Origin of the sequence: Streptomyces monashensis (genome assembly GCF_001866665.1) — a bacterium.
GTDB lineage: Bacteria > Actinomycetota > Actinomycetes > Streptomycetales > Streptomycetaceae > Streptomyces > Streptomyces monashensis.
In genome coordinates this window covers 1-114,371 of sequence record NZ_MLYO01000015.1, presented here as the reverse complement: position 1 = coordinate 114,371, position 114,371 = coordinate 1, and the positions used below count along the sequence as shown (strand labels likewise).

Sequence of the window (114,371 nt, the reverse complement as noted above, 5' to 3'; positions counted from 1 at the left end):
TCGCCGACCGACTACTTCAGCGTCAGTCCCGACCGTAACAGTCCCCGCGACGATCTCTCACGCCGCATACGCACCGACGTCCAGGTCCTCGGCCGCGCCGGCCGCGTCGAGGAGCGCGGCTTCCCGGCGCTGCCGGTCCGCGCGGCCGACCGCGCCGCGGCCTCGCACGCCAAGGCCGGCCACACCATCTACTACAAGACCCAGATCCAGGGGGACCGCTACCGCGTCGCCACCGTCGCGCTGGGCGGCGGCCGGGGCGCCGTGCAGGTGGCGCAGCAGTACAGCGACACCGAGGACCTGCTCAGGCAACTGAAGGAACGCACTGTCGAGCTGAGCGCGGTCGTCCTCGTCGTGGCGGGCCTGGCGGGCTGGTGGCTGGCGCGCCGGATCGCCGGGCGACTGGTCCGGCTGACCCGGGTCGCCGAGGACGTGGCCCGCACCGGCCGGCTGGACACCGAGGTCCCGGTTGCCGGGCCGGACGAAGTCGGCCGTCTGGGGCGGGCGTTCGACGGGATGCTCGGCAGGCTCGCGGCCTCTGAGGAGGTGCAGCGGCGGCTGGTACAGGACGCCGGACACGAACTGCGTACCCCGCTGACGTCTCTGCAAGCCAACGCAGCCCTCCTGGACCGCATAGACCAACTGCCTCCCCAGGCCAAGGCGGACCTGATCGCGGACATGAAGAGCGAGACCCGCGAACTGGTCAACCTCGTCAACGAACTGGTCGACCTCGCCGCCGGCGACCGGAACGCCGAACAGCCCACAGAGATCGTTCTGAGTACCCTGGCCGAGGACGCGACCGCCCTCGCCCGGCGCCGCACCGGCCGGGAGATCCTCGTCGAGGCCGACGACACCGTCGTGCGCGCCCGGCCGGACGCGGTACAGCGGGCACTGACCAATCTCCTGGAGAACGCGGCCAAATTCGACCACGACGGAACCGACCCGATAGAAGTCGCCATCACCGGCACCCACGTGGAGGTGCGCGACCGCGGACCGGGCATCGCCGAAGCCGACCTGCCCCGCGTCTTCGACCGTTTCTACCGCGCCGACAGCGCCCGGAGCCTGCCCGGCTCCGGGCTGGGCCTGGCGATCGTGCACGCCGTCGCCGTCGCCCATGGCGGCACGGCCTTCGCTCGCAACCGCACCGGCGGCGGCGCGATCATCGGCTTCACCCTCGACCCCGCCTCCCGCCTCCCATCGCGTACGGCACCGACCGCCAACTCGGCCGCCGCGCCGCGCTGACCGGCGAGTACCGGCCCGGCCACCTCAGAGCACCCCGCGCCGCACGAGCAGCCGCAGCGACACCGCCACTCTCCAGGCCGCCGGGTCCGCCCGGCCGCGCCCGGTCGCTTGACGCGACCTCACTCCCGGTGCCGGGCCGCAGTTGCTCAGAATCGGTGCGCCAACGCCGTGGCGGCCGCGGAGTCGAGGAGGAACTATGAGCGACAACTTCACGGTTCGGCCGTCGGCATGGCGGGCGTGACCGTAGAAGCCTTCGGGTTGCTGAGTCAGGAATAGAGGAAGTTGGCGAGTCACCGCGGCGACCAGCTCGGAACGGGTGGTCGCGTCGTGTGCTTCGTCGCCGCCCGCGCGGAATCCATCGAGACCGCCTGCTTGTCTCCCTTGCCTTCGCTCTGTTCACGGTCGTAGCACGCCTTCGAGACCGGGCAGCAGCACAGGCTGACCATGGCCGACAGATACCTGGATCGCAGCAGGCCGCGGTGGTAGCCGCGGGGTCTTCGAAGGTTGCCGCTGACGCGTCCGGATTCGCGAGGCTGCAGGGCCAGGCCGAAGGTACGCCGACGTGCAGAGGAAGACCTCACGACAGTTCCCGGTGTTCGTCCTGGAACCTGTCGCCGAACAGTGAACCCGGGCCGCATTCGCCGGATGCGTGCGGTGCGGCAGCCAGGTATCGCCGCCCGCCCCCCATACGATCACGGCCATGGGCGAGCGGTGGTCTCCGGCGGCGCCTCGGCAGCCCCGTCCGGACGGATGGTCGCGACTGACGTCGTCGCGTTTCGTGCCGGCGGTGGTGATCTCGCTGATCATCTCGGCCCTGGCCGGGCTCTTCGTCGGCGCCTACTGCTGGGCCATGGCCAATCCCGTACCGCATCGCGTCCCCGTCGCAGTGACGGGAAGTTCGGTGCCGGGCGAGCGGTTCACCAAGGCGCTGGAGGACGCGCTCCATACGTCGCTGGTCCTCCATCCATACCCCGACCACGGCAAGGCGCTCGCCGCGGTCGACGCCCAGCGGGAGTTCGCCATCCTGCAGCGCCGGCCGACTGGCGTGGAGGTCGATGTGGCGAGCGCGGCGGGCGCGTCGGTCGCCCGGGTGCTCGGCCAGAGCGCCCCCGCAGTAGGACGGGCGCTCAGCATCCCTGTCCAGGTCAGGGACGTCAAACCACTTCCGGCCACCGATCCTCAGGGGCTCGCTCTCTTCTACATCGCCCTGGGATCGACCATCCTCGGTTTCGTCGGTGCCATCCAGCTGGGAGTGCATGCCCAGGCACTCCGCCCCGCGGAACGGATCGCCGCCACCATCGGCTATTCCGTGCTGGGCGGCCTGTGGATCTGTGTCATGGCCGACTGGGTACTCGGCGTGGTGCGGCTGCCGTTCGCCCAGTCATGGGGGATCTGCACGTTCACCATGGTCACGGCGGGCATGATCTTCACCGCGTTCCACACCTTTCTGGGCCGCTGGGCGCTGCTGCCGACATGGCTCCTGCTGGTCATCCTCGGCAACCCGTCGTCCGGAGGCGCTGTCGCCTGGCCGCTGCTTCCGCCAGTCCTTGGTTTTCTGGGGCGGTTCCTGCCTCCGGGCGCGTCGGTCAATGCCCAGCGCAACGCCGTCTACTTCCCGCACAACCAGCACGTCGAGCCCTACGTGGTGCTCGCCGTGTGGTGCCTGGCGGCCACGTCCGTCTTCCTTGTGTGGCGTGCACGCCACCCCGCCGGCCGGGCAACAGTGCAGGCCGCCGCGCCCGGCGCGGGGTGAACGCGCTACCGGAGCGCAGCCGCCGACAGGCACGCACACCTCAACGCGCTCGTACACCCGAGCGCGCGACGGCATCGGCACGGATGTGCCGCATCAGCCACACCCCGGCGAACACTCGCAGGCCCCGCCCGACCGTGTTCGCTTCTCATGCCGGAGGCGGCATAGCACCGGTTTCAGGAGGGTTCGTCACACCGTCCGCGAGACTCAACCCAGCCGCGCCGTCGCACAGCCCATCTACCGGACAGCCGCTTCTCGGCCGAGGACGGCCCCACGTTCCCCGCAGGCGCCGTCGAGCCGCGTGGCGAGTACTCCTACACCCGCTTCGGCAACCCCAACCGCGCCCGGGTCGCCGTCGTCGTCGCCGAGCTGGAGCACACCGAGGCGGCCCTGGTCACCGCGTCCCGCATGGCAGCGATCACCATGGCCGTGCTCGCCTGGCCTCCGCCGACGACCACGTCATCGGCCAGCGGTCCACCTACGGCGGCACCGCCTCGGTCCTGCTCAACCTGCTGCCCCGCCTGGCGTGAGCACCACGCTGGTGGACAGCGCGCCCTCGAGGCGGTTCGCCAAGGCCCACCGGTGTCACCCTCGGCCCCATCGAGGCCTGGCTGCTGCTCGCGGCATCCGCGCCCTCTCCCTCCGCGTGCCCCCGCACCACGACAACGGCCTGGCCCTGGCAGAGGCCCTGAGCCGGCACTCGACCGTCAGCCACGTGCACCACCCCGGGGCTTGTCACACCACGCCGTTCGGCAGAGGCTTCACCGCCCCGCGTAGCACGGCCCAGGCAGACAGCATTCGCCGCCTGGTAGATCGTCCCGACGTGACCCACGGCCACCACCACTCCGGAAGCGTCCGCGCGCGGCCCGGGATCAGCGAACGAGACGACCCCGCGCACTCGCAGACGAGGAGTTCGTCGAAGAGCGGCCGAGAAACCAGCTCTCGGCGTTCTCCGGGCACTCATTCGTGAGGACGGAACCGTGCGACTTCCACGACTCGACATACTGGGTCTTCTACGCACCGTTGGAGGTACTTCCCACGGGTCATGGTGTGCCCTACCTGTGAGTCAATCACGTGACCGACGGGTTGATAGCCGCCTGAGCGCCCGCGTCGTGGGCAGCAGTTCCACCGGCGACTTCCCGCCTACGCCGTTCCGGCCTGATCCCGTAGAGGCCGACCGGCGGGCCGTCGGCGCAGGCCAACAGCCTGTCAACTCCTCGCAATCTCCTCGCATGCACAAGCAAACCGCGCCGTCGTCGGCGTAGGGTCGGCTCGTGCGTGCAGTCGGTCAACCCCCCTCGCTGTCCTCCGCCCCTGTGGCTCGTCGCCTGCTCCTGGGCGCTGGCCTTGCATCGGTCGCCCAATTCGGCGTCGGATGTGGCGACTCGCACAAGAAAGCCACGGCGGCCGGTTCGCCCACGGTGAATGCCGCTGACGGGACCGTAGTGATGGTGATCCGGCACGGCGAAAAGCCCACCTCCGGGCAGAGCGGGATGGACGACTCCGGGCGACCGGACAGCAAGTCGTTGACGGCCCGGGGCTGGGAGCGGGCACACGCACTCCCGAAGCTGTTCTCGCCGCCCAGGGCGGGACTGGCACGACCGGAAACGGTGTTCGCCGCTGCCGACCAGGGCCCGAACGCGGGAGCCCATCGCATGCGCCAGACCGTGACCCCGCTGGCCAAAGACCTCGGGCTGACCGTCGACACCGACTTCGCCGAAGGGTCCGAGCGCCGACTCGCGCAGGCCGCGCTGACCGCGCCGGGCCCTGTACTGATCTGCTGGGAGCACAGCCGGATCCCCGCCATCGTGGCCGGGCTCGGCGCGGCGGACACCCCCGGGACGCCGGCCACCTGGCCGGACCGCTTCGACCTCGTGTGGGTTTTCCGCCGCCGGTCCGGATCCTGGTCGTTCACGCAGGTCGACCAGCATCTGCTGCCAGGAGACCGGTAGCCGACAGGCCACGGAACGGGGCACGCGCGATGTCACAGCTGCCCCGTCGAGCAGTGCGGTGATCCTCGGCGGAGGCTGCAAGCTCGGGAAGGAGGGAATCGCGCAGGACGGTACGGAACCGCTGCCGCTCACCGAGAGCGTCGACGCCCAGCGGGTACTTCACCTTGGTCAGGCAGGTGTTGTTGTACGTCACCTGTTGGACCGTTTCGCCGTTGCCAGACGAGAACTTGATGCGGATGCCGTTGCTGCTACGGCTGGCGTTGCCCAAACTGTCGGCGCCCAACAGGGCCGTAGAGGTGTGTCTCCTTGGGAAGGCGGCGTGGGTCGTCGTGCGGCTCCGGTGCGACGGCCGACGGCTGGAGGCGACGGTGAGCGATGACGGCGGTGGGCACACCCGGCTCCCGGAGGCGGCACGCGGCGGCGGCTTCGGCCTCGTCGCCTCGCGATGATCGGCGACAGCCTCACCGGCAACGAGATCGCCGCCGCCTTCACCCAGGTCACGGGCACCTCCAGCGCCTACGTCCCGATGCCGCACGACGATTTACTTGCCGCCGTCCCCGACTTCGGCCACGACTACGCGGCGATGTTCCAGTTCTTCGCCGACCGTGACCTCTACGCCCGAGACCGGGACATCGCCCTTCTCCGCCGTCTGCACCCCGACCTGATGACCTTCGAGGACTGGCTGCATCACACCGGATGGACGGGATGACCACCGACCACCTCGAGAGCGAACGCGGCACGGGTGACAGTGATCGCCGGAACAGCGCCAGGCGGCATCGGCACGGTGTCGACCCAGCACACCCGGATGGTCACCGATCCCGACAACGTCCACCGGGCCGAAGCGGCCGGCGCATTGGCGGACTCCACGCCGACGGGCCCGCAGGCTGGCGTCTGTGCTCACACATGTGAAGAACGGCTGGGGCCGACGCATCACGCGCGGTGAGGCGGCGGTCCCCCTTCTTGTCCCCCTTCTTCAGGAGTTGCTTCTTCAGGAGTTGCTTGACGCGCAGCCGTCGGCCCCCGCCGCCGTACCGGCTGAGCGCAGATACTGCAGCCGACCAGCCGACCTGCTCCTTCATCCGCCGGTCACGGCTGCGTCCCCGTGGGGCAGTTCGCTGCCGTCAAGTAGACGACCAGCGTCTGTTCCGGCTGTTCGGCCAGGTGAAAAGCGGTGTACGCGTAATCGATCGCTCCGCGTTGCGGGTGTCGTAGCCGTTTCCGACCGCTGTGCCGGGCCTGCACCTCGTACTGAGGCCACCAGTCCCGCACCTCCGGGCTGCCCTCGTTCAGGTCCTCGATCAGTCGGGTGTACCGCGGGTCGCCGGAATGGCGTGCCGTCAGCGTCCGAAGTCGGCCGAGCAGGCCGCGTGCCTCGGGTTCCCAGTCGACGAGAACCTCCCGGGCCACCGGTTCGAGAAACACCCAGCGCACGAAGTTGGGAGGCCGGTCCGCCTCGGTGATGAGCCTCGGGAACAGCTCGTCGGCTGCCTGATTGTGGCTGAGGACGTCATAGTTGCCGGCGATGATGTACGCCGGGTTCGGCTGGAGCAACAGGGGGACGGCACCGGCCTCGGCCGTGAGCGGCTCGCGTTCCTCGGCTTCGGCGACAGGGACGTGCCCGGCAAGCTGGAGGAGGTGATCGCGCTCGTGCCGGTCGAGCCGCAGCGCTGCGGCGAGGGCGTTCAGCACCTGTTCGGAGACGCGGATGTCCCTCCCCTGCTCCAGGTACGTGTACCAGGTCGCGCTGATCCCGGCCAGCAGTGCCAGTTCCTCTCGGCGAAGTCCCGGAGTCCGACGGCGGCCGGTCCGGGGCAGGCCCACTTCGTCAGGGGCCAGGCGCTCTCTCCGGCTGCGGAGGAACTCACTCAGTTGACGGCGTTGAGCCGGTTGCGTGGGCATGACGCATGGCACCTTCAGTTCCAGAATAAACACGATCTGGATACCAGGCTAAGCCCGTCGGAGACTGGTGTGCGAGCACGGGCCGTGGCGCTTGCCGACGGCCTTGAACAGTTACACCGGCACCGGCCGTCCAGCGCGCAACGGCGTCCGAACGCTCCTCCAGGACCCGCTGCCGCTCGGCACTCCGGCCCCGGTGCCGAAGACGGAAAGGACGACTTCATGTCCGGAATCAAAGGCAAAGTGGTGGCGATCACCGGAGCAGGCAGCGGCATCGGCGAGGCGACCGCTCTGCTGCTCGCCGAACGCGGCGCGCGACTCGTCCTCGGCGCACGCCGGTCCGAACGCCTGGCGGAACTGGTGGCCCGGATCGAAAAGGCAGGTGGCACGGCCGTGCAGATCCGTACCGACGTGACCCGGCGGGACGACCTGCGGGCCCTGGTCGCGCTGGCCAGTGAGTGCTTCGGCCGACTCGACGTACTCGTCAGCAACGCCGGAGTCGGCACCATCTCGCCTCTCGACGATCTGCGCGTCGACGAGTGGGACCACATGGTCGACGTCAACGTGAAAGGCGTGCTGCACGGGATCGGCGCCGCTCTACCGGTCTTCCGGGCGCAGGGCACCGGCCACTTCATCGCCACCGCCTCCACGGCCGCGTTTCGCATCGTGCCGACCATGGCCGTCTACGCCGGAACCAAGTTCGCGGTCCGGGCGATCTACGAAGGACTGCGCCAGGAAGCCGGCGACTCCCTGCGCGTGACCACCGTCTCGCCCGGTGCGACTGCGACGGACTTCGCCGAGGCGTCAACCAACAGCCAGGTCAGAGCAGAGATCACGAAGATGCGGGACGACATCGCGATCCCGCCCGACGCGATCGCCCGGGCCATCGCCTTCGCGATCGAACAGCCTGCCGCGGTCGACGTGAACGAGATCGTCGTACGGCCCACCGCCCAGAGCTGACCTTCCCCGGTCCGCCCTGGAGAACTCTTGCGGACGCGGGCGCGCAGTGCCGGGCCTGAGGCAGATCATGGACGCGCACGTGGCAGAGCCACATGGCCAGCTGCGGCGCTCATGTGACTGAGCGCTCCATCTGACGGGACTCGCCGACTGAGCCACTTATGAAGCCCGCTTCGGTCGGGTCGTCTCGGTCAGTCCGGTGGGCACCTGCCACTCGTAGCGCCGGCCCCTGCTGGTCAGCCGCAGGCCGTTCTTGAAAACAGCCACCCCCAACTCGCTGGCCGCCTTGGCGACGAGGGGGACCGTGTCACCGCTCTTCCTGTAGCCGAAGTTCGCCACGGACCCGGCCTGGAGCGCGGTCTTGGTGGAGTCCGCCGCCGGTCGCACAGCAGCGTCGAGACGACCAGCGCCTCGTAGCGGCCCAGCAGTGCGCGACCGCGCTCGGCCTGCTCAGGATCGGCCCATCCGGGCAGCACCGAGCTGAGCTCGAAGTAGCGCTGGACGCAGGGCGGCAGGCCTGCGGGCAGCGCCTGACCGTTCTTGCCGAAGCCGTGCAGCGCCTGCCGTACCTGTTCTGCCGGCCCAGCTCGTATGTCTCGGTGATCGCGGCGTCACCCGCCGCGATCACCGGTGTCCCACATCCGGTCCAGCATCTCGTCCGTCCACGCGCTGGCGGGCATCCCTGCCTCCTCGAAACAGGTCACGAGCAAGGCCCACCCCTACCCACCTCCACCTGTCCACACGGATCTTCAGCGGGAACATCACTCCTCGGGCGCGATGAGCGCAGTGAGGCCGTAGTCGAGTTCCATGCCGTCCACGAGCAGTGCCTCAACGGTACGGGTCCGGGGGTCGATGTCGGCGACCATGCCGTGGCCGACGTACCGGGGGTACCCCGTCTCCCCGGTTTCGCCGGTGGCCTCGACCATCGCCGAGCGGACGGCGCTGTCGGCGACGGTCGCGCTTCCGCGCGTTTCCACGTGGGCGGGGACCAGGAGGATTTCGAAGCGGGTGGGATGTGCGGGCATGCCTCGACGTTAGGCGCGTGGCGGGCGGGGTGGGGGCTCGCCACTCCATGGCGGGGCTGAATTTCCCCGGTAGGACCGTGTTCACACCGGCCTGACGGCCGACGACACCCGGGGCGGGCCCGGTCCAACCCCTTCCACGATGGCCGCGGCCGGCTCCTGCTGGCCCCCTGCCCAGCGATTCCACACCGCTCGACGGCGTCAAAAGACCAAGAGGTCGCACGGGCAAGCTTGGTTGGGGACCTGGCAGCAGAACCGGCACAAGCCCCGATGATCATTGAGTTGCGACGACGCTCTGTGATCGCGAGGGACACCTGTACCCGCGCTGCCGTCACGGCTCACCGAACCGCTCTGGGACCCATTCGTGGCACTGCTTTCCGAGCGTGCCGAGTTCCACCTGGACCGTCCACTCGGCTGCCACCGCCGACGCATCAGCGACCGGATCATCATCGACAAGCTCCTGCGGCTGCTGCGCTTCGGCTGTTCTTACGAGGCGAACGCCGACACGACCTGCTCGGCCACCACGATCCGCGAACGTCGCGACGAATGGATACGACTCGGCGTCCTGGCCCAGCTCAAGCGGATCGCGCTGCACTCCTACGACCGGGTCGTCGGCCTCCTCCTCGACCAGATCGCCGTGGATGGCTCACTCACCAAGGCTCCCGGAGGCGGCGAGGTGGCCGGTCGGTCACCGGTCGACCGCGGCAAACAGGGCCTGAAACGCGGGCATGACGGACGGGTACGGCATTCTGGTGAGTCGTGTCCTGGCCGGTGCCAACCATCACGACGCCCCTTCGCTCGCCTCGACCCTGGACCGCTCGGACGACCTGGCGCGCCTCGCCCGCTGCTACGAGCGACGCGCCACCCTCCGCACGCCTCCTCCAGAGGCTACGAGTCCGTTGTCAGTGCACGGTGTTACTTTCTGTGACATGACCGATCACGCGCTACGACTGCTGCGGCAGGACCGCCGCCTGGCCGAACTGGCCGCCTTCCCCTTCGACTTCGACCTGGACCGCGCCGCCCACGGCCATGTCGAGGAGGTCCGCCTCGCCTCGGGCGGTCCGCTGGAGGCGATAGCCGGGGACGATACCGGCGGTACGTACTTCGTGTGCGCGGACGGCTCGGTGCTCTACGCGGACTCCGAGGGCGCCGCAGGGATCATCGGCTCCAGTGTCGACGAGACCCTGGAACTCGTGATCGGCCTGCCCGGCTGGCGCGGGTACACACGTCTGTCGCCGGACGAGGGCGAGGAGAAGATCCTGGCGTGCGTCGCGGAGACCGAGGACGAGATCCGCGAGTACTACGGAATCGACGAGGAGCGTGCCGAGCTCCGTGCGGCGCTGGGCTTCCCGACGCGCTCCCCGGTCGAGTTGGTGGGCAGACTTCGTGCCGCGCTGCTGCGCACCGAGCCGGAGTTCGTACTGCTCAACGCGGATGAGGGGAGCGCGTACGACCGGATCGGCCCGGCCGGTGCCCCGCTGTGGGAGCCAGTGCTCGCGGCGGGCCGCGCCGATCTCGCCCGGCTGCGAGAGGGCGACCGCACGGCATGGCGTGAAGTCGCCGAGGACCCGGTGCGGCGCCGGATCACCCTGCGGGCCGCGCAGTTCGACCGCGCCGAGGGCGATCTGGAGCTGTTGCGGCATCTGCTGCGGCACGAGACACGGTCGTCGATGTCGGACGAGCTGCGGCTCGCGGCCGTGCTGGTGGGGCTGCGCGGGGACACCGGAGATCTGCCGCTGCTGTTTGAGGTCCGGGAGACGGACTTCGACACGGCGTGTGGCCTGGGCGGTATGCCGGAACCGGGTGCAAGCGCGGACGAGTTGCAGCGGTGGGCGCGGACGCTCGACGAGTCGATGTTCGGGACGGACCCGTCGGACGAGCCGGTCTCCACATGGACCGACCTGGCGCGGGACCAGGGGATGACGGAGCTCGCGCGGGCGACGCTGATCCGCGAACTCGACAACATCTTCATGGACCAGAGCAGACTCCGCCGCCCCGAGGCGCCCCGCGCCCTGGCCACGGCCCCGCTGAGCGGGCTCGCCCGGGACTTCGAGGAACTCGGCGACCTTCCCCAGGCGCTGCGTGCCCAGCGCCTGTACGCCGCCCTGCAGGAGACGGCTTGGGACCGGATCTCGGCCCGGCACACCCTGGCCCGCCTGGAGCGGGAGGCGGGCCGGCTGCCGCAGGCAGTGGACAGCCTGGCCACCGTGCGCAATGCCCTGGCCACCCCAGGCGACGACTCGCTGCGCTACTGGAAGCAGGTCGGCCTCGGCCGCTTCATCGCCGAGGAGCACTACCGGCTCGCCCTCGCCCTGGCCGACGCGAGCCGCCCCGAGGAGGCCCGTACCCTCCTCACCGCCGCCGACGCCATACTCGGCGAGCTCTCGGAGAACACCGCAAACGGCATCCGCGAGCTCGCCGAGCTAACCGCTGCGAGAGTGCGGGAGGCCAACTGAGGATGGGGCGACGGGCTGGCGGTCCGCCAGGAAGCAGTGCCCGCGGCGGGCCGGCTGGGCCGTACTCCGGCAACTCTCCATCGCCCTCTCGGCCTCCTACCGCTGCCGCCGCCGGGAGAAGGAGCCCTGCGAACGCGTCCGCCGAGCTGATCGAGCTGATCGAGCTGATCGAGCTGATCGAGCGAGTCAAGCAGATCCACACCGACTCCGGCGGGATCTACGGTTCGCCACCCGTACACACGTCCTCGAGCGTGACGGCAACCACATGGGCGGCAAGCGGGTAAAGCGATCGATACGCGAGGCCGACATCGCAGGGTTCAGTTCGCGGCGCAAGGGCTTCACGCGCCGCGACCTCAAGGCCACCCTGGCCCCGTATCCGGTCGAGCGCGACTTCACCGCGAAGGCACCGAACCGGCTGTGGGTCACCGGACCGCACCATGGCCTCTGCCGGTGAGGGGCCCCTTGCGGGCAGGCCTACGGGGTACGGTGCCGACACTGGCCGCTGGCCTCTTGCCCGGCCGGTTCACATGCGAAGGAGGACCTCTCATGACGATGGGTGCCGCGGAACCTGCCCTGGGCATCGAGCAGGCCACGCTGCCCGGACGGGCCGCAGCCTTGGTCGAGTTACTTCGGCGCAATGCCGCCCGCACCGAACAGGACCGCTGTGTTGCCGCGGAGAACATCGCGGCACTCGATGAGGCCGGCCTGTTCAGCCTCACCGTTCCCCAGCGGCTCGGCGGCCACCAGGAAGGCATCCGCACGCTGGTCGAAGTGAGTTCCGAACTCGGCCGCGGCTGCGGATCGACTGCCTGGACCACCAGCTTGATCAACATCTCGGGCTGGATCATCGGCCTCTATCCCCAACGCGCGCAGCGTGAGGTATACGCGGAGGATCCCGCCACCCGTGCCTGTTCGGTCCTGCCACCCCATGGAACCGGCAGGACAGCCGACGCAGGCAGCATCGTCACCGGACGGTGGGGCTTTGCCTCCGGCTGTCTCCACGCCCGATGGGCGCTGCTCGGCATGAGGCTCACGGGCGAGCGCGGTGAGTTCCTGGAGCAAGCACTGGCCCTGGTCCCGGTGGACCAGCTGACGATCGAGGACACCTGGCGCGTTGCCGGGATGCGCGGTACCGGCAGCAACACCCTCATCGCCGACGGCGTCTTTGTCCCAGCCCACCGCATTCTGTCGGTATCGCAGGCGCTCCAGGGCACATATCCGACCGAGTTCAAGGACGAGACCCTGTACCGCGCGGCGTTCGTCCCCACGCTCGCCCTGTCGCTCGCCGGCCCGCTGCTGGGACTGGCCCGCGGCGCGATGGAGCTGGTGCTGGACTCCCTCGCGACGGACCGGGGCATTTCGCATACGCACTACGCACAGGCACGCGAGGCACCCTCCACCCAGATGCAGCTCGCCGAGGCGGCATCGCTGATCGACACTGCCACCCTGCACCTGATGCGTGCCGCGGACGATGTCGACAGCTGGGCGGCGAGCGGCCAGTGCATGCCCCTGGTCAACCGGACCCGGGCGCGCATGGACATCGGCACGGTCGCCCGCTGCTCACGAGATGCACTGGACCTGCTGCTGAGCATCCAGGGGGCCCGGAGTTTCGCCGACGACAGTCCGCTGCAGCGCATCTGGCGGGATCTGGAGACCGGTACGCGGCATGCCATGGTCAACCCCGCCATCGCCACCGAGATGTACGGCCGGGCCCTGCTCGGCATCGAGGACCAGGTCACCCCGCTGATCTGAACGCAACGCCCGACGACGCCCGGACGCACCCCTGCTGCCACCCAAGACCAATGGGCCGGGCACCTGGTCCTCCGGCCAGACGAGACACCGATGGGCAAGTGCGGGCAAAATCTACGGGCCGGGCCGGGCCAGGCCAGGCCGGTCAGTCCGTCCCCCGAGCCCTGCTGCACGACGACACCATCGACCGTGGCCAACTACGCCGGGGCCGGCCCGCGTAGTTGGACGCTGCGGGGTGCCGGCATGCATCCGCCGCCGCGCTCTACCCGGACGGCCGAGCCGCCACTGCCGCTGGTCCTGACTGACCCGCGGTTACCAGACTGGTCGAAACGTGCCGTACGAACCCGATCCGCAAGGCCCTCGGCCGTTGGCACACGCAGCAGCGCCCGACCCTCACGTACACGTGCAAGGCGTCCATCTCCACCAGGTACAGCTCGGCCAGCGACTCGTCCTCGGCCGGATCCTGGTGCCGCGTCGCCGGAGCGGGACCGGCCGGTCCTCCCGCACGGACAACTCCGCCCACATGTCCCGGTCGGTCAGCTCCACCGCCCCCTGGGTGATACCGACGTTCGGCGGTCGTGATGCCGGTGCTGGTGCTGGTGCCGTCGCACACATAGAACGCAATGCCCGCCTCGGGCACGCACCCGACGGCCTCGCCGGGTGCGCCAATCACCAGGAACGGCTCTCCGGACACAGTGGTGCCGACAGCCGGGGCCAGCCCCCGTGGCCACCGGTCTACAGGGTCGAACCTGCTGTGGCCCCGGTGAGCATGGCGCCATTCCGATACATCCGGTTCGCAGGCTTCGCCCCACCAGCACCCCCATTGATCAAGCATTGGTCAAATGAGGTAAAGTTCCAGTCAAGTCGCCGCGTGGACCAATCACTCCGAACGCCACGCGACGCGTTGGCCGATCGTGGCGATTCTCCTGTCCCCCGGCGGGGGACCGAGTCGCCATGCCTGAACCTGGAGTCACCACGTGAAGTACAGCTGGCGTGCCCGAACCGTGGGCATACCGATGCTGACCGTGGGCGCCGTACTGGCGTCCACCCCGCACGCCGTCGCCAAGCCTTCCACCGAAGGAAAGGAGACCGCGGGTCAGTTCGACCAGGCGGTGTCCGATCTTGAAGAAGCCCTGAAGACCTTCAAGTCCGATCCGATCAAGGAGGCCGAGAGCGTCGATGCCGCACAGGCGGCCGCGGCGGTCCAGGACCGCCGAGTCGAGGTGCTGCAGCTGCGCTCCGAGACCGACACCGTCTACGCCAACCCCGACGGCACCCTTACCCGGGAGACGGCCGCCGGACCGATCCGCATGATCCGTGACGGACGGTGGGTGGACGTCGACGTCGACTTCAAGGCCGTGGAAGGCGGCAAGGTGGCCGCCAAGGCTCACCCCAAGCAGCTTCAACTGGCCGGGAGAGGAGGTGCGTTGCCGCAGTCGATCGAGGGTGCGGCCAAGGCCCCGGCGTCCGAGGCACGCGACCTCGTCACCCTCGGTACCGGAAGGAACCGGCTGGCGGTGCAGTGGAAGGCGGGGCTGCCCGCCCCGGTCCTGGACGGGAATGTCGCCACTTACAAGGGCGCTGTACCCGGCGGCGACCTGATCGTCGCGGCCACCCGGACGGGGTTCGAGCAATTCCTGCGGCTCAACAGGGCACCCGAGAATGGGGCACCGATGGTGCTGCCCATGACGGTGCCCGACGGGGTGACGGTCCGACAGAACGCCGACGGCTCAGTGTCCTTCGCCGATGCCCGGGGCGAGGAGCGGACGCGGATGCCGGCCCCGGTGATGTGGGACGCGACGGTCGACAAGAAGTCGTTGGAACACGCCAACACCAGGCCGGTCCGGATGCAGGTCGCGCAGCACGGCAACACCGTGGAGCTGACCCTCACCCCGGACACGGGGTGGCTGAGTGATCCCTCGACGCGATACCCGGTGACGATCGACCCGGCGACCGACACCCTGGACACCCTGTTCGACACCTTCGTGCAGGGCGGTGACACCACCGACCAGTCCGCGAACACCGACCTCAAAGTCGGCTGGCCCGGGGACCACGCGGGCTCCGTCAAGCGCACCGCCCGGTCGTTCCTGACTTTCCGGACCTCGAACTTCGCCGACTCGCTCGTGTCCAGGGCGACGCTGAAACTGTGGAACTACCACTCCTGGTCGTGCGAGAAACGCGGCTGGGAAGTGTGGGCCGCGGATCCCGCCGACAAGAACACCCGCTGGACCAGTCAGCCGAAGCTGAAGGAGAAGGTCGCCACCTCCGCCGAGACCAGGTCCGCCTCGTGCACCGGCGCGGGTTGGGTGAGCGCGGACGTCACCAAGCTCGCGCAGACCTGGTCGTCGGAGAAGGCGGACGAGGGGTCCATCGCGCTGAAGGCGGCGGACGAGTCCGACACTTATGCGTGGAAGCGGTTCCACTCCGCCGAGGCCCCCGACCAGGACCAGGTCCCCACCCTCGAAGTCACCTACAACTACCGCCCCTACAACGGCACCAACCTGCAGGCCGGCACGCCGTTCCTGTCCCAGGGCGGCATCTTCAAGGTGAACTCGACCACGCCGACCCTGCGGTTCTCCACCGTGGACCGCAACGGCGAGGACCAGGTCACCGGGACCTACGAGATCACCGACATCTCGACGAACGAGGTCGTCGCAACGGTCAATGCCGCACCGGTACCGGCCAACTCCACCTCCAGCGTGAAGGTCCCGGCCGGGAAGCTGCTCTCGGGCAGGACGTACAGCTTCCGCACCACCAGCTACGACGGCACCCACTACGCCAACGGCTGGTCCGACCCGGTCCGCTTCACCGTCGACACCTCCTGGAAGCCCACCGCCGCAGAACACGCGCTGGGTCTGGCAAACCTTTACTCCGATGCCGCGGACGTCACGGCTGCCACCGCCTCCGACGACAAGTACGCCTCGATCGCCGCGACCGAGGAGAACACCGTCTCGGTCCCCTGGGACGGCAAGAACAACGGCATTGACATCAAGAACGAGCAGATGCCGAACAAGCTCTCCATCCCTGGAGGGGGAACCCAGGGGACCCAGGTGGGCGGCAATGTCGTCTACACGTCTTCCGGTCCCGTCGACACGGTCGTGCAGCCGACCACCGACGGCGGCTCACGCACACTGAACATCCTCAAGGACAGCTCCGCACCGCACGACTACGAGACCGGCTTCGTCATTCCTGCGGGAATGAAGGCCGTGACGCACGACGACGGATCCGTGTCCATCATCTCCGAGGGCGACGACAAAACCGACCAAAAGCCCGAGAGGGAGCCGGCCGGATTCTTCGCCGCCCCCTGGGCCAAGGACGCCAACGGCAAGGACATCCCCACCAGCTACAAGGTGGTGGGGAACAAGCTGGTCCAGCACGTCGAATTCGATGCGAACAGCGCCTTTCCCATAGTGATCGACCCTTCTTGGTGGTCAACCACCAAGAAGATCTTCAAGTGCTCGGTGGCCATCGCCGGATTCATCTTCGGCCTCACGCCGGTAGGAACCTCCAAGCGTCTGTGGACCGCTGTCCGTCTCGTGAAGAAGATCGGGTTCAAGAAGACGGCCCAGCTGATCCAGAGTTACGCCAAGCGCAGGAAGCTCACCTCTTCTCACCGCAAGCTGGTCTACGTCCTGCTCGGTTACGACGGTGTCAAGAAGTACTGCAAGTTTTAAGGAGCAGGCAGATGCTGATCGCGTCCTTGGTGCTCACCGCTGAGGTGACGATAATGGGGTGGTACAGGTTCGCGGTACTGCGCCGGAATCCTCAGCTACCCGGATTGATGGATTTCTCGTGGATTCACGCGCTGATCGCCTTTTGTGCGGCCGTCGGTGGGTTCGCGCTCGTTCGCGGCCAGGACTGGACCTGGACTACGGTGGCAGGGCTGGGATTCCTCGGCGGGTTGATCCCTGCGCAGGCCGGCCTTGCCTGCGCGGGCCTGTCCCAGGCTCGCTGGCTACCGCCGGTTGTTGCGCTGGTCGGTGGTCTGGCGATGGGTACCGAGAATCCTGACGCGCTCCTCCCCTGGAGCTAGCCTCGACCTTCGAGACGGTCCGCCGGTCACCCGGCGGACCGGCCCTTCGCACAGCCGGGCTGTCACAGGCCCCGTGGCTCACTTGTCCGGAACACACCCGGTTTACCCTTAGACCGGGCTCTATCGCGCGGTCGCGCCGATCAACCAGCTGCGCCCTGCGGCTGACGGACCACGCCCGCGCCGCCTTGGCCGGGGCGGCTGTGGAATCCGTCCCTGGGCTGGGACGAAACAAGTTGGTGCCAACCGGACCGGCCGATCATCCGGCCCATCTGCATGTCAACCTGCTGCCCGAGGCTCAGGGCGCCGGGCGCGGCCGCTGGCTCTTGGCGACGATGCTCGACGCCTTACCTGTGAACGCGGCGCGCAGCGTCAGCTCCTCGCGATTCGCACGGACAACAGAACGCACTCGCATGCGCGTTGACGTCCGCATCAGTCGGGAACGGCACTGTCCACCCGGAGTTGGCTGCTACGACTGGGAAGGAATACCTTCGCTGTTGAGGTCATTCGCCCACCGCGGTTCCGCCGCCGTGGTCGCGATCACCGGCTTGATGCTTGTCATTGCGGCGCCGCGCCGACCGGCGTGAGCGCGCTCTCGTCCGCGCAGGTGACGCAGATCTGGCTGTAGCGGTCGCCCCACGCGGAGGATAGTCACCCGGCCTCGAACGGTTCCTCCGGCAGTGGCCCGAGCAGGGCTGCTCGGCCGCGAAGTACTCGCCGATGGTGTGGGGCGGGAGCAGATGCGGCAGGTGTCGTTCTCCTGCTCCCACCGGTCGATCATCGAGTTGAGCTCGGCGAGCGTGTCCGCTTCGGGGACAGGGGTGAGGTGGTTGCGGCGGAACCAGCCCATCTGGCCCTCGGCACCGCAACGCCGCGGATGCCTGGCTGGCTTCGGTCCGGCGGGGTGAGAGGCCCAGAACGTGGGCGACGGCGGCTCCGAGGTTGTCGTAGCGAACCTTTCCGGTTGGCACTCCTCCAATACGCGGTTCCCGATGTGAAGCCACCGACCGCGCTGGAGGTGAGGCGCGTCGGAATAATTGTGTCGAGGAGCCCGGCTGTGCCGAACTAGGGTCGGGCCATGGTCTCCATGAAGCTCTTCGACTCCGAGCGCCGCGTCATCGAGGCTGCGGAACGGCTCGCCGCCACCCTCGGAAGCGACCCGAACCACACCGTGGCCGCAGCAGCGATGGACACGGCCGGCAGGATCCATGAGGCGGTCAACGTCTACCACTTCACCGGCGGACCGTGCGCCGAGCTCGTCGTACTCGGTGCCGCCGCAGCAGCAGGAGCCGGTCCGCTCGTCACCATCGCCGCCGCGGGAGACCAAGGTCGCGGCCTCATCCCGCCGTGCGGCCGCTGCCGCCAAACGCTTCTCGACCTCCATCCCGACGTGTTCGTCGCCGTACCGACCGACGACGGGCCGACACTGCGCCCGATTCGAGAGCTTCTGCCGGACGCCTACTTCTTCCCCGACGCGCATGCGCGTCGAATTGTTCGGTTCAACAAGCGCTACTACGAGGCCATCGCCACCGCGCGGAAATCCTCCACCATCCGCTACGACGATCCGATCGCGCTGGGTCCCGCAATCTTCCTCTTCGAGGACGACGAAGCCCACCGCACGTTGAACGGCACCGTCACCAGCGTCGAACGCCAGCGGCTCGATCGCCTCACCGCCGAACAGGCTCGACTCAATGGCAGGACGAGCCTCGACGAGCTCAAGTCGGGCCTCCAGGAGCACTATCCCGGTTTGCCCTCCGATGCCGAAGTCGACATTGTGACGTTTACCGTCGAGGCGCCTGACGCCGTTCAGTGATCCAGTGTGTATGGCCCCGCGTCCAACAGCCCATCTCGTCTGGTGTGATCTTGCGGCACGCTGTTTGCGTGTCGAGCAAGTTGGTCGACCTGATGGTGCCGGACGGGTTGTGGGGGCTGTCGCAGCGGCTGGTGCCGCCGGCTCCGGTGCCACCAGCAGGATGGCGGTCACAGACGGCACGGCGACCGGGAGGTCCTGGCGCCGATCGTGTTCGTCGCCACGTCAAGCCGCACCTGGCACCAGCTTCCGCCCGGCTTCGGCCCGTCGGAGGTGACCGCGTTCCGCAGATACACCGAGTGGTCGCAGGCACATGTGTGGTTCAAAGTGCAGGCGCTCATGCGAGCCATCCCACCGATGCGCTCACGCCGCGGGCCACCAGGCCGACGCACGGTCAAGCTACGCGCGGACAAGGGCTACGACTATTAAATGACCAGTGCCGTACCGTCGTTGGTCAGGAACTCGGCCTGCATCAGCCTGACGTTCAGCCGGGGCAGCCCTCGGGAGACCTCCTCCCACACGGCGGGCCAAGTGCGTACGCGAGTGCCGCGAAGGCCCGGGCGGTGACGGCGAGCAGCAAGGTGCCGGTCAGGGGGATGCCGCGGAGATCGCGACGGATCGCCCGCAGCGAGGTCGTCGCTCTCCCAGCACAGGAGCACCGGCAGGAAGACGAGTAGCGGCACCTCCGGTGGCAGCTCGGTCTCGCGCAGCGCGGATACGAAGCCGAGTAGGAGCTGACGGCCCGTTGCTTCACAGAGGTGGCAACCGTGCACGGGTGGGTGAGGGCATCGCGCACCAGCAGAGCGCACCCGAGCAGCACGACGAACTCACACGACGAACTCAAGGGCCGTCACGATGCGTTCTCCGCCCAGCCGTTGGGACGGTTGGATCCGCTGGGTTCATGGGAGCCCTCGGGGCTGCAATGGCCCGTGGCTGCGGGTCACCATGGCGTGGCGACCGTTCTCAGGGGGATCCACATGTCGCCGCGGCGGGCGTAGTCGGTGGTCAGAAGCAACCGCCAGGCGCTCCGGCTTCCGTAGACCGCCACGTCGGTCATGGTCCGGACGGTCACGCGCCTCGGGTTGCGCGTAGCCCGTCAGGTGAGTGAGGGTGAATCCGTCGTCGGGCAGGTCGTCGAGGAACTGTGTGTCTCCTTCGGCCATGGCGTCCAGGTAGGCGTGGTGGGTCCGGCCTGTTCCCAGTTCGGCGCATTACAGGGCCGTTGGCGTTGGGAGGGCGACGGTGCGGATCTGGCCGACCTGTCGAGGCTCGCCGAAACGCTTCTGGGCCAGGGTCCGGACCCGAAGTTGTTCAACGACGTTCTTGTCCAACGTCCCGAGGAGGAGGACTTCGAGGAGAAAGAGGACTTCGACGACGCCATCGAGGCGTGGGACGAGCGGTGGGAGGCCGTCATGTTCGCTCCGGAGCGCACCGCTGGCGCGATCGTGATCTGCCATCTGGGCTGTGCCCAAAGAGAGTGGCTGATCATCAGCGGCAGGCATCGCGGCACGATCTGGTCCGGCTGCCGGGTGGACGACGTCGATCTCGCCCCGGTCCTCGACAGCGACCGTACGCCGGTGGGGTTCGCCCGCTGGTACACCGACTGGCTGGAGAAAGCCGAGCGTACAGCCCCGACTTTGGGTCGGCTACCGTGACCGACAGTCCTCGTCCACTCCGGCCCGACCGGCCAGGGCTCCCAGCCTGCCGAGCACGTCGTCGACGGCGGCTGCACCAGTTCGGACAGCATCCACCACGCCGCCCAGCTCTGGATGCCTTCTCACGTCGCCGGGACGGCGCCACCGCCGTTTCCAGGGGGTGTGCCGGAGGTGTGCGACTGCCGCGTTGCCTCATCGGTTCTGCTCGACGGGGAGATGAATGGGTCCCCGCAGGACGGGGCTTCGCCGGTACGGCGGCGGGTCGGCCACCAGGCCGGGCCGGTCGAGGCGCTGCACCAGCTCGGTCAACGCGATCTGGGTTTCCAGCCGGGCCAGCGGACCGCCGAAGCACAGGTGAATGCCGCTGCCGAAGCCGAGGTGCTGGTTGTCACGCCGATCGGGGGCGAAGCTGTCGGGATCGTGGAAGCGATTCGGATCGCGGCTGCCCGAGGCCAGCATCAGCATGATCTGCGAGCCTTTGGGGATGACGGTGTCGGCGACAGTGATGTCGCTGTACGCCGCCCGCCAGGGAATGATGTGTACGGGCGGCTCATAACGCAGCAGTTCCTCGACCAGCGGCACGACCAGGCCGGGTTCGTCGCGCAGGCGCTGCAGCACCTGCGGGTGGCGCAGCAGCGTCAGCATGCCGTTGGTGATGAGGTTGACGGTGGTCTCGTGGCCGGCGATCAGCAGCAGGTTGGCGGTGGAGATGATCTCTTCGTCGGTCATCCGCCCATCGGGCCCGTCATCGTTGGCCAGCCGTGCCAACAGGTCGTCACCCGGCCGGCCGTGGCGTTGCTCCAGCAGCCCGCCGAGGTACTGCCGCAGGTCCTGGCGCGCTCGTACACCCTTGTCCAGTTTTTCCTTCGGGTCGGTCCTGGGGTCGTAGTCGATCGAGTTGACGATGTCGTCCACCCAGACGTGGAATCGTGGTTCGTCGTCGCGCGGCACGCCGAGCAGGTGGCAGATGACGGTGACAGGGAAGGGGTAGGCGAAGTCGTCCACGATGTCGATCTGATCCCTGCCCGCGAAGTCATCGATCAGACCGCCGACGACGGCGGTCAGGTCACCTTCCATGCCGGCCACCAGGCCCGGGGTGTGCGGGGGGCCGAAATGCCGCATCGCCATACGCCGAAGGCGGTCGTGCTCAGGTGGATCCATGTTGATGAACGCCGGCGTGTCCCCTCCCTCGGCCGAGGGCATCGGACGCGACAGATGGCGGACGTCAGAGCTCAGGTGCGGGTCGTGCAGGAGCTCCGTGAGTTCACGATAGGTGCTGACGACGTAGCTGCCGTCCTCCTGCCGGGCTACCGGCGTCCTGCGCAGCTCGGCGTACAGCGGATACGGATCGGCCCGGGAGGAGTAGTCGAGGATCCGGCGCAGCATGCCGGGCGTCTCGGTCGTGGTCATCTCGCTCTCCCTGCTACCGGTGGTGCTGTTCCGCGGCCGTGACCCGCCGCTCACCCGGGTCGTGGCCGGTGACGACCACGGTGGCGCCCTGGGCCAGCAGGACGGGGCCGGGGAAGTCGACGGGGACCGGTTTCATGTCGACGGGCTGGTCGGGCGTGGGGCAGGGCGGCGGGAACGGCGCGGCCGACTCGATCAACTTCCGGTAATGGTCCAGCCACTTCGCGTTGTTGAAGCTCACTGCCGCGGTGACCCGGCCCCGATAGCCGTACGCGGCGACGAAGCGGTGGTCGGGCACCGATCCCTGGGTGACGACCACCTCGTCGGCGAAGGTCGGTACGCCGACGGACTTGATGTTGACCCCGAACTGGATCGACCAGAACAGCGGAATGGACAGGTGGGGCCAGCGGTCCGCCTGGCCGCTGACCATGTTGTGCGCCGCGACCTCGGCCTGTTCCACGGCGTTGGCCCAGTGCTCGAGCGAGATGAGGCGGTACTCGTAGATCGGATTCGGGCAGCGTGCGACGTCTCCGGCGGCGAAGACGTCGTCGGTGACCAGGCCGTCGAGGGTGAGGGCGCGGCAGCCCGTGTCGCAGGCGATTCCCCAGACTCCCGCCGCCAGGCCCGAGCCCCGCAGCCACTCGGTGTTGCGAATGCCTCCGAGTGCCACCACCGCCACGTCGGCGTCGATCGTGGTGCCGTCGTCGAAGTGGGCACGGCGAAGCCGCCCCTGCGTGTCGCCCTCCAGCCGGGTCACCTTGACGCCACAGCGCAGGTCGACGCCGTGGGCGCGCTGCATGTCCGAAGCGACCTCACCGATCATGGCGCCGAGCGCGCCGACCAGTGGGGCCGGCGCGAGCTCGGCGACGGTCACGGGGATGTCCCGTTCGCGGCAGATGGAAGCGATCTCGGAGCCGGTGAACCCCGCACCGATGACCAGTACACGGGAGGGCCCGGCGGCCAGGGCTCGCTGCAGTCCCTCGGCGTGTTCGCGCGTGCGCACGACGAACACCCCGTCCAGGGCTGCCTCGCTCTCGACGAACCAGGGACGAGCCCGTACCCCGGTGGAGATCAGGACCCGGTCGAAGGGAATCTCGCGTCCGTCGGCGAGACGCACGTGGTTGTTCGCCAGGTCCAGCCCACTGGCCGGCACACCCAGGAGCCACTCCGCGTTGATGTCACGGCGTCGCGGCAGCGTGGTGCCATCGGCCGGCACCCACCCGGTCAGTACCTGCTTGGACAGCGGCGGCCGGTCGTAGGGCTCGCCCAGCTCGTCACCGATCATGGTCAACGACCCGGTGAAACCCTCGTCGCGCAGAGCCTCGGCGGCGCGCAGTCCTGCCAGCGACGCCCCGACGACCACGATGCGGCCGTCGCGCTTGAACGCGCGCAGGTTCTCGGCGCTGGTCATGACGGCGACGCCTCCACCGGTACGTCCTGCCCCTCCAACTGGTCGACCAGGATCGCCTGGACCGGGCAGGCGGCCGCGGCGCGCAGCACCTGCTCGCGCCGGACGTCGTCGGGGTTCGGGTCGTACATCAGTGCTTCCTCGCCATGCATCCGGAACGCGTCCGGGGCCAGGAACGCGCACTGTGCATACCCCTGGCAGCGGGAAAGATCGACGACAACTTTCATCCCGCACTCCATTTCAGATACGAGAAGCTGCAGGCCTTGAAGCCGGTGCCGCTACGGCGGTCGAATCGTGAGGCACGCCGTCGAAGAAGCGGATCGATGGTTGTTCACCTGCGCGAATACAGGGCGGCGCACGACGCGTGTCACAGCTTCCGCAGGAAGAATTGATCTTCACGAATGAGGTCCGGGAGCCGTCAAAGCCGCCCGCAGAACCCACCTTTCCTCAAAGGCTATCCCGCGCGCACGCCGTCCGCAGCGGATAACGGATCGTGCGGGAACCGGTCACCCCTGGTCACTCTGGAACCCATCGCGCCGGCGCAGTTACCCGGCGCTCCCTGATCCGACTCGGCGGCAGGTATTCACATTTCAACAAACCCGATAAGGTAAAAGAATTCATGCTAATATCGCGAATAACATTGTGAAGTTCTTGGGGTCTGAAGTCCAAAATTCACGCAACCCATTTGGGGTCGGTCCCTGAAGGGAGCGGGCAGTGGTGCAGGCAGGTCTGGACAGGACGGCGCACGTACTGGGGGTCGACATCGGCGGTACCGGTATCAAGGGAGCGCCGGTCGACCTCCGGTCCGGCAGCCTCATCGGTGAGCGGGTCCGGATCCCGACCCCGCATCCGGCCACCCCGGAAGCCGTCGCGGACGTGGTCGTGCAGGTGCTCTCCCGGATCGGCGTCCCGGGACCGGTCGGGCTGACACTCCCGGCCGTCATCCGGGGTGGCAAGGTCCAGACGACGTCCAATATCGACCCGGCCTGGATGGAGACAGACGCCGCACAGCTCTTCGCACGGGCGACGGGCCGCGACGTGAGAGTGGTGAACGACGCCGACGCGGCCGGGATCGCCGAGATGCGCTTCGGCGCCGGCAAGGGACGCAAGGGCGTCGTCGTGATGGTGACGCTCGGCACCGGTATCGGCAGCGCCGTATTCTCCGACGGGTTCCTGGTGCCCAACAGCGAGCTGGGGCACCTGCCGCTGCACCACGGGGATGCCGAGGACTGGGCCGCGGAGTCGGTGCGCGAGCACGACGAACTGTCCTGGAAGAAATGGGCGCACCGTCTGGAGAAGTATCTCGAACTCGTCCAGCGGCTGTTGTGGCCCGACCTGATCGTCATCGGCGGCGGCGTCAGCAAGAAGGCCGACAAGTTCCTGCCGTACATCGAGCTCAGGACCGAGATCGTGCCGGCGCAGCTGTTGAACGATGCGGGCATTGTCGGCGCGGCCCTCTTCGCCCCGGCCGGGAACGCTCAACCCTAGTCTGCCGCGCTCGATATGAACGGGGGGAAAGCACCTTCAGGGAGGCTCGCATTGAGCAACAACGACCTGGATACCCTTTCCGTCAACACGATCCGCGCTCTGTGCATGGACGCCATCCAGGCAGCCGACTCCGGCCATCCGGGGACACCGATGGGAATCGCCCCGGTCGCGTACACACTCTGGCAACGCTTCCTGCTCTTCGACCCCGCCGACCCGATCTGGCCCAATCGCGACCGCTTCGTGCTGTCGGAAGGACACGCCTCCGTGTTGCTCTGGTCACTGTTCCACCTCACCGGCGTGCAGGCTGTCGACCCCGACTACGAGCTTCTCGGCCGACCCGCCGTGACCCTCGAGGACCTCAGGACGTTCCGCCAGCTCGGCTCGCGCTGCCCCGGGCACCCGGAGTACCGGTGGACCAGCGGCGTGGAGACCACGACCGGCCCGCTCGGCCAGGGCGTTGCGACCTCGGTCGGGATGGCCATCGCCGGGCAGTGGCTCGCCGCCCGCTACAACCGCGACGACTTCACCGTTTTCGACTTCGACGTGTACGCGATGGCCGGCGACGGCTGCATGATGGAGGGGATCTCCTCGGAGGCTGCCTCACTCGCGGCCCACCAACGGCTGTCGAACCTCTGCTGGATCTACGACTCCAACCGGGTCACGATCGAGGGCCACACCGACATCACGTTCACCGAGGACGTGGCGGCCCGGTTCATCGGCTACGGCTGGAACGTCACCACCGTGGCCGACGCCAACGACCTCGAAGCCGTGGCCCGCGCGCTGCACACCTTCAAGTCCGAGAACGAGCGCCCGACGCTCATCGTGGTGCACAGCCACATCGGCTACGGATCACCGGTCGAGGACACCGCGAAGGCGCACGGCGCGCCGTTCGGCGCGGAGGGCGTCAAGTCGACCAAGCGGTTCTTCGGAATGCCGGAAGACAAGGACTTCTTCGTTCCCGACAGCGTCTACGAGCACTTCGCCGCCGGAATCGGCGCGCGCGGTCGCGAGGCCCGGACGAGTTGGGAGGCCCGAATCGAGGCCTACGGCACCAACTATCCCGAGCTCGCCGACGAGTTGGGGCGCATCCAGCGGCGTGAGCTGCCGGCGGGCTGGGAGTCGGCGCTGCCGACCTTCCCGGCCGACCCCAAGGGCATCGCCAGCCGTGAATCCAGCGGCCAGGTGCTCAACGCGCTTGCCCGAGCCGTGCCGTGGCTGCTCGGCGGGTCGGCGGACCTCGCGCCGTCGACCAAGACCAACCTCACGTTCCCCGGCGCCGGCGACTTCCAGGCCGAGGACCGCTCGGGGCGCAACCTCCACTTCGGGATCCGCGAACACGCCGCCGCCGCGATCACGAACGGGATGGCGCTGACCAAGCTGCGCTCGTACTGGTCGGGGTTCCTGATCTTCTCGGACTACGCACGTGGCGCGATCCGGCTTTCGGCACTGATGGAGATCCCGGTCGCGCACATCTTCACCCACGACTCGATCGGGGTCGGCGAGGACGGTCCCACCCATCAGCCGGTCGAACAGCTCGCGTCGCTGCGCGCGATGCCGGGGCTGCTGGTCTTCCGCCCGGCCGACGCGAACGAGGTCGTCGAGACCTGGCGGGTCGTCGCCGCGCTCAGACACGAGCCGGCGGTGCTGGTCCTCTCCCGTCAGGCACTGCCGACCCTCGACCGCACCGAGATGGGGGCCGCGTCCGGGGTGGCCAGGGGAGCCTATGTTCTGGTCGACGCGGCGGACGGCGATCCCGACGTCGTCCTGCTCGCCACCGGGTCGGAGGTGCAACTCGCGCTCGCGGCGCGTGACGAGCTCGCCGCCGAGGGCCTCGCGGCTCGCGTGGTCAGCATGCCCTGCTGGGAACTGTTCGACCGCCAGCCCAAGGAATACCGCGACTCGGTCCTCCCGCCCGGGGTCAGGGCCCGGGTCGCCATCGAGCAGGCGGCGACTCTCGGCTGGGACCGTTACGTCGGTGACGGCGGCGCGGTCGTCGGTATGCACACGTTCGGGGCATCGGCGCCGCTCAAGAAGCTGCTGACCAAATTCGGCTTCACTCCCGAGAAGGTCACCCAGGTAGCCCGCGAGTGCGTGGCAGCCACGAGGGAGCAGGCGTGAACGCGACCCAGGCGCTCCATGAGCACGTCATCCCGGAGCTCGCGGGACGACCGAGCCTGAGCTCGGCCCCGGCTGGTCCACGAACCCGCTGACCCGGCACTCCCGCACGCTCAAGGACCAGGAGGGATCACATGGCGACAGACAAGCCCATGCAGCTCGGGATGATCGGGCTCGGCCGGATGGGGGCGAACCTGGTGCGCCGGCTGATGCGAGACGGCCACAGTTGCGTCGTGTCCGACGTCAACGCGGACGCCGTCGCCGAACTGGCAGGCGAGGGTGCGACGGGCGCGGACTCACTCCCGGATTTCGTCGCGAAACTGGACAGGCCACGGGCCCTGTGGCTCATGCTTCCGGCCGCGATCGTCGACTCCCTCCTCGACCAGCTCGAGCCGTTGCTGGAGCCCGGCGACATCGTCATCGACGGCGGCAATTCCTACTACCGCGACGACATCACGCGCGCCAGGCGTCTTGCAGCCAAATCTCTGCACTACGTCGACTGCGGAACCAGCGGTGGCGTCTGGGGGCTGGAGCGCGGCTACTGCCTGATGATCGGCGGCGAGGACGAGGTCGTGGCCCATCTCGACCCACTCTTCAAGACGATCGCTCCCGGCGAGGGCAGCGCCGAGCCGACGCCGAGCCGGACCCGGACCGACGGCACCGCCCCGCTCGGGTACCTCCACTGCGGGCCGAACGGCGCCGGGCACTTCGTGAAGATGGTCCACAACGGGGTCGAGTACGGGATGATGGCCGCGATCGCCGAGGGCCTCGCCGTCATCAAGCGCGCGAACGCGGGCAACAGCCGGCAAGAGGTCGACGCGGAGACGACACCGCTGCGCGATCCGTGGGCCTACCAGTACGACATCGACGTCGCCGAGGTGGCCGAGGTCTGGCGGCGCGGCTCGGTCGTCGGCTCGTGGCTGGTCGACCTGATCGCCGACGCCTTCGCCAGGTCGCCCTCCCTCGACGCCTTCGCCGGGCGGGTCTCCGACTCCGGGGAAGGCCGCTGGACCGTCCTCGCCGCGGTGGACGAAGGCGTCCCGGTACCGGTCATCACCACGTCGCTCTACGAGCGCTTCGAGTCCAGGCAGGCCGGGGAGTTCACCGACAAGATCCTCTCAGCGATGCGCTCCGAGTTCGGCGGACACGCCGAAAAGAAGGGCTGACCGCTGTGCATCACGAACTCGAGGCCGTCGCCGTCCCCGATACCGTCGACGGAACCGCGGCGGCATTCGCGGAGGGGCCCGCCCGGGCCTGCGTGCAAGCCCACGGCCGATGCACGTTCGCCGTCGGCGGGGGTCACGCCCCCTGGGCGATACCGGTGCGGCTCGCACATGAGCACGTCCCCCGGGAAGCACATCGCGGCGTTCCAGGTCGACGAGCGGGTCGCGCCCGACGGCGCCCCCGGCCCCCAGCCTCACCCGCCTACGGAAGAGCCTCGGTACGGCCCCGGCCGGGAGGATCGCGATACCCGTGCACGACGCCGCCCTTCACGCGGCCTCCGCCCACAGGCGGCCGCTGCCCGAGCGAATCGACCTCGTTCACCCGGGCCTCGGCCCGGACGGGCACACCGCCTCGCTGGTGCCACGGGACCCGGTGCCCGAAGTCTGCGACCGGCGGCGCTCGGACTCGCGGACGCGGCGGCGACCGGCCGGGATCCTGCTCGCGTGGGCACCCAGCCACCAGCAGGACCAAGATGCCCGACCCCATTGCCGGGCCGGCTCCGGTAAGGAGGATGAGGTGGCTTCGAACTCGTCGAAGGTTCCCGCAGACGTGCTGGTCATTTTCGGGATCAGTGGCGACCTCGCTCGTAAGATGACGTTCCGCTCGCTCTATCGGCTGGAGCGGCGCAACCTGCTGACCTGCCCGATCATCGGAGTGGCGCGCGACGGCTGGTCCGACGACGCGCTGCGTGACCACGCCCGCGCGGCGATCAAGGCAGCGGGCGAGCCGCTGGACGAGGGCGTCTTTGCCCGGTTCGCCGGCCGACTCAGCTATGTGCAGGGCGATTACGCCGACCCGGAGACGTTCCGTTTCCTCGCCCGGGCGGTCAACGGCAAGCGGCACCCGGTCTTCTATCTGGAGATCCCGCCGTCGCTGTTCGCCCGGGTGGTCGAGGGCCTGGCAGGCGTCGGGCTGACCAAGGGCGCCCGGGTCGTCGTGGAGAAGCCATTCGGGCATGACCTCGCGTCGGCACGCGCCCTCAACGCCGAGTTGCGTCAGCTCCTCGATGAGGAACAGCTACTGAGGATCGACCACTTCCTCGGCAAGGAGCCGGCGATGGACATCCAGTTCCTGCGGTTCGCCAACTCCGTGTTGGAGCCCGTGTGGAACCGCGACCACATCACCTGCGTGCAGATCACCATGGCCGAGGACTTCGGGGTCGAGGACCGCGGCCATTTCTACGACCCGGTCGGCGCGCTCCGCGACGTCGTGCAGAACCATCTGTTGCAGCTGCTCGCCCTGGTGGCGTCCGAGCCGCCGTCAGCCGGCGATGCGGACGCGCTCCGGGACCGTCGCGTTGATGTGTTCCGGGCGATCCCCGACGCCGACCCGGCCCACTGCGTCCGCGGGCAGTACGAGGGGTACCTGCAGGTGCCCGGCGTGCGGCCGCGCTCGCGCACCGAGACCTTCGTCGGGTTGCGGCTGGAGGTCGAGAACTGGCGCTGGTCCGGGGTGCCGTTCTTCATCCGCGCCGGCAAGGCGCTCACCGAGCGAGTGACCGAGATCCGGATCGTGTTCAAGCGCCCGCCGCGGCTTGCGTTCGCGGAGCAGTTCGCGCCCGAGCCCGACCAGTGGATCCTGCGGATCGATCCGAGCCCTGGCGTGAACTTCCGCATCCAGGCCAAGCAGCCGGGCAAGCAGGACACGCAGCTGGTGGACCTTGACCTCCTCTTCGCGGCCGCGCTCGGTGAGGCGCCCGAGCCGTACGAGCGCCTGCTCGGTGATGCGATGCAAGGCAACGCGAGCCTGTTCACCAGGGAGGACTCGGTGGAGGAGACGTGGCGAATCGTCCAGCCGCTGCTGGAGGCGCCCGGCAACCCCGAGCGCTACCCGCGGGGAACCTGGGGACCGGCGGGAGCGAGCAAGCTCGTCGTCGGATATCCGCCATGGCACGAACCGTGGCTGCCGGCGAGGTCTACCGACTGACACACCAGCGCCCGGGACCCTTGTCGCCGTCCGCCACCGTGGCGACGCCACACCTGCCGCGGCAGGCCGTCTCGGGCCCGCTGGACCGTCATGGACTGATCAAGTCCGAGTGCGGCAAGGCGCTTCCCTCCCTTCACAAAAGAGGTACATAGAGCCACGATTCAGACAGGTGCCAGGCGATATGGAATCGAGGTGCGGATGGATTCACGCTCCACGAAGTGGCCCCGGTACGTCCCGTTCCTGCCGTCCGCGCTGATCGCTGTCGGGACCGTGTGGAACGCCCTGACTCCGGCCAACTACTGGGGCGATGTCATGCTGGGCGCCGCTGTCATGGCCGCCGCAGCACTGCTCTCACTGCGGCACACCATCGCGGTCGGAGCGGTCGTCCTTCTGGTCGAGCTGGTGCTTTTGGCCAAGGATCGCTACCTCGGCGGTGTCGACGGCACACTCGAACTGCTCAACGGGCTGATCCTCGTTCTCGCCGGGCTGGGGGTGAACCGGGTGGTCGCCAGCCATGAGCGCCGTCTGGAAGCGGTACGTTCCGTCGCAGGAGCCGCCCAGCGCGCGGTGCTGCCCACACCCCCGGCACGCATCGGCCCGTTGGCCATCGCCGCCGTCTACCACGCCGCGCAGATCGAGGCATTGATCGGCGGAGACGCGTACGCCGTCCAGGACACGCCGTACGGCACCAGGCTGCTGATCGCGGACGTGCGAGGCAAAGGCCTTGGCGCGGTCGGCGTGGTGTCCGTGCTGCTGGGAGCGTTCCGGGAGGCGGCGGACCAGGCACCCGACCTCATGACGCTGGTCGAGCGCCTGGAACACGCACTGGCCAGAGAGCCCGCGTCGCGTGAGGAGGACATCCGGATGGAGGGCTTCGTCACGGCGCTGCTCGGCGAGATCACACCGGACTCGGACCGCGTGCGGTTGCTGAACTGCGGCCATCCCCCGCCGTATCTCTTCGAGGCCGGCACAGTGCTCTCTCTGGATCCGGGTGAGCCGAGACTTCCGCTGGGCATGAGCAGCCTGGGCGTACCGAAGACGGAGCCCGAGGACTGGCCCTTCCCGGTCGGCAGCACGCTTCTGCTGGTCACCGACGGAATGACGGAGGCCCGGGACCGCTCCGGGGCTTTCTACGAACCGCTGGACCGATTCGGCGGCCGAGGCCCGTTCCAACGGCCGGACGAGCTGGTTGAAGCCCTGGTACGCGATGTCGAGCAGTGGACCGGCGGTCCGCGCGATGACGACATGGCGATCCTGGCGATCACCCGGCACGCAAGAGAACCCGTCAGCCCGTGAACCCGATCAGCACGGTCGGCGCACGGTGCGTTCGCCGCGTTCTTCCGGAAGCGGGAAGGGCGCCGCTGCACGTCGTCCTCACGGCCGAGCAGGCTCAGCCCGCGCCGCTTCTTCCCACCTGTCACTCACTCCACCGGCATGCCCTCGGGCAGGCTCAGCGCGGCGGACACCTGGCGCCAGATGGATGCCAACGCGCTGTCCAGGCTGACCGTCGGGTCGCGCAGCATGAGGCGGATGCCGTAGCCGTCGCTCAGGGACAGGACGAGTGTGCAGAGGTCGTCGACGTCGGTCGGCGTGAACTCGCCGGAGGCGATACCGCGCCGTACGACGTCGGCCACCCAGGTGTGCAGCTGCGCGTACAGGTCCACGGCATAGGTCCGGGTGGCCTCGTCACGCAGAGCGCGAACCCACAGCTCCTGCCAGAGCCGCCAGTCCTGGTGCAGTTCAGGATCGGTCGGCAACAGGCTACGCACGATGCGCGCCAGGATGACCGCCGCCGGGGCCGTCTCCGCGTCGCGTTCCACATCGTTGGCCGTGTTGGCGAAGGAGTGGGTCATCGCCTCGGTGAACAGCTTCTCGCGCGTGTCGAAGTGATAGTGCAGCAGCGCCGTCGACACACCCGCCTTCTCGGCGACCATGCGCATCCGGATCTTCTCGAAGCCGATCTCCGCGATCGCCTCGCACGCCGCGGTCAGGATGCGCTCGCGCGTGTCTGCCGTGCGCATCTTGGTGGACACCCTGCGGCTCCCCTCGTTCGGTGGTCGTACGCCATGACCAGTTTCCCTCACCTTTCCCCCGAACGGGACGTCACCGGTGCGGTCGTCTCCCGCCGGGATCACGAGGTCTCGGTCGTGCGGCGCGTCGACCCCGGTCGAGTGAGCGGGCGATGCGCAGGCGACCCGAGCGGGCCGTCTACGCGTCGCGTTCCACCACGGTCACCGGCAGGCCGGCCCGCGCACACACCTCGGCGACGCCCCCGCAGCCGTCGGCTCCGACGCGTTCGATGCCGGTCATCCGAGCTTCCCTCCGATCCGTGTCGGGAGTGCGGTCAGACCGTGGGCAGGGCCAGGGCGCGGGTCCCGCGCTTGATCAGCTCGTTGGCGATGATCAGCCGCTGGATCTCGGACGTGCCCTCCCAGATCCGGTCCACGCGCAGCTCCCGGTAGAGCCGCTCGACCGCGTACGTACGGTCGTAGCCACGCCCGCCGTGGATCTGCACGCACCGGTCGATCACCCGGCCCGAGGCCTCGCTGGCCGCGAGCTTGGCTATGGAGGCCTTGGCGTGCATCGCCTTGCGGTCCTCGGCCGAGGCCTGGTCGACCTCCCAGGCGACCTGGTGGGTGTAGGCACGGTTGACGGCGATGTCCACGGCGCAGTCCGCGAGCATCCCCTGGACCAACTGGTACGACGCGATCGGCGCCCCGAACTGCTCACGCTCCACCGCCCACCCACGAGCCAGCTCCAGGGCGCGCTCGGCGGCGCCGACCGTGCGGGCCGCGATCATCAGGCGTTCCTCGGTGAACCACGACCGTGTGATGTCGTACCCCTCGCCGATGCCGCCGAGCACGGCGTCCTCGCCGACCTGGACATCGGTGAAGGTGAACTCGGGGTGCTCGTAGACGAAGGTGTGCATGAAGCGGGGCACGCGGGTCATCTCGATGCCGGGGGTGTCCTTGTCGACGAGGAACAGGGTCGGCGCGCGCTCCGGTCCCGCCGCGGCCAGCACGATCATGAAGTCGGCGTGGTCGCCGACCGTCACGAACCACTTCTCGCCGTTGAGCACCCAGCCCTGATCGTTCCTGGTGGCGGTGGTGGCGAGGTTCTGCGGGTCCGAGCCGGCGCCGCGCTCGGTGACGGCGTAGCAGTCCCGCCGCTCGCCCTTGATCACCGGGATGAGGAAGCGCTCACGCTGCTCCGGGGTGCAGAAGCGGAGTGCGTTGGCGGGCCGCCAGACCGTGTCCCACAGGGCGCCGGTGAGCCGCCCCAACTCCTCCTGCACGGTGACCTGTTCGGCGATGGTGAGTCCGGCGCCGCCCCATTCGGCCGGCATGTTGACCGCCTGGAGTCCCGCGTCGAGGACGGCGTTCCGGATCGTGGCGTGTGCGTCGGCGGGCAGGCCGTTGTTCTCCTCGCACGGGATCTCGTAGGCGGCGATGACTTCGGTGAGGGCGCGGGCGTCGGCCTTGAGCCGGGTCTGGCGCGGGGTGAGGCGGAAGTCCATGGATGTCCTCGCTGTGCGGTGATCGGGAGTGGGCGGTTTCAGTGCGTGGGGAGGGCCAGGACGCGGGTGCCGCGCTTGATCAGCTCGTTGGCGATGATCAGCCGCTGGATCTCGGACGTGCCCTCCCAGATCCGGTCCACGCGCAGTTCGCGGTACATGCGCTCGACGGGGTAGGTGCGGTCGTAGCCCCGGCCGCCGAAGATCTGGAGACAGCGGTCCACGACCCGGCCGGCGGCCTCGCTGGCCGCGAGTTTGGCGGTGGAGGCCTTGGCGTGCATCGTCTTGCGGTCCTCGGCCGAGGCCTGGTCGACCTCCCAGGCGACCTGGTGGGTGTAGGCACGGTTGACGGCGATGTCCACGGCGCAGTCCGCGAGCATCCCCTGGACCAACTGGTACGACGCGATCGGCGCCCCGAACTGCTCACGCTCCACCGCCCACCCACGAGCCAGCTCCAGGGCGCGCTCGGCGGCGCCGACCGTGCGGGCCGCGATCATCAGGCGTTCGTCGGTGAACCATTCCTTGGTCAGTTCGTAGCCGTTGCCGACGCCTCCGAGCACGTCCTGGTCGGCCACGAAGACGTCGGTGAAGGTGAACTCGGGGTGGCCGTTGACCGCGGAGTGCGTGAAGCGCGGCAGCCGGGTCATCTCGACGCCGGAGGCGGCCTTGTCCACGAAGAAGAGGGTGGGCAGCCGCTCGGGTCCGGCGTCCGCCTGCACCAGCAGGAAGTCGGCGATGTCGCCGCAGGTGACGAACCACTTCTCCCCGTTGAGCAGCCAGCCGCCGTCGGTGCGGGTGGCCGTGGAGGTGCCGGAGGACGGGTCGGAACCCGCGCCCGGCTCGGTGACCGCGAACGCGTCGAACTTCTCCGCGCGGATCACGGGCAGCAGGTACTTCTCACGCTGCCGTTCGTCGCCGTACGCGAGGACGTTGGCGGGCCGCCAGGGGATGTCCCACAGACAGTTGGTGACCTTGCCGAACTCCTCCTCCACGATGACCTGGTCCAGGAGGGTGAGGCCTGCCCCGCCCCACTCGGCGGGCATGTTGATGGCGTAGACGCCGGCGTCCATGGCGGCCCGGGTCAGTTCGGCGATCCGTCCCCGTGGCAGGGGGCCACCGGCCTGCTCGGACTGGTCCTCGTGCCGCATCAGGCGGCGGGCGTAGTCGGCGGCGCGACGTTTGAGGTCGGCCTGCTCCGGGGTGTACCGCATGTCCATGGGGGGCCTCTTCGGTTCGGGGCGCTGGTGGGGTGGGGTCAGGCGAGTACGGCGCGGGAGTCGAGGGCGAGGACGCCGTGCCGGCGTACGAGCAGTGGGTTGACCTCGAGTTCGGCGATCTCCGGGTGGGCGGCGGCGAAGGCGGTGATCGTCTCGACGGCCGCGGCTGCCGCGGTGAGGTCGACGGGTGGCCTGCCGCGTACTCCGCCGAGCAGGGCTGCGGTACGCAGTCCGCGCAGCAGGCGCAGGGCGTGCTCGGCGGTGACGGGGGCCAGGGTGAAGGCGACGTCGTGCAGGGCCTCGGCCAGTACACCGCCCAGCCCGACCATGGCGACGGGTCCGAAGCGGGGGTCGCGGTGGACGCCGACGATCAGCTCGATGCCGTCGGTCAGGTCCGCCATGGCTTCCACGGAGTAGGACGAGGCGCCGAGCCGGGCGTGCATGTCGCGGAAGGCTGCGCGGAGTGCGACGGGTCCGGCGAGGCCGAGCGCCACACCTCCGGCGTCGGACTTGTGGAGGAGATGGAGGGCCTTGAGGACATAAGGTCCTCTGAATTCCCTGGTCACGGCGGGGAGTTCGGTTTCGTCGTGGATCTCTCGCGCGGCCGGGAAGGGGAGTCCGGCCGCCTCCAGGACCCTGCGTGTGTGCAGATACCCGCTCTCGCGCAGCGGGGTCGCGGGTACGGGGAGGGGTGTGACGCCCGGGCGGGGTGCGCCGGGTGTCGCCGCGGCGAGGGCGCGGGCGGCGTCCTCGGTGGCGCCGAACACCGGGATACCGGCCTCGGCCAGGGTGCGGCAGCTCGGCGACTCGGGATACATCGACTGCGCCACGAGCGGCTTCGCGGTGGCCCGGTGATGGTCGGCGATCAGACGTGCGGCGGCCTGTTCCCCGTCCGCGAGGACCGTACCTCCTCCCCCGAGCCCGGCCTCGGTGTGCGCGTAGCCGCCGAAGTAGCCGGTCATGAGGACGGCGTCGACCTCTTCGGCGGCCAGCAGCGCGGCGACGGCATCGGCGTACGAGCCCGGGTTCTGCTCGCCCATCCCGGCGAGGTCCACCGGGTTGGCGACGGCCGACTGCTCCCACAGAACCTTTTGCAGGTGTTCGCGCGTCGGCAGGCGGAGTTCCGGCACGGTCAGGGCGGCGGCCTCGATCGCGTCGGCGGCGATGCCGCCGTGGCCGCCGCCGTCGGTGAGCACGGCGACCCGGCGGCCGGCCGCCCGCCGTGCGCCGTTCAACGCCGCCAGGACGACGGTGAGTTCGCGTGGAGTGGTGACCAGTTCCACACCGGTGTCCCGGCATACGGCGCTCACCACGTCGGCCGGGGTGGTCAGCGCTCCGGTGTGGGACTGGGCGCTGCGTGCGGCGGCGTCGCCGCGACCGGCGGTGAGCAGGACCACGGGCTTGCCCGTATCGGCGCTGGTTTCGGCAGCGGTTTCGGCGAAGGCGCGTCCGTCGGCGAAGTCCTCCGCGTAGATCGCGATGGCTCGGGTGCCCTCGTGCCGGGCGCAGTCGGCCAGCAGGTCGACGAGGGTGACGTCGGCCTGGTTGCCCAGCGAGACGAACCGGGAGAAGCCGAGCCCGTGCGGGCGGAAGCGGAGCTGGAGTTCCAGGGCGAGGTTGCCGCTCTGGCTGAGGAGCGCGATGCCGCCGGGGGTGAAGGTGTCGGAGGCCAGGAAGAGATCGGTGGTGTTGTCGGCCAGCCCGAGGCAGTTCGGCCCGACCATCACCGCACCGGCGGCACGCACGCGTTCGGCGACGGCGTGCTGGCGTGCCCGTCCCGTGTCACCGGTCTCCGCGAAGCCGGCGGTGATGGCGACGAGGGCCCGGGCCCCGCACGTCAAGGCTTCGTCGACGGCGTCCTCGAAACCGGCGGCGGGCACGCAGACCACGGCCAGGTCGACGGGTTCGCCGATCGCGCTCAGGCTGGGGGCGGCGGTACGGCCGAACACGGTGCCGCCGCGCCGGTTGACCAGGTGGACGGGGCGGCGCCCGTTCGCACGCAGGGCCTGGGCGGCGACGGCGTGGCCGTACTTGGCCGGGTCGTCGCTGGCTCCGACGACGGCGACGGAGACGGGGTCGAAGAGTGCCGACAGGTCGCGTCCCATGTCACTTCACCAGTCGCAGCGCGGAATTGGGGCAGGCCGCCACGGCCTCTTCGGCGACGCCTGCGCCCTCGGCGGGCACGTGGCTCACGAGCACCTGGGCGTATCCCCACTCGTCGAGGTCGATCAGCTCGGGCGCGGGTTCCCGGCAGAGGCCGTAGCCCTGGCAGCGGGTGGAGTCAAGCAGGAGTTTCACGGGGCGGTCCTTTCGGTGCGGCGGGTCGGGGCGGCTCGGTGGAGTGGGATGGCACGGACCGGGGTCAGGGCACGGGCACCGTGAACCGGCGGGCGTCGAGGAGTGCCGGATCCGCGCAGGCGGCGCAGGTGGCGTCACGGTGGGCATCGACACGACCCGGGAAGTGGGCGAGGAGAGTGGCGGCGATCCGGGCGGCGGCGTCGAGCAGGCCGCAGGCCCCGCGGCCGGGCAGCTGCCGCGACCAGCGGCGCAGCCGGTCGGCCGCCGCGTCGTCCGCCTCGCCACGAGCCACGGCCGTGAGAGTCCCGGCCAGCGCTCCGGTCCCGGAGACACACACCCCGCATTGCCGGGCGCTCTGGGCCGCGAGGTGGGCGGCGGCCCCGGCGGCCACGGCGACGGGGCAGTCCTCGGGGTGCAGGAAGTGCAGCGCGCCGCAGCCGAGGGTTCCGCCGGCCGCCCTCGCGTGGTCGTGATCGAGCAGGAGGTCCGTCCACCCGGCGCCGTGCAGTCCGCCGGACAGGCCACCCAGCAGGACCGCCTCGGCCCTGCCGTGTCCGCACAGGTCGGCAAGGACCTTCAGGTGCGTGCCGGCGGGTACCTCGGCCAGGACGGCGGCGGAATCACCTGATCCGGATACCGTCACCAGATGAGCACCGGCCACGGCCACCGCGGCATCGGGACACGCACGCATCACCGCGATCCGCGCCAGCGTCTCGACGTTGGCGACCAGCGTGGGCGCGCCGCCGATCCCGGCCTCGTAAGGGCGCGGGGGCTTGGCCGTGGGCAGTGCCGGACCGCCCTCGATGCGCCGTACCACCGCGGTCTCCTCTCCGGCCACGTACGTGTGGTCCGTGCGTACGACGCCGACGGGTACGTGGGTGGGACGCTCGGCGAGTGCGTGGCGGACGGCCTGTTCGGCGCGGGTGTCGGACAGATAGACGAAACCGCGCTCGGCGCCGGTCATGGCGGCGGCCAGCCGCAGGCCGTCCAGGATCAGGTGCGGCCGGTGGCGCAGCAGCCACCGGTCCTTGACCGATCCGGGCTCACCCTCCTCGCCGTTGGCGACGACGACGGGGCGGCCGGGTGCGTCGAGGACGGCGCGGATCTTCACGGCGGCGGGGAAGCCGGCGCCTCCTCGGCCACGCAGTCCCACGGCGGCGATCCGGTCGAGCAGCCGGTCCCGCACGGTCAGCGGGGCGTACCCGCCCACCGCGAGGTATCCGGCGAGGTCCTCGGCACCGCGGTGCGGTTCGGCACCGAGTACCGGTGAGACGAGCATCCCGGGCTGTTCTCCGGGGAGGAAGGATCGGACGCCGGTCATGCGGTGCTCCCGGGCTCGAAGCGGCTGGAGTTGCTGGAGTTGCTTCAGTGACTCAAGGGGCTGAAAAGGTCCGAGTGGCCGGAGTGCCGCATACGGTGCAGGCGCGCCAATGCCCGCTCCAGGTCACGCCGTTGTGTGGCGGTGCGTGCGTAGGCGGTGCCGGGCAGACCGATCAGCATGCGGTGGTGGTCGAGGACGACCTCGCCGGCCACGAGCGCCGCTCCGGGATCGGCGGTCACGGACGCCTCCGCCGCCTTGACGACCAGGTCGGTGACCTCGCCGAGGTAGCGCAGCCAGCTGTGCTGTGTGCCGCGCAGCACGAGCCGCTCCACGCGCTGCCGCTCGGCGGTGACCAGGGCCGACGACGGGCGACCCGCCGCCTGTGCACGCAGGACGGCCACCGCGGCGGGCAGTTCCTGCTCGGGCTCGGGCGTGAGACCGAGCCATACCAGGCTTCGGCGGGCGCTCATGCGTGCCTCCTTGGTCGCACCGTGTCCGGACGACCCGGAAACGGAGGGTGGCGGGGCGACGGAGTGGACGGGAGATCTTCCGGAGCCCGATCGGAACGCGGGCGGGAAGCGTGTGCGGGGTGTCCGGCCCGGGGTCGGGCACCGTGCGGACAGTGGGAGTCCTGACCTGTGCGCGGCGTACGGCGGAAACCGCGCACCGCCCGGACCAGAGGTGTCCGGATTTGGACGTCCAGGGGACGCGGATCGGAGTCCACCGGCGGGCGGCACGAACCGCGAAGAGCCTTGCGTGGGCCTCGGCCATCCGCCCGCCACGAGACTAACTAACTAATTAGTCAGGACACAAGTCTTGACTTGCGACCGCCCTGGTCGCACTCTGACTAACCAATTAGTCAGCTCGATTCCGGCAGGTCACAGCAGGCCGTTTCTGCCGGAATTCTCCCTGGCGTAGCCTCACCGCCCATCGCCGCCGCCGCGGCGCGGAGGAGGACTCCATGCACCCCTCGACCACCACCCGGGCAGCCCTCGGCTCCCCTGCCCCGCCACAGCAGCCCCTCACACATCCTGGGGAAGCGCTACCGGCCCGCTACTACACGGATCCGGCCATCGCCGAGACCGAGACCGGCCGCATCTTCGCCAAGTCGTGGCAGCTCGTCTGCCATGAATCCGATCTCCCCGGCACCGGCGCCCGTCTGACCGCCACGGCCGCAGGCCGGAAGGTGCTGGTGGTCCGCACCGAGGACGGCGGCCTCGCCGCCCACCTCAACGTCTGCCGGCACCGTGGCACCCGCCTGGTCACCGAGCCCGAGCCGTCCGGCAAGGCGATCCGCTGCCCGTACCACGGCTGGACCTACAAGCTGGACGGACGCCTGGTCGGCGCCCCCGAGGCACGCCGCATCCCCTGCCTGGACAAGCCCCGGCTCGGGCTGCACCCGGTCAACGTGGAGTCCTTCCTGGGCTTCGTCTTCGTCAACCTCGACCTGGAGGCGACCCCGCTCGCCGAGAGCTGCGCCGGACTCGCCGAGGCCGTCGGCCGCTATGCCGGGCCCGGCCTCGTCCCCGTCGGCAGGCACCGCATCCACGACGTGGCGCACGGCGAGGAGCAGAACGCGAACTGGAAGGTGATCGTCGACAACTACCTGGAGGGATACCACGTCCCCGTGGCCCACCCCGCGCTCATGCGGCTGCTGGACTACCAGGCGTACACGGTGGACGTTCAGGAGAACTACGTCCTGTTCGAGTCGCCCCTGCGCGACAAGCCCTCCTCGAACTGGGCCGAGCGGCTCTACCAGCGACTCGGGACGCCGATGCCAGGGCTGACCGAGGCCGACCGGCGGGTGTGGCGGTACGCCGTGATCTATCCCAACACACTCATCGACTTCTACCCCGACCACGTGCTCGCGTGGACCGCCCTGCCCACCGCCCAGGACCGGGCGGCGATCCCCGGTGCCTTCTACGCCAAGCACGGCGAGAGCGTCCGCACCCGGCTGGCCCGCCGGCTGAACATCCATATCGGCTGGGTCACCAACGACGAGGACGCCGAGCTGGTGGAGCGGGTTCAGGCCGGCCTGGCCACGCCCGGGTTCGAGCCGGGCCCGCTCTCGCAGCGCGAGGCCGCCGTCGGCTGGTTCGCCCGCCGGGTCCGGGACGACCTGGAGGGGGACACACGGTGACGTCCTCCCGCACGCCGCACACGGCAGGCCTCCCGACGGGCTTACCCCTCCCCCACTGACACTCGCTCGCACCCTCCCCAGACCGGTCTTCCCTGCGGAGTCAGGGCCTCCGTGAGCCGACCAGCCGGTCCAGCCCTGGAGTTGTGCCGTTCCTCGACGGAGAGGACGTTCCGTGTCCCCCGAGGTACCTCCGCCCACCCGACGCGCCCTGCTGCGGGCAAGCGCCTACGGCCTGCTCGGTGCCGCGGCCGGCGGCTGCGGGTTCATGCCCGCCACGACGCCCGACGCCCAGCAGCTCGCCCCGGTCACCCCACGCGTCGACGGCGATCTCGTCTACTTCAACTGGGCCGACTACGTCGACCCGTCCGTGTTCAAGGGCTTCGAGAAGGAGTACGGCGTCAAGGTCGTCCAGTCGAACTTCGACTCGATGGAAGGCATGGTCGCCAAGCTCAACGCCGGCAACCGCTACGACGTCCTCTTCCCCAGCGCCACGTGGGCCCAGCGCCTGGTCCGCGGCGGCCGGCTGCGCCGCATCGACCACACCCGACTCCCCAACGCACACGCGATCTTCGGCACGTACACGTACTTCGCCGACCCCTGGTACGACCCCGGCTCCGCCCACACCGTCCCCTTCACCGCGTACAAGACCGGCATCGGCTGGCGCCGCGACAGGATCGGCGAACTGACCGGATCCTGGCGTGACCTGTGGAGCGACAAGGCGCGCGGCAAGGTCTTCCTCCTGGACGACCGCGACGAGGTCCTCGGCATGGGCGCCCTGGAACTCGGTCTGAAGGTCAGCACCGGGAACACCGATGACCTCGACCGGATCACCTCGCTGCTGGACACCCTGCGCCCGCGGCTGCGCGGCTTCTCCAGCGACAGCTACAACAACCTGCTCAACGGCGACGCGGTCATGACCCAGGCGTGGAGCGGCGACATGGCCGCCATGCTCAACCAGGCCAAGGACCCCTCCGTGTTCGGCTTCGAGGCCCCCAAGGAGGGCACGCCGATCAATTCCGACTGCTACGCCATCCCCTGGAACGCTCCGCACCCCGGCACCGCCATGCTGTTCATCGACTACATGCTGCGGCCGGAGAACGTGAAGAAGAACATCGAGTACATCGGCTACCCGATGCCGGTGGCCGGCACCGAGAAGACGTACGCCGACCTGGTCAAACCCTTCCCCGAGTGCCTCGTCACCGAGGACGACCTCAAGGCCGGCCTGTTCTTCCGCAACGGCGACCGCGCGGCGGAGGACGCCCGCGACACCGCCTGGACCCATGTGAAGGCGGGCTGACCGATGGCACTGCTCCGCCCCTTCGCACGTACCCGTCGGCGTGGCGCCGACGGCGACCGCGTCTGGACCTGGCTCATGCTGCCGGGCACCGTGTGGATGACCGGATTCCTGATCGCCTCGCTGGTACTGGTCGCCGTGCTCGCGGTCGGCACCACCGACGACCTCGGCAATCCGCGCTTCGGCTTCGACCTCTCCGGCGTGCGTGCGCTCGCCGACCCCGCCTACACCGAGGTACTGGCCCGTTCTCTCGGCTACGCCGTGCTGACCTGCGCGGTGTGCCTGCTGATCGCCTACCCGGTGGCGTACACCATCGCCCTGTACGGCGGGCGTTACAAACACGGCCTGATCGCCGCGATCGTGGTGCCGTTCTTCGCCAACTACCTGGTACGCATGTACGGCTGGTCGGTCGTGCTGTCCGACGACGGACCGGTGCTGCGCGCTCTGCGTGCCGTCGGGCTCGCCGACGGGCGCACGAAGATCCTCAACACGGGCGTCGGCGTGGTCGCGGGACTCGTCTACGGCTTCGTGGTCTTCATGATCATCCCGCTGTACGCGGCCCTGGAACGCCTGGACGTCTCCCTCATCGAGGCCGGCCGCGACCTGTACGGCGGTCCCGTGCGCACCTTCTTCTTCGTCACCCTGCCCGCCACCCGGCAGGGTGCCGCGGCCGGACTCGTGCTGGTCTTCCTGCCCGCCATGGGCGACTTCGTCAGCGCCCAGCTGATGGGAGGACCGGACCAGATCATGATCGGCAACCTCATCCAGGACAAGTTCTTCCAGGGCCAGAACTGGCCGCTGGGTTCCGCGCTCACCATGCTGCTGATGCTCGTCCTGCTGATCGGGATGTTCGGCTACCTGCGGCGCACCCGCAAGGACGAGGCGGAGGCCCGCCGATGACCCTGCTCAGACTGCCCTCCGCCACGGCTCCCTCGCGTCCGGCGGCCCGGACCCGCACCCGACGAGGCCGCACCGAGCGCAGGCCACGCGTCCTCGTCGCCGTCACCGCGCTCTTCTTCGCGCTGCTCTACCTGCCCATCGCCGTCGTCACCCTGTTCTCGTTCAACTCCAAGAAGTCCCTGACCGTCTTCGGCGGGTTCAGCCTGCGCTGGTACCGCGCCTTCGTCCACGACGACGTGCTGGTCTCCTCACTGGGGGCCAGTCTGCGCATCTCCCTGGTGGCAATGAGCGGCTCGGTCGTACTCGGGGCGGCTCTCGCGCTCGGTCTGGTGCGCTGCCGCACCCGGCTCGGCTCGCTGGCCGGCCTGATCATGCTGGTTCCGCTGATCACGCCGGAGATCGTCACCGGTGTCGCGTCGATGCTGCTCTTCAAAGGGGTGGGCGTGGATCTGTCCACGGGCACGGTCATGCTCGCCGAGATCACCTTCTCGATCTCCTACGTCACCGTCATCCTCCGCTCACGGATCGCCGCGCTGAACCCGGAGGTGGAGGAGGCCGCGATGGACCTGGGCGCCACCCGCTGGCAGGCGGTGCGCCTGGTGACCCTGCCGGCTCTGCTGCCGGCCGTGCTCGCCTCCGCCGTGCTCATCTTCGCGCTGGTCTTCGACGACTTCGTCCTCGCCTACTTCACCACCGGCGTGGATCCCCAGCCGCTGTCGGTGCGGATCTACTCCGCGATCCGCTTCGGGGTGCAGCCCACCATCAACGCCGTCGGCACCCTGATGCTCGCCGGATCCATCGCGCTGATCGCCCTGGCCCTGTTCATCCCGCGCCTCTTCGGCCGTCGCGGCGGCCTCGACATCCTCTCCGGAGAGTGACCCATGGACGCGACCCCGGCCGTCCGCCTCGACGGCGTCTCCAAGCAGTTCGCGGACTCCTACGCCGTCCACCGGCTCGACCTCGACATCGAGAGCGGCCACTTCTACTCCCTGCTCGGCCCCTCCGGCTGCGGCAAGACCACCACGCTGCGCATGATCGGCGGGTTCAGCGACCCCACCGACGGCTCGGTGCTGCTCGCCGGTGCGGACGTGACCGCGCTGCCGCCGAACCGGCGCAACGTCAACACGGTCTTCCAGAGCTACGCGCTCTTCGACCACCTGGACATCGCCGGCAACGTCGCCTTCGGCCTCAGGCGCAAGGGCGTGGCCAAGGCCGAGATACGCCGGCGGGTCGGCGACATGCTGGAGCTGGTCCAGCTCGGCGGCCTCGCCGACCGCAGGCCCGGTACGCTCTCCGGCGGCCAGCGCCAGCGCGTCGCGCTCGCTCGTGCGCTGGTCAACCGTCCGGCCGTGCTGCTCCTGGACGAGCCGCTGGCCGCCCTCGACCTGAAGCTGCGCCGGCAGATGCAGGTCGAGCTGAAGCAGATCCAGCGCGAGGTCGGCATCACCTTCGTCTTCGTCACCCATGACCAGGACGAGGCGCTGACGATGTCGGACCGGATCGCCGTGATGAACGACGGACGCATCGAACAGAGCGGCACCCCCGAGGACGTCTACGAGCACCCCGCCAGCCGGTTCGTCGCCTCGTTCATGGGCACCTCCAACCTCATGACCGGCACCTACCGGGACGGCGAGGTCGCCCTCGACAGCGGTCCCGCCCTGCCGGTCGGCGCTCGGCCCGGTATCTCCGACGGCACCTCGGTCAGCGTCTCGGTACGCCCCGAGAAGGTGTGGCTCTCCGACTTCGAGCCGGGCATGTCGGTGCTGTCGGGAGTGATCCGCGAAACGGTCTACAGCGGCCCCACCACGACCTACCTCATCGAAGTCGCCCCGGGCGTCACGCTGTCCGTACTGGAGCAGAACACGGCCCGCGCGCGCATGGAGGACCGCTGGAGCGGCGGCGAGACGGTGGAGTTCGGCTGGCGTCCCGAGCACTGCCTCGTCCTGGTCTGAGCGCGCCCGACGACGAAAGCGAAACCGATGCATCACGACGTGATCGTGCTCGGGGCCGGTCTGGCCGGCCTCGCCGCCGCCCGGGACCTGGCCGCCGCGGGCACCGACGTGCTCGTCCTGGAGGCCCGGGACCGCGTCGGCGGCCGGGTCGAGCAGACCCGTACACCCGACGGCCGTACGGTCCAGCTGGGCGGTGAAGTGGTCGGCCTGGCCCACACCGCCTATCTGCGGCTCGCCGAGGAACTGGACCTGGAGCTGGTGCCCAGCTACGTCGCCGAGCCCGGCCGTATCACCCGCTCCACCCCCGAAGGTCTTTCACCCGGCGACCCGCCGCACTGGTTCGGCCCCGGCGATTCGGCCCAACACGAGCGGCTCGGCAGGGAGTTCGGCGAGCTCGCCGCCACGGTAAACCCCGACGACCCCTGGTCGCATCCGGACGCCACCGCCCTGGACCGGCTGTCCGTTGCCGACTGGCTGCGCTCCCGACATGCCTCAGCCGCCGTGGTGCGGCTGTGGGACATCGGTCAACTGGCCCTGGCGGGAGGGTCGTACGAGCGCGTCTCGCTCCTGGCGGCCCTGCGCAAGAGCGCGGCGGTCCCGGGCATGGGCGACTACGACTACGACGACTGGGAGGGAGTCCGGTTGGCGGCGGGGTCGGCCACCCTCGCCGAGGTCATGGGCCGCGAGCTGGGCCCGCGCATCCGGCTCGGCTCGCCCGTCGCCGCGCTGGACGTACGGCCCGGCCACTGCACCGTGCGCCTGGGCACCGGCGAGGGCCTCACCACGGGCGCCGTGGTGTGCGCCCTGCCGGTGGGACCGCTCCGGTCGGTCGCCGTCACCGGGGTCAGCGACGCCCGCCTGGCGTCGCTGCACCGCCAACGGCAGGCGGTGGCCGCGAAGTTCGCCGCCGTGTACGACCGTCCCTTCTGGCGCGCCGCCGGTCTGAGCGGTCTGTCCGAGGCCGAAGGGGTCCTGGGCAGCACCTGGCCGCAGCACGAGGGCGTGCTGTCGGCGCTGGTCCCGCCCGAGCGCTATGGCGTCCTGCTGGGCACACCGCCTCATCGGCGCACCCCCGAACTGCTCGCCGAGGTGGCCGGCATGTTCGGCGACGAGGCGCTGCGGCCGTCCTCCTGCCATCTGCGGATGTGGGGCACCGACCCGTGGACCCAGGGTTACGTCACACAGTGGCCGCCGGGCGAGGTGATGGGGGTCGGCCCGCTGCACGGCACCCATGAACCGCCGTTCTACGTCTGCGGCTCGGACCAGTGGGTCGCCGGCTACATGGAAGGCGCCGTCCGCACCGGCCGCGCCGCGGCCGAGGAGGCACTGCGCCGTGGCTGAGAACACCGACCTGACGACCGTCCTCAACCACGTCGGCGGCAAGGAGGTGCCAGCGGCCTCCGGGGCGACCCTGTCGCTGATCGACCCCGCCACCGCGCTCCCTCACGGCACGGCACCGCTCTCCGGTCCGAGGGACGTGGACGCGGCCTGTCGGGCGGCGCGACTGGCCTTCCCGGGCTGGTCGGCCACCACTCCCGCGACACGGCAGAGCGTGTTGCTGCGCATGGCCGACGCCCTGGAACGGGAGGCGGCCACCGTGGCGGACACGGAGGTGAGGGATACGGGCAAGCCGCGGGCCCTGTTCCTGGTGGACGAACTGCCCGCGATCGTGGACGTGCTGCGGTACGTCGCCGGAGCCGCACGGAACCTGCCGGGCACCGCGGCCGCCGAGTACACCCCGGGCCGCACCTCGATCCTGCGTCGCGAACCGGTCGGTGTCTGCGCCCAGATCACGCCGTGGAACTACCCGCTGATGATGGCCGTCTGGAAGGTCGCCCCCGCGCTGGCGGCAGGCAACACGGTCGTGCTGAAACCGTCGGACACCACCCCGTCCTCGGCCGTGCTGCTGGCCCGGCTGGCCGCCGAACAGCTGCCGCCCGGGGTGCTCAACGTCGTGTGCGGCGACCGCGGCACCGGACGACTGCTGGTCGCCCACCCCGAGGTCCGGCTCGTCGCGGTCACCGGCAGCGTCCGCGCCGGGCAGGAGATCGCCGCCGCCGCGGCGGCCGACCTCAAGCGGCTCCACCTCGAACTCGGCGGCAACGCACCCGTCCTGGTCCACGCGGACGCCGATCTCGACGACGCGGTCGAGCAGTTGTCGTCACTGTCCTTCTACAACGCGGGCCAGGACTGTACGGCGCCCACCAGGATCCTGGTCGACCACCGGATCCACGACACGTTCGTGGACGCCTTCGCGCGCCGGGCCGAGCGCCGCGTACCGGGCACCTCCGTGGGCGAACACGCCGACTTCGGACCGCTCGCCCATGCCACGCAACTCGCCGTCGTACAAGGGATGTTGGAACGCCTTCCGGCCCATGCCGAGGTCGTCACCGGCGGCCGGGCCCTGGACCGCCCCGGCTACTTCCACCAGGCCACCGTGGTGGCCGGGGTCCGGCAGGGGGACGAGATCGTACGGAGCGAGGTGTTCGGCCCGGTCGTCACCGTGCAGCCGTTCGGCGACGAGGCCGAGGCGTTGCGGATGGCGAACGCGGTCCCGCAGGGGCTGGCCGCGAGCGTCTGGACCCGCGACCACGACCGCGCCATGCGCGCGAGCCGCGCGCTGCACACGGGCATCGTCTGGGTCAACACGCATGGCACGACCGTCTCGGAGATGCCTCACGGCGGCGTGCGGCACTCCGGCTACGGCAGCGACCTCTCGCTCACCGGCCTGCTGGACTACACACAGGTCAAGCACGTCATGCTGTGACGTCCGCCAAACCGCCCTCCAGGATCCTCTTCAGAGTGGCGAGTTCGATGTCGACCAGGTCGATCTGCGCCTCGAACTCGGAATCGTCAAGCGACGGCGGCTGATAGAAGGTCATCATGAACTCGGCGCCGTCGCCGTTGGGGACCACACGGGCCGGCACGCGCCAGGAGTCCGTCTCGTCGTCGAAGATGTGATCGACGATCCCGAACTCGGTGTTGGCCCGTAGCCCCAGCTTGGCCGCGCCCAGCGGGGTGGACATGCGCCACCAGTCGGGGTCGTCGGTGGGCTCGATGGACTGGACGTTGACCACGGCCCACTTGGGCCAGTTCGCGGGATCGGCGAGGAAGGCGAAGACCTCCTCGTGGGGCCGGTCGATGCCGATGGTCTTGGTGATGGAGTGCTTGATGCTCACGGTGCGCTTCTCTCTCAAGGGTTGTCGGGCGGCGGCGCGGGGTGGGCCTCGCCCACCAGGCGCCGGATCCACTGCTCCAGTTGCCGGCGCTGGCCTGCGTCGAGCGAGCCGAAGTAGTGGAGGTCGTTGCGGTCGGCGAGCTCGGCCAGCTCCGGCACGAGGAGCCGCCCCTGGTCGGTCAGGACCAGCCGCACCGTACGCCGGGAGGCGGGGTCCGGCTCGCGGCGGACGAGACCCTTGGCCGCGAGACGGTCGACCAGGCGGGAGACGGCTCCCGGATCGATGTCCATGTGCGCGGCCACGGCCTTGGTGGTGTCGTGGCCATGGAACACGCTGGCCATCACCCCCCACTGGGAGACGGTGACGTCGTGCAGAGCGAGTTCGGCCTCGAACCGGCCGTGCACCTCGTCGGAGAGGCGGCGCAGCCAATAGCCGAGGTGGTCGTGGAGTCCACTTGGGTTACTCACCCCTCCAGCATCGTTGTCACGACAACTATTGTCAAGGCAATCGCGCGAGCGCCCCGATACTCGATGCCATGACCGCCGGCGCGGGCCGTCTACGGCGCGAACATGCCCGGCTCCGCCTCGGCGTCACCGTTCGGGCTGTGAAAGAGCCGCAGCGGGCTTCGGCTTGCCGCGTCGCCACCGCGGTCCGCATCCGCCCCGTCCACCCGGCCTTCACCTCAGGCGGGTCGAAGCCAGGCCGACCGCGTCGCGGACCTCGTCCTTGAACAGCGGGTCCATCGACACCTCCATCGCCTCGGATCGGTGCGGGGCCGGCGCGAAGACCGGTAGTGACGGCGACGACGTCCTGGCGGAGGAATTCGGCGAAGTTCTGCACGGGCCCTCCGCGCGGCGGTCAGCGGCTTGCCTCGGGGCGCGTCGCGTCCAGTGACGATCACCGGGTTGCCGGGGCCGTCGTCCAGGCCGATGAACCCGGGGCCGGGTGTGCGTGGCCTGCATCACTCTCCCAATTTCGGCTGCGGCGACGGTTTTCGCTTCCGGGGCTGGTCTTGATGCCGACCGAACCCGACCATCCACCCAGGAGAGTCCGATGTCCGAGCAGTTCCGGACCGCCGTCGTCACCGGCGCCAGCCGCGGATTCGGGCGCGCGATCGCCACCGCGCTCGTCGCCACGGGCACCCGCGTCATCGGCATCGCCCGCGACGAGCAGGCGCTTCGCGCCGTACGCCAAGATCTCGGCGACGGCTTCACACCCGTCGCAGCCGATGCCACCGACGAAGCGGTCGCGCAGGACGTGATCCGCGAGCACCGTCCCACTCTGCTCGTCCTGAACGCCGGGGTACCGCCGCACATGGCGCCCGTCCACGAGCAGACCTGGGAGACCTTCAGTCGCAACTGGCACGTTGACACCCGGCACGTCTTCGCCTGGACCACGGCGGCGCTGCGCGTCCCGCTGGCGCCGGGCAGTGTGGTCCTCTCCCTGTCCAGTGGAGCGGTCCTGGGTGGCTCGCCGCTCAGCGGTGGCTATGCCAGTGCCAAGGCCGCCATCCGCTACCTGCGCGGGTACGCGGCCGAGGAGTCGGAGCGGGCCGGACGGGGCATCCGGTTCCTGACGGTGCTTCCGCAGATGACCCCGGGCACCGGCATCGGCTCGGTCGCGATCGCGGGCTACGCCGAGCGCCAGGGCGTCGACCAGGCCGCCTTCGTGGAGGGGCGGCTGCCCATCCTCACCCCGGAGCAGTTCGCCAAGGCCGCCCTGGAGGTCGCCGGAGACCCGCAGAGCGCTCCCGAGTACCGCGGCACCGGTGCCGGTCTGCAGCCGATCGACTGAGCCGGCCTCTACGGTGGACCGCACCGCAACCCGGGGAGTAACCGCCATGCCGTCGGACGCCCAGTTCGTCACCCTGGCCGAGCCGTTCCGGCCGGAGCTGCTCGCGCACTGCTACCGGATCCTCGGCTCGATCCACGACGCCGAAGACCTCGTACAGGAGACCTACCTGCGAGCGTGGCGCGCGTTCGACCGGTTCGAAGGCCGCTCCTCGGTGCGGCGGTGGCTGTACAAGATCGCCACCATGGCCTGCCTGACGGCGCTGGAGACGCGTTCCAGGCGGCCCCTGCCGTCGGGACTCGGTACGCCCGAGGACGACCACCGGGTGGCCGTGGCTCCTCGCGAGCCGTCGGTGGCCTGGCTCCAGCCGGCGCCGGACGCCCTCTTCGGCGCCGGCGACCCCGCGACATCGTGGCCGGGCGGACGGGTGTGCGGCTCGCCTTCGTCGCCGCGCTCCAGTACCTGTCCGCGCGGCAGCGGGCCGTGCTGACCTTGCGTGACGTGCTCGGGTTCCGGACGGCCGAGGTCGCCGAGATGCTGGACACCACGCCCGCGGCCGTCGACAGCGCGCTCCGCCGCGCCCGGACCCGCCTGGCCGAGGCCGGCCCGGTCGAGGACGGCCTGGCCGAGCCGGCCGAGGCCACCATGCGGACCCTCCTCGACGGCTACGTCGACGCGTTCAGCCGGGCCGACCCCGACGCGCTGGTGAACCTGCTGCGGATCGACGTGGAGCTGGAGATGCCGCCCACCCCGACCTGGTTCACCGGCCGCAGGGCCGTCGTCGGCTTCCTGGTCGACCGGGTGCTGCGCCCCCACCTGTGGCGGCTGACGCCCACCCGCGCCAACGGCCAGCCCGCCCTCGTCGTCCACCGGCACGCGGGCGACGAGCGGTACGAGCCCTACGGCATCCAGGTCCTCACCCTGATCGGCACCCGCATCGCCCACATCACGGCGTTCAACGACCCAAGCCTGGTACCGACGTTCGACTTCGCACCGACGCCCGCGCCCTGAACCCCGGTCACCCGGCACCCAGGTGCTCCGACCGTTCCGGCCGGTGAGAATGCCCGGGAAGGGTGGTCAACGGGGCGGAACGACCACCGGCCACGCGGAGGATCCGCTTGGCCGGTGGTCGACCGGGATGCTGGACCCAGCCAGTGGACCACGAAGACCCGGCAGCCCGCGCCTGATCAACCCGATACCGCACGGTCCTCGGACGGACTGGCAGATGCCGACGGGATGGCGAAGAAACCCAGTGCGGCGACGACCGCCACGCTCGCTGCGAACACCAAGGCGCCCGGAAGGGACCAGGTCGCGACCGGTCCGGCCACCGCCGCCCCCAGGGCGAATCCCGTGGTCTTCAAGCTGGCGCCGGTGGTGAACACCTGCCCGCGCAGTCGTTCAGGGGCCTCCCGATGGCGGACTGCGAACAAGGCAGCCAATTGGGGTCCCTCACCGATGCCGGCGATGAGTACGGCCACGATGACCACGGCCGGTCGACCCCATAGGGCCAAGGCCAGCGCGGCAGCCTGGACAACGGCACTGGCCCAGATGACCGTGTCGGGGGCGACTGATCGTGGAAACCGCGCGAGCACGGCGTTGGCCGTCAGGGCGGAGATCGCCGTGCAGGAGAGCAGCACCGCACCGCGGCCGGCTCCGCCCAGGACCCGCTCGCCCAGGAGGGGAACGCAAGCCGTCAGCATGCCCTGAGCAGCACACGAGAGGACCGAGGTGAGGGTCGCTCGGGCCAACGACGGTCGTCCGACGACGACCCGCAGACCGGCAGCAAGATCGCTGACCACTGGGGTTGTCTGCTGGGCGCCTCGCGCCCGACCGGGGCGGGCGGGCAGCATCCAGGCAGCGGGCAGCGCCACGCCGATGAGCACCGCGGAGAACACCACGGCCGTCGGGCCACCCAGCGTCTGCGCCACGCCGCCGGCGAGAGCCGGACCGGCCAGACTCGCCACGCCGAACGTCATGGCATCGAGCGCGTTCGCCCGCTGCAGGCGGTCGCCCGGCACCACACAGGGCAGTTGGGCCGTCCATCCGCCCGACAGGGCCGGCCCCAGCAGCCCCGCCACCACAGCGGTCAAGATGGTGACCCCGAACGGCAACCGGCCCAGTCCCACGAGAATCACCACCAGCCCCGCCGCATACAGGACGAGGGCCCCGCCCAGCAGGCGTCCCGGCCGCCCAGCCCTGTCAAGGAGTGCTCCGAACACCGGCCCACCCGCCGCGGCAGAGATCGTGATGCCCGCGAGCAGCGACGACGCGTCGACGGCCGATCCGGCCAAGGCGAATGCTGCCAGCATCAGCGACGGTCCCGACATCTCGTCACCCGCACGAGCTGCCACTGCTCCAGCGAGATGGACACAGAGTGAGTAACGCTTTGTCATCGACAAGACGTTACGAAGGTAACTCAAAACTCGACAAGATGCGTTACATTCCGTACGTGTCCTTCAACAGCGACGACTGGTCCACCCGGCACTCCGTGCTGACCACGGCTCGGCGCACCGCCGCCCTGATCAACGCCCTCGCGGACGAGCGCCCCGACCCAGCCGCCGTCGCCGACGTGCTCCGCGCATATGGTGAGACCGACCCCATCGACCTGACGACTCGGGACGTTGCCGGGATGCGGGCGGCCGCTGCCCTGCTGCGGCAAGTCTTCTCAGCCGAGCACACGGATGACGCCGCAGCCACCCTCAACCGCCTCCTCAGGAACCACACCGGACCACTCCGCCTGACCTCACACGGCGGCAGCACCCCCTGGCATCCTCACCTCGACCATGAGGACAACGCCCCCTGGGACGAGTGGCTCCTCGCCTCCTCCTGCATGGCCCTGACCGTCCTCGTCTGGGACCGCCAACGGCCGCCCGGCAGGATCTGCGCATCAACCAGCTGCCAGAACGTCTTCATCGCCCAAGGCAGCGGCCCGGAACGCCGCTACTGCTCCCGCCGATGCGCGACCCGAGAACGAGTCACAGCCCACCGACATTCCCACTCCAAAGAACAGTCGAACGAAGCCGAGTAGGGCATCCGGAACAGAGCCCCACGCAGCATCGGTCAACGAGCTGGTCGCCGACGCGGCATCGGGTTGAAAACACCTGATCAGCAGAGAGTCGAGGACTCCACGGACCACTTCAGGGCCCGGTCTCGCAGCGCGCCCGGGCTCGCGCCGTGGGACACGACTGTTCGGCAGCGACCGTGCCGTCGAACCATTTGAGCAGGTACCGAGTACAGCTCGTCCCTGAGCAGCTCACCGCGCTTGGACCGCAGCAGCTTCCCAACAGCCGGGCAAGCCGGCCGTTCGGCCGCGGTATTCGATGACGCGTGTGGCCGGACCGCGGCGGCCCCTGGGCGGTTCCTCCCAGCGATCCGCCGGGTGGCTCGGTGGGCCGCGGCCGGCCGCGAGCGAGATGCGGTTCGACTCCCGCGGGCGGGACGCCGGGGGACGCAGTGGTCATTCGGACGCCCGAGGGGTTGCCCTCCCAGAGCGAAACGGGGATACATCCCCGGTTCATGCTATGGTCACTCCGGCCGCCTAATCGGGGAATGTGCCCCACTTCCGTCCGGGAGTCACCGATGCGCACACAACACCCCACCGTCCGACTCGCCGACTTCACCGACGACTTCGCCGCCGACCCCTACTCCGCCTTCGCCGCGCTGCGTTCCCGCGAGTCTGTCCACCACGTGCGTTTCCCCACCGGGGAAGAGTCGTGGCTGGTGATCGGGCACGAGGAAGTGCGCGCCGCGTTCGTCGACCCACGGCTGCGCAATGACGTGCGGCACTCTGCCGACTTCGAGGACGACGGGCTGTTCGCCGTCGGCCGCAACATGCTCCAGGTCGATCCACCCGATCACACCCGTCTGCGGACGCTGGTGGCCCGGGAGTTCACCGCCCGCCGGGTCCAGGCGCTGCGGCCCCGCGTCCAGGAGGCGGCCGGTGGACTCCTGGACACCGTCGTCGCCGACGGCCGTGCCGACCTTGTGGCTGCGTACGCCTATCCGCTTCCGCTCACCATCATCTGCGAGCTGCTCGGCGTGCCAGACGTGGATCGGGCTGTCTTCCGGGCGTGGTCCACGAAGGTCGTCGCCCTCGACGATGCGGAGCAGTCCGCCCGCGCCATGCGGGAGATGGCGGCGTACCTCGCGGGGCTGGCTGAGGAGAAACGGCGGCTGCGCGACGCGGCGGAGAGCGATCTGCTGCACGCCCTGGTCCGCACCCACGACGGGGACGGTGCCGACCGGCTCACCCCGGAGGAACTGCTCGGCATGGCCTTCCTGCTGCTCGTCGCGGGGCACGAGACCACCGTCAACCTCATCGCCAACGCCGTCCACCTGCTGCTCGGCCATCCCGGGCAGCTCACCGCCCTCCGCGCCGACCCCGAGTTGCTGAAGGGCGCCGTGGAGGAGACGCTCCGCTTCGAGTCGCCCGCACCGGCGGGCACCTACCGGTACACCGCCGAGCCGATCACCCTCGGCGGCACCCGGATACCGGCGGGCGCGCGTGTCGTGCTCTCCATCGCCTCCGCGAACCGCGACCCCGCGCGATACCCCGCCCCCGATCGGTTCGACATCCGCCGCGATCCGGCCGCGACCCGCGCCCACCTCGCCTTCGGGCACGGCCTGCACCACTGCCTGGGCACCCCGCTGGCCCGCCTCGAGGCGGGCCTGGCCCTGCGCATCCTGCTGGACCGCTTCCCCCGCCTGGCCTTCGACGGTGACAGCACACCGCGGTGGCGCACCAGCCTCATGCGGAGCCTGCGGGAGCTGCCGGTGCGCTGGTAGACGTGGCGCCCCGCCGCCGAGCACGAAGGAGACACGTCGGGCGGCCACACGCCGACTGGGCGCCACGGCGCGTTGCGCGACCGGACGCTGCTGACGCCGACGGCCCGCGAGGTCTTCGCCGAACAGGGGCTGGACGCTCCGCTCGCTTCCACACCGCACTCATCAGGGACCGGCCCCGAGGCCCTGCCCGTACTCCTGGTCGACCCCGACCGCCCCAAAGTCCAGACCCTCTACGAAACATGGGGCTGCCGCCTGATCCGGCGGGCTGCCATTACGGCACGTTCCAGGCGGAGATGACGGGTTGCCCGTCCTCAGCGGCGAGGAAACTCAGAGTTCCGGGACGCGGGTGGCCCAGCAGCCGGCTGGCCGACGCGTCCAGGCCCAGCCACCGCACGGCGAGCACGCGTGCCAGATGACCGTGAGCGACCAGGGCGACATCGCCGTCGTCCAGCAACGGCCGGATGCGGTCCAGCACCGCGTCGGTGCGCGCTGCCACCTGCTCAAGTCGCTCACCGGGATGATCGAAGTCGCCGGGAACGACGCCGTCCCGCCACAGGTCCCAGCCCGGCCGCCCCTCGCGGATCTGCGCTGCGGTCAGGCCCTCATAGCCGCCGTAGTCCCACTCCACCAAGTCGGGATCGGGCCTGGCACCGGCCAGTCCCGCCAGCTCGGCCGTCCGCATGGCACGGCTCAGCGGACTGGTGAACACACCGACCAGCGCGCGTCGGGCCAACCTCGAAGCGAGCCCCTTGGCCGATGCCTCACCCGCGTCAGTCAGCGGAACGTCAGTGCGACCCGCGTACTGGCCCGACAGGCTCCACTCAGTCTGGCCGTGCCTGATCAATATCATCTCCCCCATGAGCGAGCACGCTATCGGATCACGGGCCATGGGAGCCCGACCACTCGTCTCCGCTCCGCCATCCACCGCCACCAACTGGCCGCGTGAGATGGCCTGTTACTGAGCTCTCCGGATTGGCGTCGGCTGGTGGGTGGCAACGCGTCGCTGCCGACGAACCGTCATACGCCGTACGGCTTCTTGGTGCTTCCGTTCAGCACATCGCCCTCGTCCGAACTGAACTGCCGCTTCCGGCCCTTGGCGTGGCCCGGCTGCGGGTACGGGCACGGCGTGAACGCCGGTGCGCCTGCGGAGCAGGCCAGCAGTGGTGGCGACACCAAGGAGGGGGAGCGCGCGGCGACCGCCTCGGGCGGGACGGGAGAGATCGCGGGCAAGAGCACAGCGGCCGGCGCCCAGCAGTGCCGCGGAGAGGAGATGCTGGTCACCGCGGTGAACCTCGAGTCGTGGCCGGACGCTACGGGCGGGCGCTGACAACGTGTCACCCACATGAGGTACTCGCCTGCCACTCACACAGGATCAGCCCCTCGGGCGGATGACAGCGGAAGCTCGGCGCGAGCTCCGCCTCACAGCCTCATACCCTCACAGCTCACTGCGCCTGCCTGGGTGAGCGACGTGTGAGTCTCATGGATCTCACGCCCACATCTAGGGCCAGTTTTCACCGGTTTGAGTGACTCGGATCCATGGATCCGGCCGGGGAAGCGCTTCCGCCTCCCCGGCGAACCGAATCAGAGGCCCTGTCGAGTGCGACCGTCAGTTTCGGTGACGAGAGCGCTCACCGGCGGCCCGTCAGAGCCGCGAAGACGGCGGCCCCCTCGGCATCGGGGCGGGCGACGACCTTCCACCGTTCGTCGAAGTCCGCGTCTTTCTCCCAGCCCAGGGCGAGTACGGCCAGGCGGTTCCACCTCAGGAACCGGGCCCGCACCGACTCGCGGGACTGGTCCGCTCGCGCGTACGCCTCCCGGGCCTGCCTCGCCCGGTGGTTCAGTGCCAGACGCAGCCCCAGGGCGGCTTTCCAGACGTCGCTGTCGCTCCGGTGCCCGGCCAGGATGCCGCGCACCTTGCCGTCGAGGAAGGCGACGAGCGCCTCGACGTCGGCGGGGGTCACGTCGGAAGCCAGTCGGGGGGCGGGAAAGGCGGTAGTGGGTGTCACGGGCCGGTCCTGTTCACGTTCGGAGCCGGGTCTCTGATCCCGGCGTCATGTCCTAGTTTGTCGCATCTGGCGGTGAAGGGTTACCCGACGATCGGGCACCTCGGCGGCAGTGGCCAGAGGAATCAAGGCCCCGGCAGGCCACCCGGGCTGCGATCGCCGTCTCAAGGAGAGCGCTTCAAAGGGGTTGCCGGGTAGGCTCCTTCGGTCCTTGGTCGAGAGGAGTCGCTGAGTGGCCTGGTTGAATGGACCCGTTCTGCGCACCCAGAGACTTGTGATGGAGCCGATCCGTCGCGGGGACAGCGATGATCTCCTTGAGGCTGTGGTCAGTCGGGGCAGCGTGATGCGCTGGCCGGCGACCGACCGGGCGGACAGTCGTGCTGCGGTCGAGGCCATGGTGCGATGACCACGTCGCCCACCGGACGAGACACGGCTACGGCGACTTCACGGTCAGGGATGCTGCAACGCATGCGTTTCTCGGCCGGGTCGGGCTGCGCCATCGCGCCGAGCACGGAGTCGACCTCGGCCCCGGGTCCCGGGATGCGGGGCTGGTTGGCGTGCCGGCGCACCCCGCCTGTCGAGGCCGGGGCATCGCACGGACGGTCCTCGGCGTGGCGGTCGAACACGCACGCCGAGAGGATGATTCTGCTCTGTCGCCCGGACCTGGTCCCGCTCCACGAGCAGCCGGGACGGAGCCGGCTCTCCGTGCCCGTCACCTTCCGGCAGCCCGACGGCGCGCGGTCCTCGCCGCCCACCACCATGGTCTACGACCTGGCCGGCCTCGCCCATCCCACCGTCGGTGTGGACCTGCGCGGCCTGCCCTTCTGAACCACTCGGCGGTCTTCCGGACAAGGCCCGCTCCACCCTCGTCGCCGTACACTGCCGCGTCACCGGTGGCCACCGGCACCGCGGTCCGTCCCGTCACACCCCGGCCCGGTATGCCTCCACACCGCGCGCTGCCGCCCAGGCCGTCAGCAGCCGAAGAGCCCGTTGTCCACGGACAGGGCGAAGCCGCCCCCGTTGCTGAGGTACCAGTGGACGAAGGAGCCGTATGAGCTGCCGAAACGCAGCGCGACCTGGTTGGCGGACCAGGAGACGACGGTGATGCCGATGCAGTTGGCGCCGTTGCCGTCGCGGTAACCGGCCTCGAAGTTCGTGTCGTCCAGGAAGTGGAGCCGGTTGCCGTAGGAGCCGACATCCGGGCCGGTATCGCCCGCCACCTGGGACAGGCGCCCGCCCAAGCTCTGCGCAGGACAGGCAAGTTGCGGTATCAGTGGGTGGCGTCGGACCGGTGTCCGGGGGAAGGCGACTGCTGCGACAGGCCCTCGACGCGTGTCCCGACGCGCCCGTCGCCGATCGCGCCGCCGCGTGGATCGGGGTCTCCGTCGCGTCCAGCCATGCCGGTGACACCGACGCGGCGCTCGGCGCCGCCGATGCCGCGCTCGCGCTGCTCGACGACGATGAGCGGGGAGGCGAAGCGGTTGCGCGCCGGGCACTGGGGCTGCCGGTGCGCGCGGTGACCGCGTTCGATCAGCAGCCCAACGGCGCCGACGAACTGGGAGCGCTGTACGCGGGCGCCCTCGCCCTGCTCGGCGCCCCCAGACCGCCGCACGGCTGCACGCGGCAGTCGCCGACCATGCCGCACGTGGCGGCACGGATCCGGGCCGCTGCATGCGGCTCGCCGGCCGGAGCCTGGAGGACCGGGTACGACGGCTGCTCGCGTCACTCCGCCCCTGGGGCGCGATGGCCCCATGGCCTGGGCGGAGATGGTCGCCCTGTTCACCGGTGCGGCGGGCACGCTGTCGACAGGGCCACCCGGAGGGGCGGGCGTTCTCGTCGTACGTCACGAACGTGCCCATGCGACGGGCGCTGCGCCGTGCCCGTCGCGAACACCGGCTCGTCACCTCCCCCTGACGTACGGAGGCCCGAACACGGCAACGTGCAACGGCTCCTGGCGTTCACGGTGCAGGCGGATGACGTGATGCGTCCCTCGTCCCAAGAGGCCGCGCCCGTGAAGGCCGGTCCGGCCGGCCCGAGGGCGACCGGATACAGTGCCCCAGACGGCAGCCTGGTCAGGGAGGGTAAGCGTGACCGCCACCAGCGACACCCGGCCCGCCGACGGTGCGCGAGCGCCGCGGCAGAGCCGACTGCACCGCCTGATGCGCTCCATCCCCCTGATCGCCCCCGTCCTGCTGTGGGCCGTGCCCTGCGGGGTGCTCCTGTACAGCGGCCAGCACTGGCCGCTGCCCGTCACTCTGGTCGGCACCGCCCTGTTCGTCCTCGGCCTCATCGGTATGCCGCTCGCGATGGTCCGCGGTCACGGCCGGCGCCAGCGGGACCGGGAGGCGATCGTCGGTGACACCCTGCTGGGAACCAGTTGGGTCCTGTTCACCTGGTCCGTACTGCTCGGCGTCCTCTTGCGGCTCGCCCTGACCGTGGCCGGCGTAGGCGGAAGTCAGGATCGGGCCCGAATCGTCACGTGGGCCGTCCTCGGCGTAACCGCCGTACTGCTCGCCTGGGGGTACGCCGAGGCCCGCCGCGTGCCACGCGTGCGCCGACTCGACGTGCAACTCCCTCGACTGGGCGCGGGGTTGGACGGCACTCGCGTCGTCCTCGTCACCGACACCCACTACGGCCCGCTCGACCGCGCTCGCTGGTCGGCACGGGTGTGCGAGACGGTGAACACTCTGGAGGCCGATCTGGTCTGCCACACCGGCGACATCGCGGACGGCACGGCCGAACGCCGCCGCGCCCAGGCCGCCCCCCTCGGTACCGTGCGGGCCACCCACGCGCGCGTGTACGTCACCGGCAACCACGAGTACTACAGCGAGGCCCAGGGCTGGGTCGAGCTGATGGACGAACTGGGCTGGGAGCCGCTGCGCAACCGCCACCTGCTGCTCGAACGCGGAGGCGACACCCTCGTGGTCGCCGGCGTGGACGACGTCACCGCCGAGTCCTCCGGCCTGGCAGGCCACCGCGCCCATCTCGCCGGAGCCCTGAACGGCGCCGACCCCGGCCTACCGGTCCTGCTCCTGGCACACCAGCCCAAATTCGTCGACCAGGCGGCAGCCGCCGGCATCGACCTCCAACTCTCCGGCCACACCCACGGCGGCCAGATCTGGCCCTTCCACCACCTGGTCCGCATCGACCAGCCCGCCGTCGCCGGCCTCAGCCACCACGGCACCCGCACCCTCCTCTACACCAGCCGCGGCACCGGCTTCTGGGGCCCGCCCTTCCGCGTCTTCGCCCCCAGCGAGATCACCCTGCTCGTGCTCCGCTCCCCGCACGTGCCCACCTCGCCGTAGCACGGGGCAGGCCAGCGCGTCCGCTGGGAGCTGTCCACGAGCTGAGGAGTGGGGCGTCAACAGGCGACCGGGCTCGTCTCGCATGAGAAGTGGGCCGCGGCCTCGGCGGGCGTGGCCCCTTGACGGCGTCCGTGGACGTCGTGGGCGCGGCGATTGCGCCCTCGGCGTGCAGTTGGTCAGCCCCGAGCGTCCACCACGTCGGTGTCGGTGTCGGTGTCGTCGGGTGAGATGCCGAAGAGCTGCGCGCGGATCTCGTCGCTGGAGACCACGGCGTCCTCGTCGATCTGCCCACGCGCGATCAGTGCCCGCACGAAGCTGGTCCTGCGCAGTTGCCGCAGGTGGTGCTGCATGGACTCGGGCGGGTTCGTCGGCACGACACATCCTGCCGAACCGGGCCCCACCCCGGCCATGATCACTGGTTGTGGCCGCTCTCGCAGTCCCCCAGCACGGTCTCCGGCGGCACAGCGCGATCGCGGCCCGCGCAGCCGGCGAACCTTCCCGGCCACGGCACTACCTGGTCCTACATAATGTAGGAGTTCATCGGGCCCCGCCCACGGGTCCTCTCGTCCGTCACGGGCTGAGGGCGCCTGTCACGATCGCACGAATGGGAGCAGAGTTGTCCAGCGCGAACGACGGGGCGGTCACGGTGGTGGTCATCGCCTACAACGACGCGGAGCACGTCGCGGAGGCGGTGGCCTCGGCTCTCGCACAGGGCACTGCGGTCGGCGAGGTCGTCGTCGTGGACGACGCTTCCACCGACGACACACCTCACGTACTGGGGCGGCTCGCGGCCTCGGAGCCGCGCGTGCGCGTCGTACGCCGTGCGGTCAACAGCGGCGGCTGCGGCACCCCGCGCAACGACGGTATCGACGCGGCCCGCCACCCGTGGCTGGTGTTCCTCGACAGCGACGACGTGCTCGCGCCGAAGGCCGTGGACACGCTTCTCGCTGTCGCGCTCCGCCACGACGCCGATGTGGCGGCGGGCCTGTGCGTTCGGCGCGAGCTGCCCGGTGGGCGTGAAATCCCCTGGCAGGAGCAGTTGTTCACGACGGAGTCGGTGCACGACGGGGTGGCCGGGCGCCCGCAGACGCTGTGGGACACACTGTCGGTGAACAAGATCTATCGCCGTGACTTCCTGGTGTCCCGGCGGATCCGTTTCCCCGACGGCGCCGCGCACTACGAGGACTTCGTGTTCACCGCGCGTGTCTACGCGGCCGGGCCGCGCTTCGCCGTCACGCCCGAAACCGTCTACATCTGGCATGTGCGCTACGGCGCCGGGCGGGCTTCGATCTCGCTGCGCCGGGACCGGATCCAGAACTGGCAGGACCGGGTCACCGCCCATCAGCAGGTGCTGGACATCGTGCGGGAGAGCGGCGACCAGGATCTGCTGATCGCCGCGCAGACGAAATTCCTCGAGTTCGATCTCGCTGTCTACCTGAGCGAGCTGCCGCAGCGCACGCCGGAGTACCAGGACGCCTGGTGGCGGATCGCCCGCGAGCACGTGGGCGCCTTCGAGGCGGAGGCCGTACGCCGGGCCGCTCTCGCTGCCCGCTGGCGTGCCGAGGTGCTGCTCGGACGCGAGCGAAGTGCCGCGGACGTCCGGCGGCTGGCCGAGTTGGCGGCCAACCCGCCGCGGCTCGCCCCACCGTACGCCGGTGACGCGCGGCGGCCGCTGTGGGACGAGGCGAGTTCGCCCTCCGAGGGGACGGACGAGATCGTGCTCGACGGTCTCGCCGGCGCGCCGGTCGCACTGCTGCCGTTGTACGTCCTCGGGAACGTGGGGACGGGGCGCCGGCTGGTGCTCGAACTGCGGCTGGCCGATCTCTACGGCAGGACCGCGCACGCCGGCCCGGAGCAGGCGACCGTCGAGTTGCGGCACCGGGTGACGGGCGCCGCACACCGGTACGAGGCGGCGTGGGAGGCCGAGCCGGGCGGACACGGCTGGCGTGCCGTGGTCACCGCGGACGTGGCGGCGCTCTGCGAGGGCGGCACGATCACCACCTGGGACGCCTGGGTGACCCTGGTCTTCCGGGACGGCGAGTCGGCCACGAGGCCGCTTCGTGCGGGATCCGGCCTCAGGCGGCTGGTGCGGATGGGCCGGCGGGGACGGGTGATGCTGCTCCAGCCGTACGCCACCAACAGTGGCTGTCTCGCCGTGCGCGTCGCGGACGGCCTTTCCGGGATGCGCCGCGTCGTCGCGGGACGCATCAGCCGCCGCTCCCGGCGTTGAGCGGCTACGAGGTCAACTACCTTTCGCCGCCAGCTTGTTGGCGTTGGCCGGCTCTCCCAGGAAGACGCTGCGTACCACGCGTTCGGCCGCGTGTCCGTCGTCGTAGGGGCAGAAGCGAGCCCGGAATCCGGAGCGCTGCTCGTCCGCGCGCGGCCCCGTGTACTCGCCGCTGAGGAAGATCTCGGCGAGCTGCTCCTGGGTGGTGGCGACCGCTCCGGGCGCCTCGGCGAGGAGGTCGAGGTAGACGCCCCGCGCGCGGCGGTACGTCTCCCAGTCGGGCGCGTAGATCACGATCGGCCTGTCCAGCGCGGCGTAGTCGAACATCACCGAGGAGTAGTCAGTGATCAGCACGTCGGCGGCGACGCACAGGTCTTCGATCGACGGGTAGGACGAAACGTCCACGACGCCCTGCGACGGGAGGGTCTGAGGGGTGTCGAAGTAGTGCGCGCGGACGAGTAGGACATGGTCGTCACCGAGTTCATCGGCGAACCGCCGCACGTCGAGCGGAGCCGCCGCCTGGTCCTCGTGGTCTCGGTGGGTGGGCGCATAGAGGACGGCGGTCTGCCCGGGGGCGATGCCCAGTTCGTCCCGCACCCGGTGCGCCTGGTCGAGCGAGGCGTTGACCAGCCGGTCGACGCGCGGATAGCCCGTCTCGAGCACCTCGTAGCCGCCGGGGTAGACCCGGGTGAACACCTCGGTGGTGTGCGGGTTCGGCGAGACCAGGAAGTCCCATCGCCCGCACTGCTCCACCAGCCGGTCGAAGTTCATGCCGCGTGCGGCAGCGGGGTGGTCCCGCAGGTCGGTCCCCATCTTCTTCAGGGGTGTGCCGTGCTGTGTCTGCACCAGCACCGCCCCCCGCCGCTTGGGCAGCTCATAAGGGAAGTTGACGTTGTTGACCAGAAACTTGGCCCGCGCCATGGTGCGCAGACACCGTGCCGATCCGTCCACCACGTACTCGACTCCCGGCGGAATGGATCCCGTCCTGTCCTTGGCGACCACCCACACCCCGCGGATGCCGGGCGCGAGCTCGCGGGCCTTCTCGAAGACGGCCGCCGGGTTGCAGGCGTAACCGCGGCTCCAGTAGGCGGCGTAGACGGCGAGACGGTCATCGGCGGGAAGCAGCAGGCAGACACGGTAGTAGGCCCGTCGCACGGCCGTTGCCGCGAGTCGGGGTACCCGCCGTGCCGCACGGCGCGCCCGGCCGAGGGCGGTACGAAGTGTGAGGCGGAGCCGGTTCACCGGTTCCACGGCCGCGTACGCGGGATAGGCGCCCTGCTCCACCAGCCGGTACTGCAGGCCACGCAGCCCGGACGGGTGGGAGTAGTCACGCGGCCGGAATCTCCGGAAGTGTTCCGACGTCTGCCGGAAGAATTCGCGCCGCATGTTCTCCGGCACGAGTCCGGGGGTGGCGAGCACCGTCGTCGCATGGCGTACGGTCCGGTCGAACACCGCCCTGCGGAAGGGCTCGGCGGTCTCGGCCTCGCGGTCGATGAAGGCGAAGATCCGCTCGTACTGGCCGAAGAGATCGAAGTGCTTCGGGCTGGAGGTGTTGGTGATCGCTCCCTCACGCCCGCGCCGGTAGTGGTAACAGACACGGTCGAGCATGCTGAGCCGGCGCGCGGCGAGCAGGACGGGGTAGGTGACGGAGATGTCCTCGTAGTACCCGTGCCCGAACTCCAGGTCCAGGCCGAGCAGGAACTCGCGGCGCAGCACCCTGCTCCACGCGGTCATGATGAGGTCCAGGGTGCCGGGGCGCTCCGCGAGCGTGAACGTCTCGGGTGCGTCCCGGAACTGATGCGCACGCACATTGCGCTCCACGCCTCCGTCCGGGGCGACGAGCGCGTGGTCGACGAGGAGCACGTCGGGCTCGGTCCGCTTCAGCCGGTCCGCGACCGCGGCGAGCGCTCCGTCGGTCAGCCGGTCGTCGCTGTCGACGAACCACACGTAGTCCCCCCTGGCCCGGGCCAGGCCCTCGCTGCGCGCTCGGCCGAGGCCGACGTTGTGCGGCAGGTGGACCACGCGCAGCCGCTCGTCGCGAGCCGCGTACTCGTCGAGAAGGGCACCGCTGTCGTCAGGGGAACAGTCGTCCACGGCCACGACCTCGACACCCTGAAAGGACTGCGACGCCCCGAGGACCGAGTCGAGGCACTCCGGCAGATACTCCTGCACTCGGTAGACGGGCAGGACGACGCTGATGAGCACCTCTTCGGACGGCTGCGCGGCCGGGGTGTCCGTCGTTACCACAGGGCCTCCAGGCAAGTGTTGATCATGTGTTTCCACGCTCGGACCGAAGTCCACCGATGCAGGGCTTGTCTCGGGGTCCTGCCGAACCACCTCGTGCGCCTGTGCGCTGTGGGTCGCTGTACCGACCAAGCTGATGCGGCGCCGCGCCGCGGCGCGCACCACGATGCCGGTCACCGGGCAGTGGCATCAATCCAATGATGGCCTTCCGCCGCGCCCGTGAGGGCATCTCGCGCCATTCCCTGTCATGACGGAACCAACCACCCTGACCAGCGACACACCAAGGCGCCCCTTCGCAGGGGAACGCGGCAGCTCCTCAAGCACACCCTAGTCCTACATGTTGTAGTAGGACCAGGGCGGGCCCTTCCGTGCATGACGAGCAGGCACCCCGGACATACCGAAAAGCAACGGCATCGCGCTTGAGACACCGGCAAAACACTAACCAAAAGGGTGAGCCGCTATAGAAGCTGTCTAATGAACCCCCGTCCCTGGCACCTTGTTGCGACACGGCCCGCCCCGAAAACAGGAGGTCTGACCGACCCTCCGGGGCCACCTGGCCCTCGGACGTTTCATGGACCACGTTGTCCGGCCGTGCCGCGGGGCGCCTGAACGCATCCCGACCACTGGCACGCCTCGCCCACGCGGACCGTCCCGCACGGGCACCACGGCGCGATGCACGCACGTGAGCAGTACGGACTCGGGACAGCCCCGTTCCGGCTCCTCCCCTCCCCTGCCGGTTCCTGCCGGGCGCACACTGTGAACAGAAGCCCGTGCGTCATGAACTGCACACGGAGGTGAGCCATGAGCACTCTCGAACTGCACGTCGACATCGACGTTCCGATCGATACGGCCTGGGAGAAAATTCACCAGGTGGAGAACTATCCACGCTTCGTGCAAGGAGTGCGGGGCGCGCGCACGGAGGCCGGAGGCCGAGCGCATCTGGAGGTCGAGGCAAAGGGCGGGGCCCGCGCGGTCGAGGCCGAGGTTTCCGACCGCGGCGAGCGCGTGATGGAGTGGCTGAGCGTGGGCGCCCCCGAGCTGACGGGTTCCTTCTCGCTCGAGCCGATCGACCAGAACCACACCCGGATCCAGGCACGCCTGGAGTACGACCCCGACACCGTCCGGGACGCCTTCGGCGGACCCAGGGGGTTCGCCCAGACGAACGCGATCGAACGCCTCGTCCGCGGCGACCTGGAGCACTTCAAGGAGTACGTGGAACGGAGGTAGCGGCAGGAAGACCGTGAGCGCGCTGGCGTCAGGCAGGCGGTCGGCCGTTCGCCGTGGTCAGGTTTCGATCACGGCATCGCAGTCCGGGCAGACCACGGATGCGTACTCCACCGGGTACCACGGGGCTCCGGGGTGCTCGGTGGGCTTCCAGTCGGCCGCCTCCATGGCGAAGGTGTCCTTGCCGCACAGGGTTCTCGGTCCGGTGGCGGCACGCGTCCCAGGGGCGACGGGCGCGGCGTGCACCTTGCGCACGCGGCGTTCCGCGCCACTCGGCGCCCCTGTGGAGGAGCGCGTGGCCGCAGGCCTGTCGAGTTCGTAGACGACGATCTCGCTCATGCCTCCACCGTAGGCCGTCGCGAGGCCGAACCGTCCACGCCCAGCCGTACAGGGCTGCGATCGGCCCTCCCGGCGTGCGCGGCTGTCTGGTCGGGTGGCGGACATGTACACCGCCTGACCGGCCGGCGGCGACGCAGGTGCCGATGCGTGCCTCGATTCCGCCACGGCGGTCTCGGGCGCGGCCACCGACGGGCTGCTGCGCGAGAGGGCGGCCCAGGGCCGGTTCCGTGAAACAGGGCTCAGCGCCTCGGACCGGTCGTCGACGGACACGGCGAGTGCGCGCTGATGGGCCACTCCACTGCCTGCGCATCGGCTTCGCCCCGGAACCCGACGGCGGCCGGCCGACCGCTCCGGGACCGGTGTGCGACAGGCCTTGCTGCACCGTGGCGACGGGGAGCGGGCTGATCGTGCCTCTCCGTGAGGACGTGCGGCAGCAGCGCGAAGTTCCGGTAGGCGTCCTACGGCGGGTGCGCGGCGCAGGGCACCGCGCCGACGGGGCCCCAGCCCGCCCCGGCCCACGCCGCGGCCACGCCGATCGCGGGCGACCCTGACGGCTGCGGACCTGAGCCAGGCACTGAACCCGCAGCCTGACATGACCCTGGGCCCGGCGTCCTCGGGCACGGTGAACCTGCCGCCGGACGACACGAAGACGGGCCCTTCAGTTCTTCTCGCTCGCCGGATCCGCGGTGCCGTACGCGAGGCGGCCCCGCTGGGTCGTGATGTGGACGGCGACGTACCGGGCGTCGTGCCAGACACCCCAGATGAAGCTCGATCCGCGGTTGGAGAGCCAGGGCAGGCCGAGGAAGTAGACGCCGGGCTCCGAGGAGACCCCGCGTCGGTGTCTGGGCCGCCCGTTCTCGTCGAAGGCGTCGACCTGGAGCCAGTCGAAGTCGGCGGTGAAGCCGGTCGCCCAGATGATCGAGGTGACGTCGGCCGCGGCGAGGTCGAGTTCCAGACGGGGGTCGCTCAAACAGTCCGGGTCCGGTCGGAGGGCGTGGGCCTCCGGCTCCTCGGGCAGGTCGAGCCCGTTGCGTTCGGCGTAGTCGTCGGCCGTCCGCAGGACATCGAGGTAATGGGCGTCGCCCTGTGCGATGCTCGCGGCGAGGTCCGGCGCGAAGCGCAGTACGCCGTCGTCGTAGGAGGCGGTCATGCCGACGAGCTCGATGCCGCCGGCGGCCAGCTCCCGGAAGTCCACCGTGTGGCCGCCGCGGGCACCGCTGACCGCGATGGTGACATGCTCGGCGCCCTGGGGAGGCGTGTCCAGGTCCCAGAGCCCGAGCGCACCGAGCCACCAGCAGAAGTCACGTCCACGGTATGCGCGCGGAGGACGCTCGTGAGGGCCTACGGACAGGAACACCCGGCGACCCGACCGGCTCAGTTCGTCGGCGATCTGGACGCCCGAGGAACCGGAGCCGACCACGAGGACGCCGCCCTCGGGCAACTGCTCGGGATTGCGGTACCCGCTGGAGTGGATCTGCACGGGGACGGCGCCGTCCGGGACGATGGACGGGATCACGGGCCGCTGGAACGCTCCGGTCGAGGCCACCACGAAGCGCGCTTCGATGGCGCCTCCCGACGTCTCGACGCGGAAACCCGGACGGCCGTCGCGCCTGCGCACGGACGTCACCTCGACTCCGCACCGGATCGGGGCCCCGATCTTCTCGGCGTAGGCCTCGAAGTAGTCCGCGACCTTCTCCTTCGGCGCGAAGGCGTCGGGCTCGAGGCCGGAGAACTCCAGCCCCGGGAAGCGGTCGTGCCACGCGGGTCCGTTCGCGACCAGGGAGTCCCACCGCTGCGAACGCCACCGCTCGGCGACACGGTGCCGCTCCAGCACGATGTGCGGTACGCCGGCGGCACCCAGATGCTCGCTCATCGCCACGCCCGCCTGGCCCGCCCCGACGACGACCACTTCGGTCTCTTCACTCGGCATGTCAACCATCCTGGGATGGGCCCGCGATCCTGTCCAACACTTCCCATGCCCGTCATACCGTCGTTTCCAGGGATCTCCCTGAAAGAACGGTGACTGGCCCTGGCCGGATCCAGGTTGGACCGATCGGCCTGCAATCCCGTGGAGAGGGACGTGAATCGGTATGACCGTCCCCTTACAAGCCCTGCCCCACGTCTCGACTCACGTCCCGACCCAAGGCCGTGCCGCCCGGTTGGCGGGGCGGGCCCCCGCCGGGATGCGGCCGTATCTGGAGTTGCTGCGGCTGGACCGGCCGGTGGGTTGCGGCTGGTGTACGGCCTGCTGGCCGGAGGAGTCGGGCTCGGGGGCTGGGTGCTGTACGGGGCGGTGGTCTGCTGGGCCGTGGGGACGGACGTGATCTACGCCTGCCAGGACCGTGAGGCTGATGTGCGGACCGGGGCGCGGTCGGCCGCCGTGCCGCTGGGGCGCCGTAGCCGGGTGCTGGTGGGCGGCGTGTACGCGGGGTGTGGTGCTGCTCGCCTGGTTCGGGGTCGTGGCCGGGCTCGGGCCGCTGTGCCGGCCCGGACTGTGCGTGATCGCGGAGCAGTTGGGATGACAGATGTGGCGGGCCGACCCTGCGGATGTCGGAGCCTGCGGGCGGGCGTTCGGCACCAACCCCTGTGCGGACTGCTCATCCTCGTGGCCGTGCTCGCCGGGCGCGCCGGTACCCTCGGCTGAGGGACACCGACCCGGGAGGTGCTGGTGGGACTGCGGGAACGGATCGCGGCGGAACTCACGGCGACCTTGCACGGCGGGGATCTGAAGCTGGATCGGTACGCGGGTCCGCCCGGTGACCCCGGGCTGTTCGGGATCGCGCCAGGAGACCCGATGTGGCGAGTGCACGGGCACGCCACCGGGATGCTCACCGGCGGGTTCGCCGCACTCATGCTCCAGTCACTGCATCCGCTGGCCATGGCAGGGGTCGACCAACACTCCGACTTCCGCGCCGATCCGGTCGGGCGGCTGAACGGAACCGTACGGTTCATCACCACAACCACCTTCGGCTCCTCGGTCGCCGCCCGCGAGGTGATCGACCTCGTCCGGCGGATCCACACCCGGGTGCACGGCACGGCCCCCGACGGCCGGCCGTACCGCGCGGACGACCCCGACCTGCTCACCTGGGTGCACACCGCCGAGGTACGCAGCTTCCTCGCCGGCCACCAGACCTACGCGCCCAGGCCGCTCCGACTGACCCCCGCCGAGTGTGACACCTACTACCGCCAAGTCGCCCCCGTGGCCGAGGCGTTGGGCGCACGGGACGTGCCGCGCACGTCCCGTGACGCAGACCGTTTTCTGGCCCGCCTCCGCCCCCAACTCCACGCCACTCCAGCCGCGTTGGAGTCGGTCCTGTTCCTCCGCCGCTTCGGCCGCACACGACGGGAAAGGCTGGTCACAGGCCTGCTCACGAACGCCTCGATCGGACTCCTCCCCGCGTGGGCCCGCACCGAACTCGGCATCCACCGCCCCACCCTGGTCCGCACCGGCTGGGACCGGCCCCTGGCGACGACCGTCGGACGCGCCCTCCAGTGGGGACTCGGGCCCTCGCAGATCCAGGCCGCCGCACAGGGGCGACTGGCGGGGGCGCGACAGGGATGAGGCCGAGATCTCCGAGGCGTCCGGAGGCAGCACCCCGCGGACGGCCCGAAGCCCGACCACAGACCCGACCACAGCAAGTCAGCGCACTGGGGCGCGTACTGGATTGTGATCGATGAGCATCTCGGTCTGCGGGGCGGGGTACCCCGCCCGCCGGGGTGGTGTGTCAGAGCATGGCGAGGCGGCCGCTCGGCGGCGGGAGCGCGCACGCATCCGCAGTGGGAGGGGGCTCCGCCGGGCCGGATGCCCCTCGACGCGACGGCCCGATCATTCGCATGCAATGAAGGCGGACCGAGCATCAGGGCGACAGCAGGGGTGGAATCTGCCTCGTGATCGCGGCAGCCGGCAGCAGAACGTCAGGTTCGGCGCCGGGATCCCCGGTGATGACGAGGCCGGCCACGTCGATGTCGAAGCCGTTCGGCCAGACGGTCAGGTCGCTCGCCGGCGTGCCCTCGAGTTTCGCGTGCCGCAGGTCGGCACCGCCGAGGTCGCAGCCCCGCAGGTCGGCCGATCGCAGGCCCGCACGCGGCACGGTGGCCACCGGCGAGGTCGTGGTCCACCACCATCCCTGGAAGGACCAGGAGCACGACGAACAGCACGACCAGTGCGGCCACCCCGACCAGCGCCACGGTGCCCCTGCGAGTCGCGCGTCAGCGGCTGTGAACAGTCCCCCCATAGCCATCGGATCCTGGAGCAGGGCCGGACCCGGCGGACCCAGGTGGTCACGGCACTGGGAATAGCCACGGTCCCGCCCCACGTTGCCGCAGATATGACAACGAATGCGCCACGGCCTGAGGTTCTGCGATACACCGCCTTCTCCAGTACCCCCGACGGCGGAAACCCCGCAGGCGTCGTTCTGGACGCCGCAGCCCTGGACGACACCGACATGCTGGCCATCGCCGCCGACCTCGGATACTCGGAGTCCGCGTTCCTGAGCGCGCCCCCGGAGGGCCTCGGCGGCCAGGAGGAACGGGCGTACACCATCCGTTACTTCAGTCCCAAGGCCGAGGTGCCGTTCTGCGGGCACGCCACCGTCGCGGCCGCCGTCGCGCTCGCCGAGCGGACAGGCCCCGGGGAGCTGTTGTTCGCGACGCGCGCCGGCGCCGTACCCGTGGAGGTGGTCGAGGAGAGCGGGACCGTCAGGGCCACACTCACCAGTGTCGAGCCGTACAACGAGAAGATCGCCGACGCCGACCTCACGGAGGCGCTCGCCGCGCTCGGCTGGCCGGCCGCCGATCTCGACCCGGCCTTCCCGCCGCATGTCGCGTTCGCCGGTGCCCGCCACCTCGTTCTCGCGGCGGCGACACGCGCGCGCCTCGCAGATCTCGCGTACGACTTCGCGCGCCTCGAAACCCTGATGCACCGATTGGACCTGACCACGGTCCAGTTGGTGTGGCGGGAGTCGGACACCGTCTTCCATGTCCGTGACCCGTTCCCCGTCGGCGGCGTCGTCGAGGACCCGGCGACCGGCGCTGCGGCCGCCGCGTTCGGTGCGTACGCCCGTGAGTTCGGACTGGTGCCCGAGGACGCCGTCCTCACCCTGCACCAGGGCGAGGACCTGGGCCGCCCCGGCGAGCTCACGGTGACGCTGCGCCCGGGTGACCCGCGCGTCCGTGTCAGCGGCACGGGAGTCCGCATCAGCTGACGCACCAGCCAGCCCGTGCCAAGGCCTCGCGGGTGCTGTGCGCACTCGGCGTCCGCGGCACGGGTCACGCCATGTCCGGTGCATCGCCCGGCACTTCGCGGCCGAGGACAACATCCGAGCCGCCGACGCCGACGCTCCGCACGAGGTCGAGGGCATCGGCACCGAGGCCCGGCACCACGTTCGCGCCACCGCCGCAGACACCGGAGCGGACGGCACGACCGCGGCCGCCACCCCGCCCACCGGCATGGCTGGTTGACAATATCGGGGCCAAGCCCGCAAAGACCTCGTGCCGACCACCGCAACTGACCCCGCGCACGTTTGCGTAACCGGTCCCACGGCAGAACCCCTGGGTGTCGGCGGACTGGTGGGTCGTCGTCCAGGGGTAGTCGTCCGCGCCGTGCACCGCGCACAGAACCATGCGTCGGCCCCGTCCCTGGCGCTGCACTCAACGAGTGGCTGTGACCGGCACATTCGACGCTCGCCTCAGTTGGAGGTCTCCGCGGCTAGCTGGTTGTTGCGGTCGATCTCCGGCATGTGCGTCTCGGCCCAGACCCGTAGGGCGGAGAGCGGTGTTTCGAGGGACAGGCCGAGCTCGGTGAGCCGGTAGTGGACGGCAGGCGGCACGGTGGGTTCCACGCGACGCGCGACCAGGCCATCGCGGACCAGGCTCTGCAGGGTGGCGGACAGCATCTTCTGTGAGATGCCCGGGATGCCGCGCCGCAGCTCCGTGAAACGGAGCTCGCCCGGAGCCTCCTCGGCCAGCACCTTGACCGTCATCGACGTCCACTTGGTGCCGATGCGGTCGAGCAACTGGCGGGTCGGGCAGCGTGGATCCAGCAGGTCACCGCGCTCACCGGGAGGCTGGTCACGTCCTGCGGGCATCGACGTGGTCACCCGGGGCTCACCACCTGAGGGGAAAGTGCCGTCTTGGGCTGACCAGGATAGTTCCCTAGCGTGACCTTGTCTCCATCCCTTACCACGCACCTGGAGTCCCCCCATGCCCGAGCTGCGACGAGTCCCCGTCAACGGTGTCGAACTGAACGTCGCCCTCGACGGATCGGGCCCTGCCGTCCTGTTGCTGCATGGCTTCCCGCACACCTGGGAGCTGTGGACGGACGTCATGGCCGATCTGCGCGACCGCTATCGCGTCATCGCGCCGGACCTGCGCGGGTTCGGAGCGAGCAGCCGAGCCGCCTCCGGATACGACGCGGGCACCCTGGCAGAGGACGCCGCGGCGCTTCTCTCCGCGCTGGGCGTGTCCTCGGCCGCGGTGGTGGGCATCGACGCGGGTACCGCGCCGGCCTTCCTCCTCGCCCTGCGCCGCCCTGGTCTCGTCCGGCGCCTGGTGGTCATGGAGTCCGTGCTGGGCAGGATGCCCGGCGCCGAGGACTTCCTTGCCGCCGGGCCGCCGTGGTGGTTCGGCTTCCATTCCGCCGCGCCCGGCCTCGCCGAGACCGTGTTGGAGGGCCACGAGGCCGCCTACGTCGACTGGTTTCTGCGCGCCGGCACGCTCGGCGACGGGGTGCGCCCCGCCGTCCGGGACGCCTTCGTCCGCGCGTACACCGGCCGCCAGGCGTTGAGTTGCGCGTTCTCGTACTACCGGGCCCTGCCCGAGAGCGCGGTACAGATCGACCAGGCGGTCACCACTGCCCGCCTGACGGTGCCGACGATGGCGCTGGGCGCCCGGCCTGTCGGTGCTGCGCTGGAACGCCAGCTCCGCCCGGTCAGCGACGATCTCACCGGACACGTCATCGAAGACTGCGGCCACATCATCCCCCTGCACCGGCCGCGCGCCCTGCTCACGCTGCTGCGTCCGTTCCTGGCCGGCGAGGCCGCGAGCGCGGCGTGACCGGAGCCAGCCCCGGCGGCCTCACAGTACGTCAGATCCTGCTGGCCGGACTGGAGCAGTCCGTGCACTACGGCTCCGCGCTGACCCACTACGAGACCAAACGCCCGGGCACGGTGACCGTGCACTTCGCGGACGGCACCAGCGCCACCGGGGACGTCCTGATCGGTGCCGACGGGGTCAACTCGGCAACCCGAAGGCAGCATCTGCCCAGAGCCCAGGTCGTCGATGCCGGGCTGCGGCTGTTGTACGGGAAGGTTCCGCTCACCGGCGACGCGGCCCGAGAACTGGTCCCCGCCGAGTTGTTGAGCCTGTGGACCACCGTCATCGGTCCGCAGCGGCGCTTCCTCGGGCTCGCACCCGTACAGTACCGCGAGCCGCAGCACGAGGTGACCGCCAGGCTGGCACCCGGGATCGGGCTCAGCGACGACAGCGACTACCTCGCCTGCGTCTTCGGCGCTCGCAAGGAGCAACTGCCCTGCACCGACGAGGAGTTGTTCGCCATGAGCGGCGCCGAGCTCCGGGCGATGACCCTGTCGCTGTTGGAGGGCTGGGATCCCAGGCTGGCCGAGATCATCTCCCACCAGGACCCGGCCTCGATCTTCCCTGTCTCGGTCCGCACCAGCGTGCCCGTCACCGCGTGGGAAACGAACGCGGTGACGCTCCTCGGCGACGCCGTTCACGTCATGAGCCCCGCCATCGGCGTCGGCGCCAACACCGCGCTGCGCGACGCGCGCGTTCTCACGTCCCGTCTCGTCGAGGCCGCAGCCGGCCGGCCTCTCACCGACGCTCTACGCGCCTACGAGGACGAGATGCGCGCGTACGGCTTCGACGCCGTCCGTGAATCGGCCGAGCGCGGTCACCGCCTGGTCGGCCAGGACCGGCTGCCCGCACCGCAGGGGCCGCCGAAGGGCAAGCCCCGCGGGGACACCGGACGCCGGGGAGTGCGGTCGGCCTACGGTGCGTAGACGGCGTCACTGCCGTACAGCTCTCTGGTGAACGCGGAGACATCGGCGCTGCGATCGTTGCCGTCGAGGTTGTACGTCAGATAGACGCCGTACCCCTCACTGACCGTGCGGCGGGCGAGGTCGGCGACGGTGCTCTGCGAGGTCCCGCCGATCTCGACGGCCGCCGGTGACAGCTTCGACTTGGGCAGCGCGATGCCGGGGACCTGCCAGGTGCCGTAGTAGGGGTTCCAGGCGTAGTCGAACGTGGACGACACGTCGACGCCGCCGTAGGACAGGCGCGACGCGGACGGGCCGATGTCGTAGAGGCTGATGATCTTGTTTGGCATGTCAGCGCGCAGCGCCGACACCAGGTACACGAAGGAGCTGTCGTTGGGCTGGCCGGTGCCGTTGTTGCCGTACTCCGCGTACTCGTCGTCGAAGTCGATGCCGTCGAGCCCGTACTTGGCCACGGTGTCCGAGAGCTGTTTCGCGAACACCGAAGCGGCCTGTCGGGACGGGAAGTTGGCGAAGCCCGCGCCCTGGTGGTTGCCGAGCACAGAGAGGACGATCTTGATGCCCTTCTGCTGCAACGGCCGTATCTGCGTGGCGGCGTTGTCGAGGACGCGTTGCACGTTCTCGTTGAAGTACAGGGTCGCCGCCTTCGCGCCCGTGTCGTAGTTGATGTTCGCCGCGAAGATCACGGCGACGTCGAAGACGTTGCCCCCGCCGTTGGCGAGGGTGTACTTGCCGACGTTCAGCATGCTGTTGTTGTTCACCTCGACGTACGCCACCGAGGTCGGCCCTTGTTTCGCGCGAGCGGGGGCCGCTGCCGCCCCGGTCGTGGCGGTCGCGCCGCAGGCGAGGGCCGTAACGGCCGAGAGCGCGAGCACGGCCGCCCGTACTCTGCTGCGCACCAGAGTGAACATCGTTGATCGGTCTCCCATCGCATGGAGCGGCGCCAGACCCGTCCGCAAGCGCCGAGTGGGCCCCGATCTTTCCGCTTCCGTGACCGAATCCCCAGAAGCATGCGAGAACTCTTCACGACTCCCACTCACCTCGCGCCGTAACCCGGCTCCTGGGCGAGGGAGTTGCTGGAGCACAACGCCGCCGGGCTGTCCGTTTCCTGCGGCCAAGACAAGCCATGGGAGATCGACCTCGACGGATCGCCGCCGGCGCTGACGCAGAAGCGCGGCCCATGCCCAGAAGGTCCCAGGGCGACACGCAGAGCAGCCGGCCGGATCTCCCCGAGCCGACGGTGGCCGCGTTGCGGACCCCGGTCGCGGTCGCTTCAGGCGAACCGACGGCACAGCAGGGCAGCAGGCCCCGGGGGGCTGCCCACCCTGGTCGTGAAGGCGATGCCGGCGGCGTACTCGTCGTCGGCGCACTGGCCCTTGTAGTCGCCGTACGCGAAGTCGCCGCCGGACGCGCCGGCGGGACGGTTGTCGGACCGGTCGAACCACACTGTGCGGCCGGCTCCCGCCAGCGGGTTCAGCGCGGGCGCGCACAAGGCCGCCGACACACGCTCGCCGCGCACGCTGTAGCCGACCAGGTAACTGCCGGAGGGACACTGGAACTTGGTGTACCCGGACGCCCAGTCACCACCTGCCGGGACATAGCGCTCGTCGGTGACGACCGTTTGGCCGTCGGAGGCCGCGCGCAGGTCGACCGGGCCGCTGCCCGTGGTGTCGGTGCACAGCCCGCGCCCGCTGCTATGGCCGAGGCCGATGAGCCGCAGCCCGTCGGGGCAGGCGGCCTTGTACGCCCCGGAGTCCCAGTCGCCCGTGGCCCGCACCCGCAGGGACTCCACCGCGTCACCGTGGTCGACGGCGAGCATCCGCCACATGGGAACGGCCGACACCGGTCCGGTGTCGCTCGGCGCCGACATCAGGTGCTGCCACGCGGTGGCGCGCCAGTCGCCGGGGTCGAGGATGCCGGAGCGGTGCCCGGACTCGTCGTAGGTGAGCAGCGCCCAGTCGTCGTGGCCCGTGAAGCCGACCAGCGGCCAGAAGGCGAAGTCGGTGTCGTGGTCGGCGAAGTAGTCGGTGATGTTGGTGAACCAGGCGCGGGCGGACGGGTTTGTCTCGTTCGCACCGATGCCGAACTCGCTGACCCAGACCGGTGCGGTGTAGTGCCGACCCGGCTCCTCGACGAAGAACGCCTCGTTCTGCAGGGCCGAGTACAGATCGTCACGACTCAGGTCCTGGTAACGAGGGTCGTGCGTCTCGCCGATACCGGTCGCGCCGCTGTGGTGCGGGCCGGTATAGCCGTAGAAGTGCGCGGAGTAGACCAGCTTGTGGGCGTCGACGAGGGTGTGGGACAGGGCACCTGCGGGCGTGAGCATCGGTCGGCCGTGCGGGAGGCCGTCCGCGGGTATCCCGGTCCAGTTGATGCCCTCGATGACGATGAGGAGCCGGGGATCGGCCTCGGTGAGGATGCGGTCGGCGGCGAACCGGGCGGCGGCGTACCAGTCGTGGGCGTCGCCCATGCCCCAGTTCGGATCGTTCAGTACGTCGCGGCGGACCTCGTTGTAGAGGTCGGCTCCCACGACGCGCGGGACACCGGCGTAGCGGCGGGCCATGAACACCCAGTCGTCGGCCCACGCCTGCGTCGACTGCGAGCTGTTCCAGCGCTCGTTGCCGTCGACGCCGCAGCACCAGCGGGTGGTGTTGGTGTGGTTGTTGAGGATCACGGCGAACCCGCTCCCGCTGAGCGCGTCGACCACCGCGTCGTACACCTCCAGCGGTGTCTTTCCGCGCAGCTGCGGATTGGCGGTGACCGCGGCGTCGGGGACGGGGGTCGTGCTGTGGATCATCTCGTTGGAAAACGGCAGCCGTATGGTGTTGATGTCCAACTGATGGAAATCGCGCAGGAGTTGGCCCAGCGGGACGCGGTCCAGGCCCAGCGGAATGCCGTGCGAGTCCTGGCCGGCGTGGTGGTTGGCGGGGTCGGTGACGCTGCCGTTGCCCAGCCAGGAGCCCTGTGCGCCGTCCCAGTTGGCGCCCTTGAGGCGGAACCTCCTGCCCTGGCTGTCGACGATGTAACGGCCTTGCGTCGACAGCGGAGCTGTCCAGGAGGCCGTCTCTGCGGCTCCAACTGACGTACTCGCACGACCTGTTGCTGCGGGAGGGACGGCGGATGCCGCCGTGGTCGGCGCGGCGACGAGCAGGAGGCCTGCGACTGCGACGGCCAGCCGTAGGGCGACAGGGGCGAACGGCATCGGGGAAGCCCTTGCGTGAGGAGGAGTGGACGAGAACCGTGCGACCGAGGTGACGACGTCGGCCCGGTGGGCGAGTGTCCACCACCGGACGTGCACAGGGAAGGGGTCCGGCCCCGGAGCCCGAGTGAACTGATGGAATCAGCGCGGAAGGGCAGCGCGGGCTCCCCGTCCGCGGAGCCTGCCGCTCTCCTCCACACGCGCACCGACGCTGGTGCCGCGGTCTCGGAGCACGGCGTCGTGGCTGCCTGGATCCGCTGCGCCGCACGGGCGAGCCAAGGCTGGTTCACTTCCCAAGCCCGGCCGTACGACGGGCCCACCACGCCTTGCCGAACTACAGGCCCAGGCCTGTCCTCCATGGCGAGCCGGCCTCGCTCGGTAACGCGTCGTGCCGTGGCCGCGCAGATACGGGACGATCACCCGATAGCCCTCCTCGGCCAGCAGGGGGGCGACGTCGACGTAGCTGTGGATGTCGTACGGCCAGCCGTGCAGGCAGATGACCGCCGGACCGTGGGCGGGGCCCAGTTCGGCGTAGCCGACGTTCAGGAAGCCGGCCCTGACCTGCTTCAGCCGCGGAAATGTGGCGTGCGCGCCGGGGGTGACCGTGGCAACGGCCGATGCCGCGGATGCCGTTCGGGTGGCGGCGGCCGCGGTTTGCGTGCCCGGTAGGCCGACCAGCGAAACCGCGGCTGCGCCGGTGCCCGCACCAAGGGCCTTGCTGAAGCCACGCCTGCTGAACATGTCAATCCTCCGCCGCTTTCAGGTCTACCGGCTTGCGCCACGACCGACTGTCACACGAGTTTCGTAACCAGTCAAGCAGGTGACGAATCTCTGTCATCTGTCCGGGGCCCAGTTATCGCCTACGGCTACACCCGCCGGCTCACCCCCTTCCCCGCCGCCGACCCAGAGAACGACCGTCTGGTCCGCGTGGGGCGCACACCGACCCCGAGCCCTGCCGGGCCAATCAGTAAGTTGCCTACCGGCTCCGGCGTTTCGGGACGGAGTCGGTAGCATCGAGGCTCGTGATCGTATGGCTCAACGGCACCCATGGCGCGGGCAAGACGACGACCAGTGCGTACGTGCAACAGCTGATCCCGGATTCACGGGTGTTCGACGCCGAGAAGGTCGGCGAGACACTCATGGACATCACTCCGGGGCTGCCCGCCACGGACAACTTCCAGCACTGGCCCCCATGGCGGCCGCTCGTCGTCGAGACCGCCCGCCGCGTACTCGACTACACCGGCGGCACCCTGGTGATGCCCATGACCGTCCTGGTCGAGCGGTACTGGCGCGAGATCAGTTCGGGCCTGTCCCAGCACGCCATTCCGGTCCGGCACTTCGTCCTCCACGCCGACCAGGACACCCTCCGCGCGCGCATCGCGGGCGACACCGTTCTCGGCCCCAACTCCCCCTTCCGACTCCGACACCTTGAGCCCTACGCCGAGGCGGCCCGGACATGGCTGCACGCCGAGGCCGAGGTCGTCGACACGACACACCTCACACCCGCCCAGGCCGCCGAGCGGATCGCGGAGTCCGTCAGAAGTTGAGACGACCTGCGGTGGGCGAATTGCGCGGGCGATGGCCGCAGGGCGCAGGGCGCAGACAGGATCGCGGCATGTGGACCGATGTCGGGGACGAGGTCCGGGTGATCGAGCTCGGGCCGGGACGGTGACCGTACGGTGGCGCCTTGACGGACCGTGACGTCGGTACGCCGGTGACAGAACGAAGACATCACGGAGAACCGCCTGTAACTGGATGCGAGATACAAATACTTCCGACCACGTGCAAGGCGCTACTTCTGGGGGAAAACCGTGAAGTCCACTCGCATCACCGCACTTGCCGTCATCGGCGTCGCCGCCACCCTCTCGCTCTCCGCCTGTGGCAACGACGGCTCCGGGAAGGGCTCGTCCTCCAAGGGCTCCTCGTCGTCCTCGTCGTCCTCGTCTTCGTCTTCTGCGCCCCCGGCCGACGGCTCGAAGTCGGAGGGCGGCTCGGGTTCCGGCGGCTCGGAGGCCGGCAAGGCGAAGTCGAGCGCCGGTGAGGGCGCCGAGGCCGGTGCCGGCGCAGCGAAGACCGGCGGCAAGATCACGTTCTGCAAGACGAAGGACCTGACCATCGACGCCAGGAACGCCGCGCCCGACAAGGTCTCCGGCAGGATCGACATCACCATGGTCAACCGGGGCTCGTCCACCTGCTCGGCGACGGGCTTCGCGGGCGTCGACATCAAGGACGCCGACCACACCTCGAGCCCCATCGAGCGCGGCCACGCCCAGCCGCGTATCACCACCCTGAAGCCCGGTTCCGCCGCTGTGTTCGACCTCGCCTACGACATCGACAACAGCGGCAACAGCCTCGCGTCCCCGACCAACATCCTTGTGACGCCCCCGAACGAGACGCACACGGTGAACCTGAAGTGGCCCGCGGGCGCGGGGGCGATCAAGGGCGCCTACACCGACGTCGCGGTCTACCCGACGCACACGACCGAGTAGGGGTGATGACCGCGGTCAGTCCTGGCGGCTGACTGCCGTATCCCGCCAGGGTCTTGGCCGTCCAACCTGCGGCCGGCCCGGGACAGCGACGCTCGGCATGCCCGTCATGCAGCAGGTTCTGAGGTGACCCTCGAAAGGTGCCACCAACGCGCCTGGCGTCTGTCGTCGTCCCATGCCGAGGTCCAGGTGCCACCGTGTGGTGCAGTGGTCCCGGCACCACACGGCCGCGGCCACAGTCGGCAGGCCGGCCGCAACGGGGTCGGCAACTTGGTCGAGATCGGCGAGCAACCCCTCGTCACCTGCGGCGCCTTGACGACCTTCGCCGTCATCCCGGCGCTCGTCCCACTGACCCCGCTGTCCCTGTGCGGCGTGCGGTGCGCCCCTGCCTCCGCCACGACCTGCTGCGCCGCGACCTGCTCGTCCACGGCTCGCCCGTCAAAGTCCCGTATATGCACGTCAGAGCCCCGTCAGAGAACGGCGTTTCGGCTTGTCCGCACTGTGCGACACGAGCAACTGTCCAGCTACTGGGCTGACCTCGGCCATCTCAAGGAGGTCGAGGCCCTCGCCCGCACGGTCGTAGCCGCCCGCCCTCATCTGGACGTCCTCGTCAACAGCGCCGGTATGACGGCCCCGGAGCGGCACACCGTGACCGCCGACGGCAACGAGACGCCTTCCAGGTCAGCTTCCTCGCCCACTACCTGCTGACCTGCCTGCTGGAGCCCGCGCCCGCCGCCACTCGCACGCCGGTTCTCCACCCGCTCCCCCGGCCCGCCACGATCGGCGAGCACGTACTGGCCACCGGCATCGGCCGTTGGCGGGGCGACAAACCTGTCCGGCCGAGCGCGGTCGCCGTGTCCCGCGCCGGCCACGTCGTGCCGCGCCGCAGCCCGGAGCACCTCACGCCGGATCTCCTCGCCCCTCCACGGTTCCTGCCCGCCCTCGGCGCCGTCTTCGACACCCTCACCCCCTGGGAGCGCAGGGTCCGGACGCTCCAGACCGCACCCCGGACCGCCACCGTCCCACACGGCGTGACCGCCGCGCGGCGGCACGGGCCCGGCACGCCGTAACGATCGATCATCACGTCGGTGATCGTCAGGCCATGGTGACGGGCGTAGGCAGGACCTTCGTCCTCCGCGCGCTGGGCAGCCGGCCCGGGTACCGTCGCTCGCCGCGCTCGGCACGCACATGCAGCACCGCCGAAGTGGCCGGTTCCAGGGGAGCACCTGCACTGATCATCCGCGCCCTCAACGAGTGGTCCGCTCGACGGCCAGAGCCGGGGTGTATCCGCGCCGTCCGGGGGCGACCAGCAGCAACCACACTGCGTGACGATGGCGCGCGTGGCCAGGATCGACGTGGACACACCTATTGATCATCGTCCGTGTGTAGCCGCCCTTGGGACGCAACATCATGAGGCGAGCCGTGACTCCCCGCTCGTATCGTGAAGAGGGACAGAGCTGCGGGGCGAGGCAGGGAAGTCATGAAGGTACCGGCGGTCGACTACTCGGCGGTGTTCCAAGCCCTTCCCGGGGCGGCGGCGCTGGTCACCCCTGAGCTGGTCTACGCGGACGCCAACGCGGAGTTCCTGCACCTCCGAGGCCTCACCCGCGAGCAAGTGGTCGGTCGCTTCGTGCCCGACGACCACCCCGAAAAAGACCCTGCCGAGCCGCTCCTGCTCAGAGTACTGGCATCACTGCGCCAGGCGGCGGGCACCGGTGAGCGCAGCATCGTGGCGTTGCAGCAGTACGACACACAGGACCCCGACCAGCCCGGAGTGTGGCACGAGCGGTACTTCAACATGACCAACATCCCCGTATTCGGACCTGACGGGCGGGTCACGATGCTGCTGCACCGGGTGGAGGACGTCACCGAGCTCATCCGCGCCCGTGAAGTCGCGCTGACCCTGCAGGAAGCCATGCTGCCCGCTCATCGCCCGGTCGGCCGGCATCCGTCGGCCGTACGCTACCGGCCCGCCGCCGAAGCGCTGAATGTGGCCGGGGACTGGTACGACCTGGTCGACCTGCCCGGCGATCGCGTCGCCGTCGCCGTCGGCGATGTCGTCGGCCACGGCCTGCCCGCCGCCGGCGTCATGGGACAACTGCGCAGCGCACTCACCGCCGCCTCCCTCGCCGCCGAAGGCCCCGCCCGCGCTCTGGAGGTCCTCGGGCTGTACGCCCGCACCGTCGACGGCGCCGAGAACACCACCGTGGCCACGGCATTCATCGACTGGGAGACCCGCACCATCACCTACAGCAGCGCCGGGCACCCCCCACCTGGGCTCCTGCAGAGGGACGGGACCGTCGAGTTCCTGGACCGGGCCACCGACCCGCCACTGGCCGCCCGCCCTGAACACGCTCCCCGGATCCAGGCTGTCGCGGCCTTCCGCGAGGGCGCCGTTCTCGTGCTCTACACCGACGGCCTGATCGAACGCCGCGGCGAGGACATCGACACCGGCCTCGCCCGGCTCGCCGGCTCCCTGGCCCGCCACAAGGCAGACGACCCCGAGGCCCTCGCCGACGCCGTACTCGACGACCTGCTCCCACCCGGTGGCGCCACAGACGACACCGCCCTGGTCATCGTCGGCCTGTGAACCCGGCCCGCTGGGTTCGCCTGGAAGCACACGAAATCGGCTCAGGGGGTGGCCCACGCGGGGTTCTCCCGGACCAAGGCCAGGACCAGGACGCGAGCGGAGCGGGCGGTGGGCGGCCGCCGGGGCCGCCTCCGCGGCACGGCCGGGCATGGCGCACCTTCATCGGATCGCGGCTGATCGCGGCGCCAACACGGCACCGTGTCCGGCCGAGCCAGAAGTCACAGCCTGCACAGGTCCTGACGCGGCAAGGGAACCAACAGAGCAGCGAGGAAGGCCCGGCCCCTGGGGGCGGCCTTCGCCGTCCACACCCTCCACTCCCACCCGGACCGAGCCGCCCACAACCTGGTCCTTCCGTCCGGGACTGCTGCGTTTGAGTGGCAAGTAGCACGGCACCGGAAGCCGTTCACGATACGACGATCCGGTTTCTCATACATTCGCCCCGGATTCGACGATTGAGGTCAGCGGGTGACCGCCTGCGTCCGCCACTCATGGAGATCACGGGATGAAACATCGCCCCTGGGTTACGGCACCACTGGCGGGCGCGGCCATCATCCTCGCGTCCCCACCGGGCGGCGCCGCCGCGCACGCGACCGTACGGCACACGCCCGTCTCCCTGCGGGTGCGTGAGGGAGACCGCGACGACGACCACCGCAACCCCTGGCGCGACTGCCACAGCCACCGCCGAGTCGTCCTCATCAGCCCGACCCTCAGAGCGTTCCTGACCAACGGCCGACGCGGACCGGAAGCCCTCGTACTCAAGGGAACCCCGAAATCCACGACCTGGTCACCCGAGCAACCCTGGGACAAGTTCACCGTCGCGAAGTACCTGAACGCGGACTACCCCGCCACCACCACGGCCCAGTACGCATTCACCATCAAGGAATTCTTCCGAGTCCACCCGCTCTTCGTCGTGAATTCCTACGACAACCACAAACGCGCCTTCCCCTTCCCCGAAGCCCACTGCGACGACCACAACCGCGACGACGGCGAAGACCGTGACCCCCCGCACGGCGACCGCCCCTCCACCGGACCCTGCAAGGACAGCCCCGCACGGCATGCCGGCACGGCTGCAGGCTGGAGCTCCGGCCTGCTCAGCACACAACACATCCTGATCGCGGCAGGCGGCCTGATCATGCTTCTCGGAATGCTCGCCACCGCGTGGCACCGCCGACGCCGCTCCAACGACTGACCAAGGCGTCCTTCGGAGACGGTGTGCGGAGCTCGTCCAGGGCCCGGCAGCGGCGTCCGAGAGAACACCGGCGGCGCCGCCGACGGACGAGCGCTCGAAACACCGACCGCAACCAACACGGTTCGGCGAGACGCGCGGCGTGACCTGGGCGACGTTCCCGGCGGCGACTCCAGGATCCTCGTCGGTCGCCACCCGAAGCCGTCAGCCGGCGAGCAGGGTGTCGAGCCAGTCGAAGGTGCGCTGGTGGAACAGGAACATCGCGCCCTCGTGGCAGTGCTCGCCCGCGCCTTCGTCCTCGCGGAAGGAGATCAGCTCCTTCTGGCAGGTCAGCTCCTCGAGCAGCCGCTGCGGCTGACCCTTGAAGAACTGGTCGTTCTCGGCGTCGAGCACGAGGGTCGGGCAGGTGATGCCGTCGGCGATGCCCGCCATGGTGTACTCCTCGGTCGCCTTGACCATCTCGTCGAGACCGGACACGCCCAGGGTCCAGCGGCCGTTGCGCACGATCCACCGCACCTGGGTGTTGTGCGCCATCAACGCCTCGATACCGCCAGGCGTCGAAGCGGCACGGTCGGCGAGTGCGGCGACGACCTCGTGGAAGTCCCAGGTGCCGTCGTGCAGCACGCACGCGGCGAGGCGGTGCTCGAAGGCGGCGGCCCTCGCGGCGAGGTATCCGCCGAGGCTCGTACCGACCAGCACGAGTCGCTCGGCGTCCGCCTCGGGCACGGTGAGCGCGAAGTCGACGACGGGGGTGACCACGGCCTCCCAGTCCGGCCGGAAGTGCAGGCCCTGCTCGCGGACGGTGCTGCCCTGGCCGGGGCCGTCGAAGGCGATGACGTTGTAGCCGCGGCGCAGCGCACCTGCGGCCAGGGCCAGGTAGTTCTCCTCCAGCGTGGAGTCGTATCCGCCGTGGTAGAGCAGGGTCGGGCGCGGGGTGCCCGAATCGTCGACGAGGAACAGGTACGCGGGCAGGGTGGTGTCCTCGTAGGGGATGCGCAGGGCGCGGGCGGGGGTGTCGAGCAGGGCGGCCGCGTCGGCGAACGTCTGCTGGGAGGCCTTGGCGAGCCGCGCCGACTCGGTGTCGGCGGCGGGGTTCTCGCGGCGGTAGAAGTCGGCGGTTCGGTAGTAGTTGGACGCGCGCAGCAGCGCCTCGCGGGCGCTGACCCGGTGGCCGGCGGCCAGTGCGTCCCGGCCGATGCGCTCGATGCGCGCCGCCGTGGCGGCCCACTGGGCCGACCAGGCCTCCTCGTCCCCCTCCGGGATCTGCCGACAGGTGACCAGGACCTCGCCGAGGTCGGCGCCGGCGTAGGCGGCGTAGCCCGCGGCGCGCAGTGCTTCGAAGGAGAAGGACTCGTCGTCGTAGAGGAACTTCATGATCGGCCCCCTTTCAAGATTGGAACGGAACGGGGGCGTTCCGTGTCACTCAAAGCTAGCACACATGGAACGCCACCGTTCCGTTCGCTATGCTTGGGGCATGACAGTGGAGCAGAAGAAGGGCCGGGCGGCGACCGGCGGGGCGGTCCTGCGGCAGCGGGTGACCGAGGCGATCACCGAGGCGGCATTCGCCGAACTCGCCGAGGCAGGGTACGCGCGGATGTCGATGGAGTCGGTGGCCCGCCGCGCCGGCGTGGGCAAGGCCGCGCTCTACCGTCGCTGGCCCTCGAAGCAGGCGATGGTCACCGAGCTGATCGGCAGCAGAGTCTCCGAGGCGCTCCCGCCCACGCCGGCCACGGGTGCACTGCACACCGACCTGCGCGAGTTGCTCGCCACATTCCGCGACCAACTGGCCCATCCGCTACTCGCCCGGATCGCGGCCGCACTGTTCGCCGAGGCCAGTCACGACGGCGCTCTGGCGGAAGGGCTCCACACCGGAGTGACCGCACCACGCCGGGAGGCGGCGCGCACGATCCTGCAGGACGCGATCGACCGCGGCGAACTGCCCCCGGAACTGGATCTGGATCTCGGCATCGACCTGCTGATCGCACCGCTCGCATTCCGCGTACTGGTCATACAGGGCCGTAGCGACGACGAGTACCTGGAAACGCTGACCAACGCGATCGAGGCAGCCCTGAAGGCGGCCGTCCGCTGACCTCGCCGACGCGGTCGGGGCGGAGCCGAACGACGTGAAGAGAATTCGTTCGCGTCCGCGATCACGTCTCCGCTGACTGAACGGGGGGTCGGGCACGCCTGAACACGTCTGCCGGCCGATCTCGCCGACGCAACCCCGTTGACGATCGCGTTTTCCGCCGCCCTGGCCCGGCTGCGGAGACGCGCGCCATGTGGCAACACTTCGCCTGGTCAGGCCTCCGCACGAACTACCTGCCTCGACCGGCCCTGTCTCCGAAGCGCCGTATGTTCACCTCGGAGAACCCGGAGACCCGACCCGGCAGACGGAGCGGCTACAAACCGCCCTCCACCCCGATCGCCGCCCGCGACAGCCATGCGGGCACGGCGTCGGCAGTTGGGCTACGGGCACACCGTCCATGGCGCCGAAACGGCCCGGCCGGTGACAGCCGAGCGGCATCGATCAGCCCAGAGACGCAGTTGCCGCGCGCAGGTCCTCCAGAGCTGCCAATGCGTAGGGCGCAAGACCTTCCGCGTCATCACGAGCACTTTCGGACCACTGGGCGTAGCCCCGCTTGAACGCGAGGACCCCCAGCTCGCCCGCGAGATGCGCCGTCGGGTCGGGGACACCGCGGGCGAGGAGCGCGGCTGTCATGGCGGCCGCGAGACCGACGCTCTTGAGGGTGTCGCGCTCCTGGAGTTCGGTGCTGGCTGCCACGGCGGCCTTGATACGGGGGCCGAGTTCGCGGTTCGCCGGTCCCATGGCGCCCGACGCGCGCTCGAGACCTGCCGCCACCGCCTGAAGCGGGCTGGCGTCGGCAGGCGCCTCGGCGATGCCGTCGGCGAGCAGCCTGCTGAGCGTCTCCTGGCCGGCGACCAGTAGCTCGCGCTTGTCGGAGAAGTACCGGAAGAAGGTGCTCTTGGTGACGCCGGCGCGCTCGGCGATCTGCGTCACCGTGGTGGCGTCGTACCCCTGCTCCGTGAACAGGTCCACGGCCGCGACGACGAGTCGCTGGGGCGCTCCTGGTTGCCATCTAGCCATGAGAGCCAGCATAAGTGATGGGACACCTGTCCCGTCACCGTGTAGGGTCAGTGATGGGACAACAGTCCCATCATCTTCGGGGAGGGCTCATGCACGTCTTCATCACGGGCGGTACCGGCACCATCGGCTCCGCCGTCGTCGCCGAACTGCTCCGCCACCGCCACACCGTTCTCGCACTGGCTCGCTCGGACGGATCCGCGCAGGCTCTTGAGAGCGCCGGCGCCCAGGTGCTGCGAGGAGATCTGGCGGACCTCGACGCCCTGCGGTCCGGCGCCGCGCAGTCCGACGGCGTGATCAGTCTGGCGTTCGGACGCGACTACGCCAGTCCGGATGCGCTCGCACAGGCCATCGCCGAGGAGAGCGCCGCTCTCACCGCGCTGGGGCAGGAACTCATCGGAAGCGACCGCCCGATCGTCGCGGTCTCCGGCACACCCTGGGTGCCGGGGCGCGCCTCCACCGAGACCGACCCGCTGCCGACCGACGGACCGGTGGGCGGCCGGGGCCGTTCGGTCACAGCGCTGCTGGATCTCGCCTCGCACGGTCTGCGCAGCACGGCTGTCCGCATGCCGCGCACGGTCCACAACGAGGGGCAGGGAGGATTCGCGGGCTTGCTGGTCGACGCGGCGCGCCGCACCGGGGTGGCCGGCTACCCGGGCGACGGCACCCAGCGCTGGCCGGCTGTGCACGCGCTCGACGCAGCGGTCCTGTTCCGACTGGTCCTTGAGTCGGCACCGGCCGGGACGTCGTGGCACGCCGTCGCCGACGAGGGCGACGCGGTGCGGGACATCGCGACAGTCATCGGCCGGCGACTGGACCTGCCGGTCAAGGAGATTCCGCAGGAAGACTTCGGCCCGTTCGGCCCGATCTTCGCCATGGACCAGCCGGCGTCCAGCGCCCACACCCGCGACGCTCTCGGGTGGCAGCCCTCGCGCTCCGGCCTCCTCAAGGACCTGGAAAACATTCAGCCCTGACACACGCTGGCTGGAGGGGGATCGACTGGGGGCCACTCCTGGCCACTGGACGCCGCGCACCCACCCCCCGGCCATTGGCAGCAGCCGCGAACCCCATGCCCGGCTCGCCAAAACCTCTCCCGACGCCCACAGCGGCGTGGCGAAGGGCAGGGGACCGATCAACGAAACACACCGCCGAACACAACTGACGCCCGACAGGCGATCATCAACCGGCGGGCGGAGGCGTGGAGGACGAGGACCACGTCGTCGTCGTGGTCGGCGGTGACATAGGCAGAGCGGACCAAGCGTCTGCCGCGCCCCCCATGGCTCTTATCGGGTAGGTGCCGCCGTACCGTCGACGTCGGCCCGGCCGGGCCGACCACCCGGGAAGGTGACAGGTCTGCTGCCGGGGCATGATTGTCGACGCCAATGTCGACCGGCCCCGTCAGCGGGTCACAACGACACCTCGCCAGGCAGCAGTACGGCACGAACTGTCCGGAAGCAGGCGTCTTCGGACAGGAAGTGGTCCACCTTCGCACCCAAGAGGCGTGCGTGGACCAGATCCCTCCATGTCTCACCGGCGGGCGCGGCGCTGCCGACCGGGATGCCAGGGCGCGGGTCTTGTACGTCGATCACCAGTTCCTCGTCCTCGGTCACGGCCAGCCGCAGCGTCACTCGCCGCGGCGCCCCGTCGGCGGGCTGAGCGTGGGTGACGGTGTCGTGCAGGAGCCGGGACAGCACCTCGATGGCCGTGGTGATGTCGCCGGGCCATCTCAGCAAGGTCAGGCGCGTGCGGGCCTCGCATCGAAGCCTCCGCAGGCTCGCCGGGTGCATGACGTAGGACTGGGACCATTCCCGGTCGACAGGCGCGCTGCGATCCGGCTCCGGAGCGCCCGCCGGCATGTCCGAGGTCGGAAGTGTCGTGTGCCGGGTGGTGTGGGGGTAGGCGGCGAACGCGGGGAGGCCCAGCAGCCACTCGCGCAGCGCGGTCTGCTCCGCATGGGTGCCCGCCACCTCGCGCTCGGCCGGCGCGACCAGGCCCGTGACCTGGCCCATGGCGAGGAGCCGCATGGCGGTGCACCAACCCGTGCGCAGGCGCGCCGGGATACGCAGGGGCGCCAGGTCGTACACCTCGTGGGCGACGGCCCATCCCTGCTGTGCGGCGAACTCGCGCAGGGACGCGAGTGTTTGGCCGGCAGCGCGGGAGCTGAGGCTCGTCGTGTAGAGCACGACGTCGCCACGGGGCGGAGTGGCCTCCCAGAGCGTGTGGGGGCGGCCGGCAACGGGGTTCGGGCGGGTCATGCTGTCAGCTCCAGAGCCTTCCGGGTGATCATCCGGTGCGATGCAGCCGGCGAAGTCCGGTCGCGGGTGCGTGCGATGCGCGGGGAAGGACACAGGGGGCTCCTTCGGCGTCGGCGGTCACGTGCTCGGCCCAACCGGTGGTGGCGCCGTCGTGCTGGGCGCTGCGCCCGAGACGGTCGTCGGTCCGCATCGGAGAGACGAGCACGTCGAGCCGGGCCCCGTCAGTGAGCTTGGGCGGCACCGGAGCCGAGGCTTGCAGACCGGTGTCGCCGGCTTCTGTGCGGACGGCGTGGGGGGGGAGCGTCCTCGCCCTCGGTCTCCGCATGGGCTGGGCGGGGAGGTGAGGGATCGGTCGGCGTGGCGGCTCATGACCGCGCCCCCTCGCCCTCTCCCGCCACAGATCGACGGCGATCACCTGTGGCGGTCGTACGCCGGTTTCCGTGCCGGGCTAGCGTTTGATGCCCACGCCCGTCCACAGGCTGACCTGGGCATCCGTGGGCTGCGCCCCTTCGCTGCCGGTTGCGGCGGGCCGCCAGCGGTGGCCGACGCAGACGCCCGGCTCGACGAGGTCGAGGCCGTCGAAGAAGCGGGCGACGTCGTCGTGCGCGCGGAACTGCACCGGAGTCCCGGCGCTTGTGTAGATCGCGGTGACCTTGTCCCACGTGGCCGGGTCGAAGTCGGGCGTGCAGTGGCTCAGGGCGAGGGCGCTGCCCGCCGGGAGGGCGTCGAGGAGCCGGCCGACGATGCCGTAGGGGTCCTGCGCGTCGGTGACGAAGTGCATCAGCGCGTTCAGGGACAGGGCGATCGGCCGGTCGAATTCCAGGACCTCCGACGCCTCGACGGCGGTCAGGAGCGACGCGGCATCGTTGACGTCGGCCTCGATGTATGTCGTGCGCCCCTGCGGCGTGCTGCGCATGAGGCGCTCGGCGTACTTGAGCACCAGCGGGTCGTTGTCGGCGTACACGACCCTGGCCTCGGGCACCACGGACTGCGCCACCTGGTGCAGGTTGGGCTCGGTCGGGATGCCCGTGCCGATGTCGAGCCACTGCCGGATGCCGTACTCCTGCGCCAGGACACGGGTGGCGCGGTGCATGAACGCGCGGTTCTCGCGGGCGCACACGAAGATGCCGGGGTAGGCGTCGGCGACGGCCAAGGCCGCCTTCTCGTCGACTTCGAAGTGGTCCTTGCCGCCGAGGTAGTAGTCGTACATCCGGGCCGAGTGCGGCCTGCTCGTGTCGAGGTCCCGGCCAGCCTGGCTGGTGGTCATTCTCTCCCCTTGAAAGGTGTCGTATCCGTCTGCCTGCAGGCCGGGAACGGGACCGGTGTGGCCCCTCCCGCCCGCCGGCGGTTCATTCGGCCGTCAGGTGGTCCGCCAGTCCCTGTTTGACCCCACGGACGAAAGCGGTGATCTCTTCGGGCGTGTAGATCAGCGCGGGTCCGGCCGGGTCGGACGACTGCCGTACGGCCACGCGGCCGTCGGCGAGCTGCTTCGTCTCCACACACTGACCGCCGTTCGGCCCGCTCCACGGGCGCTCCCAGCCCTGCTCGCCGAGCTCGGAGGCCGACATCCCGTTGTAGACGCTCTCGTCTGTGGTGGTCATGAGTACTCCTTGCGCATGCGGTTCAACAGCGCCGTGCTGTCCTCGGACGACGTCAGCAGCGACATGCGGGAATGCACCTCGAGATGAGCAGCGACATCCACGCGCTCGTCCAAGTAGACGGAGGCGGAGAGGAGTTCGCTGTAGACGACGTCAGGCAGCTCCGGCTCCTCGAACCGGAAATAGGTGAAAGGGGCGCACGCCCCGACGTGGGCGCCTGCGGAGAAGGGCACGATGTCGAGGCTGACGTGGTCTAGCTCGGACACTTCCAGGAGGCGGTCGATCTGCTCGCGCATCACCTGGGATCCGCCCACCGCCCGATGCAGGACGGTTTCCTCCATGACCACCCACAAAGTGGGGGCTTCCGCTCCCTCCAACAGGCTCTGGCGGCGCAGTCGCAGCTCCACGCGCCGTTCCAGCTCCTCCTCACTGCCGTTCGGGAATCCGCCGCGCAGGACTCCGCGCGCGTAGTCGCGGGTCTGCAACAGGCCGGTGACGTAGTGGGGTTCGTACGTGCGCAAGGTCTTCGCACTGGTTTCCAGGCTGACGTACGCGGTGAACCAGCTGGGGACGACGTCGCGGTAGGCGTGCCACCAGCCGGGCTCGTTGGCCCGTTCGGCCAGGGCGACGAACTCGTCGATCTCCTGACGGTCCGCGCCGTAGGTCTCCAGAAGCTTCTCGACATAGAGAGGCTTCAGCGCAACCTCGGCCTTCTCCAGGCGCCGGATCGTCAAGGGCTTCACACGCAGGGCCCTGGCCGCGTCCTCCAACGAGGTACCCACGTTCTGCCGCATGTCCTGCAACCGGCGGCCGAGGATCATGCGCAGAACCGTGGGTGCACTGCCGCCGGAACGGGCTTCACTCACGCCCAACCTCCTGAAGAGCCGTCATCCACATGGTCGCGAAAGGGGCTTGCTGAACACGCCGGGTCGATACGCTCCTGCTGAAATTATCAGGGAGACGGTTGCAGCGCGACCGCGAGCACGAGCATAGTTGGCCCTGTGAGCGGCCACGTCGCAATGCTGACGTGGCGCCAACTCGCCCTGCTCCAAATGAGGTTGATGCCACCCCGACGGTTCCCCAGCACGGGCTGCCCGCCCGAACGCGCCTCCCCCCACGAGGGTTTCCGGTGACCCACCGCTCCCTCACCGCGCCCGTCCCCCTGGAAGGCGACATCCGTGTCCGTGATCCTCCGCACGACCTCAGCCCCGGCCGTGGCCGCCACCACGCGGCACCGTGAGTACTGGTTCGGCCTCCCCGCCCTGCGCACCAGCGTGAAAGCCGCCCGCGACATCGTGCGCGACCGGCTCTGCGCCTGGCACGTTCCGGGCGACCTCTGCTGCGACGCCGTGCTGCTCGTCTCCGAGCTGATCACGAACGTCGTGATCCACACGCACAGCGGTCACGTCCTGTGCGGTCTCACCCTGAGCGACGACGAGCACCTGCGTATCGAGCTGCACGACGACGGCCACACCCCGCTCCCGCCGTCGCAGCGCCAGACCGGCCCCTACGAGGAGAGCGGGCGAGGCCTGTTCCTCGTCCGGCAGATCGCGGACCGCTGGGGCTCCGCCCACTCGACACGCGCCCAAGGCAATGTCGTCTGGGCAGAGCTGGGGGCTCACGCGTGACGTCGCCCGCGCCGGCCGCCGAGGTCGACCGGACCGGGCGCCGCCAACACAGAGAAGCAGCAGCGGCTCTCCTCCCTTCAGGGAAGAGATGGCGGCACCGGTGCCGGAGTCATCCAGCTCAACTGGCCCGCTGAAACGACGATCACGCTTCATCAGGGCCGGCCGACACGGCGAGTGCCGATCAATCATCTGCTCACACAGGGGCCTTGATCACTGATCTCAGCGCCATATGGGTTGGTTGCTCCCCCGGGCACGGCAGGGTGGCATCATGGGCGAGATCCTCGCACCCCGCCACCCGGTACGGTGAGCGCCTTGGGCCGACCTGCCCTCGTTACCGTACACTTTGACGAAAGCCGCGACGCATGCTCGAGAACGGAACTCCCGCCCAGGTGACCTGTCTTCCGGTGGGCCGGGTAGCCGGCGGCCGTGAAGAGGTCCGGGACGACGACTGGGGCAGCGAGGCCGCGGTCATCCGCCTGGACGCCAGGCGATTCACCCCGGATGCGGTGGCCGGTCTGGACGCCTTCTCCCATCTGGAGGTCGTCTACCACTTCGACCGGGTCCCGGTGGAGAAGATCGAGACCGGGGCCCGCCACCCCCGCGGCAACCCCGACTGGCCCCAAGTCGGCATCTTCGCCCAGCGCGGCAAAAACCGCCCCAACCGGCTCGGCGTGTCCCGCTGTCGCCTGATCAAGGTCGACGGGCTCGATCTGCACGTCCGGGGCCTGGACGCGGTGGACGGCACCCCCGTCCTCGACATCAAGCCCTACATGGCCGAGTTCGGTCCCCAGGGCCAGGTGGTCCAGCCGGAATGGGCCACTGAACTCATGCGCGAGTACTACTGACCGGCCGAGACCGGCCGCCCGCCTGTCGGGCCCCGCCGTCGACCACTTGCCGCACTCGGCCGGCGATGTCCTGGCCGGTGCCTGGGTCCGATGGCGGACGACATCGCCGGCTCGTTCGGTATGCTCCTGCGTCGGCTTCGCGAGCCAGAACGCCCCACGTTCGCGGGAATGTTCAAGGCTCTGACTGCCCTTGCATGACTGCGGAGGCCGGGGACGTCGAGTCCACTCCCCTGGCGACCACCTGTGCCACAAGATCAGCCTTGATGCCGACCGGACCCGTCTGCTGGAACTCCTGGCGGTCCGCCGCCACCGCGACCCCAGCCATGACCACCTCCTCATCGCCGTCCTGCAGCAGCGGTACGCCGCGGGCGTCACCGGCAGCCGGACGCTGTTCCGGCAGATCCGCGAGCGCGGACTCCGCGGCGGCTGCTCGACGCCCGCCGCCCACCTACGCACCTCGCGAGCCGGCACGGAGAACCTTTTTCGCACTGCATCGCCCAAAGCCCGCCTCGACACCGACACCGACACCGACGGCATGAAATTGCTGTGCACCGCCCGGGACGGCAAGGGGCCCGCGCAGGAACAGCCAGCTCTCGCCGATGTCGCGCACCACGCTGTTGCCACCGACCCGGAGATGCCCTCGTCATGGCGTGGCGGCGATTCGCTGAGGTGGTGTTCGCCGACGTTGGTTGATCCACAATGGGGTTATGACTGCCATCCAACCGCAGCCGCGGTTCACCATATTCGTGCACCTCACGGCTTTGCCCTCGTGGCTCGCGCTGGGGCGCCCTCAGCGTCAGCAGATTATCGCCGATCATGTGCAACCGCTGTGGGACAAGCATGACACTGTCCAGGTCCGGTGGTTCGACGCTGAAGCCTGGGCTGCAACTCCGTCCGATGTTCTCGTGGCGACGACGAACGACCTGACCTCGTGGTCCGATCTGTTCGAGGAGCTTCGCGACAGTCCGCTGTGGAGCGTGCCCTACTTCCGGGTGGACCTTGTACTGCCGACGGTCGAGGACGGCTTCGCCGACTACGAGCGTCGAACCGGGCAGCGTGACTGAGTCGTCATCGGCGCCGTGACGATGGCCGGCCGTCAGACCCTGTCAAGGCCCTTCGTGCTCGGCTTCGGCTGCTGGCGGCTGCGGCCACATCGACGGCGAGACGGCGGTCTTCACCGTGCGGAAGCCGGCTCCGTCCTCACGCTGCAGGGCCGGTTCGCCTGGCCCGCACGGGCATCACGGCGGATCACCGCGTACAACTCGACCTTGGACTTCGGCGGCATCGGCGCCAGATGTCGCCCCCGCCCGAAGTTCCGGGGCCATCAGCCGAACGACAGCAGCACGGCCCTCGCCGTCTGCGTCACGGTGTGCCGGGCGGCCGCCAGGCCCCAGTAACGAGGTCGTACGCGTCCCGGGCAGCGATCATCGGCGAGCGAAGGGGCACCGTCCCGTCGGCCGATCTGGTCGGTGAACGCTCCGCCGAAGCAGGTCCCGCCCGCCGTAGAGGCCCGGCCGCCCGACGCGCTCTTCGTCTCCGGCGTTCTGTCGTCCAACTCCCTGGCGCACGCCGTCAGCAGCGGGCGCCGAGGCGCCTCGTACGCCTGCCACATGCGTGCATCTACGGGGTGTCCAATGCGGGCCACGGCGCCGGCTACACGGCGGAGCAGCTGACAGCCCGGCCTCATCCGGTCCGGTTTCGTCCTTGCTTGCGATATCCGTCGAGGACGTCCTGGCGGAGCAGGTGACCGAAGCCGGCAGACTCCAGGCGCAGCCCCAGTTGGGCCTCAGTGATGCCAAGGTCGGCTGCCGTGCCCGGCAGGTGCCAGTCGTTGGCGGCAAGCCTGCTGAGAAGGTGACCGCGGCGGACCTGGTTCTCCGACAGGCGAAAGGTCTTGAGGTAGGTGATCCTGCCCCTGTCGTCGGTGATGGCCTCACCGATGTGGTTCTCCTGCTTGGGACGGAACGTCGGCACGAAGCGGGAGAGCGTGAAGCGTCCCATCCGGTAGACCGTCTGCCAGGTGTACGCGTGCTCCAGCAGCCCGGTCGGCATCGTCGTGTCATGGAAATGCGTCCAGGTGTGCTCCTGTTCGGCAACTGCCGTGCGCAGGTGGGCCAGTGAACGGATGCGTGCGTCAGGGATGCGGGCCCGGAAGTCCTTCACCGGCGGCATCAGCGTGGCGTAGTGGTGGATCAGTTCGCCGTACAGGTCCTGCAGGAGTGTGGGGTGGAGTGCGCGGTAGTCGTCGGGATGCGGGACGGCGAACGCGGCGGCGAGTGCGTCGGCGACGTAGACCATCACGCCGCACTGGCCGGGGTGGATCTCGAAGATGCGGAGCGCGTCGGCGAGTCCGCGTACTTCGGCGCCCGCATAGGCCTCCTCGACGCGCGGGGAGAGTCCTTGGCGGATCGCACGCTGCGACCACTCCTCCCAGGCGAGCGAGGGGCCGCCGAAGTGCAGCGCCAGGTAGCCTTCCAGCGCCAGGTGCATGGGGAGGAACCGCAGCCGGTCCTTCGCCTCGCGGCGCGCCATTCCACGGTGGAAGCGCAGGCCCATGGTGGCGGCAGGGGCCGAGTCGCCGTCGGCGGAAAGCTGGGTGCCGTAGGCGGCTGCCGGGGTGCCGTCGTCGGTCCACGTGGCGACGAATCCGTGCGGGACGTAGGAGACATAGGCCCGGCGCGGGCCGACCTGGACGAGGCCGGCCGCATCGCCGTAGAGCTGCGGGCGCAGACGGAGATCGTCGACAGGTTCGTCACGCACGAGCGGCACCAGACGGACGGCACCCCAAACCTGTGCGGGGCGGGTGGCCAGGCCGGTCAGGTCCAGTATGGTCATCGCGCCTCCTCCTGCCGGGGTCCGCTCGGCATTCGGGCGGCACGGGTGTCCATATAGGTGATCAATTCGGCCAGGCCGGTCCGGCCTTCCGCGAACTGGGCGAGTTCCACCAGTGCGGGAAGGTCCTCGGCGTCACGGATACCCGCGGTGGGCACCATCGCGGACAGGCGACGCACGTCGAAATCGACGGCGTCGTAGACGGGGTTGAGATGCACGATGCTGGTGCGACGGTCCGGGTCGAGCCGGGTTCGCCAGATGCGCAGCACCTCGGCGGCGAGGCCGGGAGGTGCGTTGTCCCATCCATCGGAGACGATCACCAGCCTGGACGGTGAGGTGTCCAACGCGTCGAGGATCCGCCGGCCCACCGGTGTCGGCCCGTACGGACAGGCCAGCAGCGCGTCGGTCCGCCCGGACGTCCACAGCCCGGTGTAGTCGCCGGCCAGGGCCGCGAGCAGATAGTGGCAGGCCAGGGCCACGGCCAGCGGTCGACGCCGCTTGTGGACCGAACCGAAGGTGGAGAAGCTGTCGTCCAGGACGGCGGTGACCTTGCCCCAGGTCCCCCGGTGGGAGCCGGCCACCCGGCCGGCGGCCGATTCCAGGGCGTGGGTCAGCTCGGCGCGTCGGCGCAGGCGGTCGTCGACCGGCAGCGACAGCACATAGGTCGCCAGCCGGGTCAGCGGCATCCTGGCCAGGTCCGCCTGTACGCCTGTGTTCCCGATCTTGTGCGCGGACTCCTGCAGCCGCAAGGTCTCCAGGCGGGTCATCCGTGGGGCTATGCGCTCCAGGAACGCATCCCGGGGGATGCCGTGCTTGGCGGCGAAGCCCTCGGCAACCGTATAGGGCAGCTCGTACAGGGCGGTTTGCTCGTAGTGTGCGCGGCGCCACGTCTCCAAGAGAGGTGTCGTGTAGTGCTTGCGGGTCAGCGGCGCGAACACGAACGCCCCCAGCTCTTCGGTGGCAGGTGCCAGGTGCGCGTGACGCAGGGCTCGCTTGAGACCGCTGCGGTACTTCACCGCGTCGAACGCCAGGTCCGGGCGGGCGGACAGCCAGTCACGCATGATCGCGCGGGTGCGGCGGTTGTTCACCCCGGCCCGGCGGAGGGCGTCGAACAGGCCGTACACCCGTTGCGGCGGCAGTGTCGCCAGACGGCCCGCGATCAATCGGCCCTCGCTGCGACGCTGGTCGGCAGTGGCCTCCCCGGCGGTCTCCAACAGCCGTCGGATGACGAGGGCTGCGTTGTAGTCGTTGATGTCGAGCGCGAGGACCCCGGCGTACAGGTCACGGTAGTTCCCCAGCATGTATGCGTGGAGGAAGTCCAAGGACAGCCGCTGCTCGCCCGCGTCGCTGTGAAATTCGCGCTGACCGGTGGAAGTGATCGCCGCGTTGACGAAGAGCAGCACATCGTCGGCTGCGATGAGGTCCCCGTACGATTCCATCCGATTTCTTCCCCATAGGTGTGGATGCCGGCCGGGGAATGGGGGCACGAGCTGCGAATCATTGCTTTAGAGGCAGGTTCCGGAAGTCGCACCGGAGTCCCGCGGCCGGCCACAGGACCGTAACAGAGCAGGCCACAAGCCCTCCACTGACTTCACCTGCCCGCCGGCACGAGCGCTCCTCGACGCCGCCGGTGTGCGAGGACACGGGCAAGCGACCGACACCCCGAAACATACGGCGGCGAGCCGTTCCAGGTGATGACTTCTCAGGTATGCCAGGCCAAGAGGGCGACGAACGCGGAGTGGGTCGTCGCGGCCCTCCCCAACCTCGACCCCGAGGGCATCGTCCACTGACGCCAGTTGAAGGGCAAACGCCCCGTCACGCCCAACTCATCCCCGATCACTGTGAGTTACAAGCTCCGGCATGCACGGATCCTCGCGGACTTCAGCCGATAGGTTGAGGGGCTGTACGGCGGGGTGTGAACCGGTTCCCGACCTCGTCGGCCTGGCCGGAATCGCCGTGAACACGCCTTTTGTAGGCGGTACTTGGCATGTCCTTTGCTGTGAAATCCCGGAAGCCGGGTGGCAACGGCGCATATTGACTGCACACTGACAACCACGGGGCGCACGTTTCCCCCCACTGGTGGCCGCCAGTTACGTCTGCACCGCGAATCCCGCGAGAAGGAGCAGCATGTCTGCCACGATCCGCCTTACCGCAGCCACAGCCGTAGCCGCCGCCGTCCTGTCCACGCTGGCGACCTCCCCCGCGGCCGCCATCGCCGCGCCGGCGCTGCGCATGACCCCGGTCAGCGGTCACATCAGCAGCCACCAACTGGTCGGTGGCATCAGGAACAGCACCAGCTCCAACTGGGCCGGCTACGCCGCGACCGGCACAACGTTCACCAGCGTCTCCGCGAACTGGGTACAGCCGGCGGTCAGCTGCACCAGATCGACCACCTACTCGTCGTTCTGGATCGGCATCGACGGCGACGGCAGCAACTCCGTGGAACAGACGGGCACCGAGGCGGACTGCTCCAGCGGCAGGGCGGTCTACTCGTCCTGGTACGAGATGTACCCGGCGTACCCTGTCAACTACAGCAACTCGGTCAGCGCCGGTGACCACTTCACCTCCACGATCACCCGCAGCGGAACCAAGTACACGCTCACCCTCACGGACACCACCAAGGGGTGGACGAAGACCACGACCAAGACGCAGAGCGGCCTGGCCAACGCGTCCGCCGAGGTCATAGCCGAGGCGCCGTCCAGCTCTACCGGCGTGCTCCCGCTGTCGAACTTCGGCACTGCGAGCTTCACCAACGCCACCGCCAACGGCCAGGCGATCGGCAACTACTCGCCTGACAAGATCAACATGGCGTCAGGCAGCACCACCAAGGCCACCACCTCCTCGCTGAGCGGCGGGGAGAACTTCTCCGTCACCTACGACCACAGCTGAGCCCGCGCTCGCTTCGGCGGGGCGGTTCTGCGCGCTACGGTGTCGCGGTGCCGCCCCGCTTTTCACTGGCTCGCCATCGGTCGCAGAACCTTCGCTCCCGCTGCGGCAGGCGGCAGGCGGCGATGGCAGGTGGCAGCGCCGACGGAGCGGTCAGCCGCGCAACACGGGTGCTGGCGGCCGCCCACCGCTGGGCAGCCGACGACACCGGCCGGATTTCTGTTTCTCGGCTCTGCGGCCACCGCCAGAAGGCTCAGCCAGGTCTATCGCCGCCTGCGCTGTCCCGCGTCGCCCTTGCCGCCCCACCATCGTGGTGATCACGCTCGGTCGCCGCCCGCCCCTGTCTACGTGGCGCTGGCCGCCCTGCCTCTCAACCTGACCGTCACCGCGGCGCTCACCCCCGTCATGAGCCGCTCGGAGTGCCGCCCGTCCATCGATCCCCGGCCGCAGCCGAAGCACGACAGTTGTCGCCATCGGCGCCGACCGATGACCACCGGCCTCCCCGCCCGCGACGGCCGGCGTCCTGAACGTCGGCTCAGCGGGGCTCGCCGAACCAGCGGGCGAGCGCCGGTTCCAGGTCGTCCGCGCCGGCCCAGCACACGTAGCCGTCCGGCCGGATGAGCATCGGCTCGGTGTCGGCGCCCTGGCCCACCCGGTCCACCCGGTCCGACCAGGGGCCGGCGATCCTGGTGAAAGTGTCGGCCGGGTCCAGCAGGATGCCGCGCCCGGACCGCAGCAGTTCGTGCACCCGGGCCAGGTCGAGGTCCAGGTCCGGTGCGGGCCGGCCGACGAGCGGATGGATTTCGGTGCCAGGCATCGGATAGCGGACGGCCATCCCGGACATCAGGTCGGCGAGATAGCACTGTGCCTCAGGCAGTTGGGCCATGGCCGTGAAGATCTCCCGGGCGGCCAGGACGTCCGGATCGCGGGTGCCGGCCCAGTCCATCAGCAGGCTCTGCGCCCGGACGTTGCGCAAGACGGCGGCTCCGGCCGGATGCCGTTCCGTGTGATACGTGTCGAGCAGATCCTTCGGTGCCCAGCCGTGCACGGCGGCGCCGAGCTTCCAACCGAGGTTGAGCGCGTCCTGCATCCCTGTGTTCATGCCCTGTGCGCCGAGCGGAAGGTGGACATGGGCGGCATCGCCCGCAAGGAACACCCGCCCGTGGCGATACCGCTCGACCTGCCGTGACGCGTTGGTGATACGGCGGGCGTAGCGCAGTTCGAGGAGGTGCACCCGCGTCCCGAACACGGCGCTCAGGCCACGCCGGACCTCGTCCTCGGTGACCGGGATCTCCCTGGACAGTGACCGGTCCGGCCCGCCGAGGACCAGTCGGCGCAACTGCCTGCCGTGCGGATCGGTGCCGAGCGGGAACAGTGCCGCCCAGTGCCCGTCCTCGTTCCAGGTGTGTGACGTGGCCGGATCGGCGCCGCCCAGCCGCACGTCGGCGGCGGCGATCGTCAACGTACCCGGCTGACCGGGGAACTCGGCTCGCAGCAGGGACCGTACGGTGCTGTGGGCCCCGTCGGCGGCGACGAGGTAACGGGAGCGGAGGGCGGTGCCGTTGGCGAACGTCGCGGTGACGCCGTCGTCGTCCTGGGCGAGACCGACCAGTTCGTGGTCCCTGCGGGCATGGAGACCGTGCGCCGCGAGATGCTGCTCGAGGAATCCTTCGATCACCACCTGTGGCACGGACCGCCACTGCAGCCGGTGCCGGTTGGAGTGGTGCGGGAGCGGGATGCCGGCGAAGTGGCCCGTGGTGACGGGGTGATCTCCGGTGGCCAGCAAGGGCTCCAGCAGCCCTCGTTGGTCGAGCGCCTCCAGCGTGCGGGACTGCACGCCGCCTGCCTTGGACAGGTCGCTGCGCTGTGACAGCCTGTCGACCAGCACGGTCGACGCTCCCGCTATCAGCAGCTCGTTGGCCAGCGTCATTCCAGTCGGGCCGGCGCCGACGACGATCACATCGGTGTCCATGGACTCTCCTCTGTCTGTGTCGATCAGGACAGAGGAAACGCTCCGCCGGCCCAGGCGCCCGAGCCAGACTTCGGCTCGATTGCGCCGATATCTGACACCGTCTAACCTCAGCCCGGTGGAATCCGACTACGACGAGCTGGACCGACGGCTCGTGCACGCCCTGCAGATCAACGGCCGTGCCCCGTTCAGCGCCATCGCCGAGGTTCTCGGCGTGTCGGATCGCACCGTCGCCCGCCGCTACGCCCGGTTGCGGTCGGCCGGAGCGGTACGGGTGCTCTGCGGGGTCGACCCCACCGCGCTGGGCGCCATCTTGTGGTTCCTGCGGGTGCGATGCGCGCCCGCCGCGTCGCTCCCGGTCGCCGAGGCGCTGGCCCGGCGCCCCGACACGTCCTGGGTGAGCCTCAGCTCCGGCGGCACCGAGATCACCTGCGTGGTCCGAACCGAGAACGAGGCGGACAGCGAAACCCTGCTGCTGGCCAAACTCCCCCGCACCCCACGCGTGGAGGGCGTGACCGCGCACTCCCTGCTGCACGCCTTCTACGGCGGCCCCGACAACCTGGTCGGAAAACTCGGGTCGTTGGACGCGGAGGCGATCGAGCGACTGCGCCCGCCTCCGGTGCCGCACCGACCGGGACCGCTGCGGCTCGACGACGGTGACCGCAAGCTCCTCGCCCTGCTCTCCACCGACGGCCGGGCCGGGTTCGAGCAGTTGGCCGCGGCGACCGGCTGGTCGCCGACGACGGTCCGGCGCCGGATGACGGAGCTGCGCGAACACGGCCTGCTCTACCTCGACATCGACGTCGACTGGCGCATGTTCGGCGTGAACAGCCGCACCCTGCTCTGGCTCTCGGTCGCCCCCACGCACCTGAAGGAGGCGGGTCAGGCGCTGGCCGGGCATCCGGAGATCGCGTTCGCCGCCGCCACGACCGGCCCGACCAACCTGTACGCGAGCGCGGTGTGCAGGAACCAACAGGAGCTGTACCGGTACCTGACCACCCGCGTCGCCACGCTCCCAGGCGTCACACACATCGAAACGGCACCAGTGATCAAGACCGTCAAGCAGGCGGCGAACCAGACATAGGAACCGACCAGCACCCCTGCCGGCCGATCGCGCACAGCACACTGCCTGCGACCACGTCGATGCGCTGCCTGTCACCAGCGGCGCGCGAAACACGACGACCTCGGCGGACCGCCGCGCCCGCGTCAGCGGCAGGGTCTGGCACAAAGAAAATTGCCGCTGGTCGACGAGGCCGGCTCACCAGGATCCACCGCATGTCCTGGATACGACGCCGTACGCGCAGGGCCGAGCAGCCCGCACGGCTGGGTGGTAGCGGTGGCCCCGCCGCAGCACGGGGGTGGCCGGCACTACGATCTGGTCGCACTGCCGGACGTGAACATCCAGCCGGACGTGCCCTGCTTCATGGACTGTGTGGTGGCGATGTCCGCCGATCCCCGCGAGGCGGCCGACGCATGGGTACAGACGGCCGGCGCGTGCCTGCTCGAACTCCTCGACCAGCGCCGGCGCTTCGCGGACCAGGTGCATCCCGCACACGAACGCGGCGTGCCCGGCTGGCACTCGATCAGCTCCGGCGCTGTGGCCTTCGGCGTCGACATCACCGAGAACCGGCGGATGCAGCATGCTCTGCTGGACGCGAACGTACCGCACCGCATCGCGGACACTTTCACCGCGGACCTGGAATCCCCGTTCTTCAACGGCGTCACGGTCTTCTACGGCGGGCGTCCCGGCGCGATGGAGACGGAGATCCGGGTCAACGGCGAGCGCCACGACGCCGCCTCGGCCGCCATGGCTGCGCTGAACCTGCCCGAGCCGACCACGTTCACCGCGGTGCGTTACTACACGCTGCTGCTCCCGCTGCCGTCTGACGGCGCCGCGCCGACCGCTCCCTCGGCCGCTCTTCCGAACTCCCAAGCGGACAGGCCGAAGACGAGACCGCCGACCAGGAACCAGGGATTCCAGAGCACCAGGGTCCACAGCCGCTGATCCGGGCTCACGTCCACCGCCCGGCCCGCTGCGTCGGTCAGCAACAGCATCTCAACCGCGACGCCGCGCACCAGCAGTACAGCGCAGACAGACCAGCCCAGAGCCTTGACCACCCGTCCGGCCCGGCCACGGGGCCACGGCCGGGTGAGAAGCCATCCCAGCGCACCACCGACGAGGCACAGCACCCCCACACCCCACAGGCCCGCTGCCACGAACCACGCCGGGCGTTCCTCGGCCAGGGGCCCCGCCGAGACGCTCAGACCCCAGTTGCCGCCCAGCGCCCAGTAGAAATGAAGCGCGGCGAAAGCGACCGCCCAGGCACACGCGACACGCCCCCACACCCTCGCCGTTGTCCTGCCCTGCCGATCTTCACGCACAGCGAGGAGCATGCCACTGCCGTGGCACGCCAGCCACGATGCGGTCCGTGCCGCCGGCCAGGTCGATACGCGTGTGCGGCGGGGCGACGTCGTCCTGGCCGTAGCAGGCGGTCGAACACATCGGACGTGACCGTCTAGAGCGGGGAGCGGGTCACGCCGAAGCCGCTGTCGTGTACCCAGACGTGAGTGCAGGCCGGGCACTGCAGGCAGAGCAGGCTGCCGGTGCTCGACAGCAGGTAGCGCCAGTGTTCGGCGCAGCTGCGGCCCGCCGCGCAGGGCTCGCAACCGCGCTCGTCGGCGCAGCTCGGGCAGGCCGCCCACGCGCGGCGGCCGGGATCCGCCTGTGGATCAAGCGGCAGCACGGTCATCGCCGTCGCTACCCCCACGCCCGTCGCTACCCCCACGCCCGTCGCTGCCCGCGCGCCGCGGCAGCACCCCCGCCGTGACGAGGCCGTCGTACAGGCGCTGCTGCTCTGCGTCCAGACCGGAGTACAGCAGGTCGTAGGCCTGCTCCTCACCGCGCAGCGCCTCGATGGGGTCCCAGTCCGGGCCGAGGGCGGCGAGGACCTGGGCGCGCCGCTGGATCTCGTGCGCGGTGAAGTCGAGGTCGAAGCCGACGAGCGCGGGCGGCGTGGTGCCGTCGGGCGTGCGAGCGGGCTCGTTCCGGTGCGGCGTCTCGGGGGTCGGGTCGCGGGGGGTCATTCGTGGAAAATTAAATAAATACCCTCTTTGCGGTCAAGGGCAGAGTGCGCGGAGTCACAGGAGCGCTGCATCACAGGCCGTCCCTCGGCGGGGGTTCGAGCCGCTGCCGAAGAGGTCGGTCGTCGAGCGGACCCCGGGCTGGTTGACGCGGCACCGGCGCTCACACGGCCATGGCCTCTTGCAGCCAACGCGAGACGCGGTAGGGCAGCCACCAGGCGAGGTCGTCGGTCTGCAGGACGAGGTGTTCGGCAGTGAGCTCCTCGAGGATGTCATGGGGGATGTCTGCGCAGTGGGCGCCCCGGTCGAGCCGCGCGATCACCTCGGGGTAGCGGGGGTCGTCCGCCGTGAACCGACGCAGGTCGCCCCAGCGCCGGTCGCGGATCTGCAGGAAACCCGGCCCCTGGCGCCAGAGCAGTTTGCACAGGTAGTGGCGCGTGCGCCAGGCGTGCAGGGCGGTCTCGGCGTCGGCGAGGCCGGCGACGGTCCGGGGCGGGTGCAGATGGGACAGCACCTTCCACAGATGGTCGGCCCGGTCCGGCGGGAGGCGCAGGTCCCAGTCGACCTGGACGGCTCGGGCCGTGAGGTCGCGGATCAGGCAGAGCCGGTCGATCGCCGATCGGGCGGCCGACGGCCCCGGCGGGGCGAGGTCGACCGGAGCGTCGATCTCGGCCCGCCGTACACCCAGGTCCCACAGCCGTGGGGCGTCGCGCGCATCGGAGGTGAGCGGTATGTGTCCCAGGGACATGCCGGGCAGTGTCCGGGTGTCTTCGTCATGGTCGCGCCAGCCCTGGACGGTCGCGCGAGACGTGCTGAATGGCATGGTCGGTTCCTTGTCAGTGGCCGGAGCGGGTCCGTGGACCGAGGTCAGGGCAGCGCGGGTGCCGGTACGGCCCGGTCCTGTGCGGCGTGTTCCTCCGCGGGGTCGGGCGAGGGCCGTGCGTGCGCGTGACGCATGTAGTCCAGGCGCAGCAGCTCCTGGTTGACCGCGGCCGGCGCGATGTGGACGTACTGACCGGCGTCGGTGAAGGTCACGCCGAGCGTCGTCCATTCGTCCAGCAGGTCCTGCACGTCCTGCAGGGTGTGCTGGGCCGACGCCGGGTCCGCGGTCGCCTTGCGGTGCAGGGCCGTGGGGGTGTGCGGCTGGTCCAGCAGACGGAACACGGCGACGGCGAAGGGGTCGGTCAGGCACAGGGCGTGCCAGGCGAACGAGCGACGCCGGCTGACCAGCATGATGCGGTCTCCGAGGTCGGTGTGGGTGAGCCTGGCGTCGGTGTGGTGCTTCTTCCATGCGGCGATGCCCTCGTTCAGCTGGGTCACCGTGGGCTCGCCGATGCCGCGTTCGGGTGCTTGGAAGACGTAGGCCAGGTCGTGGAGTTCCTCTTCCGGCAGGTCGTAGGTGAACAGGTAGTGCTCTTCGGGGCGTAGTCCGCTGAAGCCCAGTTCCCGCCGGTCGAAGTACGGGCTGAAGCGTTCGATGGCGATCCGGGCGGACAGGTCGACCGGCGGGTTGAGGTGCTCCAGCGCGGGCAGTTGGCGGATCACCGGGGCGTAGTCGTCGGCGGTCTCGCCGGGGAAGCCGTGCAGGTAGTTCCAGGAGACGGACAGTCCTGTCTCGGCCGCGTCCCGGAGCATCCGCACGTTCTGGCACCCGCTGACGCCCTTGTCCATGAGGTCGAGCACTCGGCTGTTGAGGCTCTCGATACCGGGCTGGACGTAGATCAGACCGGCGTCGGCGAGGGTCTGCAGCTGTGGGCGGCGCATGTTCGCCTTGATCTCGATGTGCATGCGCAGGTCGTATCCGCTGTCGATGATCCGCGGCAGCACGGTGGACAGGTAGCGCATGTCGAGGATGTTGTCGACCACGTACATGTCCAGGACGCGGTGACGCTCCGCCAGGTCCATGATTTCCTGGTAGAAGATGTCGGGGGTTTTGCTGCGGAATTCCATGAACGAGCCGTTCAGCCCGCAGAACGTGCAGTGGTGCTTCTCCCCCCACCAGCACCCGCGGGCGCCCTCGACGACCAGTTTCGGCTCGACCCAGTTGCGCGCCACGGAACCCGCGAGGCGTTCGAAGTACCCGCTGTAGTCGGGAGGGAGGATCGCCGCCGGCGGCAAGGGGCCCGTCGGCATCGGGTTCGCGACCGAGTCGGTCCCGTGGGTGCGGTGGCACAGCCCCGCGATGTCGGTGAGGGCAGCGGTCGGCGCCCCGTCCCGCAGCGCTTCGAGCAGACGCGGAAAGGCGTCCTCGCCCTCACCGCGGATCACGAAGTCGACGAAGGGAAAGTTGCGGTGGACGGCTGCGCCCTGCTCGGCATCGCAGTTCGCGCCGCCCATGACCGTCACGATGTGCGGGGCGAGCCGTTTGATGTGGCGGGCGGCGGCCAGAGCGGCGGTGTTCTGTTGGAAGGTGGACGTCAGCCCCACGACGTCGGGCGCCAGGTCCACGACCCGCCTCGCGACTTCTTCCACGAACTGCGGGACGGCCGCGTGCAGGTCACGGGTCACCCGCATCCGCTTGGTACGCAGCCTGCCGGACATCGCCCGGGTGAACTCGGCCTCCTTCCAGGCCGGATCGTCGTACAGCGCGCTGGAGAACACCCAGTCGCCGCAGCCGAGGAAATAGGACGAGAGCGCGTAGTACTCGTAGTCCTCGGCGGAGAACTCGGTGCGCCGGGTGATCCAGTCGGTGAAGTCCAGGTTGGCGTGCAGTACGTCGCACGTCGCCCCCGCGACGCGCTCGTCGACGCTGCGTTTGAGGATGCCCAGGGCGAGGGAGGGCAGGTCGATCGGCGACCAGGGCATGTTGAGCAGGAGAACGCGCACGGTCGGCTCCTTGTGGCGCGGCGGGGCAGGGTCGTGGCAGGACGGGGGGACGGGGCCCGGCCGGCCCGCCCGATCGGCGGGCCGGCCGGGCCGTGGGTCACTCCTCGTCGCCGCCCTCGTCGGCGTTGCGGAACGGCACGGTGATGGTGATGCCGATACCCGGCTTGCGGTTCTCCTCGTCGCCCGCGAGCGGGTCGTTGTGGATGATGTCCTTCTGCACGGTGCTCCTCCTTCTGCGAGTGGGATGGTGCTGTGCCGCCCGGTCCCGCTGTTGCCTCAGCGGGACCGGGGTCCTCCCGTCGACGCGGGAGGACGTGTGAGGGTGCCGGGTGCCGCGGTGGGCAGCCGGTCGTGCAGGAAGCGCAGGGACCGACGCAGGACGGCGACGTGCGCCGCGCCGTCGTAACCGTCGTGTCCCGTCTCGAGCCACATGGCCTCGTGCGGTACGTCCGCCGCGGCCAGCGCGGCGAGGTAGCTGCGGATCTGCCCGGGCGGGCACTTGACGTCGCGGGTCGCTCCGACGACGAGGAGCGGTGCCGTGACCTCGGCCGCGTAGGTGAGGGGAGAACTGCTGGCGTAACGTTCCGGCAGCTCGTCCGGGGTACCGCCGAACAGCCGGACGTCCACGGCGCGCAACGCCGGCGTGCTGGTGCGGTGGGCGGCTGCCCAGTCGGCGACCGGCTTGACGGCGATACCGGCCTGCCACAGCCGGGGGCGGGTGCCCAGAGCCAGCAGGACCAGGTAGGCGCCCCAGGACACACCCCAAAGGGCGCTCGCGGAACGGGCGACGAGGCCCTGGGCGACGAGGTCGGCGCGGACCGCCGCCAGGTCCTCGACCTGAGTGTGGCCGACTCCGGCGGGAAACTCCCGCTGCCAGCGCGGCCCGTAACCGGTGGAGCCCCGGTAGTTGACGCGGGCGACGGCGTAGCCGGAGGCCACCAGGGAGTGCACCGTGGCGTCGTAGGCGTCCCGGTCGTGATCGGCAGGTCCGCCGTGGATCAGGAAGACGGCCGGTGGCGGCTGGGACCCCGGCCGCTCCGGCAGGCTCAGCAGGGTGTGCACCCGTCCCGAGGACGAGGGCGTCCACAGGTCGGTGTGCCGTCCGGGCACCACGGCCGTGGAACCGCACGGAGGCAGCTCCATGCCGTCCGTTGCACGCAGAACAGGGGCATGGGCGGTGTCGGTCCACAGGTAGTCGACGGCTCCCGCGGCCCGGGGCGCGGCATCCAGCACGCTCCCCGCGGGGGTGGGCACGAGAACCCGCTTCCGCGAGTCCAGGTCCACCTGATGCAGCAGGGAGCGGCCATGCCGGGCCTGACGCACCAGCAACGCGCGCCTGTCCGGGTACCAGCGGGCGCTGATCTCCGTGTCGAAGGGGCACCAGCGATGGGTGCACAGGCCCTCCTCCGGCGTCCACGTCTGGAGGACATAGCCGTCCGTGAGGTCGCGCACCAGGAGCAACTCGTGCCGCCCGGGCCGGGGCGAGAATCCCTGACACCAGAGCCTGGTGCCGGCCGGCGTCGGGCCCGCCAGGCCCTCGGCCGCGCTCCCGTCGCCGCCGGATACGCCGGGTCCGGGCAGGGCGAGAACCGTTCGGCCCTCACGTGACACGACCCGCACGGCTGCAGGGTCGTCGGCGGCGGCCGCCAACGCGATCAGCGTGCCGTCCGGCGTGATGCCACCCAGCCGGAGCGATCCCGGTGCGCACCACAGCTGTCGCTGCGCCTGACCGCGCCGGCCCACCACGACCGTGGTCCCCTCGGCGTGGGCGATGGCTGCGGCGACCGTGCCGTCCGCGGTCACCGCCAGCCCGTGCGGCCGCCCGGCCGGCGCTCCGGGCAGACCCGGCGACCGGGGACCGCCGTCGAAGTGCTGAAACCACCAGTGGCCGCTGTCGGTCGCGTCCTCCTCGAACCACCACACGTATCCCTCGGCGTCGATCGCCCGGTGGGCCGTGCCGTCGGCGCTGTCGGTCACCTGCCGGACACACCGGACCGCGGCGTCCCATGTGAAGACCTCACAGCGGCCGCCGGAGTCCGCCGTGAACACCATGCGGCGCGGGTCGGCCGGGCACACGTCGGGCAGTGTCGCCACGAACACGCGATAGGGGTTGGTCATCGTGCCCTGCCCGTACGGCCACCGGTGGGGCCCGCGTCCAGGTCCTCGCGGGCGGGTGTGAGAGGCCGCAGCACCGTGTTCGCCGTGCGCTGCGTCCGGACGGCCAGCAGAGCCAGGATGACGGTGCAGGCCGCCGCAGGAGCGCCCGGACCGCCCCAGGTCATCAACAGGGCCGCTCCTGCCGGCGCGCCGGCGGCGGTCAAGGCGCTCGCCGACCCCAGTACGGCACCGGACCGGGACTGCAGCTCCACGGGTACCGCGCGCACCGCGGCCGCGCCCAGGACGGCGGTGACCACCGGCAGCACCAGGCACAGTCCGCAGAAGCACAGAGTCCACGACCACGGTTCACGGGCCACGGACAGCGCGGCACACGGCGGAAGGAGCAGCCAGGTCGCCATGGTCAGCGACCGGTGGGCACCGAGTCTGCGCACCGCACGGGCCGCCACCAGCGAACCGGCCAGGCCCGCCGCGCCGGAGGCCGCGAGCACCCCTCCGGTGACGACGCTGCCCGCCTCGGTGCCCAGAACGAACAGAGCGTTGTAGAACAACAGGGTCACGGCTCCGCTCGCCGCGCAGGACCACAGCAGGACCAACCGCAGCACGGGGGAGCCGACCACCGCGGCGACGCCGGCCCGCAGCGCGCCGGAACGGACCGTACTGACGGGCGGGCCCGAGGAGGCACGGGGCGGGTCCGAGACCGTTGCCGACGTCGCCGGCGGAGCGTCCGCGGGACTCCCCGGGACGTCCGCTCCCCGGGAAGGTTCGGCAGGTGTACCGTCGAGGGGGGTCCGTATGGCCCTCACCCCGGATGCCGCCGCCGCGTAGGAGACGGCGTCCGCGACGAACGGCAGGAGATGACTCACGCCGAACAGGACCCCGCCGAGCGCCGGCCCCAGCACCAGCGCGGCCTGATCGCCCGCCTGGACTCCGGCCACGGCCCGGGGCAGATCCGCGGCACCGGCCAGCCGGGACAGGGCACCACGTGCTGCGGCCTCGTACGCCGTCGCGCACAGACGCTCGGTGAGCGCGAGGCCCAGCAGGACCCACAGGGGAGGGCGCCCGAGGCAGCAGGCGGCGGCCATCCCGGCCATCGCCAGGGACGCCGACACCGATGTGCCAATCATGAGAGTACGGCGGCGGCCTCGGTCGGCCGGCAGGGCCACGAGCGGGCTCAGGACCACCCCGGCGAGGGCGGCGGCGCTGGCGAACGCGCCTGCGGCACCCCGCCCGTGACCCAGATCGAGGAGCAGCAGGGGGAACACGAGGCCGGAGGCCTGACTGCCGAGTCCGTCGACGAAGTTGATCCCCCAGAGAACGGTCAGATCACGTCCGCCCGCCGTACGGATCCCGGTGTCCGCCGGGGACGGCGCGGCACCAGGCGCGTTCGACGCCCTGCCGGAGCGCCGCAGTAATCGAGACCTGCCGATGTCCTCCACCCCTCCCCCGGCGTCCGGCGAACCCTTGCGAGGTCCCCGGCGTGGTACGCCGCCACGACTGATGAACCGGTGATTCCGGTCATCGTGTGCAGAAAATGTGCGGGTCGTGCGAAAGTGAGCCGGAGCCTAGCCATCGCACGGCGGCCGGAACAAGGGCCCCAGCCCTTCCCGTCACCCGTGGTCCGAGCCCTGAATGGCCGACACAGGTCTGGCCCGGTGGGAGTCGGCGGCTCTATGCGACGCCTGCCGGCCGCGGCCGCCCGCGCGATGCCGTCGACGCCGTTCGCAGCCGCGTACGAGCCCGCCGGAGAAAGCCCTTCGACCTGCTGTCGCCAGCCGCTCGAAGCGGCGCGAGGCATCAGCGCCACCGGCACGGGCGGACGGCAACGTGCCGTCGGACCCCGGCCTTCCGGGCGTTGCACCGCGAAACCGTGGCGCCTTCGGCACGCGGTGCGCACCGTCACATCCACTCGGTCGTGTTCCGGCGAACGGTGAGGTGAGACCTGGCCACCGGCCGCCGGGGCAGACGTGTCAATTGGCTGATAACGCTCCCCGTCCGACTGTCAAAGAGCAGTCAGGTCCGGTCAGCCGCGACGGATCCGATCCGTGGACTCCGGTCCGGTCCGTACGCGGTTGCGTCGACGCGGTACCCGACGAGCCGACCTCCTCAGGGGCGCCTGCCCCACGGCCGGTCAGTCCGCGACCCCGGCCAGGGCAACGGCCTTGTCGACTCGGAGCCGTACCAGCAGTTCCCCGGGAACACCGTTGCGGGCGCCGTACTCCTCAGCACGCTCTTCCCCCACGTACCGGGCGGCGATACGCGTCGCCCAGCGGCGGATCTCCGGGAGATCGTCATCGAGTTCCGCTCTGCCCTGGAGGACGACGAAACTGAACGGCGGCCGTTCGTCGTCCACGCACAGCGCAACCCGCCCGTCGCGGGCGAGATTGCGGCCCTTGACGGTGTCACGACCCGTGTTGAAGACGATCTCGTCGCCGTCCAGGAGGAACCAGACCGGAGCGATATGAGGGGAACCATCAGCCCGTACAGTCGAGAGCTTCGCCGTACGGGTGCCCTCGGAGATGAACGACTTCCATTCGTCCTTCGTCATCGTCTGTGCCATGGAACCCCATCTTGTTCTCTCTTCTGCGACATCTGCGGCATTCAAGGTCGGACACGCTCTGGACCGATCCGAAACATGGGAGAGGGTGCCGCTGAACGCGGCTCCGTGCCCCAGCCCGCCGAGGCCGAGCAGGGTCGTCAGGAGCACGCCGCTGGGCGTGCCGGCCTCCCCTCACGCCGATGCCGGCGAAGGCGAGCGCGAGCAGCACGGTGCCCAGGGGGCCGCCCGGCGTTCGACAGCGGCGGGCACGCGGCCGAGCAGCGGGCCGGAGACGCCGAAGGCAGCCACCCAGGGCACAGCACGAGGCCCGAATAGGTGGCGCTCTTGTGGAGTCCCGCTTGCAGGTACTGCGCCAGCACGAAGAGCAGGCCGAAGTACGTGGCCCGGGTGGCGGCCTGAGAGATCAGGGCGTGGACGACCGGCTTGTGCGAGGAGAGACAGAGTGATCAGCGGATGCCCTCCTCGTCGGCCCACGCGACGCTCAACCCCGACGAACCACGGCAACGCGGGCAGGCTCGCGCTACCCGACAGCACCGCCGTGTACAGGCCCCAGAGCCCGGCTTCGGGCAACGCCCTGGAAGTTGAGCCGGATACCGGTCAGCACCTGCGAAGTGAGCAGCGCGGCACCGATACCCTGGACGGCCCGGGCCACCACCAGGAGCCGGATGGAGATCCCACTCGACGCGCTGGCCCCCAACGACAACGGAACCGACTCTCAGCATGCGCCGATTCTGGCGGACAGCAGCGAGGCGAGACCATCGACCGCGTGCCCAACAACGAGGCGAATGTGGCTTGATGCGGCACTAGCGGTTCGCCGCCCGTCGCCCTTCCTGCGCGTGTGTCCGCCGCAGGTCCTCGGCGAAAGCGCGCGCCGCCGCGAGGTCCGCCCCGTTCGGCCGCCCCTTGCGGATCCCCCCGACCAGCCGGAACGGTGCCCAGGTGTCGAGGCCGCGGCACGAGAACGTGCCCGTCACCTCGAAGCCCTTGGCTCGGAGCGTGCCCGCCAGGGAGCGCGTGACAGGACGGAATCGCGGCTCGGGCAGGCCGCTGGTCGCAAACACGAACGCCCGCCCCCGCTGCCGCGGCAGGGCGGCGACGAAGCGGAGCAGGTCCGGGTGGAACCGCTGGGTGAAGATCCCGGAGCCGAAGCCGACGAGGTCACAGGCCGACAGCTCTGCCGGGTCCACCTCCTGCGGCCGGACCACCCTCGCTCCCAGTACATCGGCCATGACGTCGGCGACCCTGCGGGTGTTGCCGTGCGACACCGACGTACAAATGATCAGTGACCTCATGCTGCTGCTCCTCCCGTGTACCCACGGTTCACGTATCCGGTTGTCACGCCTTTCATGGGAGACCGGGCAGGGGGCCGTAGGTGTGACATAGGAGAGGAACGAATGCGACGTGACCGCCACCGTGTGACCGTCACTCGCCGACTGTCACACGTCGGAGAATTGTCAGCGGTCCGGAGCGGCCTCACGCGATCGACGTCAACTCGGCGCTGACCTGCGGTTTCACAGCCATCGTTGGCCGTCTGCGGGTGCCGCACAGCCTTCTTCACCGCCTGCACAACTCCAGACCGGGGCACCCGCCCGTCATCGTGGGCTGCGCATGCGGTTTCTCTTGCATGGGAGTCCTCGGCTGTCGTGCCTCTGGAATGTCGTCACAACGTGCGCCCGGTCGGTTCGCTGCCGCGGAACGACGATCGCGGTCTTGGCAGCGGTCCGACGCGCGTACCCATCCACCTGCTGCTCCGGCTGGCGCCGACGCCCCGTCCGGCTGTCGGGGTCTACGCAGTCACCACCGGACACGGTGAACAGGGTGCTGCAGCGTGCCCCGCGGGCCGGGCCGAACCTTCTCCGCCCCGGCCCGCTCCACACCGGCCTTCCCCGCGCCGGTGCGCGCGCCCAGGCACATCAGGGCGCGGCACCGGGCTCGCCGTCAGGCGCGGCTGCGCAGCATCTCCAGCGGTGGGTTCGCGAGGAGGTCCGCCCAGAAGTCCGCGCCGAACTCACGGATTCCGGCGTCGGACACCTGGAGCGGGACCCACTCCACGTCGCTGAACCCAGCCGCCCGCAGGCACTCCTCGTAGACCTCGCGGCGCGGGGCAGAGGCGACGATGGTGATCGGCTCCGGGTCGAGGAGAGCCGTGACCCGTACCTGCGGGCCCGTCTCGGTCTCCTCGCCCGTCGGTTCGCAGCGGAACCCGTACCTGTCCAGAGAGGGGCAGTCGAACCGGTAGTCGGGCTTCTGGGCGAGCACGAAGAACTCTCCGCCCGGCACCAGGTTCCGGTGGATGTTGCGGCACATCCGATCCATCGCGGCGATGTCCTCCGCGTAGTTGAGGCACTGTACGCCCGTCGCGATGTCGAAGCGCCGGTCGAGAGGCCGTAGTTCGGCCACATCACCGACCTCGTACCGCACGCCCAGCAGATCACGCTGCTCGATCTCCCGCGCGGCGTCGATCATCCCGACGGAGATGTCGACCCCGAGGACGTCCGTGGCGCCGCGCCGCTTGAACTCCCTGCTGTAGAAACCCGTGCCGCACGCCAGGTCGAGAACCGACTTGCCGCTCACGTCGCCAACCATGCCCAGGAAGCTCGGCACCTCCCCGTAACGTATCAACGGCAGGGACTTGAATCCCTCGAACGCTTCGCCGATCTTGTCGTACTGCTGCACGCTCACGTGGCGCCCCCTGTTGTGTCTCGTCTGTTCGTGGCCGCGCCGGCCCAGCGGATTCAGCGGTTCGCCGGGGCGCGGTCGTGGCAGAGAGTCTCCTCCCGCGCCCTCGGGACGCCGTATTGGCGGATGACACGAGAAGTCGGCCGGGTGATCCTCGTATCGACCAACGACGCGTCGCACCACGCCGTCGGGAAACGGTCCTCCCGGCCCGCCGCCGGGCCAATCCGCGTGGCGTACGCCTGGGATACGGTGGCTGTGGAGTCCGTGCACAGGGCTCGAATCTGGTATGTGGGTACCGACAAGGGGACCAAACCAGTGTGTCTACCCTTGGCCGCGGCCATCACAAGCTGAAACACCTCCGACCTGGCGGCCAATCCTCGTCGCGCCCCGCAGGCGAGGTCACATGCGCTGGGGTGAGCGAGGCGCTCGGCCGGGTGGTGGAGGCCGTGTCCGGAAAGGGTGGGTGAGGAGGCGGAAGCCTCCCGTTACTCCATCACCATGCTGCCCGGGATGGCGCCCCCTCAGAGACCAGGGCATCAGCCGTGGCGATGACAGCGCGCGACGTCAGCGAGCGTATCCACGCGCCGAAGCCGCTCTCCATCCAGTGCGGCCGGTATCCCCCGGCACCCACCCTGGTCCCGTCATCGCCGTACAGGCTGACCCGGGGCAGCCGTCGTTCCCCCGTTATGTTTTCCGCGGTCCTG

The 114,371-nt window shown here is 70.0% G+C and carries 104 protein-coding genes and 6 pseudogenes (1 of these 110 running past the window's edge); 56 read left to right on the top strand and 54 right to left on the bottom strand.

From position 1 onward, the window contains the following. The 4 genes and pseudogenes from BIV23_RS08405 to BIV23_RS08395 form a co-directional block, all read left to right on the top strand. On the top strand, positions 1–1,239 hold the 3' portion of the coding sequence (locus tag BIV23_RS08405) for a sensor histidine kinase (protein ID WP_071380122.1). Its footprint begins 216 nt before the window's first position; only the last 1,239 of its 1,455 coding nucleotides appear in the window; the start codon falls outside the window, past its left edge; its stop codon occupies positions 1,237–1,239. Positions 1,240–1,939: 700 nt separating this feature from the next. Beyond that, positions 1,940–2,992 carry a hypothetical protein gene (locus BIV23_RS51680; RefSeq protein ID WP_079173025.1) on the top strand — a complete coding sequence of 351 codons (1,053 nt, stop codon included), beginning with the start codon at positions 1,940–1,942 and terminating at the stop codon, positions 2,990–2,992. Between the two features lie 351 nt (positions 2,993–3,343). Further along, positions 3,344–3,766 (top strand): annotated as a pseudogene (locus BIV23_RS53170) (hypothetical protein); the annotation flags it as partial. A gap of 671 nt (positions 3,767–4,437) precedes the next feature. Further along, positions 4,438–4,941: a hypothetical protein gene (locus tag BIV23_RS08395; RefSeq protein WP_071380121.1), complete on the top strand. Its 504-nt coding sequence runs from the start codon at positions 4,438–4,440 to the stop codon at positions 4,939–4,941. Here the strand turns inward: BIV23_RS08395 and BIV23_RS53885 are convergent. After that, positions 4,901–5,335 (bottom strand): glycosyl hydrolase family 28 protein, encoded by a 435-nt coding sequence (locus tag BIV23_RS53885; protein WP_107471113.1) that lies wholly within the window; start codon positions 5,333–5,335, stop codon positions 4,901–4,903. The two genes, BIV23_RS08395 and BIV23_RS53885, sit on opposite strands and share 41 nt — an antisense overlap. Positions 5,336–5,386: 51 nt before the next feature. On the opposite strand from BIV23_RS53885, the gene BIV23_RS08385 reads away from it, so the two are divergent. Beyond that, the gene (locus tag BIV23_RS08385; protein ID WP_071380119.1) at positions 5,387–5,650 is read left to right on the top strand and encodes a hypothetical protein; all 264 of its coding nucleotides are present in this window, start codon (positions 5,387–5,389) and stop codon (positions 5,648–5,650) included. Between the two features lie 377 nt (positions 5,651–6,027). Here the strand turns inward: BIV23_RS08385 and BIV23_RS08380 are convergent, their stop codons facing one another. Beyond that, entirely contained in the window at positions 6,028–6,840 is an 813-nt protein-coding gene (locus BIV23_RS08380; RefSeq protein ID WP_071380118.1) for a helix-turn-helix transcriptional regulator, read from the bottom strand. Positions 6,841–7,059: 219 nt separating this feature from the next. Here BIV23_RS08380 and BIV23_RS08375 point away from each other — a divergent pair, with 219 nt between their 5' ends. Then, the gene (locus BIV23_RS08375; protein ID WP_071380117.1) at positions 7,060–7,797 is read left to right on the top strand and encodes an SDR family oxidoreductase; all 738 of its coding nucleotides are present in this window, start codon (positions 7,060–7,062) and stop codon (positions 7,795–7,797) included. A gap of 156 nt (positions 7,798–7,953) precedes the next feature. Here BIV23_RS08375 and BIV23_RS51665 read toward each other — a convergent pair whose 3' ends face one another. Beyond that, entirely contained in the window at positions 7,954–8,181 is a 228-nt protein-coding gene (locus tag BIV23_RS51665; protein ID WP_071380116.1) for a hypothetical protein, read from the bottom strand. Positions 8,182–8,555: 374 nt separating this feature from the next. Next, positions 8,556–8,819: a hypothetical protein gene (locus BIV23_RS08365; RefSeq protein WP_071380115.1), complete on the bottom strand. Its 264-nt coding sequence runs from the start codon at positions 8,817–8,819 to the stop codon at positions 8,556–8,558. A 322-nt stretch (positions 8,820–9,141) separates the two neighbouring features. On the opposite strand from BIV23_RS08365, the pseudogene BIV23_RS45840 reads away from it, so the two are divergent. The 8 genes and pseudogenes from BIV23_RS45840 to BIV23_RS51650 all read left to right on the top strand — a co-directional run. Beyond that, a pseudogene (locus tag BIV23_RS45840) lies at positions 9,142–9,655 on the top strand (IS5/IS1182 family transposase); the annotation flags it as partial. A 90-nt stretch (positions 9,656–9,745) separates the two neighbouring features. After that, positions 9,746–11,272 carry a hypothetical protein gene (locus tag BIV23_RS08360; protein ID WP_071380114.1) on the top strand — a complete coding sequence of 509 codons (1,527 nt, stop codon included), beginning with the start codon at positions 9,746–9,748 and terminating at the stop codon, positions 11,270–11,272. Between the two features lie 265 nt (positions 11,273–11,537). Next, on the top strand, positions 11,538–11,726 hold the full coding sequence (locus BIV23_RS48420; RefSeq protein ID WP_071380113.1) for a hypothetical protein: 189 nt from the start codon (positions 11,538–11,540) through the stop codon (positions 11,724–11,726). Positions 11,727–11,758: 32 nt separating this feature from the next. After that, the gene (locus BIV23_RS08350) at positions 11,759–13,024 is read left to right on the top strand and encodes an acyl-CoA dehydrogenase family protein (protein WP_245790442.1); all 1,266 of its coding nucleotides are present in this window, start codon (positions 11,759–11,761) and stop codon (positions 13,022–13,024) included. A 974-nt stretch (positions 13,025–13,998) separates the two neighbouring features. Then, the gene (locus tag BIV23_RS08345; protein ID WP_245790441.1) at positions 13,999–16,695 is read left to right on the top strand and encodes a DNRLRE domain-containing protein; all 2,697 of its coding nucleotides are present in this window, start codon (positions 13,999–14,001) and stop codon (positions 16,693–16,695) included. Between the two features lie 11 nt (positions 16,696–16,706). Then, positions 16,707–17,054 (top strand): hypothetical protein, encoded by a 348-nt coding sequence (locus BIV23_RS08340; protein WP_071380112.1) that lies wholly within the window; start codon positions 16,707–16,709, stop codon positions 17,052–17,054. 1,075 nt (positions 17,055–18,129) lie between these two features. Continuing rightward, positions 18,130–18,864 carry an ASCH domain-containing protein gene (locus BIV23_RS53530; RefSeq protein ID WP_071380111.1) on the top strand — a complete coding sequence of 245 codons (735 nt, stop codon included), beginning with the start codon at positions 18,130–18,132 and terminating at the stop codon, positions 18,862–18,864. Between the two features lie 68 nt (positions 18,865–18,932). Then, a pseudogene (locus tag BIV23_RS51650) lies at positions 18,933–19,287 on the top strand (transposase); the annotation flags it as partial. A gap of 514 nt (positions 19,288–19,801) precedes the next feature. Here BIV23_RS51650 and BIV23_RS53165 read toward each other — a convergent pair. Beyond that, positions 19,802–19,933 (bottom strand): hypothetical protein, encoded by a 132-nt coding sequence (locus BIV23_RS53165; RefSeq protein WP_281250117.1) that lies wholly within the window; start codon positions 19,931–19,933, stop codon positions 19,802–19,804. Between the two features lie 28 nt (positions 19,934–19,961). Between BIV23_RS53165 and BIV23_RS08330 the strand changes: the two genes are divergently transcribed. After that, complete coding sequence (locus BIV23_RS08330; RefSeq protein WP_245790439.1) at positions 19,962–20,516, top strand: SMI1/KNR4 family protein; 555 nt, start codon at positions 19,962–19,964, stop codon at positions 20,514–20,516. Between the two features lie 192 nt (positions 20,517–20,708). Here the strand turns inward: BIV23_RS08330 and BIV23_RS08325 are convergent, their stop codons facing one another. The 3 genes from BIV23_RS08325 to BIV23_RS08315 are packed head-to-tail and all read right to left on the bottom strand — an operon-like array spanning position 20,709 to position 23,558. After that, positions 20,709–21,926, bottom strand: coding sequence for a cytochrome P450 (locus BIV23_RS08325; RefSeq protein ID WP_071380110.1), 1,218 nt, complete (start codon positions 21,924–21,926; stop codon positions 20,709–20,711). 13 nt (positions 21,927–21,939) lie between these two features. Continuing rightward, positions 21,940–23,334, bottom strand: coding sequence for an NAD(P)/FAD-dependent oxidoreductase (locus tag BIV23_RS08320; protein ID WP_071380109.1), 1,395 nt, complete (start codon positions 23,332–23,334; stop codon positions 21,940–21,942). Next, the gene (locus BIV23_RS08315) at positions 23,331–23,558 is read right to left on the bottom strand and encodes a ferredoxin (protein WP_071380108.1); all 228 of its coding nucleotides are present in this window, start codon (positions 23,556–23,558) and stop codon (positions 23,331–23,333) included. Before BIV23_RS08315 ends, BIV23_RS08320 begins: the two co-directional genes overlap by 4 nt. A 487-nt stretch (positions 23,559–24,045) precedes the next feature. Between BIV23_RS08315 and ppgK the strand changes: the two genes are divergently transcribed. The 5 genes from ppgK (at position 24,046) to BIV23_RS08290 (ending at position 31,380) form a co-directional block, all read left to right on the top strand. Continuing rightward, complete coding sequence (gene ppgK, locus BIV23_RS08310; RefSeq protein ID WP_281250116.1) at positions 24,046–24,819, top strand: polyphosphate--glucose phosphotransferase; 774 nt, start codon at positions 24,046–24,048, stop codon at positions 24,817–24,819. Positions 24,820–24,870: 51 nt separating this feature from the next. Next, positions 24,871–26,937: a transketolase gene (gene tkt / locus BIV23_RS08305; protein WP_245790437.1), complete on the top strand. Its 2,067-nt coding sequence runs from the start codon at positions 24,871–24,873 to the stop codon at positions 26,935–26,937. Between the two features lie 131 nt (positions 26,938–27,068). Continuing rightward, on the top strand, positions 27,069–28,100 hold the full coding sequence (gene gnd / locus BIV23_RS08300; RefSeq protein ID WP_071380106.1) for a phosphogluconate dehydrogenase (NAD(+)-dependent, decarboxylating): 1,032 nt from the start codon (positions 27,069–27,071) through the stop codon (positions 28,098–28,100). A 307-nt stretch (positions 28,101–28,407) separates the two neighbouring features. Further along, positions 28,408–30,084: a glucose-6-phosphate dehydrogenase gene (gene zwf / locus BIV23_RS08295; protein ID WP_245790436.1), complete on the top strand. Its 1,677-nt coding sequence runs from the start codon at positions 28,408–28,410 to the stop codon at positions 30,082–30,084. Between the two features lie 198 nt (positions 30,085–30,282). Beyond that, positions 30,283–31,380, top strand: a complete 1,098-nt coding sequence (locus BIV23_RS08290; RefSeq protein ID WP_071380105.1) for a PP2C family protein-serine/threonine phosphatase — start codon at positions 30,283–30,285, stop codon at positions 31,378–31,380. 125 nt (positions 31,381–31,505) lie between these two features. Here BIV23_RS08290 and BIV23_RS08285 read toward each other — a convergent pair whose 3' ends face one another. The 8 genes and pseudogenes from BIV23_RS08285 to BIV23_RS08255 form a co-directional block, all read right to left on the bottom strand. Then, positions 31,506–32,105: a TetR/AcrR family transcriptional regulator gene (locus BIV23_RS08285; protein WP_245790434.1), complete on the bottom strand. Its 600-nt coding sequence runs from the start codon at positions 32,103–32,105 to the stop codon at positions 31,506–31,508. Positions 32,106–32,304: 199 nt separating this feature from the next. Next, a pseudogene (locus BIV23_RS48410) lies at positions 32,305–32,394 on the bottom strand (3-hydroxybutyryl-CoA dehydrogenase); the annotation flags it as partial. A 34-nt stretch (positions 32,395–32,428) separates the two neighbouring features. Next, positions 32,429–33,601: an acyl-CoA dehydrogenase family protein gene (locus BIV23_RS08280; protein ID WP_071380103.1), complete on the bottom strand. Its 1,173-nt coding sequence runs from the start codon at positions 33,599–33,601 to the stop codon at positions 32,429–32,431. Between the two features lie 38 nt (positions 33,602–33,639). Further along, the gene (locus BIV23_RS08275; RefSeq protein WP_071380102.1) at positions 33,640–34,815 is read right to left on the bottom strand and encodes an acyl-CoA dehydrogenase family protein; all 1,176 of its coding nucleotides are present in this window, start codon (positions 34,813–34,815) and stop codon (positions 33,640–33,642) included. A 38-nt stretch (positions 34,816–34,853) separates the two neighbouring features. Further along, entirely contained in the window at positions 34,854–36,920 is a 2,067-nt protein-coding gene (locus BIV23_RS08270; protein WP_071380101.1) for an acetate--CoA ligase family protein, read from the bottom strand. A gap of 1 nt (position 36,921) precedes the next feature. Then, a complete protein-coding gene (locus BIV23_RS08265) occupies positions 36,922–37,113 on the bottom strand; it encodes a ferredoxin (protein ID WP_071380100.1) in 192 nt (63 codons plus the stop codon). A gap of 64 nt (positions 37,114–37,177) precedes the next feature. Next, positions 37,178–38,434 carry an NADH-ubiquinone oxidoreductase-F iron-sulfur binding region domain-containing protein gene (locus BIV23_RS08260; protein ID WP_079173022.1) on the bottom strand — a complete coding sequence of 419 codons (1,257 nt, stop codon included), beginning with the start codon at positions 38,432–38,434 and terminating at the stop codon, positions 37,178–37,180. Positions 38,435–38,478: 44 nt separating this feature from the next. Continuing rightward, on the bottom strand, positions 38,479–38,904 hold the full coding sequence (locus BIV23_RS08255) for a hypothetical protein (protein ID WP_071380099.1): 426 nt from the start codon (positions 38,902–38,904) through the stop codon (positions 38,479–38,481). A gap of 491 nt (positions 38,905–39,395) precedes the next feature. Here BIV23_RS08255 and BIV23_RS08250 point away from each other — a divergent pair, with 491 nt between their 5' ends. From BIV23_RS08250 to BIV23_RS08220, 7 genes are all read left to right on the top strand, one after another. Continuing rightward, a complete protein-coding gene (locus tag BIV23_RS08250; RefSeq protein WP_079173021.1) occupies positions 39,396–40,574 on the top strand; it encodes an aromatic ring-hydroxylating oxygenase subunit alpha in 1,179 nt (392 codons plus the stop codon). A 172-nt stretch (positions 40,575–40,746) separates the two neighbouring features. Then, positions 40,747–41,871 (top strand): polyamine ABC transporter substrate-binding protein, encoded by a 1,125-nt coding sequence (locus BIV23_RS08245; RefSeq protein ID WP_071380098.1) that lies wholly within the window; start codon positions 40,747–40,749, stop codon positions 41,869–41,871. Positions 41,872–41,874: 3 nt separating this feature from the next. Further along, positions 41,875–42,768, top strand: a complete 894-nt coding sequence (locus tag BIV23_RS08240; protein ID WP_071380097.1) for an ABC transporter permease — start codon at positions 41,875–41,877, stop codon at positions 42,766–42,768. Next, on the top strand, positions 42,765–43,646 hold the full coding sequence (locus tag BIV23_RS08235; RefSeq protein WP_079173020.1) for an ABC transporter permease: 882 nt from the start codon (positions 42,765–42,767) through the stop codon (positions 43,644–43,646). Before BIV23_RS08240 ends, BIV23_RS08235 begins: the two co-directional genes overlap by 4 nt. A 3-nt stretch (positions 43,647–43,649) precedes the next feature. After that, a complete protein-coding gene (locus BIV23_RS08230; protein ID WP_071380096.1) occupies positions 43,650–44,720 on the top strand; it encodes an ABC transporter ATP-binding protein in 1,071 nt (356 codons plus the stop codon). A gap of 27 nt (positions 44,721–44,747) precedes the next feature. Then, entirely contained in the window at positions 44,748–46,061 is a 1,314-nt protein-coding gene (locus BIV23_RS08225) for a flavin monoamine oxidase family protein (RefSeq protein WP_071380095.1), read from the top strand. Continuing rightward, complete coding sequence (locus BIV23_RS08220) at positions 46,054–47,487, top strand: aminobutyraldehyde dehydrogenase (protein ID WP_245790432.1); 1,434 nt, start codon at positions 46,054–46,056, stop codon at positions 47,485–47,487. The genes BIV23_RS08225 and BIV23_RS08220 overlap by 8 nt, the downstream gene beginning before the upstream one ends. Here the strand turns inward: BIV23_RS08220 and BIV23_RS08215 are convergent. Both BIV23_RS08215 and BIV23_RS08210 read right to left on the bottom strand, forming a co-directional pair. After that, the gene (locus tag BIV23_RS08215) at positions 47,477–47,899 is read right to left on the bottom strand and encodes an SRPBCC family protein (RefSeq protein ID WP_071380094.1); all 423 of its coding nucleotides are present in this window, start codon (positions 47,897–47,899) and stop codon (positions 47,477–47,479) included. The two genes, BIV23_RS08220 and BIV23_RS08215, sit on opposite strands and share 11 nt — an antisense overlap. Positions 47,900–47,913: 14 nt before the next feature. After that, positions 47,914–48,366: a MarR family winged helix-turn-helix transcriptional regulator gene (locus BIV23_RS08210; protein WP_071380093.1), complete on the bottom strand. Its 453-nt coding sequence runs from the start codon at positions 48,364–48,366 to the stop codon at positions 47,914–47,916. A gap of 586 nt (positions 48,367–48,952) precedes the next feature. Here BIV23_RS08210 and BIV23_RS08205 point away from each other — a divergent pair. The 3 genes from BIV23_RS08205 to BIV23_RS51640 are packed head-to-tail and all read left to right on the top strand — an operon-like array spanning position 48,953 to position 50,701. Then, positions 48,953–49,693, top strand: a complete 741-nt coding sequence (locus BIV23_RS08205) for an SDR family oxidoreductase (RefSeq protein WP_071380092.1) — start codon at positions 48,953–48,955, stop codon at positions 49,691–49,693. 46 nt (positions 49,694–49,739) lie between these two features. Then, positions 49,740–50,180 carry a sigma-70 family RNA polymerase sigma factor gene (locus BIV23_RS51645; RefSeq protein ID WP_245790430.1) on the top strand — a complete coding sequence of 147 codons (441 nt, stop codon included), beginning with the start codon at positions 49,740–49,742 and terminating at the stop codon, positions 50,178–50,180. Further along, positions 50,102–50,701, top strand: a complete 600-nt coding sequence (locus BIV23_RS51640; protein WP_245790429.1) for a sigma factor-like helix-turn-helix DNA-binding protein — start codon at positions 50,102–50,104, stop codon at positions 50,699–50,701. The genes BIV23_RS51645 and BIV23_RS51640 overlap by 79 nt, the downstream gene beginning before the upstream one ends. Before the next feature lie 176 nt (positions 50,702–50,877). On the opposite strand, the gene BIV23_RS08195 is transcribed toward BIV23_RS51640, so the two are convergent. Beyond that, the gene (locus tag BIV23_RS08195; RefSeq protein WP_071380180.1) at positions 50,878–52,083 is read right to left on the bottom strand and encodes an MFS transporter; all 1,206 of its coding nucleotides are present in this window, start codon (positions 52,081–52,083) and stop codon (positions 50,878–50,880) included. A gap of 38 nt (positions 52,084–52,121) precedes the next feature. On the opposite strand from BIV23_RS08195, the gene BIV23_RS08190 reads away from it, so the two are divergent. Further along, on the top strand, positions 52,122–52,718 hold the full coding sequence (locus BIV23_RS08190; RefSeq protein ID WP_071380091.1) for a CGNR zinc finger domain-containing protein: 597 nt from the start codon (positions 52,122–52,124) through the stop codon (positions 52,716–52,718). A 551-nt stretch (positions 52,719–53,269) separates the two neighbouring features. After that, entirely contained in the window at positions 53,270–54,475 is a 1,206-nt protein-coding gene (locus BIV23_RS08185; protein WP_071380090.1) for a cytochrome P450 family protein, read from the top strand. Positions 54,476–54,746: 271 nt separating this feature from the next. Here BIV23_RS08185 and BIV23_RS08180 read toward each other — a convergent pair whose 3' ends face one another. Next, a complete protein-coding gene (locus tag BIV23_RS08180; RefSeq protein WP_071380179.1) occupies positions 54,747–55,334 on the bottom strand; it encodes a histidine phosphatase family protein in 588 nt (195 codons plus the stop codon). A gap of 267 nt (positions 55,335–55,601) precedes the next feature. On the opposite strand from BIV23_RS08180, the gene BIV23_RS08175 reads away from it, so the two are divergent. Further along, positions 55,602–55,802, top strand: a complete 201-nt coding sequence (locus BIV23_RS08175; protein WP_143079057.1) for a hypothetical protein — start codon at positions 55,602–55,604, stop codon at positions 55,800–55,802. A gap of 301 nt (positions 55,803–56,103) precedes the next feature. Here BIV23_RS08175 and BIV23_RS08170 read toward each other — a convergent pair whose 3' ends face one another. After that, on the bottom strand, positions 56,104–56,481 hold the full coding sequence (locus BIV23_RS08170; RefSeq protein ID WP_071380088.1) for a hypothetical protein: 378 nt from the start codon (positions 56,479–56,481) through the stop codon (positions 56,104–56,106). A gap of 636 nt (positions 56,482–57,117) precedes the next feature. Here BIV23_RS08170 and BIV23_RS49535 point away from each other — a divergent pair. Beyond that, positions 57,118–57,306, top strand: a complete 189-nt coding sequence (locus BIV23_RS49535) for a hypothetical protein (RefSeq protein WP_143079056.1) — start codon at positions 57,118–57,120, stop codon at positions 57,304–57,306. A gap of 143 nt (positions 57,307–57,449) precedes the next feature. Here the strand turns inward: BIV23_RS49535 and BIV23_RS08160 are convergent, their stop codons facing one another. Further along, the gene (locus BIV23_RS08160; protein ID WP_218161857.1) at positions 57,450–57,698 is read right to left on the bottom strand and encodes a hypothetical protein; all 249 of its coding nucleotides are present in this window, start codon (positions 57,696–57,698) and stop codon (positions 57,450–57,452) included. Positions 57,699–57,748: 50 nt separating this feature from the next. Next, entirely contained in the window at positions 57,749–58,090 is a 342-nt protein-coding gene (locus tag BIV23_RS08155) for a hypothetical protein (RefSeq protein WP_071380085.1), read from the bottom strand. 475 nt (positions 58,091–58,565) lie between these two features. Here BIV23_RS08155 and BIV23_RS08150 point away from each other — a divergent pair, with 475 nt between their 5' ends. Continuing rightward, positions 58,566–59,783 (top strand): metallophosphoesterase, encoded by a 1,218-nt coding sequence (locus BIV23_RS08150; protein WP_071380084.1) that lies wholly within the window; start codon positions 58,566–58,568, stop codon positions 59,781–59,783. Positions 59,784–59,959: 176 nt separating this feature from the next. Here BIV23_RS08150 and BIV23_RS51635 read toward each other — a convergent pair whose 3' ends face one another. Next, complete coding sequence (locus BIV23_RS51635) at positions 59,960–60,157, bottom strand: hypothetical protein (RefSeq protein ID WP_071380083.1); 198 nt, start codon at positions 60,155–60,157, stop codon at positions 59,960–59,962. Between the two features lie 230 nt (positions 60,158–60,387). On the opposite strand from BIV23_RS51635, the gene BIV23_RS08140 reads away from it, so the two are divergent. Beyond that, positions 60,388–62,013: a glycosyltransferase family 2 protein gene (locus BIV23_RS08140; protein WP_071380082.1), complete on the top strand. Its 1,626-nt coding sequence runs from the start codon at positions 60,388–60,390 to the stop codon at positions 62,011–62,013. A gap of 12 nt (positions 62,014–62,025) precedes the next feature. Here the strand turns inward: BIV23_RS08140 and BIV23_RS08135 are convergent, their stop codons facing one another. After that, entirely contained in the window at positions 62,026–64,257 is a 2,232-nt protein-coding gene (locus BIV23_RS08135) for a bifunctional glycosyltransferase/CDP-glycerol:glycerophosphate glycerophosphotransferase (protein ID WP_218161856.1), read from the bottom strand. 798 nt (positions 64,258–65,055) lie between these two features. Between BIV23_RS08135 and BIV23_RS08130 the strand changes: the two genes are divergently transcribed. Continuing rightward, positions 65,056–65,481: an SRPBCC family protein gene (locus BIV23_RS08130; RefSeq protein WP_071380081.1), complete on the top strand. Its 426-nt coding sequence runs from the start codon at positions 65,056–65,058 to the stop codon at positions 65,479–65,481. A 57-nt stretch (positions 65,482–65,538) separates the two neighbouring features. On the opposite strand, the gene BIV23_RS08125 is transcribed toward BIV23_RS08130, so the two are convergent. Then, a complete protein-coding gene (locus BIV23_RS08125; RefSeq protein ID WP_071380080.1) occupies positions 65,539–65,817 on the bottom strand; it encodes a hypothetical protein in 279 nt (92 codons plus the stop codon). A gap of 658 nt (positions 65,818–66,475) precedes the next feature. Continuing rightward, the gene (locus BIV23_RS08120; RefSeq protein ID WP_071380079.1) at positions 66,476–67,747 is read right to left on the bottom strand and encodes a flavin-containing monooxygenase; all 1,272 of its coding nucleotides are present in this window, start codon (positions 67,745–67,747) and stop codon (positions 66,476–66,478) included. 732 nt (positions 67,748–68,479) lie between these two features. Here BIV23_RS08120 and BIV23_RS08115 point away from each other — a divergent pair. Further along, the gene (locus BIV23_RS08115) at positions 68,480–69,379 is read left to right on the top strand and encodes an oxygenase MpaB family protein (RefSeq protein WP_071380078.1); all 900 of its coding nucleotides are present in this window, start codon (positions 68,480–68,482) and stop codon (positions 69,377–69,379) included. 295 nt (positions 69,380–69,674) lie between these two features. Here the strand turns inward: BIV23_RS08115 and BIV23_RS51630 are convergent, their stop codons facing one another. After that, entirely contained in the window at positions 69,675–69,917 is a 243-nt protein-coding gene (locus BIV23_RS51630) for a pentapeptide repeat-containing protein (protein ID WP_071380077.1), read from the bottom strand. A gap of 228 nt (positions 69,918–70,145) precedes the next feature. On the opposite strand from BIV23_RS51630, the gene BIV23_RS08105 reads away from it, so the two are divergent. Then, complete coding sequence (locus BIV23_RS08105; protein ID WP_071380076.1) at positions 70,146–71,021, top strand: PhzF family phenazine biosynthesis protein; 876 nt, start codon at positions 70,146–70,148, stop codon at positions 71,019–71,021. 37 nt (positions 71,022–71,058) lie between these two features. Continuing rightward, positions 71,059–71,277 carry a hypothetical protein gene (locus tag BIV23_RS53880; protein WP_071380075.1) on the top strand — a complete coding sequence of 73 codons (219 nt, stop codon included), beginning with the start codon at positions 71,059–71,061 and terminating at the stop codon, positions 71,275–71,277. 227 nt (positions 71,278–71,504) lie between these two features. Here the strand turns inward: BIV23_RS53880 and BIV23_RS08095 are convergent, their stop codons facing one another. Continuing rightward, positions 71,505–71,903 carry a winged helix-turn-helix transcriptional regulator gene (locus tag BIV23_RS08095; RefSeq protein WP_071380177.1) on the bottom strand — a complete coding sequence of 133 codons (399 nt, stop codon included), beginning with the start codon at positions 71,901–71,903 and terminating at the stop codon, positions 71,505–71,507. A 115-nt stretch (positions 71,904–72,018) separates the two neighbouring features. On the opposite strand from BIV23_RS08095, the gene BIV23_RS08090 reads away from it, so the two are divergent. Beyond that, positions 72,019–72,870, top strand: a complete 852-nt coding sequence (locus BIV23_RS08090; RefSeq protein ID WP_071380074.1) for an alpha/beta fold hydrolase — start codon at positions 72,019–72,021, stop codon at positions 72,868–72,870. Further along, the gene (locus BIV23_RS08085) at positions 72,867–73,835 is read left to right on the top strand and encodes an FAD-dependent oxidoreductase (RefSeq protein ID WP_071380073.1); all 969 of its coding nucleotides are present in this window, start codon (positions 72,867–72,869) and stop codon (positions 73,833–73,835) included. The genes BIV23_RS08090 and BIV23_RS08085 overlap by 4 nt, the downstream gene beginning before the upstream one ends. On the opposite strand, the gene BIV23_RS08080 is transcribed toward BIV23_RS08085, so the two are convergent. The 3 genes and pseudogenes from BIV23_RS08080 to BIV23_RS45805 form a co-directional block, all read right to left on the bottom strand. Then, positions 73,823–74,740, bottom strand: a complete 918-nt coding sequence (locus BIV23_RS08080) for an endo-beta-N-acetylglucosaminidase H (RefSeq protein ID WP_071380072.1) — start codon at positions 74,738–74,740, stop codon at positions 73,823–73,825. The genes BIV23_RS08085 and BIV23_RS08080 overlap by 13 nt on opposite strands. Positions 74,741–75,102: 362 nt before the next feature. After that, entirely contained in the window at positions 75,103–77,031 is a 1,929-nt protein-coding gene (locus tag BIV23_RS08075) for a cellulase family glycosylhydrolase (RefSeq protein WP_071380071.1), read from the bottom strand. A gap of 366 nt (positions 77,032–77,397) precedes the next feature. Further along, positions 77,398–77,769, bottom strand: a pseudogene (locus BIV23_RS45805) (alpha/beta fold hydrolase); the annotation flags it as partial. 281 nt (positions 77,770–78,050) lie between these two features. On the opposite strand from BIV23_RS45805, the gene BIV23_RS08070 reads away from it, so the two are divergent. The 6 genes from BIV23_RS08070 to BIV23_RS08045 all read left to right on the top strand — a co-directional run bounded on the left by BIV23_RS08070 (position 78,051) and on the right by BIV23_RS08045 (position 83,293). Then, positions 78,051–78,575 (top strand): AAA family ATPase, encoded by a 525-nt coding sequence (locus BIV23_RS08070; protein ID WP_071380070.1) that lies wholly within the window; start codon positions 78,051–78,053, stop codon positions 78,573–78,575. A 264-nt stretch (positions 78,576–78,839) separates the two neighbouring features. Next, on the top strand, positions 78,840–79,517 hold the full coding sequence (locus tag BIV23_RS08065; RefSeq protein WP_071380069.1) for a DUF4232 domain-containing protein: 678 nt from the start codon (positions 78,840–78,842) through the stop codon (positions 79,515–79,517). Between the two features lie 498 nt (positions 79,518–80,015). Beyond that, a complete protein-coding gene (locus BIV23_RS48395; protein ID WP_342746353.1) occupies positions 80,016–80,222 on the top strand; it encodes a hypothetical protein in 207 nt (68 codons plus the stop codon). Between the two features lie 146 nt (positions 80,223–80,368). Next, on the top strand, positions 80,369–80,584 hold the full coding sequence (locus BIV23_RS50180) for a hypothetical protein (RefSeq protein ID WP_177239777.1): 216 nt from the start codon (positions 80,369–80,371) through the stop codon (positions 80,582–80,584). A 410-nt stretch (positions 80,585–80,994) separates the two neighbouring features. Beyond that, a complete protein-coding gene (locus tag BIV23_RS08050; protein ID WP_071380066.1) occupies positions 80,995–82,104 on the top strand; it encodes a PP2C family protein-serine/threonine phosphatase in 1,110 nt (369 codons plus the stop codon). 502 nt (positions 82,105–82,606) lie between these two features. Next, on the top strand, positions 82,607–83,293 hold the full coding sequence (locus BIV23_RS08045) for a hypothetical protein (RefSeq protein ID WP_071380065.1): 687 nt from the start codon (positions 82,607–82,609) through the stop codon (positions 83,291–83,293). A 201-nt stretch (positions 83,294–83,494) separates the two neighbouring features. Here the strand turns inward: BIV23_RS08045 and BIV23_RS08040 are convergent, their stop codons facing one another. Next, complete coding sequence (locus BIV23_RS08040) at positions 83,495–84,664, bottom strand: alpha/beta hydrolase family protein (protein ID WP_071380064.1); 1,170 nt, start codon at positions 84,662–84,664, stop codon at positions 83,495–83,497. 100 nt (positions 84,665–84,764) lie between these two features. On the opposite strand from BIV23_RS08040, the gene BIV23_RS08035 reads away from it, so the two are divergent. Then, a complete protein-coding gene (locus BIV23_RS08035) occupies positions 84,765–85,379 on the top strand; it encodes a TetR/AcrR family transcriptional regulator (RefSeq protein WP_071380063.1) in 615 nt (204 codons plus the stop codon). A 438-nt stretch (positions 85,380–85,817) separates the two neighbouring features. On the opposite strand, the gene BIV23_RS08030 is transcribed toward BIV23_RS08035, so the two are convergent. Next, entirely contained in the window at positions 85,818–86,396 is a 579-nt protein-coding gene (locus tag BIV23_RS08030) for a TetR/AcrR family transcriptional regulator (protein WP_071380176.1), read from the bottom strand. An 89-nt stretch (positions 86,397–86,485) separates the two neighbouring features. On the opposite strand from BIV23_RS08030, the gene BIV23_RS08025 reads away from it, so the two are divergent. Further along, entirely contained in the window at positions 86,486–87,367 is an 882-nt protein-coding gene (locus BIV23_RS08025) for an SDR family oxidoreductase (RefSeq protein ID WP_071380062.1), read from the top strand. Between the two features lie 432 nt (positions 87,368–87,799). Here BIV23_RS08025 and BIV23_RS08020 read toward each other — a convergent pair whose 3' ends face one another. From BIV23_RS08020 to BIV23_RS08000, 4 genes are all read right to left on the bottom strand, one after another. Next, positions 87,800–88,648, bottom strand: coding sequence for an ATP-binding protein (locus tag BIV23_RS08020; protein WP_079173016.1), 849 nt, complete (start codon positions 88,646–88,648; stop codon positions 87,800–87,802). A gap of 448 nt (positions 88,649–89,096) precedes the next feature. Further along, complete coding sequence (locus BIV23_RS08010; protein WP_071380060.1) at positions 89,097–89,915, bottom strand: SAM-dependent methyltransferase; 819 nt, start codon at positions 89,913–89,915, stop codon at positions 89,097–89,099. An 82-nt stretch (positions 89,916–89,997) separates the two neighbouring features. Next, entirely contained in the window at positions 89,998–90,249 is a 252-nt protein-coding gene (locus BIV23_RS08005) for a DUF397 domain-containing protein (protein ID WP_071380059.1), read from the bottom strand. Further along, the gene (locus BIV23_RS08000; RefSeq protein WP_071380058.1) at positions 90,246–91,112 is read right to left on the bottom strand and encodes a helix-turn-helix domain-containing protein; all 867 of its coding nucleotides are present in this window, start codon (positions 91,110–91,112) and stop codon (positions 90,246–90,248) included. The genes BIV23_RS08005 and BIV23_RS08000 overlap by 4 nt, the downstream gene beginning before the upstream one ends. Before the next feature lie 312 nt (positions 91,113–91,424). Here BIV23_RS08000 and BIV23_RS07995 point away from each other — a divergent pair, with 312 nt between their 5' ends. Beyond that, complete coding sequence (locus tag BIV23_RS07995; protein WP_079173015.1) at positions 91,425–91,874, top strand: ATP-binding protein; 450 nt, start codon at positions 91,425–91,427, stop codon at positions 91,872–91,874. A 362-nt stretch (positions 91,875–92,236) separates the two neighbouring features. Further along, complete coding sequence (locus tag BIV23_RS07990; protein WP_071380057.1) at positions 92,237–92,719, top strand: SAM-dependent methyltransferase; 483 nt, start codon at positions 92,237–92,239, stop codon at positions 92,717–92,719. Between the two features lie 172 nt (positions 92,720–92,891). Here the strand turns inward: BIV23_RS07990 and BIV23_RS07985 are convergent, their stop codons facing one another. Continuing rightward, positions 92,892–93,167, bottom strand: coding sequence for a hypothetical protein (locus tag BIV23_RS07985; RefSeq protein WP_071380056.1), 276 nt, complete (start codon positions 93,165–93,167; stop codon positions 92,892–92,894). Positions 93,168–93,426: 259 nt separating this feature from the next. Between BIV23_RS07985 and BIV23_RS07980 the strand changes: the two genes are divergently transcribed. After that, a complete protein-coding gene (locus BIV23_RS07980) occupies positions 93,427–93,783 on the top strand; it encodes a darcynin family protein (protein ID WP_071380055.1) in 357 nt (118 codons plus the stop codon). Between the two features lie 260 nt (positions 93,784–94,043). Here BIV23_RS07980 and BIV23_RS49530 read toward each other — a convergent pair whose 3' ends face one another. The 3 genes from BIV23_RS49530 to BIV23_RS07965 form a co-directional block, all read right to left on the bottom strand. Further along, positions 94,044–94,331 (bottom strand): hypothetical protein, encoded by a 288-nt coding sequence (locus BIV23_RS49530; RefSeq protein WP_143079055.1) that lies wholly within the window; start codon positions 94,329–94,331, stop codon positions 94,044–94,046. 71 nt (positions 94,332–94,402) lie between these two features. After that, a complete protein-coding gene (locus BIV23_RS07970; RefSeq protein ID WP_071380053.1) occupies positions 94,403–95,554 on the bottom strand; it encodes an ARPP-2 domain-containing protein in 1,152 nt (383 codons plus the stop codon). Further along, positions 95,551–96,990, bottom strand: a complete 1,440-nt coding sequence (locus BIV23_RS07965; RefSeq protein ID WP_071380052.1) for a hypothetical protein — start codon at positions 96,988–96,990, stop codon at positions 95,551–95,553. Before BIV23_RS07965 ends, BIV23_RS07970 begins: the two co-directional genes overlap by 4 nt. Before the next feature lie 688 nt (positions 96,991–97,678). Between BIV23_RS07965 and BIV23_RS07960 the strand changes: the two genes are divergently transcribed. Continuing rightward, positions 97,679–98,440 (top strand): G1 family glutamic endopeptidase, encoded by a 762-nt coding sequence (locus BIV23_RS07960; RefSeq protein ID WP_071380051.1) that lies wholly within the window; start codon positions 97,679–97,681, stop codon positions 98,438–98,440. A gap of 532 nt (positions 98,441–98,972) precedes the next feature. Here the strand turns inward: BIV23_RS07960 and BIV23_RS07955 are convergent. Continuing rightward, positions 98,973–100,409: an FAD-dependent monooxygenase gene (locus BIV23_RS07955; protein ID WP_071380050.1), complete on the bottom strand. Its 1,437-nt coding sequence runs from the start codon at positions 100,407–100,409 to the stop codon at positions 98,973–98,975. A 115-nt stretch (positions 100,410–100,524) separates the two neighbouring features. Between BIV23_RS07955 and BIV23_RS07950 the strand changes: the two genes are divergently transcribed. Together BIV23_RS07950 and BIV23_RS51625 are read left to right on the top strand one after the other, a co-directional pair. After that, the gene (locus BIV23_RS07950; RefSeq protein ID WP_071380049.1) at positions 100,525–101,490 is read left to right on the top strand and encodes an Lrp/AsnC family transcriptional regulator; all 966 of its coding nucleotides are present in this window, start codon (positions 100,525–100,527) and stop codon (positions 101,488–101,490) included. A 243-nt stretch (positions 101,491–101,733) separates the two neighbouring features. Further along, positions 101,734–102,267: pseudogene (locus BIV23_RS51625) on the top strand (DUF6348 family protein); the annotation flags it as partial. Here the strand turns inward: BIV23_RS51625 and BIV23_RS53875 are convergent. The 11 genes from BIV23_RS53875 to BIV23_RS07895 all read right to left on the bottom strand — a co-directional run bounded on the left by BIV23_RS53875 (position 102,264) and on the right by BIV23_RS07895 (position 113,670). Further along, positions 102,264–102,800, bottom strand: a complete 537-nt coding sequence (locus tag BIV23_RS53875; RefSeq protein ID WP_079173014.1) for a DUF3995 domain-containing protein — start codon at positions 102,798–102,800, stop codon at positions 102,264–102,266. The pseudogene BIV23_RS51625 and the gene BIV23_RS53875 overlap by 4 nt on opposite strands. Before the next feature lie 122 nt (positions 102,801–102,922). Then, positions 102,923–103,156: a hypothetical protein gene (locus BIV23_RS07940; RefSeq protein ID WP_071380047.1), complete on the bottom strand. Its 234-nt coding sequence runs from the start codon at positions 103,154–103,156 to the stop codon at positions 102,923–102,925. Continuing rightward, positions 103,137–103,490 (bottom strand): DUF6400 family protein, encoded by a 354-nt coding sequence (locus BIV23_RS07935; RefSeq protein ID WP_071380046.1) that lies wholly within the window; start codon positions 103,488–103,490, stop codon positions 103,137–103,139. The genes BIV23_RS07940 and BIV23_RS07935 overlap by 20 nt, the downstream gene beginning before the upstream one ends. Positions 103,491–103,650: 160 nt before the next feature. Continuing rightward, the gene (locus BIV23_RS07930) at positions 103,651–104,310 is read right to left on the bottom strand and encodes a DUF5825 family protein (RefSeq protein WP_071380045.1); all 660 of its coding nucleotides are present in this window, start codon (positions 104,308–104,310) and stop codon (positions 103,651–103,653) included. A gap of 44 nt (positions 104,311–104,354) precedes the next feature. Beyond that, the gene (locus tag BIV23_RS07925) at positions 104,355–106,313 is read right to left on the bottom strand and encodes a RiPP maturation radical SAM C-methyltransferase (RefSeq protein ID WP_071380044.1); all 1,959 of its coding nucleotides are present in this window, start codon (positions 106,311–106,313) and stop codon (positions 104,355–104,357) included. A 97-nt stretch (positions 106,314–106,410) separates the two neighbouring features. Next, positions 106,411–106,533 carry a hypothetical protein gene (locus BIV23_RS53155; RefSeq protein ID WP_256257095.1) on the bottom strand — a complete coding sequence of 41 codons (123 nt, stop codon included), beginning with the start codon at positions 106,531–106,533 and terminating at the stop codon, positions 106,411–106,413. A 56-nt stretch (positions 106,534–106,589) separates the two neighbouring features. Then, positions 106,590–108,431: a S9 family peptidase gene (locus BIV23_RS07920; protein ID WP_071380043.1), complete on the bottom strand. Its 1,842-nt coding sequence runs from the start codon at positions 108,429–108,431 to the stop codon at positions 106,590–106,592. Further along, positions 108,428–109,867 carry an MFS transporter gene (locus BIV23_RS07915; RefSeq protein WP_071380042.1) on the bottom strand — a complete coding sequence of 480 codons (1,440 nt, stop codon included), beginning with the start codon at positions 109,865–109,867 and terminating at the stop codon, positions 108,428–108,430. Before BIV23_RS07915 ends, BIV23_RS07920 begins: the two co-directional genes overlap by 4 nt. 692 nt (positions 109,868–110,559) lie before the next feature. After that, complete coding sequence (locus BIV23_RS07910) at positions 110,560–110,988, bottom strand: PPOX class F420-dependent oxidoreductase (RefSeq protein WP_071380041.1); 429 nt, start codon at positions 110,986–110,988, stop codon at positions 110,560–110,562. A gap of 803 nt (positions 110,989–111,791) precedes the next feature. After that, positions 111,792–112,280: a flavodoxin family protein gene (locus BIV23_RS07900; protein ID WP_071380039.1), complete on the bottom strand. Its 489-nt coding sequence runs from the start codon at positions 112,278–112,280 to the stop codon at positions 111,792–111,794. Between the two features lie 646 nt (positions 112,281–112,926). Beyond that, positions 112,927–113,670: a class I SAM-dependent methyltransferase gene (locus BIV23_RS07895; RefSeq protein ID WP_071380038.1), complete on the bottom strand. Its 744-nt coding sequence runs from the start codon at positions 113,668–113,670 to the stop codon at positions 112,927–112,929. Positions 113,671–114,371: the final 701 nt, after the last annotated feature.

Excerpts from the sequence above, each read along its gene's own strand:
- BIV23_RS51680 (WP_079173025.1), top strand. The coding sequence starts at position 1,940 with ATGGGCGAGCGGTGGTCTCCGGCGGCGCCTCGGCAGCCCCGTCCGGAC.
- BIV23_RS08395 (WP_071380121.1), top strand. The coding sequence starts at position 4,438 with ATGGTGATCCGGCACGGCGAAAAGCCCACCTCCGGGCAGAGCGGGATG.
- BIV23_RS08385 (WP_071380119.1), top strand. The coding sequence starts at position 5,387 with ATGATCGGCGACAGCCTCACCGGCAACGAGATCGCCGCCGCCTTCACC.
- BIV23_RS08380 (WP_071380118.1), bottom strand. The coding sequence starts at position 6,840 with ATGCCCACGCAACCGGCTCAACGCCGTCAACTGAGTGAGTTCCTCCGC.
- BIV23_RS08375 (WP_071380117.1), top strand. The coding sequence starts at position 7,060 with ATGTCCGGAATCAAAGGCAAAGTGGTGGCGATCACCGGAGCAGGCAGC.
- BIV23_RS08365 (WP_071380115.1), bottom strand. The coding sequence starts at position 8,819 with ATGCCCGCACATCCCACCCGCTTCGAAATCCTCCTGGTCCCCGCCCAC.
- BIV23_RS08360 (WP_071380114.1), top strand. The coding sequence starts at position 9,746 with ATGACCGATCACGCGCTACGACTGCTGCGGCAGGACCGCCGCCTGGCC.
- BIV23_RS48420 (WP_071380113.1), top strand. The coding sequence starts at position 11,538 with ATGGGCGGCAAGCGGGTAAAGCGATCGATACGCGAGGCCGACATCGCA.
- BIV23_RS08340 (WP_071380112.1), top strand. The coding sequence starts at position 16,707 with ATGCTGATCGCGTCCTTGGTGCTCACCGCTGAGGTGACGATAATGGGG.
- BIV23_RS53530 (WP_071380111.1), top strand. The coding sequence starts at position 18,130 with ATGGTCTCCATGAAGCTCTTCGACTCCGAGCGCCGCGTCATCGAGGCT.
- BIV23_RS08325 (WP_071380110.1), bottom strand. The coding sequence starts at position 21,926 with ATGACCACGACCGAGACGCCCGGCATGCTGCGCCGGATCCTCGACTAC.
- BIV23_RS08320 (WP_071380109.1), bottom strand. The coding sequence starts at position 23,334 with ATGACCAGCGCCGAGAACCTGCGCGCGTTCAAGCGCGACGGCCGCATC.
- BIV23_RS08315 (WP_071380108.1), bottom strand. The coding sequence starts at position 23,558 with ATGAAAGTTGTCGTCGATCTTTCCCGCTGCCAGGGGTATGCACAGTGC.
- gnd (WP_071380106.1), top strand. The coding sequence starts at position 27,069 with ATGGCGACAGACAAGCCCATGCAGCTCGGGATGATCGGGCTCGGCCGG.
- BIV23_RS08290 (WP_071380105.1), top strand. The coding sequence starts at position 30,283 with ATGGATTCACGCTCCACGAAGTGGCCCCGGTACGTCCCGTTCCTGCCG.
- BIV23_RS08285 (WP_245790434.1), bottom strand. The coding sequence starts at position 32,105 with ATGCGCACGGCAGACACGCGCGAGCGCATCCTGACCGCGGCGTGCGAG.
- BIV23_RS08280 (WP_071380103.1), bottom strand. The coding sequence starts at position 33,601 with ATGGACTTCCGCCTCACCCCGCGCCAGACCCGGCTCAAGGCCGACGCC.
- BIV23_RS08275 (WP_071380102.1), bottom strand. The coding sequence starts at position 34,815 with ATGGACATGCGGTACACCCCGGAGCAGGCCGACCTCAAACGTCGCGCC.
- BIV23_RS08270 (WP_071380101.1), bottom strand. The coding sequence starts at position 36,920 with ATGGGACGCGACCTGTCGGCACTCTTCGACCCCGTCTCCGTCGCCGTC.
- BIV23_RS08260 (WP_079173022.1), bottom strand. The coding sequence starts at position 38,434 with ATGACCGGCGTCCGATCCTTCCTCCCCGGAGAACAGCCCGGGATGCTC.
- BIV23_RS08255 (WP_071380099.1), bottom strand. The coding sequence starts at position 38,904 with ATGAGCGCCCGCCGAAGCCTGGTATGGCTCGGTCTCACGCCCGAGCCC.
- BIV23_RS08250 (WP_079173021.1), top strand. The coding sequence starts at position 39,396 with ATGCACCCCTCGACCACCACCCGGGCAGCCCTCGGCTCCCCTGCCCCG.
- BIV23_RS08240 (WP_071380097.1), top strand. The coding sequence starts at position 41,875 with ATGGCACTGCTCCGCCCCTTCGCACGTACCCGTCGGCGTGGCGCCGAC.
- BIV23_RS08235 (WP_079173020.1), top strand. The coding sequence starts at position 42,765 with ATGACCCTGCTCAGACTGCCCTCCGCCACGGCTCCCTCGCGTCCGGCG.
- BIV23_RS08230 (WP_071380096.1), top strand. The coding sequence starts at position 43,650 with ATGGACGCGACCCCGGCCGTCCGCCTCGACGGCGTCTCCAAGCAGTTC.
- BIV23_RS08225 (WP_071380095.1), top strand. The coding sequence starts at position 44,748 with ATGCATCACGACGTGATCGTGCTCGGGGCCGGTCTGGCCGGCCTCGCC.
- BIV23_RS08205 (WP_071380092.1), top strand. The coding sequence starts at position 48,953 with ATGTCCGAGCAGTTCCGGACCGCCGTCGTCACCGGCGCCAGCCGCGGA.
- BIV23_RS51645 (WP_245790430.1), top strand. The coding sequence starts at position 49,740 with ATGCCGTCGGACGCCCAGTTCGTCACCCTGGCCGAGCCGTTCCGGCCG.
- BIV23_RS08195 (WP_071380180.1), bottom strand. The coding sequence starts at position 52,083 with ATGACAAAGCGTTACTCACTCTGTGTCCATCTCGCTGGAGCAGTGGCA.
- BIV23_RS08190 (WP_071380091.1), top strand. The coding sequence starts at position 52,122 with ATGCGTTACATTCCGTACGTGTCCTTCAACAGCGACGACTGGTCCACC.
- BIV23_RS08185 (WP_071380090.1), top strand. The coding sequence starts at position 53,270 with ATGCGCACACAACACCCCACCGTCCGACTCGCCGACTTCACCGACGAC.
- BIV23_RS08180 (WP_071380179.1), bottom strand. The coding sequence starts at position 55,334 with ATGGGGGAGATGATATTGATCAGGCACGGCCAGACTGAGTGGAGCCTG.
- BIV23_RS49535 (WP_143079056.1), top strand. The coding sequence starts at position 57,118 with ATGATTCTGCTCTGTCGCCCGGACCTGGTCCCGCTCCACGAGCAGCCG.
- BIV23_RS08140 (WP_071380082.1), top strand. The coding sequence starts at position 60,388 with ATGGGAGCAGAGTTGTCCAGCGCGAACGACGGGGCGGTCACGGTGGTG.
- BIV23_RS08130 (WP_071380081.1), top strand. The coding sequence starts at position 65,056 with ATGAGCACTCTCGAACTGCACGTCGACATCGACGTTCCGATCGATACG.
- BIV23_RS08125 (WP_071380080.1), bottom strand. The coding sequence starts at position 65,817 with ATGAGCGAGATCGTCGTCTACGAACTCGACAGGCCTGCGGCCACGCGC.
- BIV23_RS08120 (WP_071380079.1), bottom strand. The coding sequence starts at position 67,747 with ATGCCGAGTGAAGAGACCGAAGTGGTCGTCGTCGGGGCGGGCCAGGCG.
- BIV23_RS08105 (WP_071380076.1), top strand. The coding sequence starts at position 70,146 with ATGACAACGAATGCGCCACGGCCTGAGGTTCTGCGATACACCGCCTTC.
- BIV23_RS08095 (WP_071380177.1), bottom strand. The coding sequence starts at position 71,903 with ATGCCCGCAGGACGTGACCAGCCTCCCGGTGAGCGCGGTGACCTGCTG.
- BIV23_RS08090 (WP_071380074.1), top strand. The coding sequence starts at position 72,019 with ATGCCCGAGCTGCGACGAGTCCCCGTCAACGGTGTCGAACTGAACGTC.
- BIV23_RS08080 (WP_071380072.1), bottom strand. The coding sequence starts at position 74,740 with ATGTTCACTCTGGTGCGCAGCAGAGTACGGGCGGCCGTGCTCGCGCTC.
- BIV23_RS08075 (WP_071380071.1), bottom strand. The coding sequence starts at position 77,031 with ATGCCGTTCGCCCCTGTCGCCCTACGGCTGGCCGTCGCAGTCGCAGGC.
- BIV23_RS08050 (WP_071380066.1), top strand. The coding sequence starts at position 80,995 with ATGAAGGTACCGGCGGTCGACTACTCGGCGGTGTTCCAAGCCCTTCCC.
- BIV23_RS08045 (WP_071380065.1), top strand. The coding sequence starts at position 82,607 with ATGAAACATCGCCCCTGGGTTACGGCACCACTGGCGGGCGCGGCCATC.
- BIV23_RS08040 (WP_071380064.1), bottom strand. The coding sequence starts at position 84,664 with ATGAAGTTCCTCTACGACGACGAGTCCTTCTCCTTCGAAGCACTGCGC.
- BIV23_RS08035 (WP_071380063.1), top strand. The coding sequence starts at position 84,765 with ATGACAGTGGAGCAGAAGAAGGGCCGGGCGGCGACCGGCGGGGCGGTC.
- BIV23_RS08030 (WP_071380176.1), bottom strand. The coding sequence starts at position 86,396 with ATGGCTAGATGGCAACCAGGAGCGCCCCAGCGACTCGTCGTCGCGGCC.
- BIV23_RS08025 (WP_071380062.1), top strand. The coding sequence starts at position 86,486 with ATGCACGTCTTCATCACGGGCGGTACCGGCACCATCGGCTCCGCCGTC.
- BIV23_RS08020 (WP_079173016.1), bottom strand. The coding sequence starts at position 88,648 with ATGACCCGCCCGAACCCCGTTGCCGGCCGCCCCCACACGCTCTGGGAG.
- BIV23_RS08010 (WP_071380060.1), bottom strand. The coding sequence starts at position 89,915 with ATGACCACCAGCCAGGCTGGCCGGGACCTCGACACGAGCAGGCCGCAC.
- BIV23_RS08005 (WP_071380059.1), bottom strand. The coding sequence starts at position 90,249 with ATGACCACCACAGACGAGAGCGTCTACAACGGGATGTCGGCCTCCGAG.
- BIV23_RS07990 (WP_071380057.1), top strand. The coding sequence starts at position 92,237 with ATGCTCGAGAACGGAACTCCCGCCCAGGTGACCTGTCTTCCGGTGGGC.
- BIV23_RS07980 (WP_071380055.1), top strand. The coding sequence starts at position 93,427 with ATGACTGCCATCCAACCGCAGCCGCGGTTCACCATATTCGTGCACCTC.
- BIV23_RS49530 (WP_143079055.1), bottom strand. The coding sequence starts at position 94,331 with ATGTGGCAGGCGTACGAGGCGCCTCGGCGCCCGCTGCTGACGGCGTGC.
- BIV23_RS07970 (WP_071380053.1), bottom strand. The coding sequence starts at position 95,554 with ATGACCATACTGGACCTGACCGGCCTGGCCACCCGCCCCGCACAGGTT.
- BIV23_RS07965 (WP_071380052.1), bottom strand. The coding sequence starts at position 96,990 with ATGGAATCGTACGGGGACCTCATCGCAGCCGACGATGTGCTGCTCTTC.
- BIV23_RS07960 (WP_071380051.1), top strand. The coding sequence starts at position 97,679 with ATGTCTGCCACGATCCGCCTTACCGCAGCCACAGCCGTAGCCGCCGCC.
- BIV23_RS07955 (WP_071380050.1), bottom strand. The coding sequence starts at position 100,409 with ATGGACACCGATGTGATCGTCGTCGGCGCCGGCCCGACTGGAATGACG.
- BIV23_RS53875 (WP_079173014.1), bottom strand. The coding sequence starts at position 102,800 with ATGCTCCTCGCTGTGCGTGAAGATCGGCAGGGCAGGACAACGGCGAGG.
- BIV23_RS07940 (WP_071380047.1), bottom strand. The coding sequence starts at position 103,156 with ATGACCGTGCTGCCGCTTGATCCACAGGCGGATCCCGGCCGCCGCGCG.
- BIV23_RS07935 (WP_071380046.1), bottom strand. The coding sequence starts at position 103,490 with ATGACCCCCCGCGACCCGACCCCCGAGACGCCGCACCGGAACGAGCCC.
- BIV23_RS07930 (WP_071380045.1), bottom strand. The coding sequence starts at position 104,310 with ATGCCATTCAGCACGTCTCGCGCGACCGTCCAGGGCTGGCGCGACCAT.
- BIV23_RS07920 (WP_071380043.1), bottom strand. The coding sequence starts at position 108,431 with ATGACCAACCCCTATCGCGTGTTCGTGGCGACACTGCCCGACGTGTGC.
- BIV23_RS07910 (WP_071380041.1), bottom strand. The coding sequence starts at position 110,988 with ATGGCACAGACGATGACGAAGGACGAATGGAAGTCGTTCATCTCCGAG.
- BIV23_RS07900 (WP_071380039.1), bottom strand. The coding sequence starts at position 112,280 with ATGAGGTCACTGATCATTTGTACGTCGGTGTCGCACGGCAACACCCGC.